Annotated in this window: 98 protein-coding genes, 1 tRNA gene and 1 other RNA gene (2 of these 100 only partly in view); 64 read left to right on the top strand and 36 right to left on the bottom strand. The window is 66.8% G+C overall.

Annotation, left to right across the window (positions count from 1 at the left end; genetic code table 11):
* The 5 genes in view from H587_RS0113050 to rfaE2 are tightly spaced (each overlapping or abutting the next) and all read left to right on the top strand, a layout consistent with a single transcriptional unit that may run on beyond the window.
* Positions 1-287, top strand: partial view of an SGNH/GDSL hydrolase family protein gene (locus H587_RS0113050; RefSeq protein WP_027176630.1) — the 3' portion only. The gene continues 892 nt to the left of window position 1, outside the view; 287 of the gene's 1,179 nt are visible here — the last part of the coding sequence; the start codon falls outside the window, past its left edge; its stop codon occupies positions 285-287.
* On the top strand, positions 284-2,401 hold the full coding sequence (locus tag H587_RS18650) for a glycosyltransferase (RefSeq protein ID WP_084630748.1): 2,118 nt from the start codon (positions 284-286) through the stop codon (positions 2,399-2,401). The genes H587_RS0113050 and H587_RS18650 overlap by 4 nt, the downstream gene beginning before the upstream one ends.
* Entirely contained in the window at positions 2,377-4,005 is a 1,629-nt protein-coding gene (locus H587_RS0113040; RefSeq protein WP_051202813.1) for a glycosyltransferase family 2 protein, read from the top strand. The genes H587_RS18650 and H587_RS0113040 overlap by 25 nt, the downstream gene beginning before the upstream one ends.
* The gene (locus H587_RS0113035; protein ID WP_027176628.1) at positions 4,002-4,772 is read left to right on the top strand and encodes a YkgJ family cysteine cluster protein; all 771 of its coding nucleotides are present in this window, start codon (positions 4,002-4,004) and stop codon (positions 4,770-4,772) included. Before H587_RS0113040 ends, H587_RS0113035 begins: the two co-directional genes overlap by 4 nt.
* The gene (gene rfaE2, locus H587_RS0113030) at positions 4,769-5,257 is read left to right on the top strand and encodes a D-glycero-beta-D-manno-heptose 1-phosphate adenylyltransferase (RefSeq protein WP_027176627.1); all 489 of its coding nucleotides are present in this window, start codon (positions 4,769-4,771) and stop codon (positions 5,255-5,257) included. Before H587_RS0113035 ends, rfaE2 begins: the two co-directional genes overlap by 4 nt.
* Here rfaE2 and H587_RS18645 read toward each other — a convergent pair.
* The gene (locus tag H587_RS18645; protein WP_051202812.1) at positions 5,254-7,713 is read right to left on the bottom strand and encodes a bifunctional diguanylate cyclase/phosphodiesterase; all 2,460 of its coding nucleotides are present in this window, start codon (positions 7,711-7,713) and stop codon (positions 5,254-5,256) included. The genes rfaE2 and H587_RS18645 overlap by 4 nt on opposite strands.
* Before the next feature lie 253 nt (positions 7,714-7,966).
* Here H587_RS18645 and H587_RS0113020 point away from each other — a divergent pair.
* The 9 genes from H587_RS0113020 (at position 7,967) to H587_RS19800 (ending at position 18,611) form a co-directional block, all read left to right on the top strand.
* Positions 7,967-8,042: transfer RNA gene (locus H587_RS0113020), tRNA-Ile, on the top strand.
* A gap of 125 nt (positions 8,043-8,167) precedes the next feature.
* Complete coding sequence (locus H587_RS0113015; RefSeq protein WP_027176626.1) at positions 8,168-8,947, top strand: Nif3-like dinuclear metal center hexameric protein; 780 nt, start codon at positions 8,168-8,170, stop codon at positions 8,945-8,947.
* An 87-nt stretch (positions 8,948-9,034) separates the two neighbouring features.
* Complete coding sequence (locus H587_RS0113010; protein WP_027176625.1) at positions 9,035-9,784, top strand: zinc ribbon domain-containing protein; 750 nt, start codon at positions 9,035-9,037, stop codon at positions 9,782-9,784.
* Between the two features lie 42 nt (positions 9,785-9,826).
* An RNA gene (gene rnpB, locus H587_RS19875) (RNase P RNA component class A) lies at positions 9,827-10,183 on the top strand.
* Positions 10,184-10,240: 57 nt separating this feature from the next.
* A complete protein-coding gene (gene ispD / locus H587_RS0113005; RefSeq protein ID WP_027176624.1) occupies positions 10,241-11,425 on the top strand; it encodes a 2-C-methyl-D-erythritol 4-phosphate cytidylyltransferase in 1,185 nt (394 codons plus the stop codon).
* A 1-nt stretch (position 11,426) separates the two neighbouring features.
* Positions 11,427-12,257, top strand: coding sequence for a hypothetical protein (locus tag H587_RS0113000; RefSeq protein ID WP_027176623.1), 831 nt, complete (start codon positions 11,427-11,429; stop codon positions 12,255-12,257).
* A 27-nt stretch (positions 12,258-12,284) separates the two neighbouring features.
* Positions 12,285-13,742 (top strand): cysteine--tRNA ligase, encoded by a 1,458-nt coding sequence (gene cysS, locus H587_RS0112995; protein ID WP_027176622.1) that lies wholly within the window; start codon positions 12,285-12,287, stop codon positions 13,740-13,742.
* 44 nt (positions 13,743-13,786) lie between these two features.
* The gene (gene ade, locus H587_RS0112990) at positions 13,787-15,517 is read left to right on the top strand and encodes an adenine deaminase (protein WP_034609418.1); all 1,731 of its coding nucleotides are present in this window, start codon (positions 13,787-13,789) and stop codon (positions 15,515-15,517) included.
* A 61-nt stretch (positions 15,518-15,578) separates the two neighbouring features.
* On the top strand, positions 15,579-18,611 hold the full coding sequence (locus H587_RS19800) for an EAL domain-containing protein (RefSeq protein WP_169432786.1): 3,033 nt from the start codon (positions 15,579-15,581) through the stop codon (positions 18,609-18,611).
* Here the strand turns inward: H587_RS19800 and H587_RS19795 are convergent.
* Positions 18,608-19,162 carry an HU family DNA-binding protein gene (locus H587_RS19795; RefSeq protein ID WP_051202808.1) on the bottom strand — a complete coding sequence of 185 codons (555 nt, stop codon included), beginning with the start codon at positions 19,160-19,162 and terminating at the stop codon, positions 18,608-18,610. The genes H587_RS19800 and H587_RS19795 overlap by 4 nt on opposite strands.
* A gap of 117 nt (positions 19,163-19,279) precedes the next feature.
* On the opposite strand from H587_RS19795, the gene H587_RS0112975 reads away from it, so the two are divergent.
* The 3 genes from H587_RS0112975 to H587_RS20660 all read left to right on the top strand — a co-directional run bounded on the left by H587_RS0112975 (position 19,280) and on the right by H587_RS20660 (position 22,308).
* Positions 19,280-20,122, top strand: coding sequence for a 4-hydroxybenzoate octaprenyltransferase (locus H587_RS0112975; protein ID WP_027176620.1), 843 nt, complete (start codon positions 19,280-19,282; stop codon positions 20,120-20,122).
* Between the two features lie 9 nt (positions 20,123-20,131).
* Positions 20,132-21,439, top strand: coding sequence for a mechanosensitive ion channel family protein (locus H587_RS18630; protein WP_051202806.1), 1,308 nt, complete (start codon positions 20,132-20,134; stop codon positions 21,437-21,439).
* Between the two features lie 107 nt (positions 21,440-21,546).
* Entirely contained in the window at positions 21,547-22,308 is a 762-nt protein-coding gene (locus tag H587_RS20660; RefSeq protein WP_156904559.1) for a HEPN domain-containing protein, read from the top strand.
* Here the strand turns inward: H587_RS20660 and H587_RS0112965 are convergent.
* The 4 genes from H587_RS0112965 to H587_RS0112950 all read right to left on the bottom strand — a co-directional run bounded on the left by H587_RS0112965 (position 22,305) and on the right by H587_RS0112950 (position 26,744).
* Entirely contained in the window at positions 22,305-23,624 is a 1,320-nt protein-coding gene (locus H587_RS0112965; protein ID WP_027176619.1) for a histone deacetylase family protein, read from the bottom strand. The two genes, H587_RS20660 and H587_RS0112965, sit on opposite strands and share 4 nt — an antisense overlap.
* A gap of 1 nt (position 23,625) precedes the next feature.
* Entirely contained in the window at positions 23,626-25,314 is a 1,689-nt protein-coding gene (locus tag H587_RS0112960) for a hydantoinase/oxoprolinase family protein (RefSeq protein WP_027176618.1), read from the bottom strand.
* A 105-nt stretch (positions 25,315-25,419) separates the two neighbouring features.
* Positions 25,420-25,833, bottom strand: coding sequence for a Fur family transcriptional regulator (locus H587_RS0112955; RefSeq protein WP_034609416.1), 414 nt, complete (start codon positions 25,831-25,833; stop codon positions 25,420-25,422).
* 35 nt (positions 25,834-25,868) lie between these two features.
* Positions 25,869-26,744: a metal ABC transporter solute-binding protein, Zn/Mn family gene (locus tag H587_RS0112950; protein ID WP_027176616.1), complete on the bottom strand. Its 876-nt coding sequence runs from the start codon at positions 26,742-26,744 to the stop codon at positions 25,869-25,871.
* A gap of 114 nt (positions 26,745-26,858) precedes the next feature.
* On the opposite strand from H587_RS0112950, the gene H587_RS18625 reads away from it, so the two are divergent.
* The 6 genes from H587_RS18625 to H587_RS0112920 all read left to right on the top strand — a co-directional run bounded on the left by H587_RS18625 (position 26,859) and on the right by H587_RS0112920 (position 33,325).
* Complete coding sequence (locus H587_RS18625; RefSeq protein WP_034609478.1) at positions 26,859-27,764, top strand: permease; 906 nt, start codon at positions 26,859-26,861, stop codon at positions 27,762-27,764.
* A 2-nt stretch (positions 27,765-27,766) separates the two neighbouring features.
* Positions 27,767-28,552, top strand: coding sequence for a TIGR03943 family putative permease subunit (locus H587_RS18620; protein ID WP_051202802.1), 786 nt, complete (start codon positions 27,767-27,769; stop codon positions 28,550-28,552).
* Between the two features lie 241 nt (positions 28,553-28,793).
* A complete protein-coding gene (locus tag H587_RS0112935; RefSeq protein ID WP_027176615.1) occupies positions 28,794-29,996 on the top strand; it encodes an ammonium transporter in 1,203 nt (400 codons plus the stop codon).
* 36 nt (positions 29,997-30,032) lie between these two features.
* Positions 30,033-30,371 carry a P-II family nitrogen regulator gene (locus tag H587_RS0112930; protein WP_027176614.1) on the top strand — a complete coding sequence of 113 codons (339 nt, stop codon included), beginning with the start codon at positions 30,033-30,035 and terminating at the stop codon, positions 30,369-30,371.
* A gap of 11 nt (positions 30,372-30,382) precedes the next feature.
* Positions 30,383-33,049 carry a [protein-PII] uridylyltransferase family protein gene (locus H587_RS18615; protein ID WP_051202801.1) on the top strand — a complete coding sequence of 889 codons (2,667 nt, stop codon included), beginning with the start codon at positions 30,383-30,385 and terminating at the stop codon, positions 33,047-33,049.
* A 57-nt stretch (positions 33,050-33,106) separates the two neighbouring features.
* Complete coding sequence (locus H587_RS0112920; protein ID WP_027176613.1) at positions 33,107-33,325, top strand: hypothetical protein; 219 nt, start codon at positions 33,107-33,109, stop codon at positions 33,323-33,325.
* 52 nt (positions 33,326-33,377) lie between these two features.
* Here H587_RS0112920 and htpG read toward each other — a convergent pair whose 3' ends face one another.
* Positions 33,378-35,300 (bottom strand): molecular chaperone HtpG, encoded by a 1,923-nt coding sequence (htpG, locus tag H587_RS0112915; protein ID WP_027176612.1) that lies wholly within the window; start codon positions 35,298-35,300, stop codon positions 33,378-33,380.
* Positions 35,301-35,418: 118 nt separating this feature from the next.
* The gene (locus tag H587_RS0112910; RefSeq protein ID WP_245560885.1) at positions 35,419-36,009 is read right to left on the bottom strand and encodes a MerR family transcriptional regulator; all 591 of its coding nucleotides are present in this window, start codon (positions 36,007-36,009) and stop codon (positions 35,419-35,421) included.
* Positions 36,010-36,223: 214 nt separating this feature from the next.
* Between H587_RS0112910 and H587_RS0112905 the strand changes: the two genes are divergently transcribed.
* Both H587_RS0112905 and ald read left to right on the top strand, forming a co-directional pair.
* Complete coding sequence (locus H587_RS0112905; RefSeq protein ID WP_027176610.1) at positions 36,224-36,709, top strand: Lrp/AsnC family transcriptional regulator; 486 nt, start codon at positions 36,224-36,226, stop codon at positions 36,707-36,709.
* Between the two features lie 27 nt (positions 36,710-36,736).
* Positions 36,737-37,843 (top strand): alanine dehydrogenase, encoded by a 1,107-nt coding sequence (gene ald / locus H587_RS0112900; protein ID WP_027176609.1) that lies wholly within the window; start codon positions 36,737-36,739, stop codon positions 37,841-37,843.
* A 110-nt stretch (positions 37,844-37,953) separates the two neighbouring features.
* Here ald and H587_RS0112895 read toward each other — a convergent pair whose 3' ends face one another.
* Positions 37,954-38,337 carry a Ros/MucR family transcriptional regulator gene (locus H587_RS0112895; protein ID WP_027176608.1) on the bottom strand — a complete coding sequence of 128 codons (384 nt, stop codon included), beginning with the start codon at positions 38,335-38,337 and terminating at the stop codon, positions 37,954-37,956.
* A gap of 256 nt (positions 38,338-38,593) precedes the next feature.
* Here H587_RS0112895 and H587_RS18610 point away from each other — a divergent pair, with 256 nt between their 5' ends.
* On the top strand, positions 38,594-38,854 hold the full coding sequence (locus H587_RS18610) for a hypothetical protein (RefSeq protein ID WP_051202800.1): 261 nt from the start codon (positions 38,594-38,596) through the stop codon (positions 38,852-38,854).
* Positions 38,855-38,873: 19 nt separating this feature from the next.
* Here the strand turns inward: H587_RS18610 and moaA are convergent, their stop codons facing one another.
* The 4 genes from moaA to H587_RS18605 all read right to left on the bottom strand — a co-directional run bounded on the left by moaA (position 38,874) and on the right by H587_RS18605 (position 42,609).
* The gene (gene moaA / locus H587_RS0112885) at positions 38,874-39,866 is read right to left on the bottom strand and encodes a GTP 3',8-cyclase MoaA (protein ID WP_027176607.1); all 993 of its coding nucleotides are present in this window, start codon (positions 39,864-39,866) and stop codon (positions 38,874-38,876) included.
* Positions 39,863-40,357, bottom strand: coding sequence for a 5-(carboxyamino)imidazole ribonucleotide mutase (gene purE, locus H587_RS0112880; RefSeq protein ID WP_027176606.1), 495 nt, complete (start codon positions 40,355-40,357; stop codon positions 39,863-39,865). Before purE ends, moaA begins: the two co-directional genes overlap by 4 nt.
* A gap of 7 nt (positions 40,358-40,364) precedes the next feature.
* Complete coding sequence (gene purD / locus H587_RS0112875) at positions 40,365-41,645, bottom strand: phosphoribosylamine--glycine ligase (RefSeq protein WP_027176605.1); 1,281 nt, start codon at positions 41,643-41,645, stop codon at positions 40,365-40,367.
* A gap of 70 nt (positions 41,646-41,715) precedes the next feature.
* A complete protein-coding gene (locus tag H587_RS18605; RefSeq protein ID WP_211219512.1) occupies positions 41,716-42,609 on the bottom strand; it encodes a LysR family transcriptional regulator in 894 nt (297 codons plus the stop codon).
* Between the two features lie 137 nt (positions 42,610-42,746).
* Between H587_RS18605 and H587_RS20655 the strand changes: the two genes are divergently transcribed.
* Positions 42,747-42,923 (top strand): hypothetical protein, encoded by a 177-nt coding sequence (locus tag H587_RS20655; protein WP_156904558.1) that lies wholly within the window; start codon positions 42,747-42,749, stop codon positions 42,921-42,923.
* On the opposite strand, the gene H587_RS0112860 is transcribed toward H587_RS20655, so the two are convergent.
* Entirely contained in the window at positions 42,920-44,107 is a 1,188-nt protein-coding gene (locus tag H587_RS0112860) for a pyridoxal phosphate-dependent aminotransferase (RefSeq protein WP_027176604.1), read from the bottom strand. The two genes, H587_RS20655 and H587_RS0112860, sit on opposite strands and share 4 nt — an antisense overlap.
* Positions 44,108-44,292: 185 nt before the next feature.
* On the opposite strand from H587_RS0112860, the gene H587_RS0112855 reads away from it, so the two are divergent.
* The 16 genes from H587_RS0112855 (at position 44,293) to H587_RS0112780 (ending at position 67,652) form a co-directional block, all read left to right on the top strand.
* Positions 44,293-45,024, top strand: coding sequence for a lysophospholipid acyltransferase family protein (locus H587_RS0112855; protein ID WP_027176603.1), 732 nt, complete (start codon positions 44,293-44,295; stop codon positions 45,022-45,024).
* The gene (locus tag H587_RS18600) at positions 45,021-48,038 is read left to right on the top strand and encodes a PAS domain S-box protein (protein WP_034609413.1); all 3,018 of its coding nucleotides are present in this window, start codon (positions 45,021-45,023) and stop codon (positions 48,036-48,038) included. Before H587_RS0112855 ends, H587_RS18600 begins: the two co-directional genes overlap by 4 nt.
* Positions 48,035-49,411, top strand: coding sequence for a sigma-54-dependent transcriptional regulator (locus H587_RS0112845; protein WP_034609411.1), 1,377 nt, complete (start codon positions 48,035-48,037; stop codon positions 49,409-49,411). The genes H587_RS18600 and H587_RS0112845 overlap by 4 nt, the downstream gene beginning before the upstream one ends.
* Before the next feature lie 77 nt (positions 49,412-49,488).
* Positions 49,489-49,704 carry a hypothetical protein gene (locus H587_RS0112840; RefSeq protein ID WP_027176601.1) on the top strand — a complete coding sequence of 72 codons (216 nt, stop codon included), beginning with the start codon at positions 49,489-49,491 and terminating at the stop codon, positions 49,702-49,704.
* 363 nt (positions 49,705-50,067) lie between these two features.
* A complete protein-coding gene (gene nifJ / locus H587_RS0112835) occupies positions 50,068-53,706 on the top strand; it encodes a pyruvate:ferredoxin (flavodoxin) oxidoreductase (RefSeq protein ID WP_027176600.1) in 3,639 nt (1,212 codons plus the stop codon).
* Between the two features lie 120 nt (positions 53,707-53,826).
* Positions 53,827-55,464, top strand: a complete 1,638-nt coding sequence (locus H587_RS0112830) for an L-lactate permease (protein ID WP_034609409.1) — start codon at positions 53,827-53,829, stop codon at positions 55,462-55,464.
* A 79-nt stretch (positions 55,465-55,543) separates the two neighbouring features.
* Positions 55,544-56,932 carry an FAD-binding oxidoreductase gene (locus tag H587_RS0112825; RefSeq protein ID WP_027176598.1) on the top strand — a complete coding sequence of 463 codons (1,389 nt, stop codon included), beginning with the start codon at positions 55,544-55,546 and terminating at the stop codon, positions 56,930-56,932.
* Between the two features lie 3 nt (positions 56,933-56,935).
* On the top strand, positions 56,936-58,231 hold the full coding sequence (locus tag H587_RS0112820; protein WP_027176597.1) for a (Fe-S)-binding protein: 1,296 nt from the start codon (positions 56,936-56,938) through the stop codon (positions 58,229-58,231).
* Between the two features lie 31 nt (positions 58,232-58,262).
* Positions 58,263-60,371, top strand: a complete 2,109-nt coding sequence (acs, locus tag H587_RS0112815; RefSeq protein WP_034609407.1) for an acetate--CoA ligase alpha subunit — start codon at positions 58,263-58,265, stop codon at positions 60,369-60,371.
* Between the two features lie 58 nt (positions 60,372-60,429).
* Positions 60,430-61,503 carry a phosphotransacetylase family protein gene (locus tag H587_RS0112810; protein ID WP_027176595.1) on the top strand — a complete coding sequence of 358 codons (1,074 nt, stop codon included), beginning with the start codon at positions 60,430-60,432 and terminating at the stop codon, positions 61,501-61,503.
* 19 nt (positions 61,504-61,522) lie between these two features.
* A complete protein-coding gene (locus H587_RS0112805; protein WP_027176594.1) occupies positions 61,523-62,149 on the top strand; it encodes a lactate utilization protein in 627 nt (208 codons plus the stop codon).
* Between the two features lie 3 nt (positions 62,150-62,152).
* Positions 62,153-64,300, top strand: a complete 2,148-nt coding sequence (ldhH, locus tag H587_RS0112800) for an L-lactate dehydrogenase (quinone) large subunit LdhH (protein WP_027176593.1) — start codon at positions 62,153-62,155, stop codon at positions 64,298-64,300.
* 12 nt (positions 64,301-64,312) lie between these two features.
* A complete protein-coding gene (locus H587_RS0112795; protein ID WP_027176592.1) occupies positions 64,313-65,335 on the top strand; it encodes an alpha-hydroxy-acid oxidizing protein in 1,023 nt (340 codons plus the stop codon).
* A complete protein-coding gene (locus H587_RS0112790) occupies positions 65,332-65,634 on the top strand; it encodes a Dabb family protein (protein ID WP_027176591.1) in 303 nt (100 codons plus the stop codon). Before H587_RS0112795 ends, H587_RS0112790 begins: the two co-directional genes overlap by 4 nt.
* 216 nt (positions 65,635-65,850) lie before the next feature.
* Entirely contained in the window at positions 65,851-66,306 is a 456-nt protein-coding gene (locus tag H587_RS18595) for a CBS domain-containing protein (RefSeq protein WP_051202798.1), read from the top strand.
* A gap of 20 nt (positions 66,307-66,326) precedes the next feature.
* Positions 66,327-67,652: an ArsB/NhaD family transporter gene (locus H587_RS0112780; protein ID WP_027176590.1), complete on the top strand. Its 1,326-nt coding sequence runs from the start codon at positions 66,327-66,329 to the stop codon at positions 67,650-67,652.
* Between the two features lie 122 nt (positions 67,653-67,774).
* On the opposite strand, the gene H587_RS0112775 is transcribed toward H587_RS0112780, so the two are convergent.
* Together H587_RS0112775 and H587_RS0112770 are read right to left on the bottom strand one after the other, a co-directional pair.
* Positions 67,775-70,423 (bottom strand): cytochrome ubiquinol oxidase subunit I, encoded by a 2,649-nt coding sequence (locus H587_RS0112775; RefSeq protein WP_027176589.1) that lies wholly within the window; start codon positions 70,421-70,423, stop codon positions 67,775-67,777.
* Position 70,424: 1 nt separating this feature from the next.
* On the bottom strand, positions 70,425-71,465 hold the full coding sequence (locus H587_RS0112770) for a hypothetical protein (RefSeq protein ID WP_027176588.1): 1,041 nt from the start codon (positions 71,463-71,465) through the stop codon (positions 70,425-70,427).
* A 163-nt stretch (positions 71,466-71,628) separates the two neighbouring features.
* On the opposite strand from H587_RS0112770, the gene H587_RS18590 reads away from it, so the two are divergent.
* The 4 genes from H587_RS18590 to H587_RS18585 all read left to right on the top strand — a co-directional run bounded on the left by H587_RS18590 (position 71,629) and on the right by H587_RS18585 (position 75,725).
* The gene (locus H587_RS18590; protein ID WP_034609467.1) at positions 71,629-72,399 is read left to right on the top strand and encodes a type III pantothenate kinase; all 771 of its coding nucleotides are present in this window, start codon (positions 71,629-71,631) and stop codon (positions 72,397-72,399) included.
* Positions 72,400-72,494: 95 nt separating this feature from the next.
* Positions 72,495-73,793, top strand: a complete 1,299-nt coding sequence (gene eno / locus H587_RS0112760) for a phosphopyruvate hydratase (protein WP_027176587.1) — start codon at positions 72,495-72,497, stop codon at positions 73,791-73,793.
* Between the two features lie 192 nt (positions 73,794-73,985).
* A complete protein-coding gene (gene folD, locus H587_RS0112755) occupies positions 73,986-74,852 on the top strand; it encodes a bifunctional methylenetetrahydrofolate dehydrogenase/methenyltetrahydrofolate cyclohydrolase FolD (RefSeq protein ID WP_027176586.1) in 867 nt (288 codons plus the stop codon).
* Between the two features lie 3 nt (positions 74,853-74,855).
* Complete coding sequence (locus H587_RS18585) at positions 74,856-75,725, top strand: SDR family oxidoreductase (RefSeq protein WP_051202796.1); 870 nt, start codon at positions 74,856-74,858, stop codon at positions 75,723-75,725.
* A 3-nt stretch (positions 75,726-75,728) separates the two neighbouring features.
* Here the strand turns inward: H587_RS18585 and H587_RS0112745 are convergent, their stop codons facing one another.
* On the bottom strand, positions 75,729-76,376 hold the full coding sequence (locus tag H587_RS0112745; protein WP_027176585.1) for a M15 family metallopeptidase: 648 nt from the start codon (positions 76,374-76,376) through the stop codon (positions 75,729-75,731).
* Between the two features lie 133 nt (positions 76,377-76,509).
* On the opposite strand from H587_RS0112745, the gene H587_RS0112740 reads away from it, so the two are divergent.
* Both H587_RS0112740 and H587_RS19790 read left to right on the top strand, forming a co-directional pair.
* A complete protein-coding gene (locus tag H587_RS0112740; protein WP_027176584.1) occupies positions 76,510-76,896 on the top strand; it encodes a cupin domain-containing protein in 387 nt (128 codons plus the stop codon).
* An 8-nt stretch (positions 76,897-76,904) separates the two neighbouring features.
* Positions 76,905-77,711 carry a helix-turn-helix domain-containing protein gene (locus H587_RS19790; protein WP_051202795.1) on the top strand — a complete coding sequence of 269 codons (807 nt, stop codon included), beginning with the start codon at positions 76,905-76,907 and terminating at the stop codon, positions 77,709-77,711.
* A gap of 3 nt (positions 77,712-77,714) precedes the next feature.
* Here H587_RS19790 and H587_RS20980 read toward each other — a convergent pair whose 3' ends face one another.
* Positions 77,715-78,326, bottom strand: a complete 612-nt coding sequence (locus H587_RS20980; RefSeq protein ID WP_211219511.1) for a hypothetical protein — start codon at positions 78,324-78,326, stop codon at positions 77,715-77,717.
* A gap of 106 nt (positions 78,327-78,432) precedes the next feature.
* Here H587_RS20980 and uvrA point away from each other — a divergent pair, with 106 nt between their 5' ends.
* Together uvrA and H587_RS0112720 are read left to right on the top strand one after the other, a co-directional pair.
* Positions 78,433-81,192 (top strand): excinuclease ABC subunit UvrA, encoded by a 2,760-nt coding sequence (uvrA, locus tag H587_RS0112725; protein WP_027176583.1) that lies wholly within the window; start codon positions 78,433-78,435, stop codon positions 81,190-81,192.
* An 85-nt stretch (positions 81,193-81,277) separates the two neighbouring features.
* Positions 81,278-81,862, top strand: a complete 585-nt coding sequence (locus H587_RS0112720) for a TetR/AcrR family transcriptional regulator (protein ID WP_027176582.1) — start codon at positions 81,278-81,280, stop codon at positions 81,860-81,862.
* Between the two features lie 154 nt (positions 81,863-82,016).
* Here H587_RS0112720 and H587_RS0112715 read toward each other — a convergent pair whose 3' ends face one another.
* Positions 82,017-82,715, bottom strand: a complete 699-nt coding sequence (locus H587_RS0112715; RefSeq protein WP_051202794.1) for a M48 family metallopeptidase — start codon at positions 82,713-82,715, stop codon at positions 82,017-82,019.
* Positions 82,716-82,843: 128 nt separating this feature from the next.
* Here H587_RS0112715 and budA point away from each other — a divergent pair, with 128 nt between their 5' ends.
* The 8 genes from budA to sppA all read left to right on the top strand — a co-directional run bounded on the left by budA (position 82,844) and on the right by sppA (position 90,205).
* Positions 82,844-83,632 (top strand): acetolactate decarboxylase, encoded by a 789-nt coding sequence (gene budA / locus H587_RS0112710; RefSeq protein ID WP_027176580.1) that lies wholly within the window; start codon positions 82,844-82,846, stop codon positions 83,630-83,632.
* Positions 83,629-83,943 (top strand): Hpt domain-containing protein, encoded by a 315-nt coding sequence (locus H587_RS18570; protein WP_034609405.1) that lies wholly within the window; start codon positions 83,629-83,631, stop codon positions 83,941-83,943. Before budA ends, H587_RS18570 begins: the two co-directional genes overlap by 4 nt.
* Complete coding sequence (locus tag H587_RS0112695; protein ID WP_027176579.1) at positions 83,931-84,884, top strand: glycosyltransferase; 954 nt, start codon at positions 83,931-83,933, stop codon at positions 84,882-84,884. Before H587_RS18570 ends, H587_RS0112695 begins: the two co-directional genes overlap by 13 nt.
* Before the next feature lie 69 nt (positions 84,885-84,953).
* Positions 84,954-85,727, top strand: coding sequence for an AMIN domain-containing protein (locus H587_RS19780; protein WP_051202793.1), 774 nt, complete (start codon positions 84,954-84,956; stop codon positions 85,725-85,727).
* A 137-nt stretch (positions 85,728-85,864) separates the two neighbouring features.
* Positions 85,865-86,626, top strand: a complete 762-nt coding sequence (pstB, locus tag H587_RS0112685; RefSeq protein ID WP_027176578.1) for a phosphate ABC transporter ATP-binding protein PstB — start codon at positions 85,865-85,867, stop codon at positions 86,624-86,626.
* A gap of 9 nt (positions 86,627-86,635) precedes the next feature.
* Positions 86,636-87,301, top strand: coding sequence for a phosphate signaling complex protein PhoU (phoU, locus tag H587_RS0112680; RefSeq protein WP_027176577.1), 666 nt, complete (start codon positions 86,636-86,638; stop codon positions 87,299-87,301).
* A gap of 275 nt (positions 87,302-87,576) precedes the next feature.
* Positions 87,577-89,316, top strand: a complete 1,740-nt coding sequence (locus H587_RS0112675; protein ID WP_027176576.1) for a 30S ribosomal protein S1 — start codon at positions 87,577-87,579, stop codon at positions 89,314-89,316.
* Positions 89,300-90,205 (top strand): signal peptide peptidase SppA, encoded by a 906-nt coding sequence (gene sppA / locus H587_RS0112670; protein ID WP_027176575.1) that lies wholly within the window; start codon positions 89,300-89,302, stop codon positions 90,203-90,205. Before H587_RS0112675 ends, sppA begins: the two co-directional genes overlap by 17 nt.
* A 78-nt stretch (positions 90,206-90,283) precedes the next feature.
* Here the strand turns inward: sppA and H587_RS0112665 are convergent, their stop codons facing one another.
* Genes H587_RS0112665 through H587_RS0112640 form a run of 6 tightly spaced genes read right to left on the bottom strand, consistent with a single transcriptional unit; the run spans position 90,284 to position 95,487 of the window.
* Entirely contained in the window at positions 90,284-90,472 is a 189-nt protein-coding gene (locus H587_RS0112665) for a hypothetical protein (RefSeq protein WP_034609403.1), read from the bottom strand.
* A 2-nt stretch (positions 90,473-90,474) separates the two neighbouring features.
* Positions 90,475-91,059, bottom strand: a complete 585-nt coding sequence (locus H587_RS0112660) for an LOG family protein (RefSeq protein ID WP_027176573.1) — start codon at positions 91,057-91,059, stop codon at positions 90,475-90,477.
* Positions 91,056-91,760 carry a TerC family protein gene (locus H587_RS0112655; protein ID WP_027176572.1) on the bottom strand — a complete coding sequence of 235 codons (705 nt, stop codon included), beginning with the start codon at positions 91,758-91,760 and terminating at the stop codon, positions 91,056-91,058. Before H587_RS0112655 ends, H587_RS0112660 begins: the two co-directional genes overlap by 4 nt.
* A 27-nt stretch (positions 91,761-91,787) precedes the next feature.
* Complete coding sequence (locus H587_RS0112650) at positions 91,788-92,303, bottom strand: DinB family protein (protein WP_245560884.1); 516 nt, start codon at positions 92,301-92,303, stop codon at positions 91,788-91,790.
* The gene (locus tag H587_RS0112645) at positions 92,304-93,365 is read right to left on the bottom strand and encodes a phosphotransacetylase family protein (protein ID WP_027176570.1); all 1,062 of its coding nucleotides are present in this window, start codon (positions 93,363-93,365) and stop codon (positions 92,304-92,306) included.
* 19 nt (positions 93,366-93,384) lie between these two features.
* Complete coding sequence (locus tag H587_RS0112640; protein ID WP_027176569.1) at positions 93,385-95,487, bottom strand: acetate--CoA ligase family protein; 2,103 nt, start codon at positions 95,485-95,487, stop codon at positions 93,385-93,387.
* A gap of 21 nt (positions 95,488-95,508) precedes the next feature.
* Between H587_RS0112640 and rnc the strand changes: the two genes are divergently transcribed.
* Entirely contained in the window at positions 95,509-96,210 is a 702-nt protein-coding gene (gene rnc, locus H587_RS0112635) for a ribonuclease III (RefSeq protein ID WP_027176568.1), read from the top strand.
* A gap of 83 nt (positions 96,211-96,293) precedes the next feature.
* On the opposite strand, the gene H587_RS0112630 is transcribed toward rnc, so the two are convergent.
* The 6 genes from H587_RS0112630 to H587_RS0112605 form a co-directional block, all read right to left on the bottom strand.
* Positions 96,294-97,214, bottom strand: a complete 921-nt coding sequence (locus H587_RS0112630) for a flagellin N-terminal helical domain-containing protein (RefSeq protein ID WP_027176567.1) — start codon at positions 97,212-97,214, stop codon at positions 96,294-96,296.
* A 364-nt stretch (positions 97,215-97,578) separates the two neighbouring features.
* Complete coding sequence (locus tag H587_RS0112625) at positions 97,579-99,225, bottom strand: flagellar hook protein FlgE (RefSeq protein ID WP_027176566.1); 1,647 nt, start codon at positions 99,223-99,225, stop codon at positions 97,579-97,581.
* Positions 99,226-99,281: 56 nt separating this feature from the next.
* Complete coding sequence (locus H587_RS0112620) at positions 99,282-99,998, bottom strand: flagellar hook assembly protein FlgD (protein WP_027176565.1); 717 nt, start codon at positions 99,996-99,998, stop codon at positions 99,282-99,284.
* A gap of 11 nt (positions 99,999-100,009) precedes the next feature.
* On the bottom strand, positions 100,010-101,935 hold the full coding sequence (locus H587_RS0112615; protein ID WP_027176564.1) for a flagellar hook-length control protein FliK: 1,926 nt from the start codon (positions 101,933-101,935) through the stop codon (positions 100,010-100,012).
* 114 nt (positions 101,936-102,049) lie between these two features.
* Positions 102,050-103,444, bottom strand: coding sequence for a glycosyltransferase family 9 protein (locus H587_RS0112610; RefSeq protein WP_027176563.1), 1,395 nt, complete (start codon positions 103,442-103,444; stop codon positions 102,050-102,052).
* Positions 103,441-104,652: a CgeB family protein gene (locus H587_RS0112605; RefSeq protein ID WP_051202792.1), complete on the bottom strand. Its 1,212-nt coding sequence runs from the start codon at positions 104,650-104,652 to the stop codon at positions 103,441-103,443. Before H587_RS0112605 ends, H587_RS0112610 begins: the two co-directional genes overlap by 4 nt.
* Before the next feature lie 209 nt (positions 104,653-104,861).
* Between H587_RS0112605 and H587_RS0112600 the strand changes: the two genes are divergently transcribed.
* Positions 104,862-106,115, top strand: coding sequence for a [FeFe] hydrogenase, group A (locus H587_RS0112600; RefSeq protein WP_156904556.1), 1,254 nt, complete (start codon positions 104,862-104,864; stop codon positions 106,113-106,115).
* 13 nt (positions 106,116-106,128) lie between these two features.
* On the top strand, positions 106,129-106,476 hold the full coding sequence (locus H587_RS0112595) for an iron hydrogenase small subunit (protein ID WP_027176560.1): 348 nt from the start codon (positions 106,129-106,131) through the stop codon (positions 106,474-106,476).
* A gap of 87 nt (positions 106,477-106,563) precedes the next feature.
* Here H587_RS0112595 and H587_RS0112590 read toward each other — a convergent pair whose 3' ends face one another.
* Complete coding sequence (locus H587_RS0112590; protein WP_027176559.1) at positions 106,564-107,061, bottom strand: tetratricopeptide repeat protein; 498 nt, start codon at positions 107,059-107,061, stop codon at positions 106,564-106,566.
* Positions 107,062-107,336: 275 nt separating this feature from the next.
* On the opposite strand from H587_RS0112590, the gene H587_RS0112585 reads away from it, so the two are divergent.
* Together H587_RS0112585 and H587_RS0112580 are read left to right on the top strand one after the other, a co-directional pair.
* Entirely contained in the window at positions 107,337-107,594 is a 258-nt protein-coding gene (locus H587_RS0112585) for a TM1266 family iron-only hydrogenase system putative regulator (protein WP_027176558.1), read from the top strand.
* Positions 107,595-107,602: 8 nt separating this feature from the next.
* Positions 107,603-109,636, top strand: coding sequence for a TonB-dependent receptor plug domain-containing protein (locus tag H587_RS0112580; RefSeq protein WP_084630731.1), 2,034 nt, complete (start codon positions 107,603-107,605; stop codon positions 109,634-109,636).
* Between the two features lie 90 nt (positions 109,637-109,726).
* Here H587_RS0112580 and dtd read toward each other — a convergent pair whose 3' ends face one another.
* The 4 genes in view from dtd to dnaE are tightly spaced (at most 9 nt apart) and all read right to left on the bottom strand, a layout consistent with a single transcriptional unit that may run on beyond the window.
* The gene (dtd, locus tag H587_RS0112575) at positions 109,727-110,194 is read right to left on the bottom strand and encodes a D-aminoacyl-tRNA deacylase (protein ID WP_027176556.1); all 468 of its coding nucleotides are present in this window, start codon (positions 110,192-110,194) and stop codon (positions 109,727-109,729) included.
* Positions 110,195-110,196: 2 nt separating this feature from the next.
* Entirely contained in the window at positions 110,197-110,580 is a 384-nt protein-coding gene (queD, locus tag H587_RS0112570; protein ID WP_027176555.1) for a 6-carboxytetrahydropterin synthase QueD, read from the bottom strand.
* Between the two features lie 8 nt (positions 110,581-110,588).
* Positions 110,589-110,804 carry a hypothetical protein gene (locus tag H587_RS0112565; RefSeq protein ID WP_027176554.1) on the bottom strand — a complete coding sequence of 72 codons (216 nt, stop codon included), beginning with the start codon at positions 110,802-110,804 and terminating at the stop codon, positions 110,589-110,591.
* A gap of 9 nt (positions 110,805-110,813) precedes the next feature.
* Positions 110,814-114,158: the 3' portion of a DNA polymerase III subunit alpha gene (dnaE, locus tag H587_RS0112560; protein ID WP_027176553.1), read on the bottom strand. It continues 126 nt past the right edge of the window; the window shows 3,345 of its 3,471 coding nt (coding positions 127-3,471); its start codon lies beyond the right edge, outside the window; it ends in the stop codon at positions 110,814-110,816.

The raw sequence follows: 114,158 nt of genomic DNA, 5'->3' as shown, positions 1-114,158 counted from the left end.
TGTCGGCGGCCCGGGTTCGGACCTACGACAGACCGGACGTCGACCACACCCCGGCCCAGGTGGCCGCGGGGAGCGATCAGCTGGTGGCCCAGGTGCGGGCCTTCGCGGAGGGCAACGGTCTGGGCTTCATCGACACCCGGCCGGAGGTGCGCATCGCCGCCGCGCGGGAACTGCTCCATGGACCCCGCGACTGGGACCACTTCAACAAGGCCGGTTACGAGGCCTTCGCGCGGGGCGTCGAGAACGGTCTGGCCCGGGGAGCCTGCGGCCCGGGGGCCCAACCGTGATCGGCCGCAGCGTCCCGGTCTTCTGCTACCACAACGTCTCGGACGTGGACGGCCACGCCCCGGCCCGCTTCGAGGAGCACCTCCGGGTCATCGCCTCCGCCGGATACCGGACCATCGGCGCGGTGGAGTTGCTGGAGATCACGCTCGGCAAGCGTCCCCTGCGCGGCCGCTGCTGCGTGCTCACCTTCGACGACGCGCACCTCTCCAACTGGCTGGTGACCGCTCCGCTGTTGCGCAAGCACGGCATGACCGGCGTGTTCTTCGCCCTCGCGGACTTCACCGTGGCGGGTCCGGCGCGTACCCCGGAAACGGCTCCCGCGCTGCGCACCATGCCCGACTCCTTCCGCCTGGCCCTGTCCGGGGACATGTCCCAGTTCATGAACGAGTCCGAGCTGAAGGCCTTGGTCCGGGACTACGGTATGGAGGTTCACGCCCACGGCCGCAGGCACCAGGGAGCCTTCCGCACGCTCACGCCCCGGAACGTGGTCGGCGGCGCGGGCGCCCACTGGAGCGCCCACGGCATCTACGACCCGGTGGAGCCCGGCCTGCCGATCTTCGACGTGGGCAGCGCCTATGTCTATGACGGATTCTGGCCCCGGCGCGACGAGCGCGGGCTTCTCTTCCGTCTGCGCTCCGAGGAGGAGCGCCGCGCCTTCTGCCGCGAGGACTTCCGCGTGAGCCTGGAACGCATGCGGAAGATCAACGGCGGCGGGCCGCAACTTTTCTGCTGGCCCTGGGGGCACTTCGACGCCGTGAGCGAGGAGGAGCTGAAGCGCGCGGGGTTCGACGGGGCCTTCAGCCTGGAGCGCGGGCCCAACGCCAAGGGCACGGACCCTTTCCGGCTCAAGCGCATCGGCGTGAGCAGCCGCAAGAGCGGGGCCTGGGTCCGGGCCCGGCTGGCCATGTACGGCACGATCCCGGGCGCGCGGGTCTTCTTCAAGTTTTTCCGCAAGCGGCCCGAGCCGCGTACGATCATGCTGGCCACGGACTCGGTGAAGCTCTCCGGCGGCAGCCGCCAGTTGGTGAACAATGCCGAGGCCCTGCGCGAGATGGGCCTGACCGTGCTGGCCGCCGTGCCCGAGTCCTCGGCCCTGGCCCCGGAACTGCGTCGGGCCGGGGTGCCGGTGCTGGCCTGGGACCGCTTCCGCGATCTCTGGGCCACGGCCCGCTTCTTCCGCGCCGCGGCCCGCGAACACGGCCTGGACGCGCTGCACGTCTTTCACAACCATGCCTACAAGCCCGCCATCCTGGCCCGTTTCCTGGGATCACGCCACCGGCTCTTCCTGAACCGGGGCGTGATTTTCCAGCCCAATCTCCTGGCCGGACTCTGGGCTCGGCTTTCCAGCGGCTTCATCTGCAACTCCCTGGAGTGCGCCCGGGTGCTGCGCCGCCACGGCGTGGCCAAAAGCCGCCTGAACGTGGTCTACAATTCGTTCCTTTTTGACGGTCCGCCGCCCGGGGACGCGCCCCCGCGGCGCAAACGCGGCCTGCGCGTGATCTACGTGGGCAACGAGGCCCCGGCCAAGGGCTTCGACGTCTTCGTGGCCAGCATCGCCGCGCTTCAGGCCTCGGGATTGGCCAAGGACATGGAGTTCGTGGCCTGCGGTACGCGTCCTGCCGAGGCCGTGCTTCCGATCCTGCCGCCCGGGGTGGCCGAGCGTCTGCGTCTCACCGGGACCATCACGCACGACGAGGTGCTGCGTGAATTGGCCGCCGCCGACGTCCTGGCGCTGACCTCGCGCCAGGAGAGCCTGCCCAACGTGCTTCTGGAGGCCTTCATGGCCGGATTGCCCGTGGTCTGCACTTCGGTGGGCGGCATCCCGGAACTCGTGCGCCACGAGGTCAACGGCCTGCTCTGCCAGTCCGAGGACAGCCTGGGCCTGGCCGAGGCCTACTACGTCCTGGCCGGGGATCCGGCGGCTCGCCTGCGCATGGGCCGCATCAACCGACGCGTCGTCACCGGGCTCCTGGACAACCGGACCAAGGGACGCAACCTCGTGCGGGTTTATTCCGGCGAACGCCTCTACGCCCCCCTGTCCATTGACGAACTGGCCGCCTCCGTGCCCATGCCGGAGGCCGGGGAGGCCGGATGTTCGGACCGCAAGACGGATTGACCTCCTTCTGGCGCGGCCTGGACCCCGGCGTCCGGGACCGCCTGCTGCTGGGCTCCTGCGGCCAGCGGCATCTCCTGGACGCGGCCCGCGTCGCCCTGTCCATCGATTCCCCCCTGGCCCCCGCCCTGGTTCTGGCCTCCCTGGCCGAGAATCCGCTCGACGGGGCCCTGGCCGCCGAAATTCTTTCCGCGCCCGAGCTTCTGTCCGCCCTGCCGGAGTCCGCCCGGCCTCTTTTGACGACCCTGTCCGCTCGGTGGGCGCGGCCGGCGGACGTGACGGCTTACGAGGAGCTGGCCGCCGGACGCGATCTGGCGGCCGTGCGTCGGTTCCTGGAATCCCGTTTGGACCGGGAGCCGAACCTGTTCTGGCTGAATCAGGCCGTGTCCCTGGCCCTGTTCGAAAACGACCAGGACTGGCTGGCCGCGTCCCTGGCCCGCCCCCTGCCGTCCGCCCTGGCCCCCGCCCTGGAAGCCTTGCGGGGCCAAGCCGCCTTTCTGCGCGGGGACTTCGGGACCGCCGAGGTCCATTATGTGTCCGCCGCGATCCTGGGGCCGTCGATCCTCTTGCGGCGCGGGCTCTGCCGGAAGGCCTGGGGCGACAAGGCGGGCGCGCTCGGCATGTTTCTGGACTGCCTGGCGGCCGCGCCCTGGCACGCCACGGCCGCGCTGCTGGCCTCGGAGGCGTCCGGGAACGGCTCCCGCGCCCCGGCCCCGATCCCCGGCTCCCTGGTCGTGCTGCTTTATTCCTGGAACAAGGCCGCCGAGCTGGACGCCACCCTGGCCGCCCTGTTCGCCTCGGACCTGGGCGGGGCCCGCGTCATCGCCCTGGACAACGGCTCCACCGACGCCACGGCCGAGGTGCTCTCGGCCTGGATCGAGCGGAGCGGCGGACGGCTGACCCGCGTGGACCTGCCGGTGAACGTGGGCGCGGCGGCGGCCCGCAACTGGCTGGCCGCGCTGCCCGAGGTCCGGGCCGCCGACTTCGCCCTCTATCTGGACGACGACGCCGAGGTTCCGCCGGACTGGCTCGGCCGCCTGGGCGCGGCCGTGGCCCAATGGTCGGACGCCTCGGTCTGGGGCTGCCGGGTGGTGGACCACGCCGGGCCCTGGCGCATTCAGGCCGCGGACCTGCACCCGGTCCTGCCCGACCCCCCGGACCCCCCGCGGCCGGACGAATTCCGCCTCTCGGACCTGCACATCCAGGATCTGGACATGGGCCAGTTCACCTACGCCCGGCCCTGCGTCTCGGTCACGGGCTGCTGCCATCTGTTCCGCTCCGCCACGCTGGCGCGCTCGGGCGGCTTTTCGCTGCACCTCTCGCCCTCGCAGTACGACGACGTGGAGCACGATCTGCGGCTTGCGCGCTCGGGCGGCTTCGCCGTATACCAGGGGCTCCTGGCCGTGCGGCACCGGAAGCGCACGGGCGCGGCCGGGCGCACGAGCCGCGCCGAGCACGGCAACGCCCTGGGCAACAAATTCAAGATGCAGGCCATGCATCCCCGCGCCGAGATGGAGGCCGTGGTCCGCGCGGACCGCGACCGCCTGCTGGACGACCTGTTGGTCCGGCTGGCCGCCCTCCCGGCTCCGAACAAGGAACACCCATGACCAAGGACGCCACCGAACAATTCCTGGACAGCCTGCCGGAACTGAAGCCCGGCGAGACCTTCCGCTTCGCCTGCCATCCAGGCGTGCCCTGCTTCAACGCCTGCTGCGGCGACCTGAACCTCATGCTCACGCCCTACGACGCGCTGCGCCTGCGGCGTGGCCTGGGCGGGCTGCCGAGCCGTCTCTTCGTGGAGAAGCTGGCCGAGGTTTCGGCCCGGGCCGACGGCTTCCCGACCATGCGCCTGCGCATGGAAGAGGGGGGCAAGAAGCCCTGCCCGTTCGTGCGGCCCGAGGGCTGTTCGATCTACGCCGACCGCCCAGGGGCCTGCCGCACCTATCCCCTGGGCCGGGCCACCCGCCCGGACGTGGACGGAACCCTGCGTGAACAGTTCTTCGTGGTCCGCGAACCGCACTGCCGGGGTTTCGAGCAGGAAGGCGAATGGACCGCCGAGTCCTGGCTCAAGGACCAGGGCCTGGAGCCGTACAACGCGGCCAACGACCGCTACATGCGCCTGGTTTCGGACTGGCGGGCGGCGGGGCGCGGCTTGGACTCCCGGCGCGCGGGCATGGTCTTCCTGGCCCTGTATCAGCCCGACGACTTCCAGCGTTTCCTGCGCGACATGAAGATGTTCGAGCGCCTGGAGGCCGAGCCCGGCCGCGAGGAACGGGTTCTGGCCGACGAGGAGGCCGCCCTCGACTTCGGCCTGGACTGGCTGCGCCTGACGCTGCTGGGGCAGACCGAGAACCTGCGGCCGAGGGGCGCATGAACACCTCCCTGGCCCACGAGAAGATCCTCGACCTGGACGGCTTCCTGGAGCGCAGGCGGGCCCTGCCTCCCGGCTACCGCCTGGTTTTCACCAACGGCTGTTTCGACCTCCTGCACCCCGGCCACGTGGACTTGCTGACCCGTGCCCGTGCCCTGGGCGACGGCCTGATCCTGGGACTCAATTCCGACGACTCGGTGCGCCGCCTCAAGGGGCCCGAGCGTCCGGTGGTTTCCGAGCGTGAGCGGGCCTTCGTCCTGGCGGGCTTGGCCTGTGTGGATTTCGTGGTCCTCTTCGGCGAGGATACGCCGTTGCGGCTCATCACGGCGGTCCGGCCCCAGATCCTGGTCAAGGGCGGGGACTGGCCCGTGGAGCGCATCGTGGGCCGCGAGGTGGTCCAGGCCGACGGCGGAAGCGTGCGCTCTCTTCCGCTTCTGCCGGGCTACTCCACCACCGCGCTCATCGAGCGCATCCGCTCCGGGCGCTAGCCTTCTTCGCGGCAGGGGCCGCCGTCGCCCAGCAGCCGGGCGATGAGCCGGCCCGCGTTGAAGCCGTCCACGGGCTTGGAGAAGAGAAATCCCTGGGCCTCGTCGCAGTTCTCGCAGGCCAGCCGCTCGAGTTGGTCTTCCCGTTCCACACCCTCGGCCACCACGTTCAGGTTCAGGTTGCGGGCCAGGGCGATGATCGTTCGGACGATCTCGGGATTGGCCTCGCCGCTGATGAAGGAGCGGTCGATCTTGAGCGTGTCGATGGGCAGGCGCTGGAGGTAGTTCAGCGAGGAATAGCCTGTGCCGAAGTCGTCCACCACCAGGCGCACCCCCAGGTCGCGGAGCGCGTGCAGGGTCTCCAGACAGGACTTGGAGTCCTTGAGCAGGGAGCTTTCGGTGAGTTCCAGCTTGAGGGCGGCGGGCGGCAGGCCGGTGCGGTCCAGGGCCTCCCGCACCCCGTCCAGGAAGTCCTTGCGCATGATCTGGCGGCTGGAGATGTTCACGCTCATGCTCAGGCCCTCGGCCTCCGGGTGGCGATCGCGCCACTGGCGCATCTGGGCGCAGGCCTGGAGCAGAACCCACTGTCCCAGGGGCGCGATGAGCCCGGTCTCCTCGGCCACGGGGATGAAACGGTCCGGCGAGATCCGGCCCCGGCGGGGATGCTCCCAGCGCACCAGGGCCTCGAAGCCCTTGAGACGCTGATCGCCCACGGCCACGATGGGCTGGTAGTGCACGGACAGTTCGCCACGGTCCAGGGCCTGGCGCAGTTCCTGCTCCAGCTGCATGAACTCCGTGGCCTGCTCATGCATCTTGCGGTTGAAGACCTTGTACTGGGCCGTGCCCTGGGACTTGGCCCGGTACATGGCGATGTCCGCGTCCCGCAGGATGTCCTCCGAACTGCGGTACGACTTGGCCCGGAGCACGATGCCGATGCTCGCTCCGCAGACCACGCCCGTGCCGTCGATGATGAAGGGCCTTTCCATGGCCTCGTGGATCCGCCGGGCCACGCGGGTCACGTCGTGGGGATGCTCGTATTCCTCCAGGAGCATGGCGAACTCGTCGCCGCCCAGGCGGGCCACGCTGTCCGAGGAGCGTACGCAGGACTCCAGCCGCCGGGCCGCAGCCATGAGCAGCTTGTCTCCGGCCTGGTGGCCCAGGGAGTCGTTGACCGTCTTGAAACGGTCCAGGTCGATCATGAGCACGGCGAAGCGGTAGTCCTCGCGGCGGGCGGCGCGCTCCACTGCGCGCTCCACGCGCTCGCTGAAGAGCAGGCGGTTGGGCAGGCCGGTGAGGGCGTCGTGGAAGGCCTGGTGCGCGAGCTGTTCCTCGAACTCCTTGCGCTGGGTGATGTCGGTGTAGATGTAGAAGACCCCGGCGATGCGCCCGGCTACGCGCACGGGATAGCCGATGACCGAAACGGGGATGAGACGGCCCAGGCGGTGACGGCGCATGGTTTCGGCCTCGATGGGTTGCCCCGCCAGGACCGTGCGGTTGAAGCTCTCGGCCTCGTGGATGCGTTCCGTGGGCACCACCACCTCGCGGTTGAGTTTGCCGCGCACCTCGCGGGCCTCGTGGCCGAAGAGAGCCTCGAACCCCGTGTTCGCGTTCACGATGCGGCCGTCCACGCCGATGAGCACGATGGCCTGCGGCGAGCTTTCGAAGAGCTGGTGGAAGTAGGCCCGCTGGGTCTCCAACGCCTCCTGGGCCAACTTGCGTTCGGTGATGTCCATGACCGTGCCCTCGTAACATTCGGGGCGGCCTTCCGGTCCGAGGACCGCGCGGGAGTTCTCCGAGATCCAGATGGTTTTGCCGTCCTTGCGGTAGATCTCGGACTCGAAGGCGAGCACCTCTCCGAATTCGGCCATGAGGGCCAGGTATTCGTCGCGGCGCCCGGGCTCGACGTAGAGCTGGGAAGCGATGTCGTCGAAGTGCGCCTTGAGGTCTGTCGGGGAGTCGAAGCCGTACATGCGGGCCAGGGCGGGGTTGGCGTCGATGTAGCGGCCGTCGGGCGTGGTCACGAAGATGCCTTCCACGGCGTTGTCGAAGACGTTCCGGTAGCGCCGCTCGGAGCGTTCCAAAGCGGCGACGGAGGAGAGATCGCGCGCCAGGAGCAGAAGACGCCCGCCGGACAGCGGCGCCGTGGTGACCTCGAAGGGAGCCGGGACGCCTCGGGCCTGCTTCAGGTGGGAACGTTGGCGGCGGGGAGTCCTGGTCGTGTCCCGCAACAGACGCTCCAGGACCAGACGATCGGAGAGGCCGGCCGGGAGCAGGGCCGGGTCGCCGCCCGGCTCTGCGGCCAGAGGGCCGAAGGCCTGGGCGAAGGCCGCGTTGGCCCGCTCCACGCGGGCGTCCGGCCCGATCAGGGCGGCCGGGTCGGGCGCGCCGTCCAGAAGCAGGCCGAAGGCCGTGGCCGGGATTTCGGAATCAAGGGACTCGGTTCGCGTGGTCGGGAACATGGGGCACCACCGGACATTGTTTGGACGATCAGGAAAGCAAGGAGCGTGCCCAGCCGCAATGAGCTGGAAGAGCAAGGCTTTTCCGGCGAACCCCATTGGGTGGGCCTGTCCTGGGCGGATTATTTGCCACAAATGCAATTCATGACAGGATGGAAATGACAAGCTTGTAAAAAAGTGACGATCCACGGCCCCGCGCGGCGATAGTTGACAGGTCCGTCTGCCGGGGCTATGTTCCTCTGCTCGAACATTGTTCGGGCCAGTAGCTCAGTTGGCAGAGCCTCCGGCTCATAACCGGATGGTCCCAGGTTCGAATCCTGGTTGGCCCACCAAGAGGACGTGATCTTGCCGGTGAAAAACGCCACGCTGCTTCCGAAAGGCGACCTGTCGCCGCTCTCAGGAGGACCAGGATGCTCCCCAAGGGAAAACCTCGGGGAGCATCCTTGCTTTGGTGGGCATGAACATACATGATTTTCTGAACCGGGTCCGGGAGTTGGCCCCGGAACGCCTGGCCAGCCCCTGGGACAACTCCGGGGTCCAGGTGGCCGGGCCCGAACGGACCGTGAGCAAGGCCGCGGTGAGCCTGGAGCCCGGGCCCGAGGCCCTGGCCAAGGCCTTGGACTGGGGCGCGGAGGTGGTGGTCACGCACCATCCGCTCTACCTCAAGCCCGAGGCTCCCAACACTCCCGGCCGCTACCTCGACGCCCTCCGCCTGCTCCTCTGCTCCGAAACCTGGCTCTACTCCGCCCACACTTCCCTGGACAGCCGCCCCGGCGGCCCGGCCCGTTGGCTGGGCGAGGCCCTCGGCCTGCGCGATCGCGCGGTCCTGGAGCCTCAAGCCGACCCCGAGGCCGGTTTCGGGGAACTGGGCGACCTGCCCCGGGCCCTCTCCGTGGATGCCTTCCTGAAGAAACTCCAGCCCCTGGTGGGCGGCGCGGCTCTGACCCTCTGCGGTCCCGAGCCCCGGCGCATCCGCCGGGTGGCCTATTGCCCCGGTTCGGGCTCGTCGCTGGCGGCCTTGGCCTTCGGGCGGGGCGCGGACGTGCTCGTCACCGGGGACGTGAAGTACCATGCGGCCCTGGAGGTTTCCGGGCTGGTGGTGGACGTGGGCCACTTCGCCCTGGAAGAGGAGATGATGCGCCGCTTCGCGGCCGAATTGGCCCGGGCGGCCGAAGGCGTGTCCGTGCGCTTCTTCGAGGGACGCGACCCGTTCCGGCGGGTGCCGGGCCGGGAATAGGGAATCGCGCGGGCCGCCCAGGCGGACCGCGATCCAATACGCAGGGGCGCGCGGGGGCGCGTGTCCCGTGGACCAAAGAGGGGACCTATGTATCAGAAGCAGATCGAACAGCTTATCTTGCTCCAGGCGGTTGACGACGAAATCATCGTTCTGGAGGCCGAAATCCAGCAGGCTCCTCAGGAGCTTTCGGATCTGGAGGGCCGGGTGGCCTCGCTCAAGGAGCGCCAGACCCAGATCGACGAACGCCTGGAAGTCCTGCGCGCCCAGCAGAAGAAGCTCGAATTCGAGATCGAGGAGGACGCGGGCAAGATCAAGAAGAGCAAGAACAAGCTGATGATGGTGGGCAACACCAAGGAATACCACGCCATGATGCGCGAGATGGACAGCCTCGAGCGGGTCAACCGCATGCGCGAGGAAGAGAAGATCGCCATCATGGAGGAGATCGGCCGCCAGGAAGAGGGTCTCAAGGATCTGGACAAGGAAGCCGAGGGCATCCGCGAGGAGTATGCGGCCAAGAAGGCCACCCTCGACGAGCGCCTGGACAAGGCCCGCAAGCGCGTGGACAGCCTGGACAAGAAGCGCAAGAAGGCCGGCAAGGTCGTGCCGCCGCCCATTCTCGGCCGCTACGAGTTCATCCGCGCGCGCATCTCCCATCCGGTGATCGTGCCCGTGGCCCTGGGCGTCTGCTCGGGCTGCAACATCATGATTCCCCCGCAGATCTACAACGACTTGCAGAAGGGCAAGCAGATCATCGCCTGCCCGAATTGCCAGCGCCTCATCTACTGGCAGGAGCACGCGCCCAGCGGCGCTCCCTCGGTCCAGGACGAAGAGGAATAACGCGTCTTCCCAGGCGCGCTTCGATGCATTAGGTGATGGAAGGGAGTCGGACAGGTCGCCGCCGCGGTCCTTGGGGGCCGGGGAGGAAAGTCCGGGCTCCGCAGGGCAGGGCGCTGGGTAACACCCAGGGGGAGTGATCCCCGGACAGTGCCACAGAAAGCAAACCGCCCCCGGCCCGCCGGGGGTAAGGGTGAAACGGTGGGGTAAGAGCCCACCAGCGGTCGCGGTGACGCGGCTGGCTCGGAAAACCCCGCCCGGAGCAAGGCCAAATAGGGGGGCAGGTCGGCCCGGCCAATGCCCCCGGGTAGGCTGCTGGAGACGTCCGGTAACGGCCGTCCTAGAGGAATGGCGACCACCCCGCGAGGGGAACAAAACCCGGCTTATCGTCCGGCTCCCGTTTTTCAGGGCCGTGGCGGGGGAGGCAACGCCTCCCCCGCCACGTTTCCGGAGAAAGGCATGCCCCACAGCACCGACATCTGGGCCGTGATCGTGGCCGCCGGCAGCGGCTCACGGCTGGCTTCGGCCGGACTCGGGCCCAAGCAGTACCTCCGCTGGCGCGGTGCGCCGCTGTTCTGGCATTCGGCCCGCACCCTGGCCCGGGTGGCGCGGGTGCGGGGCCTGGTCTTCGTTTTTCCGCCCGCCGACGTCCCCGCCATGCGGGAGGAAGTGGCCGAACTGGCCCGGACCGAGGGTCTGGGCCTGCCCTGGCGCGTAACCGGGGGTGGGGCCCGGCGCCAGGACTCCGTGCGCCTGGGCCTTGCCGCCCTGCCGTCGGAGTGCGGATTCGTCCTGGTCCACGACGCGGCCCGGCCCTTCGCCTCGGCCGCGCTCGTGCAGCGTCTGGTGGACGCCCTGGACCGGGGCGGGCGGGCTGTGATTCCCGCCGTGGCCGTGAAGGACACGGTGAAGCGCGTGGCCGGAGGGTTTGTGGGCGAGACCCTGCCCCGGGCCGAGCTGGCCGCCGTGCAGACGCCCCAGGCCTTCGCCCGCGGCGTCCTGGAGACGGCCCACGCCGAGGCCCTGACCCGGGGCCTGGAGGCCACGGACGACGCCTCCCTGGTGGAGGCGGGCTGTCCCGTGGTCGTGATCGAGGGCGAGGAGTCCAACGTGAAGGTCACCACCGCCGAGGATCTGGCCCTGCTGCGCGATGAGCGGCGGACCATCCCCTGCTCTGGCTGGGGGTACGACGTGCACCGCTACGGCGGGGAGCGTCCGCTGGTGCTCGGCGGCGTGCCCCTCCCCGGCGGTCCCGGCGTGGTCGCCCATTCCGACGGGGACGTGCTCCTGCACGCCCTGGCCGACGCGGTTTTGGGCACCTTCGGCGGCGGCGACATCGGACAGCATTTTCCGGACACCGATCCCCGCTGGGCCGGTGCGGACAGCGCCGTGCTCTTTCTGGAGGTTCTGGCCAAGGCCCGGGCAGCCGGAGTGGAGGTGGTCCAGGCGGACCTCACGGTGGTGGCCCAGGTTCCCAAGATTTCCCCGCACCGCGAGGCCATCGCCGCCAACGTGGCCAACCTTCTGGGACTGCCCCGGGCGCGGGTGAACGTCAAGGCCACCACCGAGGAAGGCCTGGGCTTCACCGGTGAGAAAAGGGGCATCAAGGCCGTGGCCCTGGTTTCGGCCCTGCGGAGCCTGTGACATGAAGCTGCGGACGCGGGCGTTGTTCGTCCTGTCGGCGTTGTTCCTGGCCGCCTGCGCGGGGTGGGCCGGCATGCGGGCCTATGTGGAGAGCGAGGTGCGCGCGGGTCTGAACGGGTTGCGCCCTGGCCTGGACGTGACCTTTTCGGTGCTGACCTTCGATCTTTTCCCGCGCGGGGTGGTGCTCACCGGCCTGACGGCCCGGACTCCGGAGGGCCCGGTGCTGCGCGCCGAGCGGGCCCGCATCGAGGCATTCGACCTGGACCATGCCACGCCCCACTTCGTGCGCGCGGCCTTCATCGGCCTGACCGTGGAGGATCCGGCCTGGGGCTGGATGGTCCCGCCCTGCCGGGCCCACGTGGACTACCGTTACGACCCGCAGTCCCGCGAACTGACGGTGAACCGCCTGTCCCTGGATCAGCCGGAAACCTTCCAGGCCGACCTTTCCGGCCGTTTCGGCAACCTGGACCTGGAGCGCGTCCAGGACGGACAGTATTTCGCCTCCAGCCTCGCCGAACTGGAGTTGCGTTATCGGGATCGCTCCCTTCTGGGGCGCGTCCTGCAACGGGTGGCCGCCCAGTTCCAGACCAGCGAGGCCGCTCTGCGGACCCGCGCTGCGCTTTGGCTGGCGGCCCGCGAGGCTCAGGCCCGTTCGCGCGGCGAAGCCGCCTCGGCCTCGGCCCTGGAGGCCCTGGGCCGCTTCGCCCGAACCCCTGGAGAACTGACCGTGTCCCTGGCCCCGGCCGAGCCGGTGCCCTTTTTGTACCTCATCGCGGACGGCAATCTGCCCCAGATGCTGGCCCTGCTCAACGCCAGGGTCGAGGCCCGCTGACGCGAAATCGCCCATACGGAGAACGTGATGCGATTGTACAACACCCAGGCCCGCGCCAAACAGGAATTCACCCCCCGAGAGGAGGGGAAGGTCTCCATGTACGTCTGCGGCATCACCGCCTACGACCTCTGCCACGTGGGCCACGCCCGTTCGGCCGTGGTCTTCGACGTGCTCGTGCGCTTCCTGCGCCGCAAGGGCCTCGACGTGACCTTCGTGCGCAACTTCACCGACGTGGATGACAAGATCATCAAGCGCGCCGGCGAGATGGGCCTGACCTCCCAGGATGTGGCCGAGCGGTACATCCGGGAGTTCCATGTGGACATGGACCGCCTGGGCGTGCTGCGGGCGGATGTCGAGCCCAAGTGCACCGAGCACATCCCGGAGATGCTTGAGCTGACGCAGGAACTCATCCGGAGCGGTCAGGCCTACACCACGCTCTCCGGCGACGTGTACTTCCGGGTGCGCTCCTTTCCGGGCTACGGAAAGCTCTCGGGACGGAACATCGACGACCTGCGTTCCGGCGCGCGCATCCAGCCCGGCGAGGAGAAGGAGGATCCCCTGGACTTCGCCCTCTGGAAGGCCGCCAAGCCCGGCGAGCCTTCCTGGGAGAGCCCCTGGGGCCCGGGCCGTCCCGGCTGGCACCTGGAGTGCTCGGCCATGAGCGAGAAGTATCTGCCCCTGCCGCTGGACATTCATGGCGGCGGCCAGGATCTGATCTTCCCCCATCACGAGAACGAGATCGCCCAGTCCGAGGCGGCCACCGGCCGGGAACTGGCCCGCTTCTGGGTGCACAACGGCTTCGTGCAGATCAACTCCGAGAAGATGTCCAAATCCCTGGGCAACTTCTTCACCATCCGCGACATCCTGGACAAGTTCCTGCCCGAAACCCTGCGCTACTTCCTGCTCTCCTCGCACTACCGCAGCCCCCTGGACTTCTCCTTCGAGGGGTTGGAGGAGGCCGAGAAGGCCCTGCGCCGGGTCTATACGGCCCGCCGGCAGATGGCCGAGGAATTGGGCAAGGCCAAGTGGAGCGCCTCGCCCGTCCCGCCGGAGCTGGCCAAGGAGCTGGCCGAGCTGGAGGCGGGCTTCGGCGAGGCCCTGGAAGACGACCTGAACACCGCCGCCGCCCTGGGACACCTCTTCGGCGTCGTTCGCCTGGCCGGGCGGCTGTCTGATGACAAGACCCTGCGCAAGTCCGAGGGCGCGCGTGATTTGTGGACCCGTATCCTCAAGGATATGGAGGGCTGGAGCGCGGTGCTCGGCGTGTTCGGGGCTGATCCCGGGGATTTCCTGGCCGCCCTGCGCGACTGCCGCGCCGCCCGCAAGGGCATCGACGCGGCCGAGGTCGCGGCCCGGCTGGAGGCGCGGCGGCAGGCCCGCGTGGCCAAGGATTTCGCCGCTTCGGACCGCATCCGCGACGAATTGGCGGGCCTGGGCGTGGAGGTCAAGGACACGCCCGCGGGCCAAACCTGGGACGTGGCCTAGGCGACAGTCGTGCGAGAGCCGGGCGACCGGATGGAGGAACAGCCGTGATCCGTGCGCGAACCCCCGAGGAACTGGCCCGGCGCATCCGACTGGCCCGTGGGCTGGAGCCGGTGGACCTGCTCCTGCGCGACGCCCGGCTGGTCAACGTCCTGTCCGGCGAGATCCACCCCGCCGACATCGCCGTGGCCGACGGCCTGGTGGTGGGCTTCGGGGCCTATGAGGCTCGAGCCGTCCTGGACCTGGGCGGGCGGCACGTGATCCCGGGGCTCATCGACGGCCACCTGCACATCGAATCCAGCCTGCTCTGTCCCCGCGAGTTCGCCCGGGCCGTGGCCCCGCACGGCACCTCCGCCGTGGTCTGCGACCCGCATGAGATCGCCAACGTCTGCGGCGCGGCGGGCATCGAGTACATGCTGGCGGCCACGGCCGACTCGCCCGTGGGTTTCTATTTCATGATGCCGTCCTGCGTTCCGGCCACGCACCTGGAGACCTCCGGCGCGGAGCTCTCGGCCGGGGACGTGCTGCGTTTCCAGGAAGCCCATCCCGGCCGAGTGCTCGGCCTGGCCGAGATGATGAACTTCCCGGGACTGCTGGCCGGAGACCCCGAGGTTCTGGCCAAGCTCCTGGCCGCCGGGGATCGGCCCATCGACGGCCATGCCCCGCTGCTCTCGGGCCGTGATCTGGCGGCCTACGTCCTGGCCGGGCCGGGCAGCGACCACGAATGCACCAACGCGGCCGAAGCCCTGGAGAAGCTGCGCCTGGGACTGCACCTCATGATCCGCGAGGGCACCAGCGAGAACAACCTGGACGACCTTCTGCCCGCGCTCAACGAGTGTGACGCGGCCAACGTCTCGCTGGTCAGCGACGATCTCCTGGCCTCGGACATCCTGGCGCGCGGGCACATGGACCACAAGTTGCGCCACGCCGTGGCCGCCGGAGTGCCGCCGGTGCGGGCGGTGCAGATGGCTTCCATCAACACGGCGCGCCATTTCGGGCTGCCCGGCAGGGGGGCGGTGGCTCCCGGCTTCCGCGCCGACATGGTGGTCCTGGATGATTTGGAGCGCTTCCGGGTGGCCGAGGTCTTTCTGGGCGGCCGCCGGGTGCGCGACCTGAACTTCCCGCGCGGCAAGGGCGCGACGCTCCCGTCCAGCATGCGTCTGCCGGACGTCACTCCGGAACTGTTCGCCCTGCCGTCCGGCAGGGGCCGCGTATGGGTCATCGGAGTGATCCCCGGCCAGATCCTCACCGAGGCCCGGCTGCTTGCGCCGACCGTGGTCCAGGGCCGCCCCACGGCCGACCCGGATCGCGACTTGGCCAAGCTGGCGGTCATCGAGCGCCACCGGGGCTCGGGCAACGTGGGCCTGGGACTGGTCCAGGGACTGGGGCTGCGGGCCGGCGCCCTGGCCTCCAGCGTGGGTCATGATTCCCACAACCTCATCGTGGCCGGGGCGGACGACGCGGACATGGCCCTGGCCGCCCGCGAGGCCGCCCGCCTGGGTGGAGGATTCGTGGCCGCGCTCAACGGCCGGGTGCGGGCCGGTTTGCCGCTGCCTCTGGCCGGGCTCATGAGCGCCAAGCCCCTGGAAGAGACGGCCACGCGTTTCCAGCAGCTCCTGGACAGCCTCTCCCCGGCCATGGGCGAGTTTTCGGGCAATCCCTTCGGCCTGCTCTCCTTCCTGGCCCTGCCGGTGATTCCCGCGCTCAAACTCACGGATCGCGGACTGGTGGATGTGCATTCCTTCGATTTCATCCCGCTGTGGACCGATAAGGAATAATGGCTTCCGAGCGGCATTGCGGCTAGAAAGACGAAAGAAGGAACGCGAGGTGGGGTTTCTCATGCGTTGGGGTCTGCGCAAGTCCACCCTGGCCGTCATCGGCCTGCTTTTCGCCCTGGTCACGGCGGGCTTGTTGCTGTTGTCCCACGGCATTCTCCAGAGCCGCTTCCTGGATCTGGAGGAGGACATGGCTCGGGACAACCTGCGCCGGGGCATGAACGCCCTCGCTTTGACCGTCGAGGATCTGAACACCCTGACCAAGGACTGGGCCTGGTGGGACGACACCTCCCGCTTCGCCCGCACCGGTTATGAGGAATACGTCGAATCCAACCTGCCTCCCGCGACCTTCCAGACCCAGAAACTTTCCCTGTGTCTGATCTACAACGCGTCGGGAGGTCTCGTCTGGGGCCGCTACGCCGACGAGGACGGCAATCTCTCTTCCGCGCCGCCGGAGGCCCTGTCCTTCATGGAGCCGCGCGTTTCGCCGGGAGGGAGCCGCTTCGCGGCCGACGGCTTCGCCGGCTACATGGTGCTCTCGGACCGGATATTCCAGGTCGCCTGCCAGCGCATCCTGAGCAGCAACCGCCAGGGGCCGCCGGCCGGCTGGCTGCTCATGGGCCGGGAGGTGTCCCGCCCCTTCGTCACCCGGCTGTCCGAAACCCTGCAGCTGCCCCTGACCCTGGGGCGGGAACCGGCTCCGACGCTTTCGCTGGGCGAGGACAGCATCCTGGCCTCGGCCTCCATCCCGGACCTGGACGGCCGGTCGGCCTTGAATCTTTCCGTGCGTACGCGCCGCGACCTGCGCCAGACCGGCGAAGAGGCCACCCTGGGCATCCTGCTGTCCATTCTGCTCACCGGCCTGATGTTGGCGGGCCTGACCATGTTCTTTCTCGAACGTCAGGTGCTGGCCCGCGTGTCCAGCCTGGAGCGACAGGTGTCTTCGGCGGGCGGCCCGGACCATGCCCCCGTGTCCCTGGACGGCGACGACGAACTGACCAGTCTGGCCCGGAGCATCGAAGGCATGTTCCGGGAACGCCGGGAGAACGAGAAGTTTCTCTCCCTGCTTCTGGACTCCCTGCGCGTGGGCGTGATCCTGGTGGAGGCCGACACCCGCCGGGTGGTCGAGGTCAACGCCCTGGCCCGCGAACTGGCGGGGCGGACGCGCGAGGAGATCGTGGGCCGTCCCTGCCACGGCCTGCTCTGTCCCAACGAAGCGGGAGCGTGCCCGATTCTGGACGGAGGAAAGGAGGACGGCGACGCCTTCAAGTGCCAGCTCCAGCTTTCCGACGGTTCGCGCATGGACATCCTCAAGTCCGTGGCCCGGCTGTCCCTCAAAGGGAAGGACCATCTCCTGGAAACCTTCGTGGACATCAGCGAGCTGGAGAAGGCCCAACAGGCCCTGGCCGACTCCGAGGAGCGTTACCGCACTCTGTTCATGAACACGGGCACGGCGGGCATGCTCATCGAGGCGGATACGCGCATCCGGCTGGCCAACGCCGAGTTCGCCAACCTGATGGGCTTCGCCTCGGCCGACCAGGCCGTGGGCCGCAAGTGGACCGAGTTCTTCCACCCCGACGACGTGCCGCGCATGTTGGAGTATCACGCCATGCGCCGCAAGGGCCCCGGGCTGGCCCCGCGCAATTACGAAACCCGGGTGGTGGACCGCCGGGGCGAGGTCCGCGAGGTCTTCATGACCGTGGCCGTGATCCCGGGCACCGACATGAGCGTGGCCTCCATCACGGACATCACGGACCGCAAGAAGGCCGAGCGAGAGCTGGAGCGCCAAGCCTTTCACGATGAATTGACGGGGCTGCCCAACCGCCAGCTCTTCCAGGACCGGCTGCGGAGAGCCATGCTGGCCTCCTCCCGCGCCGGAACCCAGGTGGGGCTCCTGCTCCTGGACCTGGACGACTTCAAGCACGTCAACGACACCCTGGGGCATTCGGCGGGAGACAAGGTCCTGCGCATGGCGGCCGAGCGCTTCGCCGGGGTGCTGCGCCGGGAGGACACCCTGGCCCGCCTCGGCGGCGACGAGTTCGCCGTGGTGGTCGAGGGATTGGAGGAGGGCCTCGACCCGCTCACGCGCATCGCCGGTGATCTGCTGAAGGCCATGCGGCGTCCGTTCCGGGTGGGCGGCAACGAGTTCTACCTGGGGGTCAGCGTGGGCATCGCGGTCCATCCCCTGGACGCGGACACGGCGGAACGGCTCGTGCAGAACGCCGACCTGGCCATGTACCGGGCCAAGGAGTCGGGCAAGAACACCTTCAGCCTGTACAAGCGGAACCTCAACGACCAGGCCGCGCGGCGGTTGACCCTGGAGACGGATTTGCGTCGGGCTCTGGCCGAGGAGCGCCTGACCGTCTTCTTCCAGCCCAAGGTGGACATGGGCCGGGGCGCGGTGGTGGGCATGGAGGCCCTGGTGCGCTGGCGGGAACCGGACGGCTCCCTGCGTCCTCCGGCCGCGTTCATCGACTTCGCGGAGAGCAGCGGGCTCATCGTGCCCATCGACCTGTTCGTGCTGGAGGCGGCCTGCCGTCAGGCCATGCACTGGGCCGAGGCGGGCTTCGCCGATCTGACCCTGGCGGTGAACCTGTCGGCCCAGCACTTCCGGCGCGACGAACTGCCCCAGCAGGTGGCGGCGATTCTCGAACGCACGGGCCTGCCGTCGCATGCGTTGGAACTGGAGATCACCGAGACGGCCCTGCTCAAGAACTTCGGGGCGGCCCGCGCCGCCATGGAGCATCTCAACGGCCGGGGCGTGTCCTTCGCCCTGGACGACTTCGGCACCGGCTACTCATCCTTGAGCTATCTCATGTCCCTGCCGTTGCAGACCATCAAGGTGGACAAGACCTTCGTGGACCGCATCGGAGAAACCAGCGGCCGGGGCGGGGCCCTGGTGCGGACCATCCTGTCCATGGCCGACGGCCTCGGCCTGTCCACCGTGGCCGAGGGCATGGAAACCCGCGAACAGGCGGACTTCCTGCTCGGCGTGGGTTGCCGTCTGGCCCAGGGCTACCACTATGCCCCGCCGCTTCCGGCGGAGGAATTCGAAAAGCTCCTCCGCGGCGGACCGCTCGGGGGCGGGCGCTCCTAGAACTTGTCCCGGGCCTTGAGAAAGGCCGTCTTCAGCTCTCCATAGGCCCGCTCCAGGCCCTGGCGCAGTTCCTCCCAGGCGGGCTTGCCCGCGCGGGAGTAGTCCTTGAGCCTGGCCGAGGCCTCGTCGGTGAGTCTGGTCAGGCGCTCGGCGGCCTCCCGCGCGTAGCGCTCGGCCTTGGCCTTGACCTGCTTCCGCTTGAGGAAGGCCCGGGCCTCGCGCACCTGTGACTCCAGGAGCAGGGAATAGGTCTTCAGGCCCAGCCATTCCGGGCCCTGGCGCTGGGCCTCGCGCATCTGGGCCCCGGCCCGGAAGATCACGGCGCGCCGGGCCGGAATGGCCACGGGCTCGCCGGTGCGGGGGTTGCGGCCGGTCCTGGCCTTGCGTTCCACCACGCGGAACGAGCCGAAGGGCCGCAGTTCCACGTCCTGGCCCTCGCGCAGGGCTCCGGCCAGACTCTCCAGCACGGCGTCGTACGCCGCCTCGGCCTCGGCCTTGTTCGGGAAAACGCCGCTTTCCAGCATGCCGTCCACGATCATCCGCTTGCTCATGGGGCCTCCCTGGGCTGTATTCGTTGCCCGGCATTGTGCGCCGAAACCTCCGCGGTTTGCAAGCGCGGACGGAACAGGGTACATCCCGAGGTGTTGGAAAACCTCCGGGAGCCGCGCATGTCCAAGTTTTTCTCGATCCTGCGCATGGTCAAGATCGAGCATTCGATCTTCGCCCTGCCGTTCGCCTATTCCGGTCTGTTCCTGGCCGCCGGTGGTTGGCCCGGCTGGTGGGCGCTCATCGTGCTCACCGCGGCCATGGTCGCGGTGCGTTCCTTCGCCATGGCCGCCAACCGCTACCTGGACCTGGACATCGACCGCGAGAATCCGCGCACCCAGGACCGGCCCCTGGTCACCGGCGAACTGACCAAGGGCTTCACCCTGGCCTTCATCGGCGGCTGCGCCCTGGTCTTCGTGGGGACCACGGCGCTCATGAACCCGCTCTGCCTCAAACTCGCGATTCCGGCCCTGGTCTGGTCCGGGTTCTACTCCCTGACCAAGCGCTTCACCTGGCTCTGTCACTATGTGCTCGGCTCGGTGCTCGGGCTCGCGCCCATCGCGGGCTGGATCAGCCTCCGGCCCGAGTTCGCCTGGACTTGGCTCCTCTTGGCCCTGGCAGTGACCCTCTGGGTGGCCGGGTTCGACATCCTCTACGCCTGCCAGGACGTGGCGTTCGACCGCTCCAGGGGACTCAAGTCCATGCCCGCCTCCCTGGGTCTGGAGCGGGCCCTGCGTCTTTCCCGCGACGGGCATCTGGCCGCCGCCGGGCTGTTCCTCATGGCCGGGATGACGGCCAACCTGCGCTGGACCTATTTCGCGGTGGCCGCGCTCATCGGCGGCATCCTCTGGTTCGAGCACCGGCTCATCAAGCCCGACGACCTTTCGCGGGTCAACCTGGCCTTCTTCACCCTCAACGGCTTCGTGGCCATCCTGCTCTTCGCCGGTGTGCTCCTGGGGCTATAGGAGTCGCGCATGAACACCGAGTCCGCAGCCGATCTTTCCCGGCTTCTCGCCCAATTCTGGGCCTGGCTCCAGGCGAACCTCCTGTCCTGGGCCGGGGTGGTCCAATTGGCGGCCTTGCTGGCCGCGCTGTTCATCTCCTGGCTGCTTTGGGGGCTGGTGCGCGGCCGGGTGCGGGCCTGGCTCTCGCGCCCCATTCCCGCCGGGCTGGCGGTCCTGGCCAACAACGCCGGGCGCTCGGTCTGGCCGTTGCTTTTCGTGGTCTGCTGCGGCGTTGTCGGCGCGGCCCTGGATGGCCTGAAACGGCCGCACCAGCTCACCGACATGGCCGTGTCCCTGACCGTGGCCTGGGTCATCATCCGCCTGCTCACCTCGCTCATCGAAAGCCGCTTTTGGGCCCGCATGGTGGCCGCCATCGTCTGGTCCCTGGCCGTGCTGGACGCCATCGGGCTGCTCAAGCCCGCCACGGCCTTCCTGGACTCCCTGGCCGTGACCCTGGGCGAGGCGCGGATTTCGCTCTGGGGCGTGCTCAAGGCCGTGGTGGTGCTCGTGGTGGCCCTGGAGGCCGCGGTGCTCGTGGTTCGCTTCGTGGAGAGCCGCGCCACCCGCTCCAGCGAGATGTCGCCCACCCTGCGGGTGCTGGTGGTCAAGGGCGCGCGCTTCGGGCTTTACGCCCTGGCCGGGCTCATCGCCCTGTCGAGCATGGGCGTGAACCTCACGAGCCTGGCGGTGGTCGGCGGCGCGCTCGGCGTGGGCATCGGCTTCGGGCTTCAGAAAATCTTCTCCAACCTCGTGTCCGGCGTGATCCTGCTCCTGGACAAGTCCATCAAGCCCGGGGACATCATCGAGATCGGCGGCAACGTGGGCGAGATTCAGACCCTGAGCACGCGCTACGCCCTGCTGCGGACCCTGGGAGGCAAGGAAATCCTCGTGCCCAACGAGGATCTCATCAGCGGGCAGGTCATCAACTGGACCCGCACGGACCGCAAGTTGTGGGTTTCGGTGCCCGTGGGCGTGGCCTACGACGCGGACGTGCCGCTGGCCATGCGGCTCATGGTCGAGGCGGCCCGGTCAGTGGACCGCATCCTCAAGGACCCGGAGCCCTCGGCGCATCTCACGGACTTCGGGGACAACAGCGTGAACCTGGCCGTGGGGTTCTGGATCAAGGATCCGGAGAACGGGCTCATGGGACTCAAGACGGACGTGAACCTGGCCATCTGGGAGCGCTTCCTGGCCAACAAGATCGAGATTCCCTTCCCCCAGCGCGACATCCACGTGAAGTCCCTGCCCGAAGGGTGGGGGAAGAAAGAAGAGAAATGATCATTGTTCTATGAATGGAGAACATTCATTTCATATTTTTTATAACCGTATACAATTTTTGTTATTCAAATAATATGGAAATAACGAGACAAGAATTCCATTGTTTGATGCTAGAAATTGACGATAAGATTGCTGCTAATCATCCAGAAATCCCTGGGCGAGAATTGGCGGCGTTATCTGAATTCGGCAAACTGTTTCCAGGGAATATCCATTTTATTGATGAGAGTAATCCCGTTATTAAGTGGTATGAGGCGATGTATGGCGACCGTCTCAAGGGTTTTGGCCCTTGGCTTAGTAGCATTGTGTTAATTAAAAAAACACCATATCGGGTTAGCTTCCCAATTATAATTGGTCAAACCCCTTTAGATTTATTTGGATTTATCGAAGGCCTCACTGAGTTCAGAAAAAATACTTTGAGTGAAGATGAGCGAACGGCTATTGGAATGCTGATTGCGAAACTTTTTATGTCATTATCGAGAATTGAAAATATTGATGTATTTTTATGGTACGGAGATTTGATTGTTGCGATCACAATGATTATGAACCGCCATTGCAATTTTGGAATTTCAAAATGGGCATCTCTTCAGATGACTGAAAAGATGATTAAATATTTTCTCAAAAAAACACATGGGAAGTACCCAAGATCGCATGATATAAACGATCTATTTCACCGGTCAGCCGAGCACGGTTTGGAGTTGCCACCGCAGGAGTGGATAGATTCTGTAACCTGTTCAGCCGGTGCCAGGTATGGTGAAGAAAAAGTGACAATTGATGAAGCAGTTGCTGCTCATCATTCAGCTATATTCCTTTGTGATCATATTGCTAAGGGTCTTGGTGTAAGCAAAAATATTGAGCTTGCCAGTTTTTAAAACCCATACCTCACAAATTCTTTTTCCCGCTTGTTCACGAACTGGATATACCTGAATTCGCCCTTCAGTTGTGACTCTTCCAGGATTTTATAGCCCAGGTCGCGGCATTCGTCGCAGGCGTGGAACGGGATTTCCAGGCCCAGGCAGAGCGGGTTGTTGGTCGAGCGCGACTCGATCTTCAACAGGCCCCGGCAGTTGCCGCAGAGGCGCAGCATCTCGGTCTGGGCCTCGGTGATCTCGTCCGTGTCGTAGTAGATGTTCTTGCGCCGCACGAACCACTTGTCCGCGAACACGCCGTCCTTGGGCTCCTTGGGCGGGTTGAAGTAGAGTCCGCCCGCGATCTCGCAGACCTCCGCGATGTAGTCCGTGACCTTGCGCGGCTGGCGCAGGCGCTCCGGGTCGAAGCCCGGCTCGCGCACCCCGCTGGAGTCCAGCCCGGCCATGGCCAGGCAGATGCCCAGGTTCACGTAGGGCAGCGCGCCCTGGATGGCGTAGCCGCCCTCCAGCACCGCGAGGTGCGGGGCGAGCCTGCGGTTCAGCTCGGCGTAGCCCTGGGCCGTGATGTTCATGTTCGTGATCGGGTCCGAGAAGTGGTTGTCCTGCCCGGCGGAGTTGATGATGATCTCGGGCTGGAAGTCCGCCAGGGTGGGCAGCACGACCCGGTCCAGGGCCATGAGCAGGCCCTCGTCCGAGGTGCCCGGGGGCAGGGGGATGTTGATGGTCCGGCCCAGGGCCGTGGGGCCGCCGCACTCCTTGGGAAAGCCCGTGCCCGGGTAGAGGGTCCGGCCGTCCTGGTGCAGGGAGATGAAGAGCACGTCCGGGTCGTGCCAGTAGATGTCCTGGGTGCCGTCGCCGTGGTGGCAGTCCGTGTCCACCACCGCGATGCGCCGCACGCCGTAGTGCTCCCGCAGCCACTCGATCATCACGGCTTCGATATTGATGTTGCAGAAGCCGCGCGAGCCGTGGACCACCTTCATGGCGTGGTGGCCCGGGGGGCGCACCAGGGCGAAGGCCCGGTCGTGGACCTTGTCCATGACGAGCTTCGCGGCCGTGATCGCGCCTCCGGCGGAGATGAGGTGCGAGCGCGTGGTCACGGCGTCCACCTCCGGGAAGCAGAAGTGGGCCCGCTCCACGTCCTCCACCGAGGCCACGCCGGGCTTGTATTCCCGGATGCCCTCGATGTCGAAGAGCCCTTCCTCCTTGAGCTGGTCCTGGGTGTAGAGCAGGCGCTCCTCGCGCTCCGGGTGGGTGGGCGAGATGCTCCAGTCGAAGGCCGGGAAGAAGATGATCCCCAGGGAGTTGGCGGCTTTCAGCATCTCAGGCCCTCCCGGTCAGGCGGAAGGCCACGCCCGGCTTGACCTGGCACTTGACGCGGATGTTGCGGCCCACGGTGGCGAGCCCGTCCACCATGTTGAAGGAGTCGGCCCGGGTGATCTGGGCCTCGGCCGAGTCCAGGACCACGCCGAGCGAGCCCAGGTGGCCCAGGAGGTGGCGCACGGCGTCGCGCCTGGCCTCCTCCAGGGTGTAGGTGCGCGGGATGTTCTCGCGGTGCTGGAGCGAGGGGATGAAGAGTACGTTCTTCTCCGTGTCCGCGAACAGCTCCAGATCCCAGGTGCTGCGGGTCAGCGCCGCGCCGATGGCGTTGGCCACGGCGTAGTCCGGCGGGACCTCGGTGGAGAGCTGGAACTTGCGGAACAGGGGCATCTTCATCACCTCGGCCGGGCCGCCCATGACGTAGACCTTCTTGGGCACGATGCGGCGGCCCTCCAGCAGTTCGTGGATGGTGTACACGGGCCGGTCGTTGATCTCGGCGGTCATCTCGCGCACGGCGGCGTGGATGGACCCGGCCGCCGCGTCCACGGCCTCCTTGGCCAATACTTCCGGCTCCCGGCCGTGGGTCCGGGCCAGGGCGGCCACGGCCGCGCGCGAGGCCTCGGCGTCGCCCAGGGCGCAGAGCCCCGCGGTGTTCAGGGCGTCAACCAGGGTCGGAACGCTCCTGCCCTCGGCCACCGCCGGCCCCAGGCGGTTCGGCCCCACGCGCACGACCCCGTTCAGCACGGTCAGGGCCGAGTCGCCTCCGATGCCGATGGAGTGGACCTTGAGGGCCCGCACCAGGGTGGGGTGGGAGCCGATGTGGATGCCGTCCTGCTCCACCAGGGGCGCGCCGCCCGCGAAGACGGCGATGTCCGTGGTGGTGCCGCCGATGTCCAGGATCACGGAGTCGTGGGTGATGTCGCAGAGCGCGATGATGCCCATGACGCTGGCCGCCGGACCGGAGAAGATGGACTGCACGGGCATCCTGCGGGAGAGGGCCAGGGGGAAGGTGCCGCCGTCGGCCTTGAGCACGTTGACTTTCACGTGCCCGAGGTTCAGGTCGGCCAGGGTCTTCTCCACGGCGTCCGCGAAGCGGTTGTAGAGCCGCCAGACCGCGCCGTTGAAGAAGGCCGTGGCCATGCGGCGCGGAAAGTTCAGGCGACCGCCCAGCTCGTGGCCCAGGGTCAGGAAATCCGCCCGGGCGCAGGCCCCCTCGCCCCGGCACAGGGCCAGGCGCACGGCGTTCTCGTGGCGCGGGTTGCGGGTGGAGAACTTGCCCACCACGGCGAAGACCCGGATGTCGGCCTTGAGGCAGGAGTCCACGGCCGCCGCCACCTCGGCCTGGTCCAGGCGCTTCACCTCCGTGCCCCGGTGGTCGATGGACCCCGAGAGCACGTGGAAGTGGCGGCAGAGCATGGAGTTGTACGGATCGATGCCGGGGCCGGGGATGAGCAGCGCGCCCACCTCCTCGGTGCGGCCCTCGACGATGGCGTTGGTGGACAGGGTGGTGGAGAGGTTCAGGCGGCGGACCTTGGCGCGGTCCACCCGGGAGAGGATGTTCTCCAGGGCGCCGCGCACCGAGACGAGCAGGTCGGCGTGATCCGTGCGCACCTTGCAGGAGGCGGCCACGCCGTCGCGGCTCACGGCCACGGCGTCGGTGTGCGTGCCGCCCACGTCGATTCCAAGCAGCATGAGGGCTCCGAGGTTGGCGTCAGCGTAGCACCCCGGCACATAGCGCGTAAAGCGCGCGGGAAGGGCGGCAAACCGGCCGAACGGTCGCCCTGGGTCGGGGAGTGGTCAGTCGCCGTTCTTGAGGCAGTCGGCGCAGATCCCGTCGAAGCGCACCTCGGCGTGCTCGATGGTGAACGGGAAGCTCCGGGACAGGGCCTCCAGGTCCAGGGCCGATGCGGGCAGGCATTCGGTGCGGCCGCATCGGTTGCAGTGGAAGTGGCCGTGGCCCTTGGCCGCGGGGGAGGCCTCCAGGCAGTAGCGCAGGGCCCGTTCGCCCGCGCTGTGGCGCTGGGCCAGACCGTGCTCCACGAAGAGGTCCAGGATGCGGTAGAGGGTCACGCGGTTCATGCCCCCGCCCACCAGGGCCAGCAGTTCCTGGGGCGTGAGGGCCCGGCCCGCTTCGGCCAGCGCCTTCAGAACCTGGACCCGGTGGGCCGTGGCCGGAAGCCCGGCCCGGCGCAGATATGCCTCGACATCCATGCGGACCACCTTCGCGGCGGCTGCGCCGCCCGCGCCTACTTCATGCTCGCCCGGAAGGCCTTGGCCGCCTCCCGCAGATTGTCGGCCCAGTTCTCGGCCAGCGGGTCGGCCAGGGCCACCCGTCCGTCGATGGCCCGGGCGATGGCCTCGGCCGTGCGCTTCGAGAACTGGGGCTGGATGAAGACGACCTTGATGCCGTCCTTTTTCGCCTCGTCGATGAGCCGTGACAGCTCCTTGGGACCGGGCTCCTTGCCCTCGATCTCCACGGCCTCCTGGGTCAGGCCGTAGGTTTTCGCGAAGTAGCCCCAGGAGGGGTGGAAAACCAGGAAGGCGCGACGGTTCCTGGGCACGCCCTTGAGCGCGGCGCGGATCTCGGCGTCGAGCTGGTCCAGTTCGCGCAGGAAGTCGGCCTCATTGCGGCGGTAGGCGGCGGCGTTGGCCGGGTCGGCCTCGGACAGGGATTCCAGGATGTGTTCGGCGATGAACTTGACCAGGGGCGGCGCGGTCCAGACGTGCGGATCGTCCTCGTTCTCGTGGGCCGTCCCGGCGTCCTGCCCGTCGTGGTGGTGATGCTCCTCCATGCGCAGCTTGCGGATGCCGAAGTCGGCGCGGACCACCTTGAGTTTGGGATTGGCGGCCTGGAAACGCGGCACCCAGGCCTCCTCGAATTCCAGCCCCAGGGAGAAGTAGAGCGTGGCCGAGGAAATGGCGCGCATTTGCGAGGGCTTGGGTTCGTAGGTGTGCGGATCAGAACCGGCCGGGACCATGACCGTGGTTTCCACCATGTCGCCGCCGATCCTGTCCACGAAATATTTCATGGGCTCGATGCCCACGGCCACGGGCAGTTTGTCGGCCGAAGCCGGGCAGGCCCAGAGGAGGGCGAGGAAGAGGACGAGGAGCAGGCGTTTCATTGCGGGGCCTCCGGTTTTGGGCTAGGAGATGCGGAGTCTGCAACAGAGTTGCACGGCCGTCATGCAACAAAGTTGCATTCTCTGTCAAGGCCGCGCCGGGAGTTGGTGAAGGACATGGATTTCAGCGGATTGCAGGCGTTCGCCGCCGTGGTCACGGCCATCGTGCTGGAGGCGGCGCCGTTTCTGCTGCTGGGCTCCCTGGCCGCCGGGGCGGTGGAGGCCTGGATGCCTGAAGGGGCCCTGGACCGCCTGTTGCCGAAACACCGGGCGGGTCGCGTCCTGGCCGGACTGCTGGCCGGGTTTCTGCTCCCGGCCTGCGAGTGCGGCATCGTGCCCCTGGCCCGGCGGCTGCTGCGCAAAGGGGTGCCCGTGGCCGCCGCGCTGCCCTACATGCTGGCCGCGCCGGTGGTCAATCCGATCTCCATGCTGGCCACCTGGGTGGCCTTCCGGGGCGACTGGGGCATGGTTCTCGGCCGGGTGGCCCTGGTGGCCGTTCCGGCGGCGGCCCTGGGCCTGGCCCTGGGCGATCGCAAGGCGCGGGACATCCTGGCCCCGGGCCTGGACATGGCCCACGACGCGGGCTGTTCCTGCCGCGCCCACGGCGGGGCGCATGGCGGATCGAAACTCCTCTCCGCGCTGCGCCACGCGGCCGAAGAGTTCCTGGATATGAGCCGTTTCCTCGTGCTGGGCGCGGTGGCCTCGGCCATCTTCAAGGTCTTCCTGCCCCAGGGCGTGCTGGAGGCCGTGGCCGGGAGCCCGCTGGGCGCGGTGGCCGCCCTCATGCTCCTAGCCGTCCTGTTGTCCATCTGCTCCCAGGCCGACGCCTTCGTGGCCGCCAGCCTGACCATGTTCCCGCGCGGGGCGCAGTTGGCCTTTCTGGCTCTGGGGCCCATGCTCGACCTGAAGCTCATCCCGGCCTATCTGGCCGTGTTCCGGCGGCCGGTGTTCCGATCCCTGGTCGTGGTGCCCACGGTTCTGATCTTCGTCCTCTGCGCCCTGCTCACGGCGCTCTGGGGCTAGCCGTGCGCGGCCGCGTCATGCCCCTGCTGGACGGTCTGGCCCTGCTCCTCCTGGGCGGGCTCCTGGCCGGTCTGGCCCTCTCGGACCGCTATTGGTACTTCCTCAACCCCCGCTTCATCCCCGTGAGTCTCGTCACAGGGGCGATTTTGATCCTGCTGGCCCCCCTGGCGGCCACGCGGGCTCCCGGCCCCCGGCCCGGCGGCGTACTGCGGCTGCTGTCCCTGGGGCTCTGTCTGGGGCTGGCGATCTTGGCCGTGACCGGCGTGGGCGGTGAGCCGTCCGAGTCCCCCACGTCGTCCCAGGCCCCGCGCCGGAGTTCCCTGGAGCCCGGGCCGGAGCCGGTGGAGCCCTCGCGGGTCACGTTCGAGGGCCGGGAATACGTGCGGATGAATCTGGCCGAGCTGTTCCTGCTGGCTGACCAGCGGCCCACGGACGCGCCCGCGCGCTTCGTGGTCCGGGGCGTGGTCCGCCGGAGCCCCGCGCTGGACGGCCAAGGTCAGGCCCTGGTGAGCCGGGTGGCCGTGGTCTGCTGCCTGGCCGACGCCGTGGCCGCCGGGTTCCTGGCCGACCTGGGCCACACGCCCCAGGGGCAATGGGTGGAAGTCTACGGCCGCCTGGAGCCCCTGGGGGCCGCGCCCCGTTCCTCAGATCTTCCCAAGACCCCGGAGGCGGCCGTGACCGTCTGCAACGAGCGCTTCCGCATCGATGCCGAGGGGGTCGTGCCCGTGTCTCAGCCGGAAATGCCCTACATCTTCGAGTTCCGCGAGAAAGAGCCCTACGCCTGGTAGTCTGGCCACCCAACCTGGCCCGCTCCTTGCTTTGTTTCCTCCCGTCTGGGATGCATTGGTCATTTTTTAACAAAAATGATACGCCAGGATTGTGTTTCGCCAGTTTCTTTTGCCGATTATGCTTTGAAATAAAAGCGAAAAGTGGCTGCAGGCGGCGAGCGACACATCTTGCCAGACTGAGAGGCAATTTTTCTTTTTTGTTAAAAAAAGAGAGGCGGCGGCCCCGCTTGGAGGAATCCCGATGAACGCAGCGGACACGGCATTCATTCTCATCTCCTCGGCCCTGGTCATGCTCATGACCCCGGGGTTGGCTCTGTTTTACGGCGGCCTGGTGCGGAGCAAGAACGTGCTCTCCACGGTCATGCACAGCTTCATCCTCATCGGGCTGGTGTCCGTGCTCTGGGCCGTGCTCGGCTACTCCCTGGCCTTCGGCAAGAGCCTGGGCGGGCTGTTCGGCGGCTTGGAGTTCGCCTTCCTGAACGGGGTCGGCATGGGCGTGGAGGGCAGTCCGGCCCCGACCATCCCCCATCTGGCCTTCATGATCTTCCAGTGCATGTTCGCGGTCATCACTCCGGCGCTCATCTCCGGGGCCTTCGCGGAACGCATGAAGTTCGCCGGCTTCCTCGTCTTCTCAGCGCTCTGGCTGCTCCTGGTCTACTGTCCCATGGCCTACTGGGTCTGGGGCGGCGGCTGGATGCAGCAGATGGGCGCCCTGGACTTCGCGGGCGGCGCGGTGGTGCACATGAGTTCCGGCTCGGCCGCCCTGGTGGTGGCCATCCTGCTCGGCAAGCGCAAGGGCCACGGCCATACCCCGTTCATCCCCCACAACCTGCCCATGACCGTGCTCGGCGCGGGCATCCTCTGGTTCGGCTGGTTCGGTTTCAACGCCGGTTCGGCCCTGGCCGCCAACGAGGTGGCCGCCAACGCCTTCGTGACCACGCACATGGCCACCGCCGCCGCCTCGGTGGCCTGGATTCTCGTGGAATGGCTGCACAACGGCAAGCCCACCACCCTGGGCGCGGCCTCCGGCGCGGTGGCCGGGCTGGTGGCCATCACCCCCGGCGCGGGCTTCGTGACCCCCGGGGCCTCCCTGATCATCGGCGCCCTGGGAGGGGCTGTCTGCTACGGCGGCATCTTTCTGAAGCACAAGTTCGGCTACGACGACGCCCTGGACGTGGTCGGCGTGCATGGCGTGGGCGGCACCCTGGGCGCGCTGCTCACCGGCGTGTTCGCCTCGGTGAACGCTCAGGGGCTGCTCGCTGGCAATCCGAAACAGCTTTGGATACAGTTGGTTTCCGTGCTGGCCACCTGGGCCTTCTGCGGCGTCATGAGCGCGATCCTGTTCAAGGTCGTGGACGCCACCATCGGCATGCGTCCGAGCGAGGAGGACGAGATCAGGGGCCTGGACATCTCCCAGCACAGCGAAACGGGCTACCAGCTCTAGCCGAGGCTTGAGACCGCAATCCGCGAGGAGAACCGCATGAAGAAGATCGAGATCATCACCAGAACCTTCAAGCTGGACGAGGTCAAGGACGCCCTGGCCCAGCTCGGGGTCAAGGGCATGACCGTCACCGACGTCAAGGGTTTCGGCCGCCAGGGCGGGCATCGCGAGGTCTATCGCGGGGCCGAGTATCAAGTGGACTTCGTGGCCAAGGTCAAGATCGAGGTGGTGGTGGAATCCGCCCGCGTGGCCGAGGTGGTGGAGGCCGCCCGCAAGGCCGCCGTCACCGGCCAGGTGGGCGACGGCAAGATCTTCGTCTCGCCCATCGAGGAAGTCGTCCGCATCCGCACCGGCGAGACGGGCGAGGCGGCCATCTAGGCCGCTTCGGCATGGGCCGGGACGCCGAGGCTCCTTCACCGGCCGCGGCCGCGCTCGGCGTGGAACGGTCGGCGTTGTTGGATGAAGCCCGGGCCGGGAACCTGGACGGGTTCCCGGCCCGCTTGTCCGCCGCGGTGGATCGCTATTTCCGCGCCCGGTTCGCGGAACTGGCCGGAACGCTTCCGGCCGCCCCCTTCTGCCTTCTGGCCGTGGGCGGCTACGGCCGCTCCGAGCTCTGTCCCCATTCAGACATCGACTGTTTCGTTCTCTTTTCCGGGAGCGTGCCGCGGCGGGCCCTCGAATTGGTCCGGGCCCTGTTCCATCCCCTTTGGAACCTGGGGCTGGACCTGGGCCAGGGGGTGCGCTCCCTGGCCGACTGCCTGTCGCTGGCCCGCTCCGAACCCCAGGTCCTGGCCTCCCTGCTGGACGCCCGGGCCGTGGCCGGTGACCCCGCACCAGCGGAAAAACTGATGGCGGGTCTGGCCTCCCGAGTGGCTCCCCGCCGTGCCTTGGGCTTCGCCCGCTGGCTTGCCGAGCAGAACGCCCTGCGCGAGGCCCAGTACGGCGACGGCTCCGGTCTGTTGGAACCGGATCTGAAAAACGGCCTGGGCGGGCTGCGCGGCCGCCATCACATCCGCTGGCTCGAACGAATCCTGGAACTCGGCGGAAAGCCGCTGGACCTGTTCACCGGCGAGGAGCGCGCGGAACTGGATCAGCACGGGATGTTTCTCCTGCGGGCGCGCACGGCCCTGCACCTGGCCGCCGGGCGGCGGTTGGACACCCTGACTTTCGAGCATCAGCCCCGGGTGGCCGAGGCCCTGGGGTTCGGTGGTCCAAGCCGGGCCCTGGCCGTGGAGGCCTTCCTTTCCCGCCTGCACCGCTGCATGGCCGGAATCAAGACCATGCGTCAGGCCTGCTGGCGGGCCTGCTGCGCCGGACCGCGCCGCCTCGCCCGACCCGACGACCCGAGGCTCATCGACAGCACGGCCGGGCTGGATTTCCGCGATCCGAGGCAGCTTTCCAGCAATCCGGACGCGGCCCTGGCGATCTTCCTGGCCTCGGCCCGTTCGCGGCGGCCGGTTTCCTGGCCCGCCTTGCGTGTTATCCGCGCCGCCCTGCCCGGGTTGTCGGCCGCCCTGTCCGGCCGTCCGGGAATCCTGCGGACCATGCTGGAACTCTTCCTGGTCGACCGGGAACCGGGGCAGGGGCCGGTCCAGGTGCTGGCCGAGACCGGCCTGCTCTCGGCGCTGATCCCGGAATTCGGCCGGGCCGAGCATCTGGTCCAGTTCGACGACTACCACCTCCATCCTCTGGGGCGGCACACCCTGGAATGCGTACGCGTCCTGGCCCGCTTCCTGCGGCCGGGGGCGGGCGGCGAACCGCCCGGAGGCTGTCGCTGGTGCGGGGAGGCCGCCGGTCGCCTGGACGACGCCACGGCGCTTCTGCTGGCGGGACTGTGCCATGACCTGGGCAAGCCCTTGCCCGGGGACCACTCCGAACGCGGCGAGGAGATATGCCGGGAGGTGGCGGCCCGTTTCGGGGGCGCGCCGGAAATCGCCGAGGACGGGGCCTTTCTGGTGCGTCGGCATCTCTTCCTGCCCATCGCGGCCACGCGTCGCGACCTCTCCGACGAGAACGTGGTCTCCCAGGCCGCCGAGGTGGTGGGCACGGCCCGCCGCCTGGACATGTTGGCCCTGCTCTCGGTGGCCGACGGCCTGGCCACCGGCCCCCGGGCCTGGAACAACTGGACGGCGGCCCTCATGGCCGAGCTGTTTTTCAAGGTCCGCAAGTTGCTCACCGAGGGGCCCCTGTCCGAGCCGGACGCGGCCCGCAAGATCGTGGAGAAACGCGATCGGGTGCGGGCCCTGGCCGTCGGGCGGTTTTCTTCGGAGGTCGTGGAGCGAGGTCTGGACGCCATGCCGGTCCGCGCCCTGCATGTGCTGGACGCCGAAACCCTGCTGGAGCACCTGGAGCTTGCCGGGGAGTTGGAGGAGGCCGTGGCCGAGGACCGTCGCCGCAAGCCCGGCGACAAGGGCGGGATCGGCGTCTGCCTGGTCCGGGCGCGCCCGACGGCCGTGCCCGGCTACTGGGAGCTGACCGTCGCGGCCCTGGACCGGCCCGGACTCTTCGCCACCTTGGCCGGGGTGCTCAGCCTGCATGGCCTGGACATCCGCTCGGCCGAACTGCTCACCTGGAAGGGCGGCGCGGCCCTGGACACCTTCGTGGTTTCCGAGCCGCCGGACAATCTTTTCCCGGAGGAAGCCTGGGGCCGTGTGCAGCGCAGCGCCCACTACGCCCTCACCGGCAAGCTCGACCTGGAGTACCGGTTGGAGGAGCGTCGCCGCTCCCCCCTGAGCGTCTCGGCCGCCCGCCCGCGCTACCGGCCCTCCGTGAGCGTGGACAACGACGAGAGCGACTTCCTCACCCGCATCGAGGTCAAGGCCGGGGACCGCCTCGGGCTCCTGCACGACGTGGCGCTGGCCCTGCATCGCCTCGGCCTGGACATCCAGTCCGCGCGCATCGCCTCCTCCGGGGGGAGGGTGGCCGACGTGTTCTACGTCCGTGACGGCCTGGGGTTGAAGCTCACCGACCCTGGGCCGGCGCGTGAGGCCGAGCGCGTCCTGTTGGAGGCGGCGCGGGGCGAGGGAGGCAAGATTGATGGAGCAATCGAGCCATGATTATTGACATTTCGTATCAAGGGGGTATTGCGATTTCGTTGGGGAAAGGGGGGGGGAATGGGACTTGTCATGGAATTCCGGCGGAGGCCCGGCTCCGGTTCGGGGGGCGACGTCTGGCATTGGTGCCGTTCCTGCCGCCATCTGCCGGTTGACGGGCCCGAGGTGCAGGTGCGGCGGCTGGAGCCGGGGGATGTGCCCGAGGAGGGCGAATTGTGCGGGGAATGCGCGGCCCTGGGGGAACGCATGGGCTGCGGGCTCATCTTGCACGGGGAATGACGTTCGGGACGGGGGAAAGGGAGAAAAGGCGGGGCCGAAACCCCGCCTTTTCTCATGAGTTCCCGTTCTGTTCGCGGGTCTTCGCGTACCAGCCGCTGGCCTTGGTCAGCAGATCCTGCATGCGTCCCACCAGGGCGTGCGGGTCGGCTAGGTAGCCGTCCAGGAGCAGGGCCGACTCGAAGAGCTGCCGGATGGCCTGCTCCAGGAAAGGATCTTCGGGGTTCGCGCGGAACACGCCCAGAAGGTTGCGCACCAGGGGGTGGTCCGGGTTCACCTCCAGAACCTTCTTGGGAATGCTCGTGTCCCGGCTCATGACGCGCATGATCTTGTCCATGGAGGAGGTCACCCGGCCATCGGGGTTGGCCAGGCAGACCGGGCTTTCGGAGAGCCGCTCGGAGGCCTTCACCTCCGTGACTTGCTCCCCGAGGATGTCCTTGATGCGGGCCAGCAGCCCGGGCAGGGCCTCGGCGTCCTTCCCGGACAGCTCCTCGGCCGTGCGCTTCCCGGCCTCGTCCGGGAATTGCTCCAGGTCGGCGGCCGGGGCGTGCTCGGCGGCCGTCAGCTTGAATTCCTTATATTCCCGCAGGCTCTCCATGACGAACTCGTCCACGGGTTCGTAGAGGTAGAGCACCTCCAGTCCTTTGCGCCGGAATATCTCCAGGTGCGGCGAGAGACCGGCGGCCTCGCGGCTGGGCGCGAAGGCGTAGTACACGGCCTTCTGGCCGGTTTTGGCGCGATCGATGTAGGTGTCCAGCGAGGTCAGGCCCTGGGCGTCGGTGTCGGCCGAGGAGTTGAAGCGCAGCAGGGCGGCGAACTTCTCCCGGTTGACATAGTCCGAGTAACCGGTCTTGAAAATCTGGCCGTGGGCGCGCCAGAACGCGGCGTACTTGTCCGCGTCCGTCGTCATCTTCTCCAGTTCGCCGAGGACCTGTTTGGTCAGGGTGGAGTGCATCTTGCGGATGAGCAGGTTGTCCTGGAGCGTCTCGCGCGAGATGTTCAGGGGCAGATCCTCGGTGTCCACCACGCCGCGCACGAAAGACAGATAGCGCGGCAGCAGATCCTTGTCGCGGCGCTCGATGAGCACCCGGCGTACGTAGAGGTCCTGGCCCCAGTCTTCGCGGTTCAGGCCCAGGAGGTCGGTGTCGTGGGGCGGCACGAAAAGCAGGGCGTTGAACTGCACCGGAGCGTCCACGGAGATGTGCATGTTCGCCAGGGGTTCGGCGTCGTCATGGGTCAGGAAGGAGTAAAACTCCTTGTACTGCTCGGGCGTGACCTGGAATTTCGGCTCGCGCCAGAGCGCGGGCACGGTGTTCACCCGTTCGCCGTTGACCAGGATGGGGAAGGAGATGAAATTGGAATGGCGCTTGATGATCTCCTTGATCAGCTCCGGGTCCGTGAACTGGGGCACCAGGTCGGGCTTGAGCCGCACGAGGATGCGCGTGCCGCGCGGGGTGTCCGCCGGAGCCTCGGTGATGGTGTAGGAGCCCTTTCCGTCCGAGGTCCAGACCTGGGCCGGGGCGCCGGCCTGGGCGCTTCTGGTGGTCACCTCCACCGCATCCGCGACCATGTACACGGAGTAGAAGCCCACGCCGAAACGGCCGATGAGGTTGTCCAGACCCGTGGAGCCGCCGTTGTTCTTGGCCTGGGCCACGCGGCGGGCGAACTCGGCCGAGCCCGAGTGGGCGATGGTGCCGATGTTCTGGACCAGTTCCTCTCGGGTCATGCCGATGCCGTTGTCGGTCACCGCCAGGGTCTTGGCCTCGGCGTCCAGATCGATGCGGATGGCCGGGGCCGCGTCCTCGGCCGCGTCCTCGCCGGACGCGGCGGCGAAGCGCTGCTTGTCCAGTGCGTCGGAGGCGTTGGAGACGAGCTCGCGGAGGAAGATTTCCTTGTTGGTGTAGAGGGAATGGACCAGGATTTCGAGAAGCTGTTTGATTTCCGCCTTGAATTCGAAGGTCTTTTCCGTGGCGCTCATGCCGAAAGTCTCCTTGAATGAAGAAAAGAGTCGTCCCGTCGGGACGGGACGCCCGGACGGGAAGGGAACGATGGCGCGGGGAGGGGCTGGCGGCCCCGGACGGCCCGGCGCCGAGGGTTCAGGTAGTCATGCCCTTGATTTTGTCAAGAAGGAAGCGCTCCAGCTCGCGGCGGTCCTTGCGCAGACGGACCAACTCGGCTTCGAGGATCTGGAGCTTGCCCTTGAGATCGAGGTTTTCGGCGCGCAGGGTTTCGAGTTCGCCGGAGTGGCAGGCCAGCCGCTGGGCCGCCTCATCAAGGGTTTCCTGGATGCGGGTGGTGTCCTCGGCGGGTAGGGCTTGGGGCGGAACCAGTCCGGTGAGGGCTTCGCGGATGCCCTGGCCCAAGGCTCGGGCCATTTCCAGGCCCATTCCGGCGGCCAAGCGAAGGGCCGGTTCCAGGGCCTGCTCGGGCAGCGGAGGCGAAGTCTCGGAGAGGGGCGGGACGGCCTGGGCGTTGAGGGGGTAGGTTCGGGCCAGCTCGGCCATGACCTCTTCCGAGGAGCGCCCGGACTTGAGCAGGCGGGCGATGGTCCGGAAGGCCTCCACGGCTTCGGGTTGGAAGCGCTTCAGACGGCCCCGGCCGAAGCTCGGCAGATATTGAGAGAAGCGGTTCTTCCAGTAGTGCAGGGTGGATTCCGGCACGTCCAGCTGTCGCGCGATCTCGGCCACGGATAAGAGGCGTTTTTCCGCCACCGTGTTCTTGCCCTCCGGTTCCGGTTTGCCAGGATATACATGAAGGGGCGCCGGGGCACAAGGCTGGGGCCGCGGCCTTGTGCCCGGCAGAATTACAGAATTGAAGTAATGAAAAAATTATTGACAAATATTTTCTGAAAAGAATAAAAAGCCGCTATAAATTTTCATAAAGGAAAAAATGGTTCCACAGATGAAAGTTCCCCTCGACCAGTTGGACAAGCGCCTCGTGGCCGTTCTGGCGGAGAACGGCCAGGCTTCGGCCGGAGATTTGGCCGCGAAGTTGGGCGTGAGCGGACCCACCGTGCGCTCCAGGCTGAAGAATCTGCTGCGCGCGAGCCTGGTCAAGGTGGCCGGACTGGTGGACCCGTTCCGGGTCAAGGGAATCTGCGTGGCCCTGGTGGGACTCTCGCTCACCAGCCACAAGCTGTTGGACGAGAAGCTTGAGCAGATCGCGGGTCTGCCGAACGTCAATTGGGCCGCAGTGGTCACCGGGCGCTACGACATCCTGGTGGAGTTGGTTCTGCCCGACGACGTAGGCGAACTGTATTCCTTTCTGGACCGGGATCTGTCCCAGGTGGGCGGCATCGGCTCCAGTGAAACCTTCGTGGTCATGAAGGCCAGGCGCAAGTGGGTGCCCCTGCCCCGGGGCGCGCGCGTCTGGTTTCCTGAATCCTAATCACCAACCCCAGACAGGAGCCTTCCCATGATCATCGGCATTCCCAAGGAGATCAAGACGCTGGAGAACCGGGTGTCCATGACCCCCGGCGCCGTGGAGAGCCTGGCCCGTCGCGGGCACACCGTGCTCGTGGAGAGCGGCGCCGGTCTGGGCAGCGGTTTGTCCGACGCCGAGTACCAGGCCGCCGGGGCCAAGCTGGTGAACGCCAAGGACGCCTGGGCGGCCCAGATGGTCATCAAGGTCAAGGAGCCCGTGTCGGCGGAATACAAGTACCTGCGTGATGACCTGCTGCTCTTCACCTATCTGCATTTGGCCGCGGACCGACCCCAGACCGACGCCCTGCTCAAGTCCGGGACCACGTCCGTGGCCTACGAGACCGTGCAGAAGGCCGACGGAAGCCTGCCCCTGCTCATGCCCATGAGTGAAGTGGCCGGACGGATGGCTACCCAAGTGGGTGCTCACTATCTGGAGAAGACCCAGGGCGGGCGCGGCGTGATCCTGGGCGGCGTGCCCGGCGTGCCCCCGGCCTTCGTGCTCATCCTCGGCGGCGGCGTGGTCGGCACCAATGCGGCCAAGGTCGCCGTGGGCATGGGCGCCCGGGTCATGATCATGGATCTTTCCCACTCGCGGCTGCAGTACCTGGACGATATCTTCCAGGGACGGCTCATCACCATGGCCTCCACCGAGCCGAACATCCGTGAGGCCGTGAAGCGCGCCGACCTGGTGGTGGGCGCGGTGCTCGTCACCGGCGCCAAGGCACCGCGCCTGGTCACCCGGGACATGCTCTCGACCATGAAGGAGGGCTCGGTGATCGTGGACGTGGCCGTGGACCAGGGCGGCTGCGTGGAAACCATCAAGGCCACCACCCACGACCACCCCACCTATGTGGTGGACGGCGTGGTGCATTACGGCGTGGCCAACATGCCCGGCGCCGTGCCGCGCACCTCGACCTTCGCCCTCGTCAACCAGACCCTGCCGTACGCCATGAAGCTCGCGGACAAGGGCCTCGAGGCCCTGCGCGAGGATCCGAGCCTGCTCAAGGGCCTGAACACCCATAAGGGCAAGCTGACCTACAAGGCGGTGGGCGAGGCCTTCGGCATCGACTCCAGCAGCCCCGAGGCGGCCCTGGCGTAACCATCGCCCTCTCCGGCGAACGTCGGTCCGCAAGGGCCGCCGTCCGCCGCCAAAAAACGCGGCGGGACGGGCCGAAGGCCCATCCCGCCGCCGTCTGTTTCGGCCGGAGCCTATTTCCCTCTTTTTTCCCAGAGCTTGATCTCGCGCATCTTCTTGCGGCGCTCGCGCTGCAGGGCCTTGCAGATCAAGGGCATGTCCGCGGGGTAGCCCCACTTGGCCCGGTACTGCTCGGGGGTCAGTCCGTATTTGGCCAGATGTCGTCGGGTGAGCACACGGAAGGGCCGCCCGGACTCCATGCAGATGATGCTCTTCTCGCGCACGGCCTTGCGCGGATCAAGGGGAGCCGCGTCCTCCTGCGGTCCGGCCTGGGATCGAACGTCGTCGAGGCGGGCGTTCAATCCTCGGATCAGATCCAGCATCTCCTCCGCCGTCATGGCCCTCACGCGGGCCTGTGCGGCCGTCAGCTCGATGGCGGCCTTCAACGGAAACTCCATGCGCCTCCTCCTTTGCGAAACAGGGCTCTTACATCCCATGATTCTTGAAAAGTCAAAAGCAATCTTGAGCTTTCCGTTAGGTTTTATCGCTTGCTGCGTGGGTTCGGCCAAGGCTTGGCGCGGTCTTGTGGAGAGATGGGAAAAAGTGCGGGAGAAAAGGAACTTGCTTTTTCGTCGACGCGGGTTATCCTCTTACCTGGAGTGTCCAGGCGGAATCCATCCTTGAACGCACGAGCGAAGGAATCAGGGTGGAAACATGGCGAAAAGAATGGACCCCGAACTGCTCTATGTGGAATGCGCCCAATGCGGCCATCCCTTGCTCTGGGCCGCCGGAGACACGACGCGCATCCTTCTCGGCGCGGGCATCGATCCCGCCTCCCTGGACGAGACCTGCATGATCGTCTCCGAGGGCTGCCCCCGTTGCTCCCCCGGGGAGAAGGTCTTCTCCACCCACGTGGTCCGGCTGGCCGCTGAAACGGCCGCGCCGCGCCCGATTTCCGGCGCGGCGACCAACTGACCGGGCGGCGGACGATCCGTCAGCCGCCGATGGCGGACATGGGCGTGCCGCAGACGCCACGTCCGCGTGCCCGCTTTTCCAGGATGTCGTGCCCCAAAGGCTTGCGTTCGTTGGCCAGGAGCATGACCCGGCGCACGTGCTCGGCTCCCAGCCGGGGGTGGCGCAGGATGCCCTTGAGCCGATAGACCTTGTCCGAAAACAGGCAGGTGCGCAGGTGGCCGTCGGCCGTCAGTCGCAGGCGGTTGCACGTGCCGCAGAAGTGGTCGGTCAGGGGCGAGATGAGCCCGAAGCGGCCCAGGCCTCCGGTGATGGCGTAGACCCGCGCCGGGCCCTGATCCGCACCGAGCCGGGGCAGGGGAGTGAGATCGGCCAGGCCGCGGGCCTGTTCCAGGATCTCCCCGGCGGTCCAGACCGATTCCGGGCTCCAGTCCGAACCGCCCATGGGCATGAACTCGATGAAGCGCACGTCCAACGGGCGGGTGCGGGCCAGGTCCAGGAAGGCTCCCAGTTCGGCGTCGTTGACGCCCTTCATGGCCACGGCGTTGATCTTGACGCGGAAGCCCAGGTCCAGGGCGCTCCGGATGTTCGCCCAGACTTCGGGGAACAGATCCCGGCCGGTGATCCGGGCGAACTTCGCCGGGTCCAGGGTGTCCAGGGAGATGTTCAGCCGCTTGAGTCCCCGGTCACGCAGAAAGGCGAGATGCGGCCCGATGAGCGTGGCGTTGGTCGTCACCCGCAGGTCCAGGTCCGGGAAACGGGCCAACACCTCGGCCACGAATTCCGGGAAGCCCTTGCGCGCGAACGGTTCACCGCCGGTGAACCGGACCTTGCCGATGGACAGGCCGCGGGCCAGGGCGATGATCTCGAGGAGTTCCTCGTAGCGCAGGATCTCCGGGTGCGGAATGAACTCCTGGTCCTGGGCCGAGCAGTACAGACAGCGCAGATTGCAGCGGTCCGTGACGCTGATGCGCAGGTAGTTCACCACCCGCTGGCGGGCGTCCTTGAGGATCACTTTTTCTCTTCCAGCGAGGCCGCCGCCTTCTCCACGGAGGCGACGAAGCCCTCGCGGGCCTTGGTGATGCGCCCGGCCAGCTCCGGGTCGGAAAGGGCCAGGATCTGGGCGGCCAGCCAAGCGGCGTTGCGCGCCCCGGCCGAATCCAGGGCCACGGTGCCCACGGGGAAGCCGGGGGGCATCATCACCGTGGAGAGCAGGGCGTCCATGCCGCCCAGGGCTGATGCCGAAAGCGGCACGCCGATGACCGGTTTGGCCGTCTTGGCGGCCACGGCCCCGGCCAGATGCGCGGCCATTCCCGCAGCGCAGATGAAGACCTGGCAGCCTCCGGCCTCCAGCTCGGCCACGAGCCGGGCCGTGCGCTCCGGAGTGCGGTGCGCGCTGGTGACGGTGAAGAGGTGCTCCACGCCCAGGTCGTTCAGAACCTGGGAACAGGGCCGCATTTTTTCCTCGTCCGAGATGCTGCCCATGAAGATCGCGACCTTGACCATACGGCCGTCATCCTCCGATTCGTTTCAGTCCCTTGGCGCCGATGTCGCCTCGGAAATAACTGTTTTGGAAATGAATGCGCCCCACGGCCTCGTAGGCGGCCTTCTGCGCCTGGGCCAGGTCCGCTCCCAGGGCCGTGACGTCCAGAATCCGTCCGCCGCTGCTGAAGATCTTGCCGCCCTCCAGCCGGGTTCCGGCCTGGAAGACCTTGACCCCGGGCACGGCGTCGGCCTCGGGGATGCCGGTGATCTCCATGCCCTTGGGGTAGGCTCCGGGATAACCCTTGGCGGCCATGACCACGCAGAGCGCGGTTTCGGGGCGGCAGCGGACTTCCACGCCGCCCAGATCGCCTCGGGCGCAGGCCAGCATGATTTCGGCCAGATCCGAGTCCAGACGCAGGAGCAGCGGCTGGCACTCGGGATCGCCGAAGCGTACGTTGTATTCCAGGACCATGGGGCCCTTGTCGGTGTACATCAGCCCGGCGTAGAGCACGCCCCGGAAGGGCTGGCCCTTGTTGGCCAGATTCCTGAGGATGGGCGCGATGACCAGTTCGGCGGTCTCTTCGTAGCGTTCACGGGGCAGGATCGGGGCTGGGCTGTAGGCCCCCATGCCGCCGGTGTTGGGGCCGGTGTCGCCTTCCCCGACGGCCTTGTGGTCCTGGGCCGAAGGCAGCACGGCGTAGCGCTCGCCGTCGCAGAAGGCCAGGAAGGAGGCCTCCTCGCCCGTCAGGGCCTCCTCGACCACCACGCGGTCCCCGGCCGAGCCGAAGACCTTGCGGACCATCATGTCTTCCAGCGTGGCCAGGGCCTCCTCGGTGGTCTTGACCACCACCACGCCCTTGCCCGCGGCCAGGCCGTCGGCCTTGATCACCAGGGGAGCGCCGCGCTCCTGGACGAAGGCCCGGGCGCGCTCGAATTCATCGAAGACCATGAACGGCGCGGTGGGCACGCCGGACTCGCGCATGACGGTCTTGGAGAAGGCCTTGCTGCCTTCCAGGTTGGCCGCGAAGGCGCTGGGGCCGAAGCAGGGGATGCCCTCCTTCTCCAGGGCGTTCTGCAGCCCCAGGACCAGGGGGGCCTCGGGACCGGCGACCACCAGGTCGATCCGCTTTTCCTTGGCCAGGGCCACCAGACCGGGCAGGTCGGAGTCGGCCACCGGCACGTTGACGCCCTCCTGGGCCGTGCCGCCGTTGCCGGGGGCGATGAACAGGTCCATGACCAGGGGGCTCTGGCGCAGCTTCCAGGCCAGGGCGTGTTCGCGGCCGCCGGAACCGACGATGAGGATGCGCATGGGATCACCTCGCTGGGAAAAATCCCTTTCGGTGTAGTGGAAAGGGGGGGGGTTGGCAAGGTGCGGCGGTTCAGGCGCTTTCGGCGGGCAGATCCCAGACGCGGCGCACGCAGGCCCGCACGGCGGCCACCAGGGGGTCGGCGGAACGTCGGGCCGCCCAGGCCAGGCGGACGGAGATCTCCAGCCCTCCGCCTTCCCATATCTGCCCCTCGCCCCGGGCCGCCAGCGCCTCGGCCCGGTCCAGGCGCAGGAAACAGGCCCCCTTGCCCGCCTTGAGCAGGGCCACGAGCATGTTCTCGTCGTTCGCGGCCAGAACCTTGTTGGGAGTCACGCCCCGTTCCTCCACGTAGGAGGCGATGGCCCGGTGGAAGGGGCAGTCGGGCGGAGCCCAGAGCCAGGGTCGGGTCGCGAGCCGCTCCAGCGGCTCGGAACGGCACTCCGCGTTCCATTGGGGGGGCAGAACCAGGACCAGCCGGGAGCGTGTCAGGAGCGCCGTCTCCACCGAGGGGTGTGGGCTTTCGCCATAGATGTAGCCCGCGTCCAGGCGGCCGGAGTCAAGGTCGTGCCGGATTTCGCCGGAGTTGGAGATGAGCAGTTCCAGGGAGATGCCCGGGTGTTCCTGGGACACGGCCTGGGTCAGGCGGCTCAGGCGCAGGAATTCCGGGTCGGTGTTGTGCCCCAGTCGGAAGGAGCCGGTGAGCCTGCCGTTGAGGCTTCTGGCCTGGTGCAGGAAGTCGTCGGCGCTGCGCAGGGTGGCCTCGGCGCGGTCGCGGAGCACGCGCCCGGCCGGGGTAGGCTCCATGCCCTTGGGCGTGCGGGCGAACAGGATCACGCCCAGCTCCTCCTCCAGGGCCTTGATCTGGGCGCTGACCGCAGGCTGGCTCAGGAACAGGCGTTCGGCCGCGCGGGACAGGTTGCCCTCATCGGCCACGGCCACGAATGTTTTCAGCTGATACAGCTCCACGGCCACCTCATATACCGGCCGCATCGGCCGGGACAATCGGAAAAAGCGAAGGCCCCCTTCGGATCATGCGATTGGATCGGAAGGCGGGCGCGGGCTAGTCTCGGTTCGGAACCAACATCCAGCCCGGGAGGCGCCTCATGCCCGCAACGTCCGATTTCACGCTGTTCGCTCGTTTCCTCATCCAGCCCGAGGATTCCGGGATCGAGGGATTCTCTCGCCGCATTCGCGGCACACGCTGCGCGGCCCTGCTCAAGACCGTCTTCTGGCTGCTCGCGGCCGTTGGCGGAGGCCTGGCGCTCGGCCGCCTGGGCTAGCGGAAACGCGCCCGGGCCCGCTTGAAGCCCTCGCGCGAACGTTCGATCACGTCCTCGCCCACGCAGAAGGCCAGCCGGAAGTAGCCCGGCGCGCCGAAACCTCGTCCCGGCACGGCCAGGACCAGTTCCTCGGTCAGAGCCCCGCAGAACGCCACGTCGTCGCCCCCCGGAGCCTGGGGGAAGAAGTAGAAAGCGCCCTTGGGCATGTGGAATTCGTATCCCGCGTCGCGCAGCACGTCGGCCATGAGGTCGCGGCGGCGGCGGTAGACATCCACGTCCACCTGGCTGCCCAGGGCCTTGAGCAGGAGCTTCTGGGCCAGGGCCGGGGCGTTGACGAAGCCCAGGATGCGGTTGGCCAGGGTGATGCCGTTGACCATCTCGTCGCGGCCGGGCATGGCCGGGTTGACCAGGGCGTAGCCCACCCGCGCGCCCGCCAGGGAGAGATTCTTGGAGAAGGAGCTGAGCACCACGGTGTGCTCGTAGAGCGGCAGGAGCGAGGGCACCTCCGCGTCGTCGAAGGCCAGGAAGCGGTAGGGCTCGTCGGCCAGGAGGAAGATCGGCCGGGTCCGGCCCTCGCAGTGCTTGCGCAGCAGCGCGGCCAGCGCGGTCAGTTCCTCGCGGGAATATACCCGTCCCGTGGGGTTGTGCGGGGAGTTGATGAGCACGGCCCGGGTGAGGGGCGTGATGGCCGCCTCCAGAGCCGCCAGATCCAGGCCGAAGTCGGCTGTGGTGGGCACGGGCTTGAGCGTGCCGCCGTGGTTTTCGACGTAGAAGCCGTACTCCACGAAGTAGGGCGAGGGGCAGATCACCTCGTCGCCGGGGTCCAGGGCCGCGCGGTAGAAGGCGTTCAGGGCTCCGGCCGCGCCGCAGGTGATGACCAGGCAGTCGGGCGTGACCGGCGTCCCCTGCTCCCGCGAAACCTCTTTTGCCAGGGCCTCGCGCACCTTGGGGTAGCCGAAGTTCGGCATGTAGCCGAAGGCGAAGGGCTGCCCTGCTTCCTCGGCCAGATCGCGCAGGCCTTCGCAGACCACCGCGGGCGGCGGCAGGTCCGGGTTGCCCAGGCTGAAGTCGCAGACGGCCGTTTCGCCGTGCTTCTTCTTCAGCTCGATGCCCGCCTCGAACATGCGCCTGATCCACGAGGACCGCTCCATGTATCCCTTCACCTGCGACGAGAGAACCTGCATGGCCGACTCCTTTCACGTCCGGCCCTTGGGGCCGTTTTTTTCGTTTTTCGTCCGGCCGGAGCCGGGGCGTGCAGTCTGGTGTGCCCCGTTTTCGCCCGCAATGCAACGCCCCCGGCCGGGGCGGAGGGGTTCCGGTTGAGGCTTGTCCGGGCTTGGGGTAGTGTCGCGGGATGGGCTCGACGGCCATGTTGCGAGGGGTGGTGAAGGCCCTGCTCTGGTTGCGTTACCGGGTGGAGGTGCGCGGCGTGGAAGCCGTGCGCGCCCGGGGTGACCGGAAGATACTCTTCCTGCCCAATCATCCCGCGCTCATCGATCCGGTCATCGTCCTGTCCTCCCTGCACAAGGACTTCCGGCCCATCCCCCTGGCCAACGGCAAGCGCACGGATCTGCCGGTCATCGGCTGGATGGCCCGGCGCGTGGGCACGGTGCTCATTCCGGACCTCACGGCCCCCAACCGCCGCGAGATGCGCGAGGTGGCCCGGGGCCTGGAGCTGGTGCGGCGGAGCCTGGAGGTGGGGGCCAACGTCCTGCTTTATCCCGGCGGCCGCCTGGCGCGAGAGCCCGAGGAGCGCCTGGGCCGCAACGGGGCCGTGGAGCGGCTGCTCAAGGCCGTGCCCGACGCGCGCGTGGTCCTGGTGCGCCAGCGGGGCCTGTGGGGCAGCAGCTTCAGCTGGGGCTTCGGCCGCGAGCCGCACGTCCTGGGCAACCTGCCCATGCAGTTGGCGGCGTTGGCGGCGGCAGGAATCGTGGGCCTGCCCCGGCGGCGGGTGGTGCTTGAGCTGGTCGAGCCGGAGGATTTTCCCCGGACGGCGGGCCGCGCCGAGGTGAACGCCTACCTGGAGAACTTCTACAACGCCACACCCAATCCGGTGGTCCGGGTGCCTTATTTCTGGTGGCGCTCCGGGGAGCGCCCGTGAAGACCCGCTCGGCGCTTCCGCTCCTGCTCCTTCTGGCCCTGCTTCCGGGCACCCTGGACGCCGGCTCGGGGAGCAAGAAGGATATCCTTTTCGTCAATTCCTACCACAACGGCTACGCCTGGTCCGACGACATCCTGGCCGGAGTGCGCGCGGGCCTGGATGAAAGCGGCGAGGACATCGACCTTCAGATCGAGTACCTGGACGCCAAGAAGCACGACCTGGAAAGTCTGTCGCCAGCGTACCTCGAGTTGTTTCGGGGCAAGTTCGCCCGCCACCATTTCCATGTGGTCATCGCGGCCGACAACGACGCCTTCAACTACGTCATGTCCGTGCGCGACGAGCTGTTTCCCGGCACTCCGGTGGTCTTTTGCGGGGTCAACGAGCAGGAGCGCCTGCCCCAGGTCATGCACAACGTCACCGGCGTGGTCGAGAACATTGACGCCGAGGAATGCCTGCGCACGGCCATGCGTCTGCATCCGGGCCGCGACAAGGTGCTCGTGGTCGGCGACCGTTCGACCACCGGCATGGCCATCCGGGCCCAGGTGGAGCAGGCCGTGCCCGCGCTCAGGGATCGACTCGCCTTCACTTTCGTCTCGGAAAACGACTTGGGAAAGCTCATGACCCTGGTGCGCGCGGCCCCCGACGACACCCTGATCTACTTCATTCCCATGTACCAGGACGTGTCCGGTGAGTTCTTCTCCACCCAGGAGATCCTGAGTCAGATGTCGGTTCAGACCGACGCGCCGATCTACAGCAACTGGGAGTTTCTGCTGGGCCACGGCATCGTGGGCGGGCATCTGCTGCGCGGCGCCGACCACGGCCGTCTGGCCGCCCGCCTGGCCCTGCGCATCCTTCAGGGCGAGGCCCCGGACGCGCTGGGCATCGGCAAGAAGGTCTACGGACGCTTCATGTTCGACCATGAACTCCTGGAGAGGTTCAAAATCCGTCGGGAGGATCTGCCCGAGGGCAGCATCGTGATCAACGAGCCGCCCACCTTTTACGAACTGAACAAGCAGGTCTTCTGGATCCTCATCGTGAGTTTCCTGGCCCTTTCCCTGGTGCTCGTCTCGCTGGTGAACAACATCAAGCGCCGCAAGGTGATCGAGCGCCGGATCAAGGATCAGGTGGCCTTCCTTCAACTGCTCATCGACACCATCCCGCTGCCCATCTACTACAAAGGCAGCGCGGGCCAGTACCGGGGCTGGAACGCGGCCTTCGAGCGCTGGTTCGGACTCAGGCGCGGCGAGAGGCGCGAGGAGGGAACCGTGGGAGGTGGGCTGGCCCAGCTGGACGAGGGCGCCGGGCCGCGCGAGCTGCGCCCCGGCCAGGTGCTCAGTGAGGAACGTCGCCTGCTGTCGACCGATGGCGCGCTGCATGACGTGATCCTGCACCAGGCCGCCTACTTCGACGCCACGGGGGCCGAAAGCGGCCTGGTGGGCGTGATCTACGACATTTCGCCCCTGCGCCGCGTCGAGGAGGATCTGCGCGCGGCCGAGGAGAAGTACCGGGGCATCTTCGAGAACTCCCCCCTGGGCATCTTCCGGGCCGGACCGGCGGGCGACTACCTGGAGGTGAACCAGGCCCTGGCCACCATGTTCGGCTGTGAAACGCTGGAGGAGGCCCGGGCGTCGGATCAGAACCTTCTGGCCGTGCTGCGGGCGGACCCGGAGCGCGCGGCGGCGCTGAACATCGGGCCCGAGCAGGGCGGCGGGGTGGTGCGCTTCGAAACCCGGCTCAAGCGCAAGGACGGCCGGAACATCACGGTGACGGTGAACATCCGCCCGGTGCTGGACGAGGACGGCATGCTTCGGCATTTCGAGGGCATGGTCGAGGACGTGACCTTCAAGGCCAACCTGGAACGCCAGCTCCAGCAGTCCCAAAAGATGGAGGCCATCGGCACCCTGGCCGGGGGAATCGCCCACGACTTCAACAACATCCTGACCTCAATCCTCAACTCCACGGAGCTGGCCCTCCTGGATCTGCCGGTGGGCGTCCCGGCCCGGGCCGATCTGGAAAGGGTGGTTCGGGCGGCCCATCGCGGCAGCGCCCTGGTGAAGCAGATTCTGACTTTCTCGCGGCCTTCCCAGGAAGGCTTCCAGGCCACGGACGTGGCCGAGGTCATCCGGGATGCGGTGGGCCTGGTGCGGGCCTCCATGCCCCGCAACATCGTGGTCATGGAGCATCTGGAAGCCAAGCACACCCACAGTTTCGCCGACCCGATCCAGATCCAGCAGATCGTCATGAACTGCGTGACCAACGCCTTTCACGCCTTGCGAGAGATCGGCGGGCGCATCGAGGTCGGGCTCACCGAGGAGCGGATAGGCCGGGAGCGGGCCCGGACTCTGAGCGTGCAACCCGGGAACTATCTGCGTTTGAGCATCGCGGACAACGGACCGGGCATTCCCCTGGAGATTCGGGATCTCATCTTCGATCCCTTCTTCACCACCAAGGACAAGGCCGAGGGTACGGGACTCGGCCTGGCCGTGGCCCACGGCATCGTCAAGGTCCACAAGGGAGCCATCCGGGTCTCCAGCACGCCCTTTGAGCGTACGGCCTTCGATATCTATCTGCCCTGCTTCGAGCAGGCCTCCGACGCCGACCTGGCTCCGCGCGAGGCCTACCCCGGGCGCGGCGAACATATCCTGTTCGTGGAGGACGACGAGGACCAGTTGGAGACCATCCCCAGGGTGCTCGCCCGCCTGGGGTACGAGGTCACGGCCCGCAGCGACGCGGCCGGGGCCCTGGCCGCGTTGGCCGAGACCCCGGACGGCTTCGACTGCATGGTCACGGACTACGACATGCCGGAGGTCAACGGCGTGGATCTGGCCGAGGAGGTCGGCCGCGTCGCGCCGGGGATGCCGGTGATCCTGGTCTCGGGCCGCAAGCGGGCCGCCGACGCCCTGGGCGGCGCCGGAAACATCAAGAAACTGCTGCTCAAGCCCTACGACGGCGGGCACATCTCCCGGGCCATCCGGGAGGCGCTGGCCGAATCCGGGCGGGGGATCGCCCCATGAACATCCTGATCATCGACGACGACGCGGACGTCCGGGCCACCATGGAAAGCCTGGTGCGGCGCATGGACCTGGCTTGCGACACCGCGGCCGGCCTGGGCGAGGGCCTGGCCAAGGCGCGATGCGGCGGCTACGACGTGGTCTTCCTGGACGTGCGCCTGCCCGACGGCAACGGCCTGGACGCGCTTCCGGTCATCAAGTCCCTGCCGGACTCCCCGGAGGTCATCATCCTCACCGGTCTGGGCGACCCGGACGGCGCCGAACTGGCCATCCAGGGCGGAGTCTGGGATTATTTGGTCAAGCCCGCGCCGGTGCGCGAAACCATGCTTTCGCTCAAGCGGGCCCTGCAATACCGCCAGGAGAAGAATCGGGCCAAGGGGCCCCGGCCCATCCAGCTCTCCAGCCTGGTGGGCACCTCGTCGCGCATGCGCCAGTGCTTCGACTTGGCGGCCCAGGCCGCCGCGTCCCAGGCCGCCGTGCTCATCACCGGCGAGACCGGCACGGGCAAGGAACTGTTCGCCCGGGCCATCCACGACAACAGTTCCCGCGCCGGCGGGAGCTTCGTGGTGGTGGACTGCGCCACGCTCACCGAGTCCCTGGTGGAGGGCACGCTTCTGGGGCACCGCAAGGGCGCCTTCACCGGCGCGGATTGCGATCGCGACGGTTTGGTCCGGCTGGCCGACGGCGGCACGCTCTTCCTGGACGAGGTCGGCGAACTGCCCCTGTCGATTCAGAAGTCCTTCCTGCGCGTACTCCAGGAGAAACGCTTCCGGCCCGTGGGCGCGTCCCGCGAGGTGACCAGTGATTTCCGGCTCATCGCGGCCACCAACCGCAACCTGGAGGAGATGGTCGAGCGCGGAGCCTTCCGTCAGGATCTCCTGTTCCGCATCAAGACCGTGCATATGACCCTGCCGCCGCTGCGGGAGCGGATCGAGGACGTGGGGCTCCTGGCCGCCCGCCGCCTGGAGGCCCTGGCCGCGGACAACGGCCGGCCGCCCAAGGTCATGGACTCGGAGTTTTCCCAGATCATCGCGGCCTATTCCTGGCCCGGCAACGTGCGCGAACTCTACAACGTCATGGAACGGGCCGTGATCGCTGCGGGCGATGAGCCGACGCTGTTCGCCCTGCATCTGCCCCAGGAAGTGCGCATCGCGGTGACACGGGCCCAATTGTCGCGCGGAGCGTCGGGCGAGGTGGTCTTTTCTACCGAGGGCGGCCTGCCCACCCTGCGGGCCTTCAAGGAAGCGCGGGAGCGGGAATACCTGGAACTCCTGCGGCGTGAGTGCGGGGGCGAGATCGTCCGGATGCTCGACGTCTCCGGCCTGTCCCGCTCCCACCTCTATGCCCTGCTCAAGAAATACGGAGTGGACATCTGAATTGGCATCGCTCGTGCAAGAAGATCGGGCAAGGGAGACCGGGATGCCCCCGGGACTCCAGACAGGAGCGAACGGACATGGCCACCAGCGACGCCCGCATTTTCCGAGTGTACGAAGCAGAACAGACCGGCAGGCCGGGGTTCCGCCTGCGCATCAGTGTGAGCGCCGAGCGGGAACCGGCCCTGCGCGAGGACATCAGCACCGGACGCAGGCTTCTGCGCTTGCTGCGCTTGGTTTTGGAGACCGACGACAAGATGTTGGCCGAGCGCAGTTCCACAAGACATTTCGCCTGAACGAGTTTGTCCGATTTTTCGGACGGGCGCCTTCCCGTCCGATTTTTCGGACATATCCCTGGAAAAGACCTGTTTTCGTCACGCCTCGATTCTTTCAGATTCCCATTTCTCCTTCGATGTGCTTTCATTCTTCAAGAGTCTGTCCTCATTCCACCGGTCCTCCAGTCCGAAAAATCGGACTATTCCCCCGCCCTCGCTCACCCGGATATTCGCCTCGGCCTATCAAGGCGTTGAAATAAAAAGTAAAATCAAAAAGAGCATCAGCGGCACGGAACTTGTTAGAGGGGGGACGACCCCCAACGTCTCGCGCGGCTTTCGGCCAAACCGGAAGAGCGCCATCCGTTCAAAACGAGGAGCTTCACGATGGTCAAGAAGACGATGAAGACGATGGACGGCAACACGGCCACTGCGCATGTGGCCTATGCCTTGAGCGATACCGCTGTCATCTATCCCATCACGCCGTCCTCGCCCATGGGCGAGACCGCGGACGAATGGGCCGCCAAGGGGCGCAAGAACATCTTCGGCCAGGTGGTGGACATCCGCGAGATGCAGTCCGAGGCGGGCGCGGCCGGCGCCGTGCACGGCTCCCTGGCGGCGGGCGCGCTGACCAGCACGTTCACCGCCTCCCAGGGCCTGCTGCTCATGATCCCGAACATGTTCAAGATCTCCGGCGAACTGCTGCCGGGCGTGTTCCACGTCTCGGCCCGCGCCGTGGCCGGTCACGCGCTGAACATCTTCGGCGACCACAGCGACGTCATGTCCGCCCGCCAGACCGGTTTCGCCATGCTTTGCTCCAACTCGGTGCAGGAAGCCATGGACATGGCCCTGGTGGCCCACTTGGCGGCCATAGAGTCCAGCGTGCCCTTCGTGCATTTCTTCGACGGCTTCCGCACCTCCCACGAGATCCAGAAGATCGAGGTAATCGACTACGAGGACATCGCCAAGCTGGTGAACCTCGAGAAGGTCGCGGCCTTCCACGCCCGGGGCATGAACCCCGAGCATCCGGTGATCCGGGGCACGGCCCAGAATCCGGACATCTACTTCCAGGGACGCGAGGCCGCCAATTCCTTCTACGCCAAGGTGCCGGGCATCGTCACCGAGGCCATGGACAAGGTCGCCGGGATCACGGGCCGTTCCTACAAGCTCTTTGACTACGTGGGCCATCCCGAGGCCGAGCACGTGATCGTGGCCATGGGCTCGGGCTGCGAGGCCATCGAGGAGACCCTCGGCCTGCTCAACTCCCAGGGCGCCAAGCTGGGCCTGCTCAAGGTCCGGCTCTTCCGGCCCTTCGTCAAAACCGCCCTCCTGGCCGGGATCCCTCTCTCGGCCAACACAGTCACGGTCCTCGACAGGACCAAGGAGCCCGGTGCGCCGGGCGACCCCCTGTACCTGGACGTCTGCGCCGCGCTGTTTGAAGGCGGCCGGACGCTCCGGGTGCTCGGTGGCCGTTACGGCCTGGGCTCCAAGGAATTCACCCCGGCCATGATCAAGGCCGTTTACGACAACATGGCCGCCGCCTCGCCCAAGAGCCACTTCGTCGTGGGCATCGAGGACGACGTCACCGGCAGCTCCCTGACCGTCGGCGATCCTCTGCAGACCACCCCCGAGGGCACGGTGCAGTGCAAGTTCTGGGGCCTGGGCTCCGACGGCACCGTGGGCGCCAACAAGAGCGCCATCAAGATCATCGGCGACAACACGGACATGTTCGCCCAGGGCTACTTCGCCTACGACTCCAAGAAGTCCGGCGGCATCACCGTCTCCCACCTGCGTTTCGGCAAGCATCCCATCAAGTCCACCTACCTGGTGAACACCGCCGACTTCGTGGCCTGCCACAAGGCCAACTACGTGCAGGTCTACGACGTGCTGGAGGGCATCAAGGACGGCGGCTCCTTCCTCCTGAACTCCAACTGGTCCCTGGCCGACATGGAACAGCACATTCCCGGCCACGTGCGTCGGACCATCGCCCGCAAGAAGCTCAAGTTCTACAACATCGACGCCGTGGAGATCGCCTCCCGCGTGGGTCTGGGCGGTCGCATCAACATGATCATGCAGACCGCCTTCTTCAAGCTCTCCGGCGTGCTGCCCTTCGAGCAGGCCGTGGCCCTGCTCAAGGACTCCATCAAGAAGACCTACGGCAAGAAAGGCGACAAGATCGTCAACATGAACATCGCGGCCGTGGACCAGTCGCTGGAGAACCTCCAGAAGATCGATTATCCGGCCGCCTGGGCCGACGCCGCGGACGAACCCGCTCACGCCGCGGCCGAGCCGGACTTCGTGAAGAACGTCATGAAGCCCATCCTGGCCCAGAAGGGCGACGCCCTGCCCGTGAGCGCCTTCACCCCGGACGGCCTCTTCCCGGTGGGCACCTCGCGCTACGAGAAGCGCGGCGTGGCCATCAACGTGCCGGAGTGGGTCGCGGACAACTGCATCCAGTGCAACCAGTGTTCCTTTGTCTGCCCGCACGCGGCCATCCGGCCGGTGCTCGTCACCGACGCGGAGAAGGCGGCGGCTCCCGCGACCTTCTCCGTCCTTCCCGCCCAGGGCAAGGAACTCAAAGGCCTGTCCTTCCGCATGCAGGTGAACGCCCTGGACTGCATGGGCTGCGGCAACTGCGCGGACATCTGCCCGGCCAAGGAGAAGGCCCTGGTCATGAAGCCCATTGAGAGCCAGGTGGAGGCCGAGGTGCCGAACTTCGACTACGCCGCCGGCCTGCCCGTGCGTGACGGCCTGATCAAGCGCGAGTCGCTGAAGGGCAGCCAGTTCCACCAGCCCCTGCTGGAGTTCTCCGGGGCCTGCGCTGGCTGCGGCGAGACGCCCTACGTCAAGGTGCTCACCCAGCTCTTCGGCGAACGCATGATCATCGCCAACGCCACGGGCTGCTCCTCCATCTGGGGCGCCTCGGCTCCGTCCAGTCCCTACTGCGTGAACAAGGACGGCTTCGGCCCGGCCTGGGGCAACTCCCTGTTCGAGGACGCTGCCGAGTTCGGCTTCGGCATGGCCCTGGGCGTGGCCCAGCGCCGCGCCAAGCTGGCCGACGTTGCCGCCGCGGCCGCCAAGGAGGCGGACGGCGGACTGAAGACCGCGCTGGAGGCATGGCTGGCGGCCAAGGACGACGCGGCCGCCTCGCGCGAGAAGGGCGACGCGGTCAAGGCCCTGTTGGCCAAGGCCCCCAAGACCCCGCTCCTGGACGAACTGCGCGGCATGGCCGACCTGCTGACCAAGAAGAGCGTCTGGGTCTTCGGTGGCGACGGCTGGGCCTACGACATCGGCTACGGCGGACTGGACCACGTCCTGGCCTCGGGCGAGGACCTCAACGTCCTGGTCATGGACACCGAGGTCTACTCCAACACCGGCGGCCAGTCCTCCAAGGCGACCCCGCTCGGCTCGGTGGCCAAGTTCGCGGCCTCGGGCAAGCGCACCGGCAAGAAGGATCTGGGCCGCATGGCCATGACCTACGGCAACATCTACGTGGCCTCCGTGGCCATGGGCGCCAACAAGCAGCAGATGCTCAAGGCCTTCCAGGAGGCCGAGGCCTATCACGGGCCGTCGCTGATCATCTGCTACGCGCCCTGCATCAACCAGGGCATCAAGAAGGGCATGGGCAAGACCCAGGAGGAGCAGCGGCTCGCCGTAGCCTCCGGATACTGGCCCCTGTACCGTTACAATCCGCTTCTGGCCAAGGCGGGCAAGAATCCGTTCGTGCTCGAGTCCAAGGCCCCGGACGGCAGCCTGCAGGAATTCCTCTCCGGCGAGACGCGTTACGCCATGCTGGAGAAGACCCTGCCCGACGCCTCCAAGGTCTTCCGGACCAAGATCGAACGGGATTACGCCCAGCGCTTCGAACTGCTGCGCTGGATGGCTTCTCCCGAGGCTTGTTTCATCGGCGCGGAGAACGGGTCGGCTGACGGCGGAACGCCGGCCTGTGAAACCGCTTCGACGGCGGAGCACGCCCGTCCCGGCAAGGCCGAGGAACCTTGCGACGACGGGCGTTCGGGAAAGTGATCGGTTAAGGGCGGGGGAGCCGGGCGACCGGCTCCCCCTTGTTCGCGGGCAGGAATCACCTGATGCTCAAGACCCATGGGGGGCCCCGCGGATGTTTCCGACAACCGCTTGGAGGAGTTTATGGAAAGCTGGATTCAGGCTTACAATCCGCTGGGAAGCATCCTGGTATCGGCGTTGGTGGCGGGCATCCCCTTGTACATCCTTTTTTACATGCTGGCGGTGAAACGCATGGCGGGCCACAAGGCCGCCATCGTCGCCACCCTGGTGGCCGTTCTCCTGGCGATCTTCGCCTGGGGCATGCCCGCCGGACTGGCGCTCAACGCCACGGTCTACGGCGCGGCCTTCGGCCTCTTCCCCATCGTCTGGATCGTCATCACGGCCATCTGGATCTACAACATGACCGTTGAGTCCGGGGAGTTCGAAATCATCAAGAACTCCCTGGCGAGCATCACGGACGACCGGCGGCTCCAGGCCATCCTGGTGGCCTTCGCCTTCGGTTCCTTCATCGAGGGCACTGCGGGCTTCGGCACTCCGGTGGCCATCACCGCGGCCATGCTCGTGGGTCTGGGCTTCAACCCCCTCTACGCGGCGGGCATCTGCCTCATCGCCAACACCGCGCCCGTGGCCTTCGGCGCCATCGGCATCCCGATCGTGGTGGCGGCCAAGGTCTCGGACCTGGAAGTGATGAAGATCAGCCAGATCTGCGGACGTCAGCTGCCCTTCCTGTCCGTGATCGTGCCGCTCTGGCTGGCCGTGACCATGAGCGGCTTCAAGCGCGCCATGGAAGTGCTCCCGGCCGTGCTCGTGGCCGGCGTGTGCTTCGCCGGCTCCCAGTTCATCTTCTCCAACTATCATGGTCCCTATCTGCCCGACATCATGTCGGCCATCATCACAATCGTTGGCCTGGGCGCCTTCCTGCGCGTCTGGAAGCCGAAGAACGTGTGGCATTTCCCGGACGAGGCCCCGTCCGCGGGCGGACCCGTGAAGTGCGAGTACGGCATGGGCGAGGTGCTCCGCGCCTGGACGCCCTACATCATCCTGGCCGTGATGGTTCTTCTCTGGGGTCTGGAGAGCGTGAAGAAGTTCCTTGACGGCATCCTGCTCATCAAGATCAGCTGGCCCGGTCTGCACAACGTCGTTCTGAAGACCGCCCCCATCGTGGCCAAGGACGTGCCCTACGGCGCGGTGTTCAACCTGAACCTGCTCTCGGCCGCGGGCACGGCCATCTTCTTCTCCGGCCTGCTCTCGGTGCTGGTGATCCCCAAGTACGGCTTCGGCAAGGCCTTCTCCTGCTTCAACCGCACGATCTACCAGCTGCGCTTCCCGATCCTGACCATCGCCATGATCCTGGGCCTGGCCTACATCATGAACTTCTCCGGCATGAGTTCGACCATGGGTCTGGCCTTCACGGCCACCGGTTCGCTGTTCCCGTTCTTCGCCCCGATCCTGGGCTGGCTCGGCGTGTTCCTGACCGGTTCGGACACGTCCTCCAACGCCCTCTTCGGATCGCTGCAGAAGACCACGGCGCAGCAGATCGGCGTGGATCCCGCGTTGTGCGTGGCGGCCAACTCCTCCGGCGGCGTCACCGGCAAGATGATCTCGCCGCAGTCCATCTCCGTGGCCACGGCGGCCTCCAACATGGTCGGGCGTGAAGGCGACATCTTCCGCTTCACCCTGCCGCACTCCATCGCCATGGTCCTGGTGGTGAGCGTGTTGACCATGCTCCAGGCCTACGTGTTGAAGTGGATGCTGCCTTAGGGCGGAACAAGAAGAACAAAGCGGGGCCGGGGTTCCCGGCCCCGCATGGAGTTTTCACAGCGCCGGAGGAGGCGTCATCATGCTGAGCGCAGCTCTCATCAAGGAATTCAAGGCGATCGTCGGCGAGTCCAACGTCATGGACAGCGAAGCCGACCGTCATGCCTATTCATATGATTCCGCCGTGTTGCAGCCCGTGGTGCCGGCCCTTGTGGTCCGCCCGGAAAGCACCGAGACCCTGGGCAAGGTGGTCAAGCTCTGCGGCGAGAACGGCCTGCCCGTGACCGTGCGCGGCTCGGGCACCAACCTCTCGGGCGGCACCATTCCGGACCCCCGCGACGGCATCGTGGTTCTGACCAACGCCCTGAACCGCATCCTGGAGATCAACCAGGAAGACCTGTACGCGGTGGTGGAGCCGGGGGTCATCACGGCCAAGTTCGCGGCAGAGGTGGCCGCCCGAGGTCTGTTCTATCCGCCGGACCCGGGCTCCCAGGCCGTGTCCACCATGGGCGGCAACGTGGCCGAGAACGCCGGGGGCCTGCGCGGGCTGAAATACGGCGTGACCAAGAACTACGTCATGGGCGTGAACTTCTTCGACACCGAGGGAGAGAAGATCGTCACCGGTTCGCGCACCGTGAAGTGCGTCACCGGCCTGAATTTGGCGGGGCTCATGGTCGGCTCCGAGGGCACCCTGGGCGTTTTCAGCGAAATCGTCCTCAAGCTCGTGCCCCCGCCGGCTGCCAACAAGGCCATGATGGTCCTCTTCGACGACGTGGCCAAGGCCTCCCAGACCGTGGCCGCCATCATCGCCGCCAAGATCGTGCCCTGCACCCTGGAGTTCCTGGACAACTTCACCATCCGCACGGTGGAGGCCTTCGCTCACGCGGGCCTGCCCGTGGACGCCAAGGCCCTGCTGCTCATCGAGGTGGACGGCCATCCGGCCCAGGTGGCCGACGAGGCCGCCCAGGTGGAGGCCATCTGCAAAAAGATGGGCGCCGCCGGCCTGCATGTGGCCCAAAGCGCCGAAGAGCGGAACAAGGTCTGGGAAGCCCGCCGGGCGGCCCTTTCGGCCCTGGCCCGCGTACGTCCGACCACGGTGCTCGAGGACGCCACCGTGCCGCGCAGCAAGATTCCGGCCATGATCAAGGCCCTGGACGAGATCGCGGCCAAGTACAAGCTGCAGATCGGCACCTTCGGCCACGCCGGCGACGGCAACCTGCACCCGACCATCCTCACCGACCGTCGGGACAAGCAGGAGTTCGAACGCGTCGAGCAGGCCGTGAACGAGATCTTCGAGGTGGCCCTGAGCCTCGGCGGCACCCTCTCCGGTGAGCACGGCATCGGCATCGCCAAGTCCAAGTGGATGGAGAAGGAAACCAGCCGGGGAACCATCCTCTATTCCCGCCGACTGAAGAAGGCCCTGGACCCCAAGAACATCCTCAATCCGGGCAAGATCCTCGGGGAGGAGTAGGCCATGGCCGACGTGCGCGAACTTCACAAGCTGCTCATGGAGCTTGACGACCAGCTGGTCACCTGCATGCGCTGCGGCACGTGCCAGGCCGTCTGCCCGTTGTATGCCGAAACCGGACGCGAGGCCCTGGTGGCCCGCGGCAAGATCGCCCTTCTGGAGCATCTGGCCCACGAGATGATCCAGGACGCCGAGGCGGTCAAGGAGAAGGTCGAGACCTGCCTGCTTTGCGGCGCCTGCGCGGCCAACTGTCCCAGCGGGGTCAAGGTCCTGGACATCTTCCTCAAGGCCCGGGCCGTGCTCACTGGCTATATGGGGCTGCCCCCGGCCAAGAAGCTCATCTTCCGGGGCCTGCTCGTGCGTCCAGGACTGTTCAACGCCATCCTGGGCCTGGGGGCCAAGCTCCAGGGCTTGTTCGTCAAGCCGGTCAACGAGATGCTCGGCTCCTCCTGCGCCCGCTTCCAGTCCGACATCATCGGCGACCGGCACTTTCCGGCCCTGGCCGGGGAGTCCCTGCACAAGACCGTGCCCAGCCTGGACACGGCCAAGGGCAACAGCGGCCTGAAAGTCGGCTTCTTCCCCGGCTGCATGGTGGACAAGGTCTTTCCCCGCGTGGGCAAGGCCGTGCTCAAGGTGCTGGAGCATCACGGGGTGGGCGTCTTCCTCCCCGACCATCAGGCCTGTTGCGGCATCCCGGCCTTGTCCTCGGGCGACCGCAAGAGTTATGATGTATTGGTGGACAAGAATCTGGAGTGCTTCGCCGGGGGCTCTTTCGATTACTTGGTGACCCCCTGCGCCACCTGCACCTCCACGATCAAGAAGTTCTGGCCGACGTTCGCGGACTCGGCCGACCAGGGGCGCCGCGACGCCCTGGCGGCATTGGCGGCCAAGACTTTGGACATAAACGTGTTCCTGGTGGACATCTTGAAGGTTCAGCCGAGCGGCGTGCCCGGGGCAAAGGACATGAAGGTCACGGTGCACGATCCCTGCCACCTCAAGAAGTCGCTGGGAGTGGCGGCCCAGCCGCGCCAGGTGGTGCGGCTCAATCCCAACGTGGAACTGGTGGAGATGAAGGACGCCGACACCTGCTGCGGGTGCGGCGGCAGCTTCACGCTCCTGCATTACGACTTGGCCCGCAAGATCGGCAAGAAGAAGCGGGACAACATCGCGGCCTCGGGGGCCCAGGTGGTGGCCACGGGCTGCCCGGCCTGCATGCTCCAGATCACGGACATGCTTTCCAAGGCCGGGGACCGGGTGGCGGTGCGCCATCCCGTGGAACTCTACGCCGAAACCTTGGGCTGAGTCGTCAAACGGCCTCAACTAAGGAAGCGACATGGACACGATGCGAAAGAACCTGGACGCCTTGTTCTACCCCAAGGCCGTGGCCGTCATTGGCGCCTCGGACAAGCCGGGGAAGATCGGGCACACCGTGGTGGCCAACATGCTCCGGGCGGGCTACACGGGCGAACTGATCCCGGTGAACCCGAAGGCCTCGGTGATCGAGGGCCTGAAGGTGGTCAACCGCATTCCGGACCTGCCCAAGGGCCTGGACATGGCGGTGATCACCGTGCCGCGCGACGCGGTCATGCCCGCGCTCAAGGAGCTGGCCGACATCGGCACGCGCTCGGTGGTGGTCATCACCGCGGGCTTCAAGGAAGTGGGCAAGGAAGGCTACCACCTGGAGCAGGAGATGGCCGAGCTGTGCAAGAAGCACGGCATCGCCCTGGTGGGCCCCAACTGCCTCGGCATGATCAACACCGGCAGCCAGGTCAACGCCTCGTTCGCCTCGGGCCAGCCGCCCAAGGGCAAGATCGCCTTCTTCTCCCAGTCCGGCGCACTCTGCACCGCCATTCTCGACTGGGCCCTGGGCGAGAACATCGGCTTCTCCAAGTTCGTCAGCCTGGGTAACAAGGCCGTGCTCTCCGAGGCGCACATGCTTGAGTACCTCGGCAAGGACGACGACACCAACGTCGTGCTCGGCTACATCGAGAACGTGGAGCAGGGGCAGTACTTCCTGCAGCAGGCCGCCGAGGTCAGCCGCAAGAAGCCGATCATCATGGTCAAGTCCGGCACCACGGCCGCCGGCGCCAAGGCCGCCAGCTCGCACACCGGCGCCATCGCCGGCTCGGACGCGACCTACACCGCGGCCTTCCGCCAGACCGGCGTGATCCGCGTGGACGACCTGTCCTCGCTGTTCGACTTCGCCCAGGCATTCTCCACCCAGCCGCTGCCCAAGGGCCCGAACCTGGCCATCGTGACCAACTCCGGCGGTCCCGGCATCATGGCCGCCGACGCCACGGAAAAATCCAAGCTGACCATGGCCCGGATCAGCAACGAGACCATTGAGAAGCTGCGCGAGGCCCTGCCGCCGTTCGCCTCGCTGTACAACCCCATCGACGTCATCGGCGACGCCCCGGCCACGCGCTACAAGGCCACCCTGGACATCATCATCGACGATCCGATGATCCATTCGATCCTGGTGCTCCTGACCCCGACCTCCTCGGCCGAGATCGAGGAGACGGCCAAGGCCGTCATCGAGGTCGCCAAGAAGACCGACAAGCCGATCTTCACCTGCTACATGGGCAAGATGCGCGTCGACCCCGGCCGGCGCATGCTCCAGGAGGCGGGCATCCCCTGCTATTCCTTCCCCGAGTCGGCGATCAAGAGCATCGAGGCCATGTATCTCTATTCCGCCTGGAGGCAGAAGGGTCGGCCCGAGTACGCCGAGATCAAGGGCGACACCGGCAAGGTCCGCAACCTGCTCAAGCAGGTGCGCGCCTCCGGGGCCACCGAGGTGGTCGAGTTCCAGGCCCAGGAAGTCCTGCGGGCCTACAACCTGCCCACGCCCAAGACCGTGTTGGCCAAGTCCAGCGACGAGGCCGTGGCCGCCGCCGAGGCCATCGGCTACCCGGTGGTGCTCAAGATCGCCTCGCCGCAGATATCCCACAAGTCCGACGTGGGCGGCGTGAAGGTGAACATCCAGGACGCCGAGGGCGTGCGCAAGATGTTCTGGGACATCACCAGCCGGGCCCAGCGCCTGCGCCCCGACGCCTACATCGCGGGCTGCCTGGTCCAGGAGATGGCCCCCAAGGGCGTCAAGGAGATCATCATCGGCTTCAAGCGCGACGACCAGTTCGGGCCGCTGCTCATGTTCGGTCTGGGCGGCATCTACGTCGAGATCCTGAAGGACATCGCCTTCCGTTTGGCCCCGCTGTCGCGCGAGGACGCCCGCGACATCATCCGCGAGATCAAGTCCTACATGCTCCTCAAGGGAGTGCGCGGCGAGGCGCCGGTGAACTTCGACGCCCTGGAGAACATCCTCCTGACCATGTCCCAACTGGCTCAGGACTTCCCGGAGATCTACGAGGCCGAGTTCAACCCGGTGCTGGTGAACAGCGAAAAGGCCATCGTGGCCGATGTGCGCATGACCCTGTCCTCCTGAACGGGGGACGGTTTCGGCGGCTGATCACTTCTCATTCACAAGGATACGGAGGACGACAATGGTCGGTTTGTACATAGGCTCCACCGCGCAGTTCGCGGGCAAGAACCTCATGGCCATGGCCCTTGGGCTCAAGTTGCAGAAGGAAGGCCTCAACGTCGGCTACATGAAGCCGGTGGGCGCCATGCCCGGTCTGGGCAAGGGCAAGGAGGGCGACGAGGACGCCTTCTTCGTCCAGGACGTGCTCGGCCTGTCCCAGGATCCCGAGCTGGTCACGCCCGTGCTCGTGACCCGCGACTTCAAGATCAAGGCCTTCCGCACGCCCTGCCAGGGCCTGCTGGACAGGATCGTGAAGGCCTACGGTGAACTGTCCAAGGGCAAGGACGTGATGATCATCAGCGGTTCGGGCAGCTTCCTGCACGCGGGCAAGTACTGCTCCGTGGACGGCCCCTCGGTGGTCGCGGCCCTGGGCGCCAAGACGCTGCTCATCGACCGCTTCAACAAAGAGCTGAACTACGACTATCTGCTCTCGGCCAAGGACATCCTTGAGTCCCGCGAGTGCGAGCTGCTGGGCGCCGTGCTCAACGACGTGCACCCGAGCTACATGGACGAGGCCAAGGAGTTGGTGGAGCCCTCGCTCAAGGTGCGCGGCATCGACGTCTTCGGAATCGTGCCCCACGATCCGTTCATGAGCGGCATCAAGGTCTCCGAACTGGCCGAGCGCCTGGGCGGCCGGATCATCACCGCGGCGAACAAGGCCGACCGGCTGGTGGACACCTTCCTCATCGGCACCATGCAGGTGGAGAACTTCCTGACCCACTTCCAGCGCGTCAAGAACGCCGCAGTCCTGGTGGGCGGCGACCGCGCCGATCTGCAGCTGGTGGCCCTGGAGGGCAACTGCCCCTGTCTCGTGCTCACGGGCAACCTCTATCCCAACGACATCATCATGACCCGGGCCGAGGTGCTCGGCGTGCCGATGATCGTGGTTCGGGGCGACACCTTCTCCACGGCCAAGCTCATGGAGACGGTGCAGGCGACCCAGAAGCTGCGCGCCCAGATCAAGATCAACCACGGGGCCCAGCTCATCAACGCCAACGTGGATGTACCCGCGCTGCGCAAGAAGCTCGGCGTCTGATTCAAACAAGGGGGCGGGAATGAACGAGAACCGGAATCCTGTCGAGCTGTTCGAGGAAAAGGCCAAGGCCGTCTCGGCCGTGGTCTCCAAGGTCGCTTCCATGCGCGAGGCCGTGGCCTACGCGCTGGACGTCTGCGACAAGAAACAGGCCTGTCAGCTGCTGGTTTCCGGCTGCTCGGAGCCCCTGTCGGAAAAGGGCCAGGCGTTGTGCGAGACCAAACAGCAGAAGGTCATCGCCGCGCCTGGCCTTTCTCCCGAATTCTTTGCCGACCTGGAGGGATCGGCCCGGGAGCGCGGCATTCTCTGTATCGAGAAGGGCATGCGCGACCATCTTGGCGGAGTGGACATCGGCTTCACCCTGGCCGATTTCGGCATCGCCGAGACCGGCACCCTGGTCATCATCTCCAACAGCGAGGAACTGCGCCTGGCCACCATGATCGCGGAGTTCCACGTGGCCGTGCTGCCCCAGTCCAAGATTCGCGAGACATCCCGGGACTTGGAGGCCGAGTTGGTGGCGCTCACCAGCGTCCAGCCGAGCTACACGGCCTTCGTCACCGGAGCCAGCCGCACCGCCGACATCGAGCGCGTCCTGGCCCTGGGCGTCCACGGCCCCCTGGAACTCCACATCCTGCTCCTGGAGGATTAGGCCATGCAGCAAGCGAAGAATCTCAAGGAATACCGCGCGGAGCTGCGCGAGGCCCTGGGCGACGAGTTCCTGCGCCAGGCCATGGACAAGTTCGCCCGCTTTTATCCCGGAGCCCGGGCCCGGGCCTTCGCCGGCATGGATGTGGACGGGCTCATCCGCGAGATCGCGGAGGCCAAGGACAAGGCCGCCGCGCGGATGGACGAACTTTACGAGCAGTTCAAGGCCAAGGCCGAGGCCGCCGGGGTCAAGGTTCACTTGGCGCGCACGGCCCGCGAGGCCAACGAGATCATCGCGGCCATCGCCAAGGAGAACGGCGTCAAATACGTGGTCAAGTCCAAGTCCATGACCGCCGAGGAGATCCACCTCAACGATCACCTGGAGGCCGAAGGCTACGAGGTCACCGAGACGGACCTGGGCGAGTGGATCATCCAGCTGCGCGGCGAGGGCCCGACCCACATGGTCATGCCCGCCATCCACCTCTCGCGCTACCAGGTGGCCGATCTGTTCAGCGAGGTCACCAAGCAGAAGCAGGAAGTGGACATCGAGAAGCTGGTCAAGGTGGCCCGCCGAGAACTTCGGCCGCGCTACATCGAGGCCGACATGGGCGTCTCCGGCGCGAACATGGCCGTGGTCGAGACCGGGGCCATCGGCATCGTGACCAACGAGGGCAACGCCCGTCTGGTGACCACCCTGCCGAGGGTGCATGTGGCCCTCATGGGTCTGGACAAGCTCACCCCGACCCTGGCCGAGGGCCTGCGGGTGCTCCGCGTGCTGCCGCGCAACGCCACGGGCCAGGCCATCTCTTCCTACGTGACCTGGATCAACGGGCGCAACGAGTGCGCCGCGTCTCCCGACGGCAAGAAGATCATGCACATCGTCTTCCTGGACAACGGCCGCTCGGCCCTGGCCCGCGATCCGCTCTTCTCCCAGGTGCTGCGCTGCGTGCGTTGCGGGGCCTGCGCCAATGTCTGCCCGGTGTACCGCCTGGTGGGAGGTCATCGCTACGGGCACATCTACATCGGGGCCATCGGCCTGATCCTGACCTACTTCTTCCACGGCCGGGACAAGGCCAAGAACCTGGTTCAGAACTGCATCAACTGCGGGGCCTGCAAGGCGGTCTGCGCGGCGGGCATCGACCTGCCCACGCTCATCAAGGAGATTCACGCCCGCATCCTGGACGAGGAGGGGCACTCCGCCCCCAGCACGCTCCTGGCCGCCGTGCTCAAGAACCGCAAGCTCTTTCACAGTCTGCTGCGTACGGCCAAGCTGGCCCAGAAGCCAGTGGTCTCGGGCGGCTACATCCGCCACCTGCCCATGCTTCTGGCCAAGGACCAGGGCTTCCGCGTCCTGCCGGCAATCGCGGCCAAGCCCTTCCGCGACCTTTGGCCGCGCATCCGCCCCGAGGTCAAATCCCCGCGCTACCGCGTGGGCCTGTTCTCGGGTTGCGTGCAGGACTTCGTCTATCCCGAGCAGTGCGTGGCCGCGGTCAATGTGGTGGCGGGCAAGGGCGCGGCCCTGGACTTCCCCATGGACCAGTCCTGCTGCGGCCTGCCGGTGGTCATGATGGGCGAGATCGCCGCGGCCCGCGACGTGGCCAAGCAGAACATCCGGGCCCTGGACCCGGGCAAGTACGACTACATCCTCACGCTCTGCGCCTCCTGCGCCTCGCATCTCAAGCACGGCTATCTGAAGCTTCTGGGCGACGACCCGGCCTGGGCCGTGAAGGTCCGTCAGTTCGCGGACAAGGTCATCGACTTCAGCTCCTTCGTGCATGACGTGCTCAAGCTCACGCCCGAGGACTTCCGCAAGGACGGCGGCAGCGTGACCTATCATGCTCCCTGCCATCTCTGCCGGGGCCTGGGCGTGAAGGACGCCCCCCGCGACTTGATGCGCGACGCGGGCCTGGACTATAAGCCCTCCGAGGAAGAGGAGGTCTGCTGCGGATTCGGCGGCACCTTCTCGATGAAGTTCCCGGAGCTGTCGGCCGAGCTTCTGGCCAAGAAGCTGGACCATGCCGAGGCCACCGGGGCGCAGACCCTGGTCACGGACTGCCCCGGCTGCGTCATGCAGCTGCGCGGCGGCCTGGAAAAGAAGGGCTCGCCCATGCGCGTCAAGCACATGGCCGAAATCTTGGCCCAGCAGATCAAGTAGGAGGTTCGTCACGTGAAGGAAGTCCGGGCGCATGCCCGTGAACTGATGAAGGGATTCTGCCGGGTCTGCCCGGTCTGCGACGGCCGCGCCTGCGCCGGTGAGGTTCCCGGCATGGGCGGCCTGGGCACGGGGCGGGCGTTCATGAACAACGTCTCGGCCCTGGCCTCGGTGCGGCTGAACATGCGCCTCATCCACGAGGCCGTGCAGCCGGACACCTCGCGGGAGCTGCTGGGCGTCAAGCTCTCCCTGCCCGTGCTGGCCGCGCCCATTGGAGGCGTGTCCTTCAACATGGGCGGCGGCGTGTCCGAGGCCGACTACATCCGGGCCGTGGTCCTCGGCTGCAAGGAGGCCGGAAGCCTCGGCTGCACCGGCGACGGCGTGCCCGAGGTCATCCACAAGGAAGCCTTCGCCGCCATCCGCGAGGCGGACGGCCACGGCATCCCGTTCATCAAGCCCTGGGAGGACGAGGAACTCTACCGCAAGCTGGAGGGCGCCCTGGACGCCGGGGCCAGGATTCTCGGCATGGACATCGACGCCGCCGGGCTGGTCACGCTGCGCAAGATGGGCCGCCCGGTGTCGCCCAAGACCCCGGAAAAGCTGCGTGAGATCATTGAGTGGAGTCCCGTGCCCTTCGTGCTCAAAGGCATCATGACCGCCGACGAGGCCAAGATGGCCCGCGACGTGGGCGCGGCGGGCATCGTCGTCTCCAACCACGGCGGACGGGTGCTGGACCACACGCCGGGCGTGTCCGAGGTTCTGGCCGAAGTGGCCGCGCCCGTGCGCGGCGAGATCGCGATTCTGGCCGACGGCGGCGTGCGCACCGGCGAGGACGTGCTCAAGATGCTGGCCCTGGGCGCGGACGCCGTGCTCATCGGGCGTCCCTTCAGCGTGGCCGCCGTGGGCGGGCTCAAGGACGGCGTGACCGCCTACCTGGAGCAGCTGCGCGGCGAATTGATCCGCTCCATGGTCCTCACCGGCTGCGCCGACTTGGCGGCCGTGGACGGGCGCATTCTCTTCAACGGAGGCCGTCGATGATCAAGCACATCGTCATGTGGACCCTCAAGGACGAGGCCCAAGGCAAGAGCGCGGCCGAGAACGCGGCCGAGATGAAACGCATGCTCGAGGCCCTTGAGGGGCGGATTCCCGGGCTGCTGCACATCGAGGTGAGCACGGACGTGTTCAACGCCTCTCCGGCCTGCCAGGTGGTGCTCTATTCCGAATTCGCCACGCGGGCGGACCTGGCCGCCTATCAGCCGCATCCCGAGCACCAGAAATGCGTGCGGTTCATCGCCCAGGTGGTTTCCGGGCGAGGCGTGCTGGATTACGACGTCTAGGCGGGACGCCCCGCCACACCGGGGAGGACGTCCTCCGTCAAGGCCGCCGGGGCATGACCCCGGCGGTTTTTTTGTGCTATGATGAAACGCACAGGCAATCTTACAGGATTGTAATGATTGGCTGTTCCCCTTGATAGCCCAAAATGTTCCCCGTAAGAGTTCGGGCTGTGTCTTTGACGGCTTCTGCATGAAAAACGGAAAAGAGGGAGTGCGATCATGCTTGTCTCGGCAATTTACAGTCGCGACGTCACCACCATCCCGGCCGATGAGAGTGTGGGCCGGGTGCTCTGCCTCATGCCGGGCATCCGTTCCAGACTCGTCTACGTCACCGAGGCGGACGGACGCCTGGTGGGAGTGGTCAGCAGCTACGACCTGCTCAAGGTCATGCTGCCCGAGTATCTCGACGCCAATCTGGCCAAATCCCTGGCCGGAGGCGAGAACCTGTTTCTGAAGGCCTTCGAGGAACGCTCCGGGATGCGGATTTCGGAGATCATGAGCCGCGATCTCGTCTTCTGCTCCCCGGAGGACACCGTGGTGGAGATCAACGCCCTGATCCGCGAAAAGGGCGTCAACGTGCTGCCCGTGCTGGACAAGCAGGGAGTCCTGCTTGGCGAGGTCGCCCGCCGCGACATCCTCGCCGCCGTGGCCAAAATCTGCTGCGAAATATCCTGAAGGACCGGAGGTCGTAACTCATGTTCTGGGTCGCAACGGCCATCTTCGTGGTGGCCTACGCCATCATCGTTTCCGAAAAGATCCACAAGACCAAGGTCGCCCTGCTCGGGGCGGCGCTCACCCTCATCACCAAGGTTCTCAGCCAACACGACGCCCTGCACGACATCGACCTCGGCGTGGACTGGAACGTCATCTTCCTGCTCATCTCCATGATGATCATCGTGAACATCATGACCAAGACGGGCGTGTTCCAGTACGTGGCCATCAAGGCCGCCAAGGTGGGCAAGGGCAATCCCTTCACCATCATGAGCATCTTCGCCGTGGTCACGGCCATTTCCTCGGCCTTCCTGGATAACGTGACCACCGTGCTCCTGCTGGCTCCGGTGACGCTGCTCATCGCCAACGAGCTGGAAGTGGACCCCATCCCCTTCCTGATCACCGAGGCCCTGGCCTCGAACATCGGCGGCACGGCGACGCTCATCGGCGACCCGCCGAACATCATGATCGCCTCCAAGGCGGGCTTCGACTTCATGGACTTCATCATCCATCTGAGCCCGGCCATCGTGATCATCATGGTCGTCTGGATGCTCATCTGGAAGGTGGTCTTCGGCAAGCGCCTGCATGTGCGCGAGGAACTCAAGGCCCGGGTCATGGCCATGAACGAGAACGAGCTCATCAAGGATCCGGTGCTGCTCAAGAAATCCGGCGCGGTGCTGGGCCTGACCATCCTGGGCTTCATCCTGCACGGCTTCTTCCATTATGAGCCCGCCACCGTGGCCCTCATGGGCGCGGCCACGCTCCTGTTCATCTCCGGCGAGGAGCCGCATCACGCCCTGGCCGAGGTGGAATGGCCGACGATCTTCTTCTTTATCGGCCTGTTCATCATCATCGGCGGCACCGTGAAGGTGGGCCTCATCGAGCTGCTTTCCAAGGAGATGATCGCCCTGACCCATCCGACCCCGGACAACATGTTCATGCTCTCCATGGTCATGGTCTGGTTCTCGGGCATCGCCTCGGCCATCGTGGACAACATCCCCTTCGTGGCGACCATGAACCCTCTGCTGGTGAGCACGGCGGGCACGGTGCTGGGGAGCACGGACACGGCCACCCTGCAGAGCGCCACCATGCTGCCGGTCTGGTGGGCTCTGGCCCTTGGCGCCTGTCTGGGCGGCAACGGCACGGCCATCGGCGCCTCGGCCAACGTCATCGTGGTGGGCATCTCCGAGAAGGCCGGACACAAGATCACCTTCGTCCGCTTCCTCAAATACGGCGTGCCCGTGACCCTGCTGACCATCGCCATGTCCATGGCCTATATCTGGGTGCGCTACTACATCCTCAAGTTCTGACCTCGCCGGAGACGGCGCATGGACGGGGGCCTTCAGGCCCCCTTCGTGTTTCCCGGCTGTGGGCGGGCGCAAAAAAAGGGAACCTTGCGGTTCCCTTTTTCATGCGTCGCGGTGTGCCGCGTTCAGCGGATCATGTTCGGGTGGTGGGCCGGTACGTCCTTCTCCTCCCCGTGGCAGACCGGGCAGTTCTTCTGGCCGCCGATGGGCGCGGCCACGCCCTGGTACTGGAGCGGCTGGACGTTGTCGCGGTCGTCGCCGTAGGCGTTGAGCGCCGGATACTCGGTGTGCGGACTGTTGTGGCAGGCCGCGCAGGGCAGGGCCTCCATGTCGTCCTTGCGCATGCGGAAGAGGCCCTTGGCGTCGGCGGTCCAGGTATTGAAGGCGTTGGCCTTCTCCATGTCCGGCACCGAATAGTCCGTGTGGCAGGTCAGGCAGTCGGGTTCCTGGAACCAGGGCGTACGCGCCTTGACCTCGTCCTTCGTGGCCACCGTGCGGGGAGTGATCAGCCCCAGAAGCTTGGCGGCCGAGCGTTTGCCTTCCTGCCCCTTGAGCAGGCTGACGGCATGGTCCTCCATGTAGCCGTGGCAGCGCACACAGGTGATTCCGATGGTCCCGTGCACGCCGCGCAGGCAGCGGGTGGGGCCGTCCGGACGGTTGGGGTGGCAGGTGTGGCAGGCTTCTTCGCCGCGCCCGGTGAGGTGGCCGGCGTGGAAGCCGTGCAGGGCTGCGGGCAGGTTCATGAGGCCCGGGTAGTTCTTGGGATCGCCCTGGGAGCCGAGCACCGGATCGGGGTGGCAGCTCTGGCAGAGGCGGGGCTTCCCGGCCTTGGCGTCGGCCTGGAGCGTGGTTCCGTTCATGCGGTCGTGAACCTTGAGCACGTCCTCGGCGGCCGGGTCGGCGATGCCCGCCACGCCGTCCACCTTCCAGGGGCCGCCGTGGCAGTTGCGGCAGCCCATCTCCGTGGAGGTGGGGGCCACGACCTCGGTCTTGGCCAGGAGCTTGCCGCTCGCCGTGTCGCGGGCCTCCACGGTGAACAGCGGATAGGGGTTGTAGCCGCCCTGGTCGGGATAGGGCACCACCGGGATGAGGTCCGCGCCGTACAAGCCGCTCTTGGCGTCATATTTCATTTCGCCGGAGAGGCCTTCGCCCGAGAGCCCCACGTTTTCGGGCAGCTCCTTGCCGAACAAGGACTTGGCGTGTTTCCAGAACTCCACGTGTTTGACCGGAGACTCGAAGCCGGGCTCCACGGCGTAGGTCAGAGTCACCCCCTCGGTGACTTGCTGGGGGCCGGGTCCGCGCCGGATGAGCACCGCGCGCAGGTCGTTGGCCGGAGGCAGGAGAACCCAGAAGGGGTCCGAGTCCGAGATGCAGTGCATTCCGAGGGTGTTCCAGGCCAGCAGAACGTATTCGTCGCCATTCTTGTCGAAAGGAGGCGTGGGCACGGGCTGGTCCGCCGGTTCCACTGCCTTGTTCTCGACGGAGTCCTTCTTGCCGTGCAGGCCTTCGACGATGAAGGCGGCCAGGGCCTGGCGCTCTTCAAGGGTTCCGGCGAAGGGCGGCATGTAGGTGTTCACCTTGCCGACGCCGTTGAGGAACGAGTCCATGCCGAAGAGGCCGAATTTGGCGGTCCTGGGCAGGATGTCGTTCATGGGGCCGCCCACCGAGTGGCAGGAGGAGCATTGCAGGTCGAAGATCACCCGGCCCGCCTTCAGGCGGTTGTCCTGGGTGATCTCGCCGATGCCGGACCACTTGGCCGCGCGCAGCAGTCCCTGGGCCTCGACCGGGGCCAAGTAGGCCGGGCGCAGGGAGTTGGAATAGGTGTGGTTCGGAATGAGCCAGGGCTTGCGCCCGGCCTCGCGGGTGAACTCGAAACCGCCGAAGGAGACCAGACCGGTCAGGAGCACGACCAGGGCCAGTTTGGGGCCCACGGCCCGGGGCAGGCGCAGGGCCAGGATCAGCGCGCCCAGGGAGGCGAGGCCGCCAGCGACCAGGAAGACCTTGATGAAGAAGGCCACGCGGCCGTATTTGGCGGCCATCAGGGCCTGGGCCTCGGGAGGCAGGGCGGTGATGTTCCACCCGCCCGAGGGCACGGCCAGCAGGAAGCAGATCAGGGTCCACTTGGCGCAGGAGCGCACCAGGGCCAGCCGGGTCTGGTCGTCCGCCACCCGGGTGGCGGTGACGAGGCCGAACATTCCGGCGATCATGCCGGTGAGGACGGTGCGGAAGACCGTGGAGGGCCAGAAGCCGGGGTTGAAGAAGCCGCTCCAGAAGGAGTGGTTCTGGGCCCAGGCCCCGGTGTCGAGCATGAAGGTCAGGATGCCGTTGATGATGAACAGCGAGGCGTAGCCCGCGCCGAAATAGATCCAGCCCACGCGGATGTGGGTCTTCCGGTCCATGCGGTCGAAGCCGTAATAGTAGACCAGCAGGGCCGCGATCTCGATGACGAAGAAGACCCATTCCGTGGCCCAGCCCCAGACGAAGACGTGGATCAGGGTCGAAGTGGCCTGGGGCGAGAGCAGGGCGATGGTGAACCAGATGCCCACGCCCGACACGCCGCCGAAGACCATGGTGAGCAGGAGGAAGAACTTGGCGTGCTTCTTGACGTAGGCCAGCATGTGCGGGTTGTTCTCGCGGGCGGCGCGGGTCTCCACCAGGGGCAGGAAGAGGCCGCCGCCCACGGCGAAGTGGGCCACGTAGACGTGCAGCACGGCGATCAGCGCGATCCAGAATCCGCCGCCCAGGGCGGTGAGTTGCCAGTAGGGATATTCCATCTCAGGACTCCTTCACGGCCCGCAGGTATTGGCGGACGAGCCAGGCCACCACGGGGATGGCCAGGAGGAACACGGCCAGGAAGAGCACCATGGGCGAGTATTCGGAGGTCACGGCCAGGGAGCGGATGTCCTGGTAAGGCGAGAGCAGGATATCCCGCAACCGGTCGCGGACGAGGGCCATGGCGGCCACGGTGAGCACGGTCCAGAGCAGGGTTCCGGGCACGTTGCCCCGGAAGGCCGTGACAAGGGAGGCCGCCGCCAGGATCAGGGCTCCGGTTAAAAGCAGGGCGGAGGTGATGTTGCCGCCCAGAAATTGCTTCAAGGCCGGATCGGGCAGCGAGAGCAGAAACCAGACCCCGAACACGAGCTGGGCCAGGGTGGCTCGGGTGAACCAAGCCAGGCCCGTGCGCACATACTCCCGGTCGCCCTTGGTCCGGCCCAGCAGGGCCACGGCCAGGCCGCCCACGGCCAGGGCTCCGACCATGAAGTGCAGCCAGCGGGGCAGGAGCATGGGGTCGCCCAGGTTGAGCAGTGTGCCCGTGCGGTTATCGAACCAGGCGGTCCAGCGGGCCGGGTCGAGCATCAGGGTCATATTGTTGGAGAAGAGGAAGCCGACGCACACGAGCAGGGCCAGGGGGACGGCGATGAGCAGGGGGCGTGCGCCGCTCGTGTCGAAGCGGAAGTCGTAGATGTACAGGCCGTAGTAGGCGGCCATGACCAGAATGATGACCGAAAGCCACCAGGCGGCCATGATCACGGAACTGGTGTAGACGAAGTTTCCGTAGAGCACTTGGAGAAAGAGCAGGGGGGCGACGCCCATGTTGATGGTCAGGGCCAGGGCCGTGGGCATCTTGGTGGAGAGATCCTTGGCCAGGGCCGTGTTCGAGCCGCGCAGGTGCGCCGCGAGAGCGATGGCCGCGCCGCCGACCACCGCGTTCATGAGCAGGATGTGGGCTACGAACGTGATGTGCAGGAGCGCGTCGAACCAGCCCCAGGGCACCGGGATGGTGTCCGGCGCGGGAATGAGCAGTCGGGGATCCATAGTCCTCCTCCTCGTGTCGGCATACCGACGATATAGCCTGCCCGACGGGGGCGCGGTATGATTTTCCGCGCGGCGCCGCGCGGTTGGTTCGTTCTTGCGGGTCGCCGGAACCGATGACATACTCTTCCTGATTCGGCGCATCAAGCCATCGGAGCTGGAATACATGGAGGAAAAGATACTCGTCCTGGACGTGGGCAACACCCAGGCCAAGGCCAGGCCCGTGGGCCCCGGCGGATTTCTCGGGCCGGAGGAGCGCGTCTCCGGGCACAAGGCTTACGATGCCGAAGCCTGGACGGAGTGGCTCGTGCGGGCGGCGGCTGGAAGCGGCCCCGCCGCGCTGGTCTTCGCCTCAGTGGTGCCGCCCGCCGACCCCGTGATCCGCGAGGCCGCCGCGCGGCTGGGCTGGGGCGCCCTGGCCGTGCCCGAGGATTTGCCCGTGCCCATGGAGAACCGCTACCTCAAACCCTGGGAGGTGGGCGCGGATCGCCTGGTGGGCTCCTACGCCGCCCGGCTGCGCTTCCCCGCCGAGGAGCGGCTCATCGTGGTGGATTTCGGCACGGCCACCACCTTCGACTGCATCCGGGGCGACGCGCTCCTGGGGGGGCTCATCTGCCCGGGCCTGCTGTCCTCTGCCCGTTCCCTGCATGTGGAGACGGCCAAGCTGCCCCTGCCCACGCTGGAGCTTTCCTCGGACCATCTGCGCATCGACGTGGGCACCATGGAGAGCCTGAACCAGGGTTTGCTTTTCGGCGCGGCGGCCCAGGTGGAGGGCCTGGCGGCGCGGCTGTCCGAGGTCATGGGCGGCCATGCCTTCGTGGCCGCCACCGGTGGTTTGGCCCCCAGTGTGGCCCGGGTCTGCCCGGCCATTCGGGCCGTGTTGCCGGACCTCATGTTCGAGGGACTCGCGGCGCTGTACCGGCGACGCGGGAAGTGAGGCCGCCCGGACATTGACATTTGAGCAGCGGATGAAATTCGGTTAGTATCCCTCCGTTGACCGAGCATGATCCCTCCCAACCCAAGGAGTTTTCAATGAGCACCATCGTCGCAGTCTGGGCCCGCGAGATCCTCGATTCGCGCGGCAATCCCACTGTCGAGGTCGAAGTCACCTACGAGTCCGGCGTTTCCGGCCGCGCGGCCGTGCCCTCCGGGGCCTCCACCGGTGAGCGCGAGGCCCTGGAGCTGCGCGACGGCGACAAGGCCCGCTTCGGCGGCAAGGGCGTGACCAAGGCCGTCGACCATATCCGCGAGGAAATCGCCAACGCCGTGGTCGGCATGGACGGCCTGCGCCAGGTGGCCCTGGACAACGCTCTCATCGACCTGGACGGGACAGAGAACAAATCCCGCCTCGGCGCCAACGCCATCCTCGGCGTGTCCATGGCCAACGCCCGCGCGGCGGCGAGCTTCCTCGGCCTGCCCCTGTACCAGTATCTGGGCGGGGTCAACGCCAAGCTGCTGCCGGTGCCGTCCATGAACATCATCAACGGCGGGGCGCACGCGCCCAACAACCTGGACATCCAGGAGTTCATGATCATGCCCCTGGGGGCGGAGACCTTCGCCGACGCCCTGCGCATGGGCGCGGAGACCTTCCACGCCCTGAAGGGCATTCTGGCCAAGGACGGACACGTGACCAGCGTCGGCGACGAGGGCGGCTTCGCGCCCAACCTGAACTCCCACGCCGAGGCCTTCGAGTACATCATCCGGGCCATCGAGGCCGCGGGCTACAACCCCGGCCGGGAAATCGCCCTGGCCATCGACTCGGCCGCCTCGGAGTTCTACAAGAACGGCAAGTACGTCCTGGCCGGCGAGAAGAAGGAACTCTCCTCGCTGGAACTCATCGACTTCTACGCCGAACTTTGCGGCCGCTTTCCCATCGTCTCCATCGAGGACGGTCTGGCCGAGGGCGACTGGGAAGGCTGGGCCTCGCTCACCGACCGTCTCGGCGACCGCATCCAGCTGGTGGGCGACGACATCTTCGTGACCAACCCGGACATCCTGGCCGAGGGCATCGACCGGGGCGTGGCCAACTCCATTCTCATCAAGCTGAATCAGATCGGCACCGTGACCGAGACCCTGGACACCATCGAGCTGGCCAAGCAGGCCGGGTACACCACCATGGTTTCCCACCGCTCCGGCGAGACCGAGGACCACTTCATCGCGGACCTGGCCGTGGGCGTCAACGCGGGCCAGATCAAGAGCGGGTCGCTCTCGCGCAGCGACCGCTTGGCCAAGTACAACCAGCTCCTGCGCATCGAGGAGGATCTGGACGAGGAGGCCATCTACTACGGCCCGATCCTCGGGGAAAGCTGGTTCGGCGGCGAGGAGGAATAGGCTCCCGCCTTTCTGCGGCGCTCCTATGCGGGGCGTCGGCGGTTCCTCCGCCGACGCCCCTTTTTCGTCGTCCCCCGCCGCATTCGCGTCCGTCCTTGCCCTCGGCCCCGCCTGTCCGTATGATCCCGTACGGAAGCGTCGGCCCGGAGGGCCGTTCCGGCTTCCGAATCCTCAAGCACAAGGGAGAACCCCATGATCCTTCTGGACGGCAAGAAGGTGGCCCAGGAAATCCGCGCCGAGATCCGCGAAGAGGTCGAGACGCTCAAGGCCCGCTACGGCCGCGCCCCGGGTCTGGCCGTGATCCTGGTGGGCCAGGACCCGGCCTCGCAGGTCTACGTGCGCAACAAGGAGCGGGCCTGCGCCGAGGCGGGCATCGTTTCCTTCCCCTTTCACCTCCCGGTGGAGACCTCCCAGAACGAGTTGGAGGGCCTCATCCAGCGGCTCAACCGCGATGTGACCGTGGACGGCATCCTGCTCCAGCTGCCCCTGCCCGCCGGGCTGGACGGCCAGCGCTGCCTGGAGCTCATCGACCCTGGCAAGGACGTGGACGGCTTCCATCCGGTGAACGTGGGCAAGCTGACCCTGGGCCTGCCCGGGTTCCGCTCCTGCACCCCGGCCGGAGTCATGGAGCTGCTGCGGCGCTACAACCTCTCTCCGGCCTGCAAGAAGGCCGTGGTGGTGGGCCGCAGCAACATCGTGGGCAAGCCCCTGGCGCTCATGCTCGGCCAGAGCGGAGCCTGCGCCAACGCCACGGTCACGCTCTGCCATTCCGGCACGGCGGATCTGGGCAGGGAATGCCTGGAGGCGGACTTCCTCTTCGTGGCCGTGGGCCGTCCGCGCTTCGTCACCGGCGACATGATCAAGCCCGGGGCCGTGGTCGTGGACGTGGGCATCAACCGCACGGACGACGGGCTGGTGGGCGACTGCGACTTCGAGAGCGTCAAGGAGAAGGCCTCGGCCCTGACCCCGGTGCCCGGCGGCGTGGGGCCCATGACCATCGCCCAGCTGCTGAAGAACACCATCGACGGCTACAAGGCCCACGTGGGCGCGAAGGAGTAGGGCATGGCCGAACGCATTCTCGTCACCGGGGCCACCGGAATCATCGGCCGCGAGCTGGTGCGCCTGCTTTCCGAGCGCGGCGCGGCCGTGGTCGCGGGCGTGACCTCCGAGGACAAGGCCTCGGCCCTGGAGGCCCAAGGCGTACGGGCCGAGGTCTTCAGCTATTCCGACGCCGAATCGCTGGGCCGGATCATGGAGGGCAAGGCCCGGGTTTTCCTGCTCCTGCCCTTCACCGAGGCCATGAAGCGCTGGGGGTTGGCGGCCCTGGATGCGGCCAAGGCCGCGGGGGTGGGCCATGTGGTCCGCTCCTCGGCGCTGCTGGCCGACACCGAGGCCCACTTCCAGCTCGGCAAGGTGCATGGCGGCGTGGACCACGCCCTGGAGGAGAGCGGCCTGCCGTTCACCATCCTGCGGCCCAACGTGTTCATGCAGAACTACGCCTTGCGCCTCTCCGGGGAGATCCGCGAGAAGAACCGCTTCTCCCTGCCCGAGGCGGACAGCCGCACGAGCCTCATCGACGCCCGCGACATCGCGGCCTGCGCCGCCGCCGTGCTCCTCGATCCCGCGGAACACGCGGGCCGCACCTATCTGCTCACCGGCCCGGAGGTCCTGTCCAACCTGGACGTCGCCGCGATCCTCTCGGCCGAGGCCGGGCGGGAGATCGCCTACCGCCCGCTGTCCGAGGAGCAGGCCCGCGAGGCATGGCTTTCGGCCGGACTGCCGGAGTGGAACGTGAACATGCTCCTGGGGCTGGCGCGTCAGGTGCGCGAGGGCGTGACCGGCATGGTCACCGGCGCGGTGAAGCACCTTTCGGGCCGCGACCCCGTGCCCTTCCGCCAGTTCGCCCGGGATTTCCGGCGCAGCTGGATTTAGTCGCTACGGCAGGGGCAGGTCGAGCATCTCATAGCCCTGCCAGCCGGGGCCGTCGAAGTGCCACCACTCCGTGGGCAGGGGCTCGAAGCCCTGGGCGCTCATGGCCCGCTCCAAGGCGGCGCGGTTCTTCAACGCCTCGGCCGAAGCGCCCTGATAGTCGCGGTGGGCCTTCTCGGTGAAGTCGTCGAAGCCCGAGGGCATGGGCAGTTCCCGTTCCTTGGAGTCCACCAGGCCCACGTCCACGGCCGCGCCCCGGTTATGCTTGGAGCCCTGGACGATGACGCCGTCCTTCTTTTCCGGCCGGGCCACGTAGCGCTCGTCCGGTACGATGGCCCAGAAGCGCTCCTGGACGTGGAAGGGCCGGTAGCAGTCGAAGAGCTTGAGCCCGAGGCCCTTTTTCCGTAGTTCGGCCTGGGCCGCGAGAAGACGTTTGGCCACGTCGGCGCGCAGGAAGCACCGGGCCGATGGGTAGACGGCCTGTCCGCTGAAGTTGTTCGTGCCGGCGTAGCGCATGTCCAGAACGAGGGAGCGGTCGAGGGCCACGGGCTCCACGAACCCGGCCCGGGTGAGGTCCTCCTCGGCCCCGGACAGGGCGGGCGCGGCCGGGGCCAGGAAGGCGAGCAGGAAAAGGGCGGCGAGGAGTCGACGCATGGAGTCCTCCTTTGACATAGGTGTTGACCGAACACGGCCGGAAGGTCAACGCTCGGATGCAAGAACGTGCAAGATGGCCGGGGGCCGGACTGCTAGGAGGGTCGCATATCGATCCTCAACCAAGGAGCATTCCATGACCTCGCTCTTCGATTGTTTCTGCGACGGGAAAGTGGCCTGCGCGGACCGCGACCTCGCCGCCCGCGACCTGCCCTGGAATCCCCATCCCACGTTCCCCGGCGTGGCCCTCAAGCATCTCGTCACCGGCCGCGACACGGACGGCTCGTTCAGCCTGCACCTCGTGCGCCTGGACCCGGGCAAATCCATCGACGCGCACACCCACGCGGCCAGCTGGGAACTGCATCAGGTCCTGGAGGGCCGTGGCTCGTGCCGTCTGGGCGGGCGTGAGGCGGCCTACGAGCCGGGCGTGGGCGGAGTGCTGCCCGCAGGCCAGGAGCACAGCGTCCAGGCCGGCCCCGAGGGCCTGCGCCTGCTGGCGGTGTTCGCGCCCGCGCTCCTTTGAGGAGGGGCATGGCCGGAAAGCAGCCCGTCCTCATCCGCGCAGAACAGGCGGCCGGACTGGCCCTGGTGCGCGGGGTGGGCCTGTGCGGAAGTCTGCCCCGCCACGTCCATTCCTCATGGTGTTTCGGGGTGGTGGAGCAGGGTCGCCGGGTGCTCGGCCTGGGCGGCGTCGAGCACGAGGCCGTGAGCGGCGAGGTGCTCGTGTTGGTTCCCGGGCAGGTACACACCCTGCGCCAGGACGGCCCCTGCGCCTTCGTCATGTTCAGTCTGGAGGCCGAGGCCGCGCAATCGGCCCTGGATGCGGTGCTGGCCCCGGGGTCGGCACCGCCGCGCTTCCGTTTCCCGGTGCTGCGCGACCCCGCGCTTTTCGAGGGATTGCTCCAGCTGGCGTCGGCCGTGCGTTCGCACGCCACCAACCTGGAGGTCCAGGGCCTGCTGCTGGAGTCCTTGGCCAGGTTGGCCTCCCACGGCGACACGACCCCGGCCCCGGCCCGGGCCTGTTCCGAGGCCGTGGCCTGGGCGCGGCGATTGCTCGAAGAGCGCTTCAGCGAAAACATCGGCCTGTCCGAACTGGCCGAGGCCTGCGGAGCGGACCCCTGGTCCCTGTGCCGGGCCTTTTCGGCGGAGGTGGGCCTGCCGCCACACGCCTTCCAGAGCCACCTGCGCGTGACCCGGGCCAAGGAATTGCTGGCCCGGGGCGCGTCTCCGGCTGAGGCCGCCCTGGCCTCGGGCTTCTTTGACCAGAGTCATCTGCATCGTCATTTCGTGCGCTTGGTGGGCCTGACCCCCGGGCGCTTCGCCGCGGCCTTTCGCTGATCATCATTGGCGTTCGGCTGATCGATGCGGCGTCGCGGCCGCGACCCGCATGTTGCATGCGGAGCGATCGTTTTGCTCGGTGGGCTGCGCGAATGAACGCTTTTCCGGTTCCTTCACGATCTGCACAGGGCCGGAGACAGGCATGTTGTTCCGCGGATATCTTGTCTTTTTCCAAAAACTATGTATCGCGTTTTGAAACAGGAGGTGCAGCATGCCTTCGAAGAAACCTGCGGAGAGTTCCATGAGCACGACCCCCGAGTCCAAGGACGCCCCGAAGAAGGCTGCGGCGAAGCCCGCCGCGAAGAAGGCCGCGCCCAAGAAGGCGGCCGCGAAGAAACCCGCCGCCAAGAAGGCCGCCGCTTCAAAGAAAGCGACCGCGAAGCCTGCCGCCAAGAAGGCTGCCGCGAAGCCCGTCGCCAAGAAGGCCGCCGCGCCCAAGAAGGCTGCCGCGAAGAAGGCCGCTGCCCCGAAGAAGGCTGCCGCGCCCAAGAAGGCGGCCCCGAAGAAGGCCGCTCCGAAGAAGGCCGCGCCGAAGAAGCCTGCCGCGCCGAAGAAGGCTGTCGCGAAGAAGCCCGCCGCCAAGAAGGCCGCGCCGAAAAAGGCCGCACCGGCCAAGTAGGACTGATTTTCCGAGCGGGACGGATCGGGGAGGCGACGCGTCGCCTCCCCGGTTTTGTCGCGTCCGTCTTGCCAGCCGCGCAGTGATGCTTACCTTGGCCCGATGCGCAACCATGACCTCCCCGGCCGCGTCATCCACATCGAGGGCGCCCGTCATCACAATCTCAAGGATCTGACCCTGGACATTCCCCGCGACCGCTTGGTGGTGGTCTGCGGCCCGTCGGGGTCGGGCAAGTCCACCCTGGCCTTCGACATCGTCTACGCCGAGGGCCAGCGACGGTACGTGGAGTCCCTTTCGGCCTACGCCCGGCAGTTCCTGCCGCAGATGGACAAGCCCCAGGTGGACAAGGTCGAGGGGCTCTCCCCGGCCATCTCGCTGGAGCAGCAGAGCGCCACGCGCAACCCGCGTTCCACCGTGGGCACCGTCACCGAGGTCTATGACTTCCTGCGGGTGTTCTTCGCCCGACTGGGGCGCTTCCATTGTCCTTCGTGCGGCAGGCCCATCGAGGCCCAGACGTCGGACCGCATCGTGGACGAGATCATGGCCCTGCCCGAGGGCGCGAAGTTCCTGCTCCTGGCCCCCCTGGTGCAGCATCAGAAGGGGGCGCACAAGGATCTCTTCGCCAAGCTCAAGCGCGAGGGCTTCTCCCGGGTGCGCCTGAACGGTGAAGTCATGCTTCTGGACGATGTTCCCGAACTGGACAAGAAAAAGAAGCACAGCATCGAGCTGGTCGTGGACCGGCTCGTGCTCAAGCCCGAGATCCGCAAGCGTCTGACCGACTCCGTGGAACTGGCCCTGCGCCACGGCGAGGAGTCTTGTTCCGTGGCCGTGGTGGGCGGCGAGGAGCGCTTCTTCAGCACGCTCTCCACCTGCCCCGAGTGCCGCATCTCCATGCCCCGGCTCACGCCTCAGCTTTTCTCCTTCAATAGTCCCCAGGGCGCGTGCCCGGCCTGCTCGGGGCTGGGCAGCGTGGACTACTTCGAGCCCGACCTGCTGGCCCCGAACAAGGGCCTGTCGCTTGCCGGCGGAGCGGTCATCCCCTGGAAGAACCGGCGCGTTCTTGACCGTCATGCCGAAATCCTCGGCCGGGTGGGCCGCCGTCTGGACTTCGGCCTGGACACGCCTCTGGAGAACTTCGCGCCCGAGGCCCTGACGGCGCTGTTCTTCGGCTCACCCGAGGACGGCTGGCCCGGAGTGGTCGCGCTCCTGGAACAGGGCGAGAACCTCGGTCCCATCTGGCGCGACGAGCTCTCGCGCTTCCGTCAGACCCGTCCCTGCCCGGTCTGCCAAGGCGCGCGCCTGCGCCCCGAGTCCCTGGCCGTGCGCGTGGACGGGCTGAACATTCACGAATTCTGCTCCCTGTCCATCAGCCGGGCTCTGGAATGGTTGGACTCCCGCGTGTTCCACGGCCCGGACACCCTCGTCTCCGAACCGCTGCTCAAGGAACTCAAGCACCGCCTGGGCTTCATGGCCAACGTGGGCCTGGAGTACCTGAGCCTGTCGCGGAACATGTCCACGCTCTCCGGCGGCGAGGCCCAGCGCATCCGGCTGGCCTCGCAGCTCGGTTCGGGCCTGGTGGGCGTGACCTACGTGTTGGACGAGCCTTCCATCGGCCTGCACCCACGAGACAACCAGCGCCTCCTGGACACCCTGCGCAACCTCCAGGGGCGGGGCAACACCGTGCTCGTGGTGGAGCACGACGAGGCGACCATCAAGAACGCGGACCACGTCATCGAGTTGGGGCCGGGCTCGGGCTGGCTCGGCGGGGAGATCGTCTTCCAGGGGCCGGTGGACGACCTCATGCGCGCCGAGAGCCTCACGGCCAAGTACCTGCGCGGCGATCTGGCCATCGAGAAACCCGAGTCGCGCCGTCCGGCGCGCGGTTATCTGAAGGTCAAGGGCGCGCGCACCAACAACCTCAAGGACGTGAGCCTGGACATCCCCCTGGGCGCGCTGGTCTGCTTCACCGGCGTTTCGGGTTCGGGCAAGTCCAGCCTCGTGGTGGACACCCTCTACAAGCACCTGGCCCTGGCCCGGGGCGTGAAGGTGGACCAGCCCGGCCTGGTGGCGGGCTTCGAGGGGGCCGAGGCCGTGGAGCGGATCATCTCCATCGACCAGACGCCCATCGGGCGCACCCCGCGTTCCAATCCGGCCACCTACACCAAGGTCTTCGACGAAATCCGCGACATTTTCGCCGGAAGCAAGGAGGCCAAGGTGCGCGGCTACTCCCCGGGCCGCTTCAGCTTCAACGTGCGCGGCGGGCGCTGCGAGGCCTGCCAGGGCGACGGCCAGATCCGCGTGGAGATGCATTTCCTGCCCGACGTCTACGTCACCTGCGAGAACTGCAAGGGCCTGCGCTACAACGCCCAGACCCTGGAAGTGACCTACCGGGGCAAGAACATCGCCGAGGTTCTGGACATGACCGTGCGCCAGGCCAAGGAGTTCTTCGCCAACCATCCGGCCCTGCTGCGGCGGCTCTCGGTGTTGGAGGAGGTGGGGCTGGAGTACCTGCGCCTGGGCCAGCCCGCCACCACGCTCTCCGGCGGCGAGGCCCAGCGGATCAAGATTTCCCGCGAACTGGGCAAGCGCAGCCTGCCCGGCACCCTGTACATCCTCGACGAGCCCACCACGGGGCTGCATATGCACGAGGTGGGCAAGCTCATCCGCGTGCTCCAGAAGCTCGTGGACAAGGGCGCGACCGTGGTGGTCATCGAGCACAACACGGACGTGATCCTGGCTTCGGACTGGGTCTTCGACCTGGGCCCGGGCGGAGGCGAGGCCGGAGGCCGCATCGTGGCCCGGGGCACGCCCGAGGAGATCATGGACGACCCGGACTCGGTGACCGGACGATTTCTCTACTGAATTCCCCGGAGCCCTTGACAGAACTGACGCGAGAGGCCATTTTTGTTGCCGAATTGATTGGCCGATCAAGATAGGAGGGGGAGCCGTGGCGAACAAGGACAGGGCCATTCTTCTCGCGGCCCAGGAGCTTTTCGGCCGCAAGGGCTATGCCGGGACCACGATGAAGATGATCGCGGACAAGGCCGGTGTGGCCTTCGGCCTTGTTTCCCACTACTTCGGGACCAAGGAGGAGCTGTTCCTGGCCGCCGGTTTCGACATGGTGGACAGCGTCCTGGCGGCGGTGCGGCCGGAGCTGGCCAAGGCCGAAAACGGCCTCGAGGCCGTGAGGGCCTTCGTCAGCGCCTACCTGGCCTTCACCCTGGAGAACAAGGCCACCTTCCCGGTGCTCATCCGCTGTTCGCCCTTCAGCGACGTGGAGACCCTGGTGGACCGCAAGCGCATCGCGGCCAAGTTCTCGGAGATATTCGCGGTGGTCGAGGAGGCCCTGACGCGCGGCATGGCCGACGGCAGCGTGCGCGAACTGCCGGTGAAGGCAACGGCGCTGTTCATTTTTTCCAACATTCTTGGGGCGGTGCGAACCTATTTCCTGACGCCCTTCCATCTCCCCGGGCTGTTCGACGAGACCGTGAAATACGTCCTGCGCAGCGTCGCCCGGCCCCTGGAGGCCTGATCGTTCGGTGCCCCGCGCCTCGGCGCGGGAGCGTCCGGGGAAGCGCCTCGCGTCCCGGACGTGCGGGAAAAGCGGAATGAGCGCCGGGCCCGTGGCCCGGTCCGGTTTCCCGACGCACCAGGGTCCTCTCCGTCATGCGGAGGGGGCCCTTTTTTTATCCGATCCAGGGGGGCAGGGAGCGGAAGGCTTGGCGCAGGCCGCGTTCGCGGACCCGACCGCCGGGTCGGAAGCTTTCCACCAGGGCCCAGAATCGGGTCGAGTGGTTCATTTGGCGCAGGTGGCAAAGCTCATGCACGAGCACCTGCTCGGCCAGGTCGCGAGGCAGGAAGAGCAGCTTGCAGTTGAGCGAGATGATCCCCGCGCGGGAGCAGGAGCCCCAGCGGGTGCGCTGGTTGCGGACCCGCAGGCCCGAGGGCGTCAGGCCGGTCTCGCGGGACAGGTTCCGGAGCCAGGGCGCGAGCTGTTCGCGGGCCTTGGCCTGGACCCAGGCCCGCAGCGCCCTGAGGCGTCCGGCCTCGTCGCCGCCGCGCAGGAGCAGCCGCCCGGCGTTTTCGGTCAGCTTGGCCCGGTCCGGAGCGTCCAGGACATGCACACTGTAGGACAAGCCCACGGCGGACAGATCCAGGCTCTCGGGCAGCGCCGGGGGCGCGTCGGGCGTCGTCGCGTCGAAGGGCAGGCGGCGCAAGGCCCGTTCGATCCAGGAGCGCTTGCCGTCCAGGATGCGCGGCAGTTCGCGGCGGTCGAAGCCCGGAGGCACGACCACCTCCAGGCCGAGGCCCGGAACCGCGCGCAGGATCACGTGGCGCGCCCGGCGGGACTCCCGCAGGCTGAAGTGGGGCAGGGCCGTGTTCATGGACGGCTCGAGCCTACCCTTGATTTTCCCGCTTGCAAAGACCTATGCTGGGCCTGTTCCCGCCCGCCCGGGCGGGCCGGTCGGCGCGGCCCCGTCGCGCCGGAAACGCGGTCGCGAGGGAGGTCCGCATGCGCAAGGTGTTGATGATCCTGTCCGCCGTCCTGCTTCTGTCCGTTTCGGCCCTGGCCGGTGGGCCCGGTGACCGGCTCTTCCAGGTTTCGGTGCTGCCCGCGCTCCTGGCCGGAGACTACGAGGGGTCGTTGTCCGCGGCCGACCTCCTGTCCCGGGGCGATTTCGGCCTGGGCACCTTTCAGGATCTGGACGGCGAGATGGTGGTCCTGGACGGCGTGGTCTGGCAGGTTCCGTCCGACGGCCGAGTGCGTCGGGTCGCGCCTAGTCTGGGCACGCCCTTCGCGGCTGTGGCCTTCTTCGAGTCCGACAGCGAGGTCGTCGTGGCCCGGGCCGAAAGTCTGGCGGACCTGGAGCGGCAGGTGGACGCCGCCCTGCCGACCAGAAATCATTTCTATGCCTTGCGCATCGACGGCCGCATGACGCGGCTTTCGGCGCGCAGCGTGCCGCGCCAGGCCAAGCCCTGGCGTCCGCTGGCCGAGGTGGTCCGGGAGCAGACCCGCTTCACCTTGGACGGTCAGGAGGGGACGCTGGTGGGGCTGCGCTGCCCGGCTTTCGTCTCGGGCGTCAACGTGCCCGGGTACCACTGGCACTTCCTGAGCGCGGATCGCGCCAAGGGCGGGCACGTCCTGGACTGCGCCCTGGAGAACGCGCGCGTACGCGTGGACGAACTGACCGGCCTGGAGCTGCGCCTGCCCACGGGGGCCGGATTCGACGCGTTGGACATCTCCGGCGACCACTCGGCGGCGACCAAGGCCGTGGAGAAGACCCCGGGCGGCAAGCAATGAGCGATGCCGTGCGCGTGGATCCGAGCCTGGCGGCGATCCTGCCGCGCTATCTCGAAATCTGCCGCGCGGATTGCGTCGCGCTCCTGGCTGCGGCCCGAGACCGCGACCTGGAGTCGGCCCGGCTCCTGGGACACCGTTTGAAGGGTTCGGGAGGCTCCTACGGCCTTCCGGAGATCAGTCGTCTGGGGGGCGAGGCCGAGGCTGCGGCGCTGGCCGGACGTCCTGACCTGGCCTTGGCCCTGGCCCGGGAGTTGGCTCGCTACATGGAGGAATTGGACGTGATCTGCGGAGAGGAACCATGCAAGTCCTGATGCTGGCCATCAACGATCCGGCGGGCACGGCCATCCAGTTCTGCAAGGCCCTGCGCCGCCACGCGGACGTGGACGCCCGGCTATGCACCCTGGAGACCCGCTACACTCATTCCTGGGAAAAGGATCTGCACGTCCCGGACCTGGGGCCGGAGGGAATCGCGGAGTTGGGCGGCCTGTTGCGCACGGCCGACATCCTCCATTTCCACATGACCAGCGACGAGTTCACGGCCTTCGGGCCGTATCTGCCCGCCGACTTCCTCGCGGGCAAGACCGTCGTGCATCACCACCACGGGCACCATGATTTCCGCAGCAATCCCGAAAAATTTCGCGCCAAGTACCGGGAGCGCGGCCGGACCAACCTCCTGGTGAGCACCCCGGATCTGTTGCGCCTGCTGCCCGAGGCCCGCTGGCTGCCGAACCTCGTGCCCCTGGACGAGTCCCTGCTGCGGCCCGACCCGGACCGCCCGGAGCGGCCGTTCCGGCTTTGCCACTCGCCCACGCGCAAGGATCTCAAGAACACCGACGAGCTGTTGGCCGTGCTGGAGCGGCTGCGCGCCGACGGCCTGGATCTGGACTTCGATCTCATCGATGACGTGCCCAACGCCGAGTGCTTGCGCCGCAAGCGGGCTTGTCACGCGGTCTTCGATCACATGCAGGGCTACTACGGCGTGTCCAGCCTGGAGGGGTTGTCCCAGGGGCTGGCCGTGATCGCGGGCCTGGACGACTGGTGCCGGGGGCATGTGGCCGATTTCGCGGGCACCGATGACCTGCCCTGGGTCGTGGCCCATGACGGCGCGGAACTGGAAGCGGCCCTGCGCCGTTTGGCCGTGGACCCGGAGCTGTGTCGCGAACTGGGGCGCAAGGGTCGGGAGTTCATGGAACAACGTTGGTCGGACCGGCTCGTGGCCCGGCGGCTGGCTGACTGGTACGGACGGCTCTAGCCGGGAAGCGGCTTTTGCCTTTGGCCGAAGATTTCAGTATAGATGGGGCACATTTCACAAGGAGCGTCCATGCCCGTCTTGTTCCGTCGCGCCTCGCGCCTGTTCGCCGTGCTGCTGCTGGCCCTCGCCTGCGCCGTTCCCGCGCGGGCCGAGGAGGAGAAGGTCTATGAAGTCCGCATGCCCGTGGACCTGACCGTGGTTCCCCTGGACGGCGTGGAGCCGCCCCTGGTGGCGGAGCCCGCTCCGACTCCGGCCGTTCCTCCGGCTCCGGCCGTCGTTTCGGCTCCGGCCGACAAGGCCGAGACGAAGAAGGTCGAGAAGAAGGCCGGGGAGACGGGCCAGGCCGAGGCCAAGGCCGCGCCCCGTCCGTCCGCCAAGGGAGCCGAGCAGGCCGCCCCGGCGGAAAAGAAGCCCGCTCCCGTGGCGGCCCAGGAAAAGAAGCCCGCCGCTCCCGCCGCCGAAACGGCCAAGCCCAAGGCCGAGGTGGAGAAGAAGGCCGCCGCTCCCGCCGGGACCGGCATCGTGCGCGACATTCAGATGGCCGTGCGCGACGGCGTCTTCGTCCTGCGCGTCGTCACGGACCGGCCCGTGGGCGCCGTGACTCACCTGAACTTCAAGAATCCCAGGCGGCTGGCCGTGGACATCGTGGGCAGCTGGCGTCGGCCCGGGAAGGCCGCGATCAGCGCCGCCGACGGCCCGGTGAAGACCGTGCGCGTGGGCGAGCACCCCGACCGGCTGCGCCTGGTTCTCGATTTCCGCGACGGGGCCTCGGGAGCGGACGTTGTCCCGGAGATAGCCAAGACGCCCGACGGCCTGACCGTGGCCTTTCCCGTGAAGCCTTGAACGGGGAGGGCTCCCGGTCTTCGTAACGGAATCGTCACAGGCGGGTCATGCGCCCGTCACCGACGCGCGATACTGATGGCCATCTGAACGTATCCCGCGCCGGAACGCTTCCGGCCGCAGCGCAGGCGGAGAACCCCATGTCGAGGAAGATCAAGGTCGCGTCCGAGGGCCTCAATTTCTACTACGGCGACTTCAAGGCCCTGGACGACATCAGCCTGGAGTTCGAGGAGAACCAGGTCACGGCCCTCATCGGGCCGTCCGGGTGCGGCAAGAGCACCTATCTGCGGTGCATCAACCGCATGAACGACCTCATTCCCGGAACCCAGGTGGAAGGCCGTCTGACCTTGGGCGAAGAGGACATCTACGCCCCAGGTCTGGATGTGGTGGCTCTGCGCCGCCGCATCGGCATGGTCTTCCAAAAGCCCAATCCCTTTCCCAAAACCATTTTCGAGAACGTGGCCTACGGGTTGCGGGTCAACGGCCTCAAGGACAAGCAGATCATCGAACAGCGCGTGGTGGAGAGCCTCCGGCGGGCCGCGCTCTGGGACGAGGTCAAGGACCGCCTGCATTCCTCGGCCCTGGGCCTCTCCGGCGGGCAGCAGCAGCGTCTGTGCATCGCCCGGGCCCTGGCCGTGGAGCCGGAGGTGGTCCTCATGGACGAGCCCGCCTCCGCCCTGGACCCCATCGCAACCCAGAAGATCGAGGATCTCATCCACGAGCTGAAGAAGAACTTCACCATCATCATCGTGACCCACAGCATGCAGCAGGCGGCGCGCGTCTCGGACCGCACGGCCTTCTTCTACATGGGGCGGCTCATCGAGGTGGACCGCACCAAGAACATGTTCACGCAGCCCAAGAACAAGCAGACGGAAGACTACATCACCGGACGGTTCGGCTAGGAGATCGACATGGAACAGCGCGCCCACTTCCACAAGAAGCTCGAGGAGCTCAAGATGCAGGTTCTGCGCATGGCCGCCCTCTCCGAAAAGGCCGTGCACAGCTCCATCAAGGCCTATCTCGAGTACGACAGCGATCTGGCCGAGGACGTGATCATGGGGGACATCGAGATCAACGATCTCGAGAACGCCATCGACCGCTTCAATCTCGAGCTGCTGGCCCTGGACCAGCCCATGGCCAAGGATCTGCGCGGCATCGTCGGGGCCATGCGGATCACCATGAACCTGGAGCGGCTGGGCGACGAGGCCGTGAACTTGGCCCACCGGGCCCTGTTCCTCTCCACACGGCCGCCCCTGCCCTACAACCAGAAGATGGAGCAACTCACCGAAGTGTCCAAGCGGATGCTCTCCGCGGCGCTGAAGAGCTTCGTGGAGGAGGACTCCAAGCTCGCGGAGCAGGTCTGCGCCATGGACAACGAGGCCGACGAGCTGTCCATCAAGCTGCTCAAGCAGTACATCAACGACATGGTCACCGAGACGCGCATCGTGGAGCGCGGGGTGCATGCCATCATGGCCGCCCGGCACCTGGAGCGCGTGGGCGACCTGGCCACCAACGTGGCCGAAACCGTGATCTTCATCGTCGAGGGCGAGAACGTGAAGCACCGTTGCCGAGGCTGATCCGCCCGAGTCGGAACGAAAAAGCCGGGGGCCCGGGGCGTGATGCGCCGGGCCCTTTCGCGTTTTCGGCGGCCCGCCTCGACGCGGGGGAGAAAACGGTTTACAGATTGGGTGAATTTGGATAGAAGCATGTTTCTTTCGGGCCACCCCCGGCCGACGCGCCGCGCGTGGCCGGGAAAGCCGCAAGACGGAATACAGGACGGGAATCGGCCCGGCCGAAACCCCGTCGGAAAGGACAATACTGCTGCCCAAGGGCGCGTTGTTGGAGGTAACATATGGAAAAGAAATCGGAAGCCACCCCGGAAATGGATGTGAACTTCGCGGCGGAACTGGAGAATTATCTCAAGGCCGACTTCGGCGATCTGGATGAGGGCACCATCGTCCCCGGCCAGGTGGTCAAGGTCGACAAGGACCACGTCCTGGTGGACGTGAACTTCAAGTCCGAAGGCCAGATCCCCCTTTCCGAGTTCACCGATTCCGAGGGCAACGTCACCGTGTCCGTTGGCGACAAGGTGGACGTTTTCGTGTCCAACAAGGACGAATCCGAGGGCACCATCCACCTGTCCCGTGACAAGGCCAAGCGGATGAAGCTCTTCGATACCCTGGAGGACGTGCAGGAGAAGGACGGCACCACCAAGGGCCGCATCGTGCGCCGCATCAAGGGCGGCTACACGGTGGACCTGGGCGGCGTCGAGGCCTTCCTGCCCGGCTCCCACGTCGATCTGCGTCCGGTCCCGGACATGGACGCGCTCGTGGGCCAGGAGTTCGAGTTCAAGATCCTCAAGATCAATCGCCGCCGGAGCAACGTCATCGTCTCCCGCCGGGTTCTCCTGGAGGAGCAGCGTTCCGAGCAGCGTGACAAGCTTCTGGACCATCTCGATGAAGGCCAGATCGTCACCGGCAAGGTCAAGAACATCACCGAGTACGGCGTGTTCATCGACCTGGGCGGCCTCGACGGCCTGCTGCACATCACCGACATGTCCTGGAAGCGCATCAAACATCCCAAGGAGATGGTCGGCCTGGGCGACGAGCTTGAGCTGAAGGTTCTGAACTTCGACAAGCAGGGCCAGAAGGTCTCCCTGGGTCTCAAGCAGCTCGTGCCCGATCCGTGGGAGAACATCGCCGGCAAGTATCCCGAGGGCGAGAAGTACAAGGGCAAGGTCACGAACCTGGCCGACTACGGTGCCTTCGTCGAGCTGGAGCCCGGCGTCGAGGGCCTGGTGCACATCTCCGAGATGTCCTGGACCCGCAAGCTGCGCCACCCCTCCCAGATGGTGCGCGCCGGGGACGAGGTCGAGGTCATCGTGCTGGGCGTGGACCAGGACAAGAAGCGCATCAGCCTCGGCATGAAGCAGATCCGCCCCAACCCCTGGGACGTGGTGGCCGAGAAGTACCCCGAGGGCACCATCCTTGAGGGCACGATCAAGAACATCACCGAGTTCGGCGTGTTCATCGGCATCGAGGAAGGCATCGACGGCCTGATCCACGTGTCCGACATCTCCTGGACCAAGAAGATCCGTCATCCCTCCGAGGTCTACAAGGTCGGCGACGTGATCCAGGCCAAGGTGCTCACCGTGGACAAGGAGAACGAGAAGTTCACGCTCGGCGTGAAGCAGCTCTCCGAGGATCCCTGGAGCCTGGTGCCGTCCAAGTACCCGGTCGGCTCCCTGATCAAGGGCGCGGTGACGAACATCACCGACTTCGGCCTGTTCGTCGAGGTGGAGGAAGGCATCGAGGGCCTGGTCCACGTCTCCGAGATCAGCCGCAAGAAGATCAAAAGCCCCTCCGAGGTCTACAAGGAAGGGGACGTCATCGAGGCCAAGGTCATCCATGTGAGCGCGGATGAGCGCCGTCTGGGCCTGTCCGTGAAGCAGATCAAGGATGACGAGGAGCGCAAGAAGCCCAAGAACTTCAGCACCGCCGGCCCCGAAACCGGCAGCACGCTGGGCGACCTGCTGCGCCAGAAGCTCGAGGACGCCTCCAACGAGAACGCAGGCGATGGAGACGAGGAATAACGAGCGCTTCTCCCAGAAGCATCCGTTTCTCTTCGGTTCCTTACTGATCGTAACGGCCGTGGCCCTCATTCTGGGGGCCATGGCCGCTTCGCGTTTGTTCGACCGCAAGCTCGCCGGCGGCCTGTCGGGCCAGGCCCTGGGCGTCTGCCACATCAGCGGCCTGATCATGAGTTCCGGGGAAACCGTGGACTGGCTCCAGGAGCTGCGCGACGACGGCGCGGTCAAGGGAGTGCTTCTGCGCATCGACTCCCCGGGCGGCGCCATCGGCCCCTCCCAGGAGATATTCGAGGCCGTGCGAGACCTGGCCAAGACCAAGCCGGTGGTCTCCTCCTTCGGCTCCGTGGCCGCCTCGGGCGGATACTACGTGGCCGCGCCGTCGACCATGATCGTGGCCAACCCCGGTTCGCTCACGGCCAGCATCGGCGTGCTCATGGAGTACCTGGACGTGCAGCAGCTCATCGAGCGCTTCGGCATCCGCCAGGAACTGCTCTCCAGCGGCAAGAACAAGGGCGCTGGTTCGCCGTTCAGGAGTCTGACCCCGGAGCAACGGACCCAGATCATGTCCGTGATCATGGACCTGCACGAGCAGTTCGTGGGCGACGTCGCCGACTCGCGCAACATGACCCGGAAGGACGTGCAGGCCCTGGCTGACGGCAGGGCTCTCACCGGCCGCCAGGCCCAGAAGGCCGGGCTGGTGGACCGCCTGGGCGGCGAACAGGAGGCCCTGCAGGCGCTCAAGGAGCTGTGCGGCGTCACCGAGGCGGACGTGCCGCTGAAGGAAGGGCCGCCGGACAAGCGCGACTATCTCGAACGCCTGTTGGACACGGTGCAGCACTATGTGCCCGAGGGGCGCTGGAGCCTGCCGAGCTTTCTCTTCCGATTCCCCTGAGTGGGAAGGATATCCCGAAACGAAAAGCCCGACACGGAACACCGCGCCGGGCTTTTTCCATTCTATCGCCGAAGGCGGCTACATTTCCAGGACGCCCGCGCTTTCGGCATGCCAGCCCTTGGCCGCCCATTCCAGTTCGAACTTGGCCTTGGCCGAGGCCCGGGCCGCGTCCGCGTCCGGGGCCGTCTCATCATAGCGGAACATCCGCTCCTCGCGCTCGGCTCCCTCGCCGCGCACGGCCTGGATGAAGACCTTGAAGTCGCGCATGTTCACAACCCCTGTCGTTTTTCGATCCACTTGTCCACCGTCGGCGGCACGTAGCCCGCGAAGAGGTCCAGGAGCGCGGCCGGATTCGTGGCCGAGAGGAGCATGGAGCGATGCGCGGCCATGACGAAACCCTCGCCCACGGCCTGGTCCAGGAAGGCGTTCAGCGGGCCGTAGTAGCCGTCCACGTCCAGCAGGCCGCAGGGCTTCTTGTGGAAGCCGAGCTGGGCCCAGGTGAGGATCTCGCAGAGCTCCTCCAGGGTGCCCAGCCCTCCGGGCAGGGCGATGAAGGCGTCCGCGAGTTCGGCCATCATGGCCTTGCGTTCGTGCATGGAGGCAACCACGTGCAGCTCGGTCAGGCCCGGGTGGGCGATCTCCTTGCGCCGCAGGGCCTCGGGGATTACGCCCAGAACCTTGCCCCCGGCTTCCAGGGCCGAGTCGGCCAGTTCCCGCATGAGGCCCACGTTGGAGCCCCCATAGACCACGTCCAGGCCCCGGTGGGCCAGTTCCCGCCCGGTGGCCCGGGCGGCTTCCAGATAGCGGTGGTTGCGTCCCGGGTTGGACCCCAGGAAGACGCAGACGCGTTTCATGCTTTTCTCCGTATGCGCAGGTTGAGAAGTTCCACGAAGAGCGAGAAGGCCATGGCGAAATAGATGTAGCCCCGGTCGATGTGCTTGCCCAGGCCCTCGGCCACCAGGAACACCCCCACCAACAGGAGGAAGGAGAAGGCCAGCATCTGGACTGTGGGGTGCTTGTGCACGAAGCGGCCCACCGGTCCGGAGAAGAAGAGCATCACGATCACGGCGACGACGATGGCCGCCACCATGATGCGCACGTCCTGGGCCATGCCCACGGCCGTGATCACCGAATCCAGGGAGAAGACGATGTCCAGCAGGCCGATCTGGACCACGGCCGCGATCAGCGATCCGGCGCCGTCTGCCTGGGGCTTATGGCCGTTTTCGTCCTCGATCTTGCCGTGGATTTCCAGGGTGGCCTTGCCGATGAGGAAGAGCCCGCCCAGCAGGAGAACGAGGTCGCGGCCCGAAACCGCGTGCTCTAGGACGCTGAACAGCGGCGCGGTCAGGCGCATGATCCAGCTGATGGCCAGCAGGAGCAGGATGCGGGTGACCATGGCCAGACCCAGGCCCAGGCGGCGGGCCAGATCGCGGGTGCGGCGCGGCAGGCGTCCGGCGATGACCACCACGAAGACGATGTTGTCGATGCCCAGCACCACCTCCAGGGAGGTGAGGGTGAGCAGGGCGACGATGTTCTCGGCGCTGAGAAGGTCCACGGTCTGTCCTTGGCTGCCGCGCCGTCGTCAGCCGGGGTAGGTCCCGGTCTCCTTCTGGAAGAAGACCAGGTCGAGGTCACGCGGCCGGACGCCGAAGCGGCCGAGCAGGGCGTGCACCTGGCCCCGGTGATGGGTCTGGTGGTTGAAGAAGTGGCTCAGAAGCAGGGCCATGGGCTCGGCGAAGGCGATTCCCTCGGTGGAGGTGTAGGAGAGAACCCGCAGTTCGTCGCCGGGGTTGAGAGAGTCGGCGAAGCGGATGATGTTCTCGTCCTCGGCCACGCGGGCCGCAGTGAGTCCCGGCAGGTCCGGGTGGACCACCTCGGCGATGGAGGCCGGAGTCGGCCCCCGACCGGTGAAGCGGTTCAGCCAGAGCTGGTCGCCCAGCAGGCCGTGATTCAGGATACCCAGGATGGAGCCGAAGTTGACGTCCAGAGCCTCGGCGAGCTGTTCCGGGGAGAGAGGCGTCAACTCGACGTAGAGCCGGGCGTTGGCCCAGGCGTTGTAGCGGGCCAGGGTCTGGAAGAGAGTCTTCATGGCGGCCATTTAGAGACCCAAGCCTTCGCGGATGGCCGCGAAGTCCAGGTGCCGGGCCACCAGTTCCGCGCCCTGGCGGATCTTGATGGCGTCGCGCAGCTTGTGGCGCGAGAGGATGGTCTCCATCTTCTTGGCCACGGAGTATGTGTCCTCGCGGACCATGATGATCGGCGTTTCGAGCACCTCGGAGCGGGTCAGGATGATGTCGTTGGGGTAGAGGTTGCCGGTGAGCACCAGGCAGGGGCAGTCGCCCTCCAGGGCCACCAGCTGCACGTCGGCCCGGTCGCCGCCCACGATGACCGCCGAGTTTTTGCTCCGTCGGAAGTGGGTCATGAAGTTCTCCACCTGCATGGTGCCGATGAGGAAGTTCTCCACCACCCGCTCGGCCTTGTTGTGGGCCGAGATGATCTTGCCGCCCAGGCGTTCGGCCAAATCGGCCACCTTGATGGCGCCCATGAGCGGGTCTTTGGGGATGATGCCCAGAACCTTGATGCCCCGGCTGTTCAGGAAGGGCGCGATGAGATTTTCCACCTCGTCCATGAAGGCCGGCGGGATGTCGTTGAGGACCACGCCCAGGAGCTGGTCGCCCAGGGCCTCCTTGAGGACCACCAGGGTGTCGTAGTGCAGCTCCTTCTGGAAACGGTCGATGACCACGGTCTTCAGGCCCAGGCGCTGGACCACTGACACGCCGTCGGTGCAGCAGTATTTGCCCGAGTACATGGAGCCGGAGCCGCCCACCAGGGTCAGGTCGCGGCCCTGGCTGATCTTGCCGTAGCTTTCCGCGATGCGTTCCAGCAGCCCGCCGCAAGGGCCGGCGAAGGCCTTGACCTTGAAGTCGTGGGTCACGACCACCGGGGTCACGTCCTCAACGGGCTGGTCCAGACCGAGCACGTCCTGGACGAAGAAGGCGTCCTCGTCGCCGAGGCGGCCGTCCTTTTCCAGGGGCATGGCGCCCACGGGCTTCATGTAGCCCAGGTTCAGCCCCTCCTTGCGGAAGTGGAGGCCGATGCCCATGATGATCATGTTCTTGCCGGAATAGCCGGAAGTGGAGCCGATGTAGAGTCCGGGCATGTCGTTCTCCTCGGGGGGATCAGGCGATGGCGATCTTCACGTCGGCCACCACCGCGCCCTCCTCGTTGACCAGTATGGGGTTGAGCTCGACCTCCGCGATCTCCGGGAAGTCCACGGCGATCTGGGAAACGGTGAGCAGGATGTCCTCGATGGCGCCCAAGGCGGCGGGTTTCTGGCCGCGCACCCCGCGCAGCAGGGGAAACGTTTTGATTTCGCGGACCATTTCCTGGGCGTCGCCCACGGTGAGCGGGGCCAGGCGGAAGGTGAGGTCGTGCAGGACGTCGGTGTAGGCACCGGCCAGACCGAAGGAGAGCAGCGGCCCGAACTGTTGGTCGCGGCGCATCCAGACCGCCACGGCGCGCGCGTCGGCCGGGCCCATGGCCTGGACCATGCAGCCGGTGACGTGCACGTCTTCGCGGGTGCGGGCCAGGCGCGAGGTCAGCTCCAGGAAGGCCCGGCGCACGGCTTCGGCGTCGGACAGGCCCAGGGCCACGCCCCCGGCGGCGGCCTTGCTGACCAGGTGCGGGGAGGCGATCTTCAGGGCCACGGGGAAACCGATGCGTTTGGCGATCCTGGCCGCCTCGTCGCTGGTGCGGGCGAATTTCGTCTCGGGAACGGGCAGTTCATAGGCCAGGGCCAGCTGCATGGCCTGGCTTTCGGAAAGGTCGGCGAGGCCGGTGGCCCGCGCCTCGCGCAGCAGGGACTCGGCCTTGCCCTTGTCGCGTCGGAAGCAGATTTCCACCGGATAGGCCCGGCTGCGCCAGGAATGATAGGCGTACATGGCCTCCATGGCCCGCACGGCGGATTCGGGGAAGGCGTAGCAGGGCACTCCGGCCTCCACCAGGATGTCCCGGCCCGGGGCCACCCGGGGGCCGCCCATGAAACAGGCGAACACGGGCTTGCCGCAGTCCTTGGAAGCCTCGACCACGGCCCGGGCGGTCTCCTCGATCTGGGCCGCGGAGGTGGGCGTGAGGAGCACGAGCACGGCGTGGGCCATCTCGTCGGCCAGCACGGCCTCCAGCGTGGCCCGGTAGCGGGCGGCGTCGGCGTCGCCGATGATGTCGATGGGATTGTACAGCGAGGCGAAGGACGGCAGGACCGTGCGCAGGCGCTCCAGGGTGGCCGCGCCGGGGCGCATGAGCTGGAGCCGCGAGTTCTCGCAGGCGTCGGCGGTCAGGATGCCGGGACCGCCGGAGTTGGTGACCACCACCAAGTTGGGGCCCTTGGGCAGCGGCTGGGAGGAGAAGGCCCCGGCCAGGTCGAAGAGGCTCTCCACGTCCGGGGCGTGCAGGATGCCCGCTTGGCGGAAGGCGGCCTCATAGGCCGGTGGCGATCCCGCCAGGGAGCCGGTGTGGTTGGAGGCGGCGCGCGCGCCCGCCGGGGTGGCGCCGGCCTTGATCATGACCACGGGTTTCTTGGCCGTGACCCTCTGGGCGGCGGAAAGAAGTTCCTGGCCGTTGTCCACGCTTTCGCAGTAGCCCAGGATGACCCGCGTGTCCGGGTCGTCGCCCAGGGCCTCCAGCATGTGGGCCTCGGAGAGCACGGCCTTGTTGCCCAGGCTCACGAACTTGGAGAAGCCCATGTCTTCGGACACGGCCCAATCCAGGATGGCCGCGCAGAGGGCCCCGGACTGGGAAAAAAAGGCGATGTTGCCGGAAGCCGGGCAGGCCCGGGCGAAGCTCGCGTTCAGGCCGAAGGGCGCGTTCATCAGTCCCAGGGAGTTGGGCCCCAACAGGACGATGCCCCGGCGGCGGGCGATCCTGGCCAGCTCCTCTTCCAGCCGCCAGCCGTCCTTGCCGGTTTCCTTGAAACCGGCGGCGAGCACGATGGCCGCGCGCAACGACTTGGCGGCCAGGGCCTCCAGCACGGGGCGGACTTTTTCGCGGGGCAGGCAGATCACGGCCAGGTCCGGACCGTCGGGCAGTTCGGACACGTCGCGCAGCACCGGCAGGCCGAGGAGGTCTCCGCCCGCCGGGTTGACGGGCAGGATTTTCCCCGTATACCCGGAGGAGACGAGGTTCGACAGGACCGTGTGTCCGACCTTGCCGGGGTGGCGGGAAGCCCCCACTACCACCACGGACCGAGGCTCGAACAGGGCCTTGAGGGGGGCATCGGAATGCATTGCGACCCGGCGGAGCGCTCAATGGATGAGGTTTTCGAGCAACTTCAAGAACGTATCCATCATCGTTTCGGGCAAGTCAAGCTCTTGCGGGAGGCGGTGACCCACAGTTCCTACGCGAACGAGCAGGAGCAGGCCGTCCCGGACAATGAACGCCTGGAATTTCTGGGCGACGCCGTGTTGGAGCTGTGCGTCTCGGCGGAGTGCTTCCGGCGCTACCCGGAGGCCGACGAGGGGCGGCTGACAAAGATCCGGGCCAAGCTGGTCAAGGAGAAGAGCTTGGCTCGTCTGGCCCGGGGCATCTCCCTGGACGTCTGCCTGCGCCTGGGGCGCGGCGAGGAGAGCCAGGGCGGCCGAAACCGGGAGGCGCTGCTGGCGGACGCGCTGGAGGCCTTGTTCGGAGCCGTGTTCCTGGACGCTGGATTCGAGGCGGCTCGGGCCTGCATCCTCGGCCTGCTGGAGGACAAGTGGCCGGACGACGCGGACTGCGCCGACCCCAAGGATCACAAGAGCCGTTTGCAGGAAGTGACCCAGCGACATTTCCGGGAGCGTCCGCGCTATGTTCTGTCCGGAGCATCCGGCCCGGAGCACGAGAAGATCTTCGAGGTCACGCTGCGGCTCCCCGGGGATCTCGCCTTCACCTCCACGGGCGGGAGTCTGAAGAAGGCCGAACAGGCCGCGGCCCAGGCCGCCCTGGAACACCTCGCCGCCCAGGGCCTGGATTGAGCGTCCGCATTACCGTCTCAAACGAAAAAAAACGCCCCGGGTGCGGGAACCCGGGGCGTTTTTCCGTTCGTTGCGGGCGGCGATCAACCGCTGATGAGCTGCAGGGCCATCTTCGGCAGGGAGTTGGCCTGGGCCAGCATGGCCACGGCCGACTGCGAGAGGATCTGCTGGCGGGTGAATTCGGTCATCTCGTTGGCCACGTCCACGTCCGAGATGCGGGATTCGGCGGCCTGCAGGTTTTCGCCCTGGATGGTCAGGTTGGTGATGGTGTTTTCCAGGCGGTTCTGCATGGAACCGAGGTTCGCGCGGATCTTGTCCTTGGAGATGATGGCTTGGTTGATGGCCTCCAGGGCGGCCTGGGCCAAGCCCTGGGTGGAGATGGACTTGCCCGCGTTGACGGCGTCGCCGGTGCCGGTCTTGGCCGCCGAGGAGTGGCCGAGGCCGAGGGCCGAGGCCGTGGCCGCGCCGACGGCGATGTAGTAGTAGTCCTCGGCGGAGTCGTTGCCGGTGCCGAAGTGGATCTTCAGCGGGCCGGTGGAATCCAGGCCGTGACCGTTGTGCGTGCTCATGGCGCCGGACAGGTTGCCGTTGAGCAGATAGATGCCGTTGAAGTCGGTGGCGTTGGCGATTCGCGTGATTTCCGAGGCCATGGCCTGGTACTCGGAGTCGATGATCAGGCGCTGGTCGGAGTTGTAGGTGCCGGTGGCGGCCTGCAACGCCAGCTCCTTCATGCGGATGAGCTTCTCGTCCACCACCTGGAGCGCGCCGTCGGCGGTCTGGATGAGCGAGATGGCGTCGTTGGCGTTGCGCACGCCCTGCTGCAGGGAGCTGATGTCCGCGCGCATGAGCTCGCGGATGGCCAGGCCCGCGGCGTCGTCGGCGGCGGTGCCCACGCGCAGGCCCGAGGACAGACGCCGGGTGGAGACGCTGAGCTGGCCGTAGGCCTGGCCCAGGTTCCGGGCGGCGTTCATCGCCATCAGGTTGTGGTTGATGACCAGGGACATGGGAAACCTCCTTGTTGGGGCTGCAATTCCTTTTGCGGGCATTAAGCAATGAAAGTGCCAACTAATATAATATTAATAAAATAGAGATATTATCGCATTCAATAAAGTCTAGAGATGGCGCTGGAAGCCCTTCGCGGCAGGTTTTTCCCCCTCCCGGGCGTCAGGGAACCGTCAAAAAATTCCGAGGGATCGCGGTGCGGTACGGCGCAAGTCGTTGCGCCTCAAGGGACGGGATGGAAAAGAGGAGCGGCCCGGGCCGGGGGGTCAATCCGGTCCGGGCCGTCTCGCCGGGGTTTCGCGCCGCCGGGCCCTTGTCGGGCTTCGGCGGCCGCCGATTCAGGAGTCGCCAGCCTGGGTTTCGGGGCTAGCGCTTCATGGCTATGACTTCGCCGAGGAGGCTGTCGGTCGTGGTGATCACCTTGGTGTTGGCCTGGAAGCCGCGCTGGGAGGTGATCATGTTCACGAACTCCGTGGCCATGTCCACGTTGGACAGCTCCAGGGAGTTTCCGTCCACGGTCCCCTTGCCTGTGGTGCCCGCCTGACCGGTGAGGGCCGGGCCGGAGTCCAGGGTTTCGGAGAAGAGGTTGCCGCCTTCCCGCCGCAGGCCCCACTGGTTGGTGAAGGTGGCCAGGGTCAGGGAGTAGAGTTCCAGGGTCTGGCCGTTGGAGTACTGTCCGGAGAGGACGCCGTCGCGGCTGACCGAGACGTTCAGGAGTACGCCCGCCGTGTAGCCGTTCTGGCTCTGGAACAGGGTGGACGAGCCGCCCGTGTCGTAGCTTTGGGTGGCCAGGGCGCTGATGTTCGGGTCTTTGGCCGTTGGCAGGCGGTTGATATGGGTGATGTCGTTGCCCACCGCCGCGGCGTTGGTGGCCAGGCCGCCGACGCTGGACCAGCCCCGGGTGATGGCGCCGCCGCCGTTGCTGGTCAGATCCGTGTTGCGCAGCCCGAAGTTCATCTCGATGGGCAGTGCGTTCACCGCGTTGTCTAGACTGGCGTTGGACTGGGAGAGGAAGTTCGGGGTGAAGACCGGGTAGCCTCCAGTGGAGAAGGAGGCCAGGGTCCAGGCGCTCAGATCCTTGACGTTGCCGCCCGCGTCGCTCTTCAGGGTGAAGGCGCTTTGGTTCACCAACTGGCCGGTGCGGAAGGTCAGTGTGCCGACCATCATCACGCCGGCCGCCGAGGTGTCGCCGATGCGCGAGGAGCCCAGGATGCGGCCGTCCTCGCCGGGCTGGGTCGTGACCATGTATTCCCAGACCGAGTAGCCGCCCGCGTCGGAGAGCGTGACTTGATCGAAGTACACCGTCACGGTGTGGGCCGCGCCGATCTGGTCGTAGACCTTGATGGAGGTCGAGTAGGAATAGAGCCCCTCGTCCAGGGGCGTGGCCTCGGTGCCGTCCCAGTTCTCGAACATGGCGAAGTAGGGATTCGTGGTCGAGTTGGAGGCGCTGGTGGCCTTGGGGTCCAGGTTGGTCACGATGTTGATGTTGCTCGTGACCTTGGGCGGCGACTGGAAGTTTTCCAGCCGGATGTCCGTGGGCACGCCCACGATGCGCCGCCTGTTGCTGGAGTCCGTGGTGCTCACCGCGGCGGTGGAGGTCGTCGTCTGCTCCATGGCCCAGCCCTGCAGCACGTAGCCGTGGGGATCCACCAGGTAGCCGTCGGAGTCGAAGCGGAAGTTGCCCGCGCGGGTGTAGTACTGGCTCTCGGAGTCCTTGACCTTGACGACGAAGAAGCCGTTGCCGCTGATGGCCATGTCGGTGGACTCGGACGTGGTGGAGAAGGCGCCCTGGCCGAAGTCGTTGAATATCGAGGCCACGCGGACGCCTCGGCCGATCTGGGCGATGCCCGAGGCCGTGGGGTAGTCCTGGCTCATGACGTCCTCGAAGTCCATGCGCGCGCCCTTGTAGCCCACGGTGTTCACGTTGGCGAGGTTGTTGCTGATGACCGTCAGCTGCTCACTGTGCACCGACAGGCCGGAAATTCCGGCGTAGAGGGATGAACTCAAACCCATGACAGACCTCCTTATGAATGCGGCGAAACCCGTTTCGTGTCGTTGTCCGCGCGGACCTAGCTCGACTTCTCGTCCGACGTGCTGTTGGGACTGGTGATCTCGGTGATGTTCTTGTAGTTCACCGTGCGGCCGTCCTTGAGGGTCAGGTACAGTTCGCCGCCGGAGTTGATCACGCCGGAGACCACGCCCGAGACCTCGGTCTGGATGAGAACCTTGGCCCCATCGGAATCCTCGCCGATCATACCCACCGTGTAGGTGCCGTCGGGCACGGTGGTGCCGGCGGAATTCTTGCCGTCCCAAGTGTAGGTGTAGGTGCCGGCCTCGCGTGCGCCGAGCGTTTCGCTGCGCACGATGTTGCCCTCGGAGTCGTAGACGTTCACCATGAGGTTGCTGACGGCCTCGCCCATCCCATAGTTGATGGAGCTGATGGTGCTGCCGTCCTTGGTCACGGTGTAGCCCTTGGCCTTGATGCTCTGGCCGATGAAATTCGTGGCCGAGTAGAGATCCTTCTGGCTGTTGGCGTCCACCAGGCTCTGGATGCCCTTGTTGATGTTCGTCAACTGTTCCAGGCTGGAGAACTGCGCCAACTGCGAGGTCATCTCTTTGTCGTCCATGGGGTTCATGGGATCCTGGTGGGTCAGCTGGGCGATCAGGATCTTCATGAAGGTGTCCTGATCCATGCTGCTCTTGTGGGTGACTTCGTTGCTGGCGGCCTGCTGGGTCGAGGCTCCCGAGAGAAGGCTGCTGGCTGCGGAATAGTATTCGGTGCTCATGCCGCGTCTCCTTAGGCGATGAGGTGCAATCCCCGGTCGGCAAGACTTGCCTGCCGTTCGGAGGAAAGCACGTCCCGTGCCAAGCCGACATCGTCCCCGTCCGCGATATGCGCGCGCCACTTCATGCCCGCCAGGGCCTCGCGCTGCTCCCGGGCCTGGTTGTGCTGTTCCTGTCCAAGCCAAGCGGCATGTTCCTGGTTGCCGGAGAGGCCTGTCTGCACTTCCATGCGGGCCACCTTGAGTCCTTGCTCTTCGAGGGACTGGCGCAGGGATTCCAGGTTGGCGGCGAGCAGTTTGCCGGTTTCGTGGTTGTCGGCCCGGATGACCGCCTGCACTTCCTTGTTCTTGACCTGAAGCATGACCGACAGGGTGCCCAGGTTTTCGGGCTGCAACTGGAGTGTGAGCTGGGTCCGGCCCTGGCCCAGGTTGGTGAGCACGCCGTTCTGGACCTGGGTGAGCATCTGGCGGGTCGCGGCGGTGTTCACGCTCTGCGGAACGGTCGGCGCGGTCGTCGTTTGCCGGGGGGAGTCGGCCAGGGCGAACTCGTTGATCTGGGTCTTGGCGTTCTCCAGGCGGGCCGTCTCCTGTCCGGATTCGGTCTTGAGTTTGCCGAAGAATTCCTTCCAGGCCGAGTTCCCGCCGGAGCCTTGTTCGGACTTGGACTTGCCCTCGGCCTGCCGGTCGGTGGTCTCGGCCCCGGTCTTGAAGACCGGGCGCGCGGCGTCCCGCAGTTCCGCGACGGGGTCGCGTTGTTCCGAAGACTTGCCGTTGATCGGCCGCCCCAGTTCCTGTTCGGAATTTTCGGCCTGGCGGCGCCAGGCGTTCTTGGCGGCATTGACCGCGTCCTCGGCATCCTCGCGCAGGCGACGGCCGAAGTTCTTGATGTCCGATGAGACGCCGCGTTCGCTGCGGAGCATGGTCTCCTGGTTCTGGGCCTGGCGGTCGCCCTTGCTCCAGAGCTTTTCCCGCCGGGCGGACTTCTCCAGGGTGTCGCCCACCAGCTTGACCAGACTCTGGTCCTTTTCGGCCTGATTCTGGGTCAGCTGGGCCATTTCGCCCTGGAACCGCCCCAGGAGTTCGCGCAGGCCGCGCGTGGTGCCGGGGCCGGAGGCCAACTGCTCAGCCATCTGGGCCAACTGGCCCGAGATGCCGCCGGACAGGTTCCGGGTGGCGGCGGACGCGCCCTTGGCCGCCTGGGCCAGGGCATTCATGTACGTGGTCAGCTCGCGCGCGGTGAGGGAAAGGCCCCGGTCCTGGTTCTGGCTCTCCAGCCGGGACTGGACCGAGAGGAGAACCTTGGACGCGTCGCCCTGGGAGAGGTTCTGCACCAGCCCCTGGGCCTCGGCCGGATTGAAGCCGATCTTCTGGAAGAAGGATTGCAGCTCCTGGACCTCCTCGGAGGAGAGTTGGAGCGCCTTCTTGGACTGGCGCATCTTTTCGGACAGGGCGCTGACGAAGCGGCCCCAGGTGAGCCCTTCGGAGGAGCCGACCTGGTTCTCGAAATCCAACAGCTCGGAGGCTGAAAGGCCGTAGGTCTTCAGGCCGTTGCGCATGGCGTCCAGGTCGTCGCGGGAGAGCTTCATGCTCTGCAGGCCCAGGCTGACGTGCTTGGTGAGACCGTTGGCGACCTCCTTGGGGCTCAGGTCCGCCGGGTTCGCCGTCCGGGTCGCGCCGGTCAGGCCGTCGCGCACCTCTCTCGCGGCCGTTTCGGCTTCCTCGCGCAACGCGGCGCGGCGGTTCTCGATCCGGGTCCGGGCTTCCGAGGAAAGGGAGGAGGCGGAGGTCGTGGTCTGCTGCTGGTCCAGGGTCGAGTACATGCTCATGAAGTCGGAGAAGCCTCCCGACCGCGAGGATCCCTCATAGGTGGACAGCCCGTTGGAAAACTGGAGGGGGTCGGTGCTCTGACCGGCGGTCGGAATATCGGGAAGAATCTGCATCGCTTTTTCCTCTGCGGGCCTTCATACAAAACCCGTTCCAAAGGAAAAAACAAGTTATTCAAAAGTGTTGTGAAAACGCGTCGCGGCGGCTCCGGGCAGTTTTTTCCGCCGGGGTCAGCGCGTGAGGGCCAGAAGGTCCTCCAGCCAGTCCAGGGACTCGGCCCAGGCCGGGGCGCTGAAGTCGCGGTTTTGGAGCAGGGGCAGGAGGTAGCCGGTGAGCGGCCGGAGCATGAGCGGTGCGCCGGTCCAGAAGGAGTTTTCCAGGCTGCCCCGGGTCAGACCGATCCGTAGGCCCCGCCCCAGGTCGGGGAGGCGGTCGGTGAAGGCTTCGGCCAGACGGGGTTGGGTGGCCGCCAGCTCGGCCCAGGTCGATCGGGGCGTCCTCTCGTCCCAGAGCCCGAAGCGTCGGCCGAAGTAGGCCTGCCAGAAGCGGGACAGGAGGCGGTGGGCCCCGGGGGGGCGCCGGTCCAGGCGGGTCAGCCGGTACAGGCCGGAGGGGCCCCGGTCCGAGCGCGACAGGGCCAGGCCCGGCGGAGTCAGGCGTTCCAGGCGTTCGTCCGGGCCGCTGAGCATGGAATGGACCAGGGAGGCCGTCCGTCGGGCCGAGAAGGCCGCGTGGCAGCGCGTTCCGCCCCGGGTGCAGGACCAGCAGCCCTGGGCGCAACTGGCCGTGGGCCGGAGTACGAGATGCCCGGGCTGGTAGGGTCCGGTCTCCCAGGGGTTGACGTTGCCCATGGAGAGATTGAGCACGCGCAGGCCTGTCCAGGCCGCCAGGTGCATGGGGCCGGTGTCCGGGGTCACCAGGAGTTGGAAGGTCTGCCCGGCGGCGGCCAGCTCCTTCAGGCCCAGCCTGCCGCAGAGGTCGAGCACCGGGGCGGCGGCGATCCGCTTGACCTCGGCTCCCAGCGCGCGTTCCGCCGGCCCGCCCAGCAGGGCCGGGCGCAGGCCCCGGTCCAGGAGCGCCCGGGCCAGTTCGGCCCAGAACGCGGGCCCCGGGCGCTTGGAGGGGTCGCTGGCCCCGAGGAAGAGCCCCACCCGGACCACGTCGGGCGGCAGGCGCCGGGGCTCGGCGAAGGCCGTGCCCCGCAACTCGGCCAGGGGAACCACGTCCAGGGCGTTCAGCTCGGCCCAGTGAAAACGGTTGTAACGGTTGTTCTGGATCAGGCTCTGGCGGTAGAGCTGCCAGCGGCCATGCACCCGGCGCGCGCCGTTTTCCAGCACGGGGCCGAGTTTTTCCTCGGCCCGCGCCTGTCCGGCCAGTTCGTCGGCCTGATCCCCGGCGCTCAGGTTGAGCACGAGGCGGTAGTCCTGGCGGAGCAAAGCCTCGGTCCCGGACCATGGCACGTAAGAGACCTGGGGCGAGAGAAGCGCCAGCGGGCGGAAGAAATGCTCCTCGGCGGCCACCTGGATAGGGTGGCCGGGGAAGACCCGCCGCAGCCAGAGAAACAGCGGAAAGGAGAGGATCAGGTCGCCCATGCGGCGGCGCTGGAGCACGAGGATGGGCTTCACGGCCGCGCCCCGAAGGTCCGGCGCATGGTCCGCAGCAGGGCGGCCAGACGGTGGTCGTAGGTGTGCTCGGCCAGGACGCGCCGCCGTCCGGCCTCGGCCAGTCGCGCCCGGCCCGCCGGGTCATCCAGCCAACGCCGAATCTGGTCGGACACATCTTCCGGCCTGTCGTACATCGCCATTTCCCGGTTCGGCTCGAAGAGCCGCTCCATCTGGCGGCGGCGGTCCGTGAGCAGGAACGCGCCCGAGGCGGGCACGTCGAAGACCCGTTGGTTCACCGCCCCCTTCATCTGGAGGCTCGTGCAATTGAAGTTGATCGCCGCGCGCGGGTAGAAGCCCGGCAGGTCGTCGTAATAGGACAGCTCGGGATGGTGCCGCCAGCCGCCCGGGGGCAGCAGCTCGAACCAGCCCGGGTCGCCCGCGATGAGCGGTTCGAAAGGCAGCAGCCCGCGCACGCAGGACAGCCGGTAGTCGCGGGTGGAAAGCCAGGTGAGATAGGTCTCGAAGGCCAGCATGCGCACGGGCGAACGCAGGCCCAGGAACAGAGGCCAGAGGTCCGGGAAGCGGTCGCGCAGAAAGCGCGCGGCCGAGGGCTCGTCACTCGCTCCGAAGGCGCGCGCCACTTCCTCGGCCCGGGCCGCCAGTTCCGGCGGCGGGTCCGACGCCGCCAGCCGCCCGGCCACCTTGGCCAGCATGGAGTTGCCCACGAAGGACACCGGCGCGTTCCAGGCGTCGCGACCCGGGGCCCCGGGTCGGAAGCGCTCCGGGTCCGCGCCCAGGGGCAGCCAGGAGACGTGCGGGAAACCGAAGCCGCGCAAGGCCTCCACGTTGTCCGCGTCCCAGGTGAACAAGGCCGTGCGCTCCAGGTGGCGTCGGGGGTAAAGCGGCAGGATGAGGAAGGGGTTGTCCACGAACCAGGAGGCCAGGGGCAGGCCGTCGGGCTCCAGGAGGTCCAGGAGCACGCCCTCGCGGTCCACGCCCAGGTGATTCACGGTGAGCAGGAAATCCGGCCGGAATCCGGCCACGGCCTCGCGTACGCGGTCCACGAAGAGATCCCGGTCCATCTCCTTGCCGCCCAAGTCCAGGAGCCGGTGCGGCACGCCCAGACGGGTCAGAGCCGCGACCACCTCGCCCATGAGAAAATAGAGGCTGGTGAGGAGCAGGACACGGGGCTTGTGGGTGATCTCCGGCGGCTGGACCATGTGCGGCATGTATCGTCCCGGGCCGGGAATGTCCACGCGCGGCATGGAACGGAAGCGCGGAATCGTCGCGAAAAACGCCGGACGCCCTTGACACGGTACTTTTTTTAAAATTATACACACCATGTGATACGATTTTAATTTTAGTAATATCCAGGGGGTGTTTTTCGAGCACAGGAGGATTCGGCAACCACGTGAATGCTCAGTAAGGAGGAGCGATCATGCTGGAAATGGAAAAGGTCTTGATGAAGGGGACGGCCCCGAAGAACGCCGACCCCAACGCGTTTTCGATGGTCCAGGTGGACGCGGCCAAATGCCAGGCCTGCGGCACCTGCGACGAGGTCTGCCCCACCGGCGCGATTCAGGCCTTCGGCCCGGACGAGAAGCGCAAGGTTCTGGATCCGGCCGTGTGCATCAACTGCGGCCAGTGCCTGGTGAACTGCCCCTACGGCGCCATCTACGAGGAAGTCTCCTTCGTGGACGACGTGTTCAAGGCGCTCCAGGATCCGGACACGGTGGTCGTGTCCATGCCCGCCCCGGCCGTGCGCTACGGCCTCGGCGAGGCCTTCGGCATGCCCGCCGGAACCTATGTCGGCGGCAAGATGCACGCGGCCCTGCGCAAGCTCGGTTTCGACCATGTCTGGGACAACGAGTACACCGCCGACCTGACGATCATGGAAGAGGGCACGGAGCTGATCAACCGCATCAGCAAGCCCGACCATCATTACCCCCTGCCGCAGTTCACGTCCTGCTGCCCGGGCTGGGTGAAGTTCATCGAGAGCTTCTACCCCGAACTGCTGCCGCACCTGTCCACCTGCAAGTCGCCCATCGGGATGCTCGGCTCCCTGTCCAAGACCTACGGCGCGCAGCAGACCAAGACCGACGCCAAGAAAATGTACACGGTTTCGATCATGCCCTGCATCGCCAAGAAATATGAGGGATTGCGTCCCGAACTGGCGGCCAGCGGCTACCGCGACATCGACGCCACCATCACCACCCGCGAGCTGGCGTACATGATCAAGAAGGCGGGCATCAACTTCGCCAAGCTCAAGGACGAGGCTCCCGAGCCGGTCCTCGGCGAGTCCACCGGCGCGGCCACCATCTTCGCCACCAGCGGCGGCGTCATGGAGGCGGCCCTGCGCTTGGCTTACGAGGTGCTCTCCGGCGAGAAGCTGAAGAACCCGGACATCAAGGCCGTGCGCGCTCATGAGGGCATCAAGACGGCGGCGGTGAACGTGCCCAAGTTCGGCGAGGTGCGCGTGGCCGTGGCCAGCGGGCTGCAGAACGCGGCCAAGCTCTGTGAGGAAGTCAAGGCGGGCAAGTCCCCGTACCACTTCATCGAGATCATGACCTGCCCCGGCGGCTGCGTGAACGGCGGCGGCCAGCCCCTGGACCCGAATCTCCGCGTGGCCGAGTGCGGGTCCAAGCTGTTCGCGGAACTGAAGACCCGTTTCAGCGGGAAGAACAACGGGTAGGCAGGAGGACGACATGAACAAGGCACTGGACATCACCCGCCGGAACTTCCTGAAGTTCGCCGGCGCCACCACGGCCGTGGCCCTGGTGGGCTTCAACTTCGTCAGGGACGCCGCCGCGGCGGCCATGGACTTCGTGGCCAAGCGTCAGACCTCGGTCTACGGCGCGGACGCCAACGCCAAGATCTACAAGCTCCGCAAATCCCAGGACAACCCCATGATCCAGAAGATCTACGCCAAGGACGGCTTCCTGGCCGACGGTCCCTGCGGTCACAAGTCCCACGAACTGCTGCACACCCATTATGTGGACCGCAGCGCGGGCGTGAAGGCCGCCAAGGCCAAGGGCATCAAGCTGAAGGTCTAGTCCCCCCGCGAGAAACACCTCCGTGCGGCCTGAGGGAAGGGTTGGTCTGAACCAGAGGGCTGCATTTCTCCCGCCGGGCGGCGTCGTTCATTCCGCGAGGGTGCGCTCGGCTTCCGCCAGATACTCCTCGATCTCCTCCCGCTGCCAGCTCACCACGGGCGGCAGGGACTCCCCCTTGCGCAGATACAGGGCGAAGGCCCGGAAGCATTCCAGGGCCTTGCGCCGGTAAACCGGGTCGCCGGTCTGTTCGTACCTGCCGCGCCAGGCCTTGCCCAGGTTGAAGGAGGCCAGGGGGTAGCCGTTGATGGTCAGGGCGGTCTCGTATTCCTGGATGGCCCGGTCAAGGTCGCCCTTGCGGGCGTAGGCCACGCCGATGTCGTTGTGGGCCTCGGCGCCCTCGGGGGTCCGGTCGCAGCAGGCGATCACCTTGGAATAACTGGCGATGGCCGCGTCCAGCTTGCCCATGGCCAGGTAGCGTTCCCCCTGCTGGATGAGCACGCGGGGCAGCTCCTGGGCCGGGACCGGCCGGACGGCGGACAGGAGCAGGAACAGGGCGGCCAGGGTCGGGGCGAGAGTTCGCGGCATGGTTCCTCCACGAAACGCCGCGCTGAACACTCGATCCTGGCGCGGCGGTGTGTATATTTAATTTTTATTAATATGCTTTTCGTGCGAATATTTCAAACAGAAAAGCGCTGCTTCAGTTTTATCGGCACACGCATGTCTGCAACAAGAACCACCTGCTGTGGAGAATGAGGTTGACGGAATTGAAAAGAGAGGCTACGAGTCTCGTGTCACTATTTTTATTTTAGTAACACGAATGCAGCGCATCGGCCAGCGGCGCGCTTCGCGGAGGTGTCGGCATGGAGGGGAGCACGGAGGGACGGCGGCTGGGACTTGTCGGCATTTCCATTGCCGACCGGCGGTCCTCGGCCTTAAAGGTCAACGAGATATTGGGACGCTATGGCGACATGATCGTGGCCCGCACCGGGTTGCCGTATCAGGAGCGCGGCGTGAGCGTCATCGCCGTGATCATCGACGCCTCGACCAACGATCTGGGGGCCCTGACCGGCAAACTGGGCATGATCCGGGGCGTGCAGGTCAAGTCCTTCTTGTTTTGAGACGAGCCATGAAACGGATACTTTTCACATATACCACGCTTGTTTTCATGGCGGCCCTGGCCGTCTCTCCGTGTTCGGCCCAGGAACGCTCGAACCCCTATGCCTTGGAAGAGGTGACGGTGACGGCCCGGGCCGTGCCCACGCCGATCAGCCGGACGCCGGGCGGAGTGGAGGTCATGGACGCCGAGGAGATCGAGGAGATCCAGCCGGTGAACATCTCGGACATGGCCGCGCGGGCTCCGGGCGTGGACGTCTCGGCCGACTCGCCCTGGGGCGCGGACGTGAGCATCCGGGGCCTGTCCCGGGACTCGGTGGTCTTCCTCATCGACGGCTGCCGGGTGAACACCACCACGGACATCAACGGCCGCTTCGGACTGGTGAACCCGGAGGACGTGGAGAGCATCGAGATATTGAAGGGCCCGGTGAGCACGCTCTACGGCTCGGGCTCCATCGGCGGCGTGGTCAACGTGATCACCAAGAAGGGTCGCTTCGCCGAGGGCGAGGTTCCGGAATGGCACGGTGGTCTGGCCGGAACCACGGGCTCCAACCCGGTGGGAGCTGGCGGCTACGGCAACCTCTCTTACAACTCCAAGAACCTTTGGGTCTACGGCTCGGGCTCCTGGCGCGAGTATCAGAGCTTTTACGACGGCGGGGGCGACCTGACGCCCAACAGCCAGTACCGCGACTTCTACGGCAAGGCCGCAACGGGCTACCGTTGGGATTCCGGCGCGGTGACGGAAGTGCAGTTCCAGCGCGTGGAAGGCGAGGACATCGGCGTGCCCGGCGGATCGAGCCCGCCGCTGCCGTCCTCCAGCGCGGCCAAGCTGACCCTGGGCTCCAACGACCGGTCCCTGTTCCAGACAGTGCACACCATCAAGCCCGAGGACGGGCCGATCAAGGAATCGCGGTTCGAGCTCTACTACCAGCTCATCACCCGCAACCCGCGCATCAACCAGGTGAACGGGGCCATGGCCAAGCCCTCGGCGGACCACGAGACCGTGGGCAGCAAGTGGACCAACGTGCTCGGCCTGGGCGACCACACCCTGACCGCCGGACTGGACGCCTGGAACTGGTACATGACCTCCAAGCGCGACCGCTACAATCCGGCGGGCGTGCTCATCGGCACGGACCATCCCACGCCGGACGCGAACCAGTTCTCCGGCGGCCTGTTCCTGGAGGACGACTGGGCACTGGCCGAGCGCTGGACCCTGAATCTCGGCGGCCGGGGCGACTGGGTTTCCATCTCCAACGCGGGCAACGTCACGGCCAACCAGACCGTGGAGGCGGGGACGCGCGAGGACTTCAGCTGGGGCGGGCACGCCGGCCTGACCTTCCAGGCCACGGAGCGCTGGAGCCTGACCTCCCTGGCGGCGGCCAGTTACCGCACGCCGAACATCCTGGAGCTGTTCAAGGACATCAACCTCACCGGCGGCATCAAGGAGCTGGGCGACCCGGACCTGGACCCCGAACGTTCGTTCTTCTTCGAGCAGGGCTTCCACTACACCGGGCCGACGCTGCGGGCCACGACCTCGTTCTACGCCAACTTCATCGAGGACATGATCAACGCCCAGTACGTCAACGCCACCACCTACCGCATGGCCAACGTGGGCCGGGCCGAGATCTACGGCGTGGAGCAGTCCCTGGAGTGGGATTTCGTCACGGATTGGACCGCCTACGGCAACATCGCCTACGCCGACGGCGAGGACGTGAAGAACGGCCAGCCGCTGCGCAACGTTTCCCCGCTCAACGGCCTGCTGGGCGTGCGCAACCACCTGACCGGGGCCTTCTGGTGGGAACTGGAGTGCGAGTGGGCCGCCGAGCAGACCCACGTGCCCGACGGGGCCTTGCCCACCGATGCCTGGGAGATCGTCAACGCCCGCGCGGGCTACGATTTCCATCTCGACGGACTGAAGAACCAGATCGTCCTGGCCGGGACCAACCTCTTCAACGAGGTCTACAACAACTACCAGGCCACCTCGCGCGGTCTGGTCATCCGCCAGCCCGGGGCCGCCGTCACCGCCACCTGGAGGGTCAGTTTCTAGCGAGTCGCGGCAGCGTCCTCTCCCGCGACGTCGCACGAAAAAGGCGGGCTCCCGGGAGCCCGCCTTTCTTTTTTCATGCCGCGAAAGGACTCAGGCGAAGTCGGCGGAGTCCAAAAGGATGGTCACCGGGCCCCAGTTGACGAAGTCCAGGAGCATGTCCGCGCCGAAGGAACCGGTGGCCATCTGGCCCGGCGCCAGGGGCATCAGGTCGCGCACCAGGCGGTCGAAGAGCCGGGAGGCGATCTCGGGTTCGGCCGCGTCCGAGAACGAGGGACGGCGGCCCCGGCGGCAATCGGCGTAGAGCGTGAACTGCGAGACCAGGAGCAGGTCGCCGGCGATGTCCTTGAGGCTCAGGTTGAAGCGGCCCTCGGCGTCGGGAAAGATGCGCAGGTCCACGACCTTGTTCAGGAGCGTGGTCCAGGCGCGGGAGCCGGGCAGGTCCGGGCCGTCGTCCTTGCCGAAGCCCGCCAGCACGAGCAGGCCCGTGCCGATGCTGCCCAGAACCTCTCCCTCGCCGCGGACTTCGGCGCGCGTCACGCGCTGGAGCAGAAGGCGCATGGTCAGTCCTCGCGGTAGGTGGCTTTGGAGGAGTCCTTTTCCGACACCGAGACGTGGACCACGCGTACGGGCTGGTCCGCCAGCAGCGCGGCAACTGCCGTGTAGATGTGCCGGGCCAGGTTCTCGCTGGAGGGGTTCAGGCGGTCGAAGGGCGGCACCTCGTTCAGGTGCCTGTGATCCAGGCCGTCCAGAACCTGCTTCAGGGCCTGCTTGAGAACCTTGAAGTCCACGAGGAGTTCGGTGTCCGGGGTGAGCCGGTCGCCCTCCACGCAGAGTTCCACGCCGAAGTTGTGGCCGTGCATGTTCTCGCACTTGCCGCGGTAGTTGCGCAGCTGGTGCGCGGAGCTGAAATCGGAAGTCACCGTCAGACGCCATTTCCCGGCCATGTCCCGCCTCACGAGAGTTCGAAGTCGTGTTTTTCCGCGGCCTGGCGGCGTTCCAGCTCACCCAGGAGCCGGTTGCTCCGCCGGGTCTCCTCCAGGAGTTCCTCCAGGATGCGGTTGGCGCGGTTCGTGTTGCGCCAGATGATGAGCGGCGCGATGCTGACGCAGACGACCACCACCATGAGCACGGCCCAGGCCAGGATGCCGATTCCGGCGAGGTATTCCATGACTGCCTCCTAGTTTCCGGCCGTGAGCGGGCCGCGCCATTTGTCGAGCTGCTTCCAGAACTCGGGATTCGGGGCCACGCCGAACTGGGGCGAGAGCTGGAGGGTGCAGACGCTGTCCTTGAGCCCCACCTGGACGTAGACCGGGGCGTCGCCCCTGTGTCGGGACAGGAGTTCCTTGAGCCGGTTCAGGTGCTCATCGAGGCAGAGCTCCGAGGGCACCTGGAGATAGACCGGCTCAGTGTTGCCGGCCACGGCTCCGGAGAGGAGCGAGACGCTCTCGGCCAGGATCTTGGCTTGGCGCGGGCCTTCGTCGTCCTGGCCGGGCTCCTCGCGCAGGTCGATGCGTCCGCTCACCAGCAGGGGCTGGTCCTGGGCGATGAGTTCGCGGGCGGGCAGATAGACGTTGGGCAGCAGCGTGACCTCGCCGGTGGCCGTGAGGTCTTCCGCGCCCACGAAGGCCATCTTGTCGCCCTTCTTGGTCACGTATTCCTTCACCGAGGTGAACAGCAGGGCCAGGCGCACCTCCGAGCCGTTGGCCAGCTCCCGGCACTCGTCCAGGGTGTTCAGGCGCAGGCGGGCCAGCTCGTGCCGCCAGCCCAGGAGCGGGTGGCTGGAGAGGAAGAAGCCCAGGGCCTCCTTCTCCAACCGGAGCTTCTCCTCGTCGGGCCACTCCTCGGCGTGGAATTCCTCGATGTTCACGGGCAGCCCGTTGCCCGCGCCTTTGTCCGGCCCGCCGAGCATGTCCAGCATGGAGATCATGCCGCTTTGCTTCTCCTTGGCCTGGCGCTGACCCAGGGCGTGGGCCTTGTCCAGCCCGGCCAGGAGTCCGGCCCGGGAACAGCCGAAGCAGTCCATGGCCCCGGCCTTGATGAGGTATTCCAGCATGCGCTTGGTCACGCGCCGCAGATTCACCCGGCGGCAGAGGTCCACGAGGTCCGTGTAGGGGCCGTTCCGCTCGCGCTCCTCCACGATCTCCAGCACGGCCTCCTCGCCCACGTTCTTGATGCCCGAAAGCCCGAAGACCACGGCGCCGTCATGCACCGAGAAGCGCGGCCTGCCCGAGTTGATGTCCGGGGGCAGCACCTTCACGCCCATGTCCCGGCAGGTGTTGATGTACTTGAAGACCTTGTCCGTGTCGGCCAGTTCCGAGCTGATCAGCGAGGCCATGAACTCCACGGGGAAGTAGGCCTTCAGGTAGGCGGTGAAGTAGGAGATGAGCGCGTAGGCCGCGGAGTGGGACTTGTTGAAGCCGTACTCCGCGAACTTCTCCATGAGGTCGAAGATCTCGTTGGCGGTCTTGTCCGCGATGCCGTTCTCCCGAGAACCCTCCAGGAAGCGCTTGCGCTGCTTGGCCATCTCCTCGGCGTTCTTCTTGCCCATGGCCCGGCGCAGGAGGTCGGCCGCGCCCAGGGAGTAGTTGGCGATGACCCGGGCCGTGCTCATGACCTGTTCCTGGTAGACGATGACGCCGTAGGTCGGTTTGAGCACGCTTTCCAGGCTGGGATGCGGATAGGTGACCTCGACTTCGCCGTGCTTGCGTTTGATGAATTCGTCCACCATGCCCGAGCCCAGCGGGCCCGGACGGTAGAGGGCGAGCATGGCGATGAGATCCTCGAAGCAGTTCGGCTTGAGCATGCGCAGATAGCGCCGCATGCCCGAGGACTCCACCTGGAACACGCCGTCGGTGTCGCCCCTGGCGAAGATCTCGTAGGTCTTGGGATCGGAGAGGGCCAGGGTGTCCAGGTCCGGGGGCTGCTTGCCCTGTTCGCGGATGATGTCCAGACAGTCCTCGATGACCGTCATGGTCCGCAGGCCCAGGAAGTCGAACTTGATCAGCCCGACCTTCTCCACCCGCTTCATGTCGTACTGGGTGACGACTTCGCCCTTCTTCCCCCGGTAGAGCGGCAGGTAGTCGGTCATGGGCCCGGCCGAGATGACCACCCCGGCGGCGTGGGTCGAGGCGTGGCGGCACAACCCCTCCAGCCGCCGCGAGATGTCCACGAGCTTTTCCATCTGGGGGCTGGAATGGGCCAGGGCCACCAACTCGGGTTCCTTGTCCAGAGCCTTGTCGATGGTCATCTTCAGGTCGTCGGGGATGAGCTTGGCGATCTTGTCCGTCTCGGCGAAGGTCAGCCCCAGGGCCCGGCCCACGTCGCGGACCACGGCCTTGGCCTTCATGGTCCCGAAGGTCGTGATCTGGGCCACGCGGTCCTCGCCGTACTTGCCGGAGACGTACTTGATGACCTCGGTGCGGCGGCGCTCGCAGAAGTCCACGTCGATATCCGGCATGCTCACGCGCTCCACGTTCAGGAAGCGTTCGAAGAGCAGATCGTAGGGCAGGGGATCGAGGTTGGTGATGCGCAGGGCCCATGCCACCAGCGAACCGGCGGCCGAGCCGCGTCCCGGGCCCACGGGGATGCGGTTGTCCTTGGCCCAGTTGATGAAGTCCTGGACGATGAGGAAGTAGGCCGGGAAGCCCATCTCCTTGATGACCCCGATCTCGTACTCCAGGCGTTCCCAGTAGGCGGCCTCGTCCACTTGGTAGGGCAGGTGGGCCAGGCGCTTCGTGAGGCCGTCACGGGCCAGCAGCTCGAACTCCTCCACGATGGTCCGGCCCTCGGGCAGGGTATAGACCGGGAAGACGTGCTTGCCGAGTTCGATCTCCAGTTCGCAGGCCTCGGCGATGCGCGCTGTGTTGGCCAGAGCCTCGGGGCAATGGGCGAAGGACGCCTCCATCTCCTCCGGGGGCTTGAAGTAGAGCTGGTCCGTGTCCATGCGCATGCGGTTCTGCTGGTCCACGGTCACCTGGGTCTGGATGCACAACAGCGTGTCGTGGGCTTCGGCGTCGGCGCGGTCCAGGTAGTGGCAGTCGTTGGTGGCCACCAGCGGCAGGCCGGTGCGTTCGGCCACCTGGAGGAGCATGGAGTTGGCCTGCTCCTGTTCCTTGAGACCGTTGGACTGCAGCTCCAGGTAGAAGCGGCCGGGAAAGATGTCGGCGTATTCCCGGGCCGTCTCCACGCCCGCCTCCAGGCCTTCGTTGAGCAGCTTGCGGCAGACTTCCCCGGCCAGGCAGGCCGAGCAGGCGATGATGCCCTCGCCGTGGCGGCGCAACAACTCCTTGTCCACGCGTGGCTTGTAGTAGAAGCCGTCCATGTTGGCCATGGACACAAGGCGGATGAGGTTCTTGTAGCCTTGGGCGTTCTGGGCCAGGAGCAGGAGGTGGTAGGCGCTGCCGAGCTTGCCGGTTTTTTCGGTGTAGGCGCCCTGGGCCACGTAGGTCTCGCAGCCGATGAGCGGCTTGATGCCGTACTGTTTGGCGTACTGGTAGAAGGTCACGGCCGCGTGCATGTTGCC

Origin of the sequence: Desulfovibrio aminophilus DSM 12254, assembly GCF_000422565.1 — a bacterium.
GTDB lineage: Bacteria > Desulfobacterota > Desulfovibrionia > Desulfovibrionales > Desulfovibrionaceae > Aminidesulfovibrio > Aminidesulfovibrio aminophilus.
The sequence above is the reverse complement of the archived record's forward strand: the minus strand, read 5'-3'. Positions and strand labels throughout refer to the sequence as shown.

Excerpts from the sequence above, each read along its gene's own strand:
- dtd (WP_027176556.1), bottom strand. The coding sequence starts at position 110,194 with ATGCGCCTTCTGCTCCAGCGCGTGACGCGCGCCGAAGTCCGCGGCGAG.
- H587_RS0112950 (WP_027176616.1), bottom strand. The coding sequence starts at position 26,744 with ATGAAACGCCTGCTCCTCGTCCTCTTCCTCGCCCTCCTCTGGGCCTGC.
- H587_RS0112605 (WP_051202792.1), bottom strand. The coding sequence starts at position 104,652 with ATGCCGCACATGGTCCAGCCGCCGGAGATCACCCACAAGCCCCGTGTC.
- rnc (WP_027176568.1), top strand. The coding sequence starts at position 95,509 with ATGGATGAGGTTTTCGAGCAACTTCAAGAACGTATCCATCATCGTTTC.
- H587_RS0112905 (WP_027176610.1), top strand. The coding sequence starts at position 36,224 with ATGAAAGTTCCCCTCGACCAGTTGGACAAGCGCCTCGTGGCCGTTCTG.
- H587_RS0112920 (WP_027176613.1), top strand. The coding sequence starts at position 33,107 with ATGGGACTTGTCATGGAATTCCGGCGGAGGCCCGGCTCCGGTTCGGGG.
- H587_RS0113035 (WP_027176628.1), top strand. The coding sequence starts at position 4,002 with ATGACCAAGGACGCCACCGAACAATTCCTGGACAGCCTGCCGGAACTG.
- H587_RS0112740 (WP_027176584.1), top strand. The coding sequence starts at position 76,510 with ATGACCTCGCTCTTCGATTGTTTCTGCGACGGGAAAGTGGCCTGCGCG.
- H587_RS0112630 (WP_027176567.1), bottom strand. The coding sequence starts at position 97,214 with ATGTCCCTGGTCATCAACCACAACCTGATGGCGATGAACGCCGCCCGG.
- H587_RS0112580 (WP_084630731.1), top strand. The coding sequence starts at position 107,603 with ATGAAACGGATACTTTTCACATATACCACGCTTGTTTTCATGGCGGCC.
- H587_RS0112620 (WP_027176565.1), bottom strand. The coding sequence starts at position 99,998 with ATGAGCACCGAATACTATTCCGCAGCCAGCAGCCTTCTCTCGGGAGCC.
- H587_RS0112590 (WP_027176559.1), bottom strand. The coding sequence starts at position 107,061 with ATGCCGCGAACTCTCGCCCCGACCCTGGCCGCCCTGTTCCTGCTCCTG.
- H587_RS0112585 (WP_027176558.1), top strand. The coding sequence starts at position 107,337 with ATGGAGGGGAGCACGGAGGGACGGCGGCTGGGACTTGTCGGCATTTCC.
- H587_RS0112645 (WP_027176570.1), bottom strand. The coding sequence starts at position 93,365 with ATGCCCGGACTCTACATCGGCTCCACTTCCGGCTATTCCGGCAAGAAC.
- H587_RS0112895 (WP_027176608.1), bottom strand. The coding sequence starts at position 38,337 with ATGGAGTTTCCGTTGAAGGCCGCCATCGAGCTGACGGCCGCACAGGCC.
- rfaE2 (WP_027176627.1), top strand. The coding sequence starts at position 4,769 with ATGAACACCTCCCTGGCCCACGAGAAGATCCTCGACCTGGACGGCTTC.
- H587_RS0112860 (WP_027176604.1), bottom strand. The coding sequence starts at position 44,107 with ATGCAGGTTCTCTCGTCGCAGGTGAAGGGATACATGGAGCGGTCCTCG.
- H587_RS19795 (WP_051202808.1), bottom strand. The coding sequence starts at position 19,162 with ATGAGCAAGCGGATGATCGTGGACGGCATGCTGGAAAGCGGCGTTTTC.
- H587_RS0112855 (WP_027176603.1), top strand. The coding sequence starts at position 44,293 with ATGTTGCGAGGGGTGGTGAAGGCCCTGCTCTGGTTGCGTTACCGGGTG.
- queD (WP_027176555.1), bottom strand. The coding sequence starts at position 110,580 with ATGGCCGGGAAATGGCGTCTGACGGTGACTTCCGATTTCAGCTCCGCG.
- H587_RS0112660 (WP_027176573.1), bottom strand. The coding sequence starts at position 91,059 with ATGAAACGCGTCTGCGTCTTCCTGGGGTCCAACCCGGGACGCAACCAC.
- H587_RS0112595 (WP_027176560.1), top strand. The coding sequence starts at position 106,129 with ATGAACAAGGCACTGGACATCACCCGCCGGAACTTCCTGAAGTTCGCC.
- H587_RS19790 (WP_051202795.1), top strand. The coding sequence starts at position 76,905 with ATGGCCGGAAAGCAGCCCGTCCTCATCCGCGCAGAACAGGCGGCCGGA.
- folD (WP_027176586.1), top strand. The coding sequence starts at position 73,986 with ATGATCCTTCTGGACGGCAAGAAGGTGGCCCAGGAAATCCGCGCCGAG.
- H587_RS0112715 (WP_051202794.1), bottom strand. The coding sequence starts at position 82,715 with ATGAACACGGCCCTGCCCCACTTCAGCCTGCGGGAGTCCCGCCGGGCG.
- H587_RS0112675 (WP_027176576.1), top strand. The coding sequence starts at position 87,577 with ATGGAAAAGAAATCGGAAGCCACCCCGGAAATGGATGTGAACTTCGCG.
- H587_RS0113010 (WP_027176625.1), top strand. The coding sequence starts at position 9,035 with ATGTATCAGAAGCAGATCGAACAGCTTATCTTGCTCCAGGCGGTTGAC.
- H587_RS18630 (WP_051202806.1), top strand. The coding sequence starts at position 20,132 with ATGAACACCGAGTCCGCAGCCGATCTTTCCCGGCTTCTCGCCCAATTC.
- H587_RS18615 (WP_051202801.1), top strand. The coding sequence starts at position 30,383 with ATGGGCCGGGACGCCGAGGCTCCTTCACCGGCCGCGGCCGCGCTCGGC.
- H587_RS0112640 (WP_027176569.1), bottom strand. The coding sequence starts at position 95,487 with ATGCATTCCGATGCCCCCCTCAAGGCCCTGTTCGAGCCTCGGTCCGTG.
- cysS (WP_027176622.1), top strand. The coding sequence starts at position 12,285 with ATGCGATTGTACAACACCCAGGCCCGCGCCAAACAGGAATTCACCCCC.
- H587_RS0112625 (WP_027176566.1), bottom strand. The coding sequence starts at position 99,225 with ATGGGTTTGAGTTCATCCCTCTACGCCGGAATTTCCGGCCTGTCGGTG.
- H587_RS0112840 (WP_027176601.1), top strand. The coding sequence starts at position 49,489 with ATGGCCACCAGCGACGCCCGCATTTTCCGAGTGTACGAAGCAGAACAG.
- H587_RS0112805 (WP_027176594.1), top strand. The coding sequence starts at position 61,523 with ATGAACGAGAACCGGAATCCTGTCGAGCTGTTCGAGGAAAAGGCCAAG.
- ispD (WP_027176624.1), top strand. The coding sequence starts at position 10,241 with ATGCCCCACAGCACCGACATCTGGGCCGTGATCGTGGCCGCCGGCAGC.
- H587_RS0112930 (WP_027176614.1), top strand. The coding sequence starts at position 30,033 with ATGAAGAAGATCGAGATCATCACCAGAACCTTCAAGCTGGACGAGGTC.
- H587_RS0112935 (WP_027176615.1), top strand. The coding sequence starts at position 28,794 with ATGAACGCAGCGGACACGGCATTCATTCTCATCTCCTCGGCCCTGGTC.
- H587_RS0112820 (WP_027176597.1), top strand. The coding sequence starts at position 56,936 with ATGGCCGACGTGCGCGAACTTCACAAGCTGCTCATGGAGCTTGACGAC.
- pstB (WP_027176578.1), top strand. The coding sequence starts at position 85,865 with ATGTCGAGGAAGATCAAGGTCGCGTCCGAGGGCCTCAATTTCTACTAC.
- H587_RS18590 (WP_034609467.1), top strand. The coding sequence starts at position 71,629 with ATGGAGGAAAAGATACTCGTCCTGGACGTGGGCAACACCCAGGCCAAG.
- H587_RS18610 (WP_051202800.1), top strand. The coding sequence starts at position 38,594 with ATGGCGAAAAGAATGGACCCCGAACTGCTCTATGTGGAATGCGCCCAA.
- eno (WP_027176587.1), top strand. The coding sequence starts at position 72,495 with ATGAGCACCATCGTCGCAGTCTGGGCCCGCGAGATCCTCGATTCGCGC.
- H587_RS0112780 (WP_027176590.1), top strand. The coding sequence starts at position 66,327 with ATGTTCTGGGTCGCAACGGCCATCTTCGTGGTGGCCTACGCCATCATC.
- H587_RS0112955 (WP_034609416.1), bottom strand. The coding sequence starts at position 25,833 with ATGGATGTCGAGGCATATCTGCGCCGGGCCGGGCTTCCGGCCACGGCC.
- H587_RS0112770 (WP_027176588.1), bottom strand. The coding sequence starts at position 71,465 with ATGGATCCCCGACTGCTCATTCCCGCGCCGGACACCATCCCGGTGCCC.
- H587_RS20660 (WP_156904559.1), top strand. The coding sequence starts at position 21,547 with ATGCTAGAAATTGACGATAAGATTGCTGCTAATCATCCAGAAATCCCT.
- H587_RS0112825 (WP_027176598.1), top strand. The coding sequence starts at position 55,544 with ATGCTGAGCGCAGCTCTCATCAAGGAATTCAAGGCGATCGTCGGCGAG.
- H587_RS0112565 (WP_027176554.1), bottom strand. The coding sequence starts at position 110,804 with ATGGAATACCTCGCCGGAATCGGCATCCTGGCCTGGGCCGTGCTCATG.
- uvrA (WP_027176583.1), top strand. The coding sequence starts at position 78,433 with ATGCGCAACCATGACCTCCCCGGCCGCGTCATCCACATCGAGGGCGCC.
- phoU (WP_027176577.1), top strand. The coding sequence starts at position 86,636 with ATGGAACAGCGCGCCCACTTCCACAAGAAGCTCGAGGAGCTCAAGATG.
- H587_RS0112810 (WP_027176595.1), top strand. The coding sequence starts at position 60,430 with ATGGTCGGTTTGTACATAGGCTCCACCGCGCAGTTCGCGGGCAAGAAC.
- budA (WP_027176580.1), top strand. The coding sequence starts at position 82,844 with ATGCGCAAGGTGTTGATGATCCTGTCCGCCGTCCTGCTTCTGTCCGTT.
- H587_RS0112775 (WP_027176589.1), bottom strand. The coding sequence starts at position 70,423 with ATGGAATATCCCTACTGGCAACTCACCGCCCTGGGCGGCGGATTCTGG.
- sppA (WP_027176575.1), top strand. The coding sequence starts at position 89,300 with ATGGAGACGAGGAATAACGAGCGCTTCTCCCAGAAGCATCCGTTTCTC.
- H587_RS0112650 (WP_245560884.1), bottom strand. The coding sequence starts at position 92,303 with ATGGCCGCCATGAAGACTCTCTTCCAGACCCTGGCCCGCTACAACGCC.
- H587_RS0112790 (WP_027176591.1), top strand. The coding sequence starts at position 65,332 with ATGATCAAGCACATCGTCATGTGGACCCTCAAGGACGAGGCCCAAGGC.
- ald (WP_027176609.1), top strand. The coding sequence starts at position 36,737 with ATGATCATCGGCATTCCCAAGGAGATCAAGACGCTGGAGAACCGGGTG.
- H587_RS0112695 (WP_027176579.1), top strand. The coding sequence starts at position 83,931 with ATGCAAGTCCTGATGCTGGCCATCAACGATCCGGCGGGCACGGCCATC.
- H587_RS0112965 (WP_027176619.1), bottom strand. The coding sequence starts at position 23,624 with ATGCTGAAAGCCGCCAACTCCCTGGGGATCATCTTCTTCCCGGCCTTC.
- htpG (WP_027176612.1), bottom strand. The coding sequence starts at position 35,300 with ATGAGCGCCACGGAAAAGACCTTCGAATTCAAGGCGGAAATCAAACAG.
- H587_RS0112845 (WP_034609411.1), top strand. The coding sequence starts at position 48,035 with ATGAACATCCTGATCATCGACGACGACGCGGACGTCCGGGCCACCATG.
- ldhH (WP_027176593.1), top strand. The coding sequence starts at position 62,153 with ATGCAGCAAGCGAAGAATCTCAAGGAATACCGCGCGGAGCTGCGCGAG.
- H587_RS18645 (WP_051202812.1), bottom strand. The coding sequence starts at position 7,713 with ATGTTCCCGACCACGCGAACCGAGTCCCTTGATTCCGAAATCCCGGCC.
- H587_RS0112830 (WP_034609409.1), top strand. The coding sequence starts at position 53,827 with ATGGAAAGCTGGATTCAGGCTTACAATCCGCTGGGAAGCATCCTGGTA.
- nifJ (WP_027176600.1), top strand. The coding sequence starts at position 50,068 with ATGGTCAAGAAGACGATGAAGACGATGGACGGCAACACGGCCACTGCG.
- H587_RS0113000 (WP_027176623.1), top strand. The coding sequence starts at position 11,427 with ATGAAGCTGCGGACGCGGGCGTTGTTCGTCCTGTCGGCGTTGTTCCTG.
- H587_RS0112960 (WP_027176618.1), bottom strand. The coding sequence starts at position 25,314 with ATGCTGCTTGGAATCGACGTGGGCGGCACGCACACCGACGCCGTGGCC.
- H587_RS18585 (WP_051202796.1), top strand. The coding sequence starts at position 74,856 with ATGGCCGAACGCATTCTCGTCACCGGGGCCACCGGAATCATCGGCCGC.
- H587_RS18625 (WP_034609478.1), top strand. The coding sequence starts at position 26,859 with ATGGATTTCAGCGGATTGCAGGCGTTCGCCGCCGTGGTCACGGCCATC.
- H587_RS0112600 (WP_156904556.1), top strand. The coding sequence starts at position 104,862 with ATGCTGGAAATGGAAAAGGTCTTGATGAAGGGGACGGCCCCGAAGAAC.
- H587_RS20655 (WP_156904558.1), top strand. The coding sequence starts at position 42,747 with ATGCCCGCAACGTCCGATTTCACGCTGTTCGCTCGTTTCCTCATCCAG.
- H587_RS19800 (WP_169432786.1), top strand. The coding sequence starts at position 15,579 with ATGCGTTGGGGTCTGCGCAAGTCCACCCTGGCCGTCATCGGCCTGCTT.
- H587_RS0113015 (WP_027176626.1), top strand. The coding sequence starts at position 8,168 with ATGAACATACATGATTTTCTGAACCGGGTCCGGGAGTTGGCCCCGGAA.
- H587_RS18570 (WP_034609405.1), top strand. The coding sequence starts at position 83,629 with ATGAGCGATGCCGTGCGCGTGGATCCGAGCCTGGCGGCGATCCTGCCG.
- H587_RS19780 (WP_051202793.1), top strand. The coding sequence starts at position 84,954 with ATGCCCGTCTTGTTCCGTCGCGCCTCGCGCCTGTTCGCCGTGCTGCTG.
- H587_RS0112615 (WP_027176564.1), bottom strand. The coding sequence starts at position 101,935 with ATGCAGATTCTTCCCGATATTCCGACCGCCGGTCAGAGCACCGACCCC.
- purE (WP_027176606.1), bottom strand. The coding sequence starts at position 40,357 with ATGGTCAAGGTCGCGATCTTCATGGGCAGCATCTCGGACGAGGAAAAA.
- H587_RS0112745 (WP_027176585.1), bottom strand. The coding sequence starts at position 76,376 with ATGCGTCGACTCCTCGCCGCCCTTTTCCTGCTCGCCTTCCTGGCCCCG.
- H587_RS0112665 (WP_034609403.1), bottom strand. The coding sequence starts at position 90,472 with ATGCGCGACTTCAAGGTCTTCATCCAGGCCGTGCGCGGCGAGGGAGCC.
- H587_RS0112975 (WP_027176620.1), top strand. The coding sequence starts at position 19,280 with ATGTCCAAGTTTTTCTCGATCCTGCGCATGGTCAAGATCGAGCATTCG.
- purD (WP_027176605.1), bottom strand. The coding sequence starts at position 41,645 with ATGCGCATCCTCATCGTCGGTTCCGGCGGCCGCGAACACGCCCTGGCC.
- H587_RS18595 (WP_051202798.1), top strand. The coding sequence starts at position 65,851 with ATGCTTGTCTCGGCAATTTACAGTCGCGACGTCACCACCATCCCGGCC.
- acs (WP_034609407.1), top strand. The coding sequence starts at position 58,263 with ATGGACACGATGCGAAAGAACCTGGACGCCTTGTTCTACCCCAAGGCC.
- H587_RS0113040 (WP_051202813.1), top strand. The coding sequence starts at position 2,377 with ATGTTCGGACCGCAAGACGGATTGACCTCCTTCTGGCGCGGCCTGGAC.